Here is a 113,165-nt window from a genome sequence, read left to right as displayed (position 1 = left end):
GGCTGTTTCAAAATCCTGAGTACTTAATGTTGCACCGCTCACCGTATCTACATCAGCACTTTGTCTGATAACCACTTCATTAGGTAATGATGAAATGGAGCTTTGCCCGTATCTAGTGTTATCACTCGTAATCTCGACAGAAGTGATATTTCCTTGTTTGATGGTAACAGATACACTGATAGAGCCAATCTCATTTGATCCAGTACCAGAAAAAGTACCATCCTTGAGTTCAGTTTCTGAAGTGGTATCTTCTGTTTGCGTGGCGGTAGTATCTGATGTGAGAGATGTATCGTTTGAAGAAGCGTCTGCTTGTGTATTTGATTGTGCTGTTTGAAAGGCTTGCGCGTGATGGGTAGTTGCATAACCAGTGATGTATAAGCTGCTAATGGCTGCGGTGCAAAGACTAATCATTTTCTTATTTATTTTTGCCATGATGTATCCTACCTCCTATTACGATCTACTATATAGAAGAAATTTGAACAAACCATGAACAAGAAAAGAACGATTTTAGATAATGGGTATGAAGAATCAAAATATTGCACGTTATCATTTATCATTTATTTTTGACTGTGGTTCATTTATCAGGTAGGATGAAATAAATCTAAACCTTGCTCACGCAATCAAAAAGGAGTGTTTCGTCCATGAAAAAGAAAATATTGATGTTCTTACCTTGTGGCTACGGATACTCCACTGCTGTTTTCTTTTAGGATAGACAAAAATTGGTGAAGTCTGTCTACAGGAGGAAAAACACGCAGAAAAATCATAGTGAGTGAGGGATTTACATGGAAAAAATCACGAGAAAAAACCCAGAAAGTATGCCGAAACCCGTTGGCAACTATAGTCATATTACTAGGGTGCCAAAGGGTGCGGGGTTATTTGTGACATCAGGTCAAGTAGGGACAGGAGCGGATGGACAGATCCCATCAAGCTTAAACGACCAAGTCACCAATACGTTTGAAAATATAAAGAGAATCCTTGCATCAGAAGGATTGAATGAAGAACACGTCATCAAAGTCAATATTTGGGCAACAGAAGAAATTGATTGGGATCATCTATATCCACAGTGGGATGCAATCTTCAAAACGGCATATCCATCAATGACCGTTGCCTATGTGACTGCATTAGGGTGGCCAGAGCTGAAAATCGAAATAGAGCTATGGTGTGCGGATATTTAATCAAAAAAAGAACAGTGCAAACTGTTCTTTCAGCGAGTAGCCAAACCCTCGCATTCTTTGTCAGTCCTGCGTGCTGGTGCTCACGAATGTCAAATTCGCTCCGCTCCAGTACTCGTCCTTCCTAGACTGCAAAGGTTTTCTATCACGCTGAAAAGAAGACAAAGGGCTAAAATAAAGAATCATTTTAGCCCTTTGTCAACAATCTGAAAGAACAGTGCAAACTGTTCTTTTTTTGATGAGTATTTATGAAACAGCTTTGAATCGCTTTGTAATGAATGCACCGAGAAATGCACAGACTGTGTAGACGATGACCCAAATGAGAAAGGTTTTATTTCCACCAATAGAGGTGAACATCAGAATCACACTCGCTACCAGCACAATCAAGGTGGGAAACCAAATGTTCTTTAAAAACAATGTGCCGAAAATACCAATCAGCACAGAGATCATAGGTAAACCAAATACAACGAATAAGACAAAAACAGCCATGTTAATTACTCCTTTGAATCAAATCAACTATTTACATAAAAACATATAACAGTGCTGCACCCATATGCGGAAGGGCAAAGATGATGAAAAGAAAAGCCGTATCAAGACGAAACATCCGGTGTTCTTTTGTTTCAGAGTGATAGGCCGCTCGTGCCTCTTCCCCGTTGGTCCATGCACCCATAAGAAATCCAGATGCAACGAACGCAATAATAGAGATTCCACCACTGACGAATCCAATCCATTCATGGTGCTGTAATATGAGCGCCGCACTGCAAATCACCAGCATGGAGCAAACACCAACAAAAAAAGCATGTTTCTTTCTCATTACGCTTCACTCCTTCGGACAGCTATTAGGAGACCGCATCACATATTTCAATGAAATGTCCATCAGGATCAGACACATAACTGACCGTTTGTCCCCACGGCTTCTTAGCAGGTTCCTTGATGACAGGTACCCCTTTTTCCTTCAAGGACGCAATGGTTTCATTCACATCATCCACAACAAAGCCAATCTCAAACGTTTGTGATGAGCTGACTGCCTCTGGAACAGGTAGACCAAGTGCCTCTTTCACATCTTGGCGTGAATTAATTGATAGGGTGACTTCTCCTGTATCAAACTCAACATAGGATTCAACCCTCAATTTAATCGGGAAACCGAGGATATGATGGTAGAACTGAATACTTGCCTCAACATCGTTTACATATAGAATGGTATATTTCATTTTCATATGGAAAGCTCCTCTCTTCATATACGTGTCAAAACCGGAAAGGTTTCCCACTCATTTTAACATATAGGTCATAAGAATTATTAAATTCCAAAAAAACCAATATTTTCACCTCGATCGTCTTGAAAAACAAAATGTGGTGACATATGATAAAAATGTAAAATGAGAAAAAATAGGGGGAACTTACATGTTAAAAAAAATCATGGTCGCTGTCTTGTCTTTCGGTCTTTTACTTAGCTTTACACAAGTTGACACTCACACAGCGGATGCAAAGACAGTCAAGTACAAAAACTGCAAAGCACTCAACAAAGTATATAAAGGCGGCGTAGCAAAAAGCAAAAATACGAAAAACAAAGGTGGAAAAACGAAGTACAAGCCTTATGTATCAAAAGCACTTTACTTAAAAAATAAACACCTTGACCGTGATAAAGACGGCATCGCATGTGAACGTTAAGAAGAAGTAAAAAGACCTGTCACAAGGTCTTTTTTCTATGGGATCAAACTCGTCCCTTTGTGCCATCTTCATCTTTATATTAAAATAAAGATAGATTCAAAAAATGATACAAAGTGGGGTACTCAATTTGTCAACACAAGCTGATAAGAAAGACATCCGATTGATTGCCATTGATATGGATGGCACGCTGTTAAACAGTGAGCACGTCATTCCTGAGGAAAATAAACAAGCCATTAAAGAAGCAGAAGCCAAAGGGGTCCATGTGGTGATTAGCACAGGACGTACGCTGATGACATGTCGAGAGCTGGTCGAGCCGTTGAAACTCTCTTCTTATCTTGTCACAGCGAACGGAAGTGAAATTTGGGATTCAAACTTCCAGTTGATCGAACGGGAACTGCTGCATCCCGATCACGTTCAGATGATGTGGGATCTAAAAAACAGATACGAAACCGATTACTGGGCATCTACTGTGGATAAGGTGTGGAGGGGAGAATTCCCAGAACGCATTCATGACCACGAATGGTTGAAATTTGGTTTTGATATTCATGACGATGCTGTTCGTGAGGAAGTCCTCCATACATTGAAAACAAATGGACAGCTAGAAATCACGAATTCCAGTCCAACCAATATTGAAGTCAATGCAGCAGGCATTAACAAAGCGGCAGCTCTTGCAAAAGTAGCAGAACGCATTGGCTGCACAATGGACAACGTCATGTCACTTGGCGACAGTCTGAATGATATGGCGATGATTCAAGAAGCCGGATTAGGCATTGCAATGGGCAATGCACAAGAAGTTGTGAAAGAAGCCGCTGATTGGATTACGGCTCCTAATACAGAGCACGGGGTAGCAAAAGCCATCCAGCATTGGGTGCTGTCTAAATAAACGAGTAGAAAAAGTGAGAGGATATGACCTCTCACTTTTTTTGTTTTCTCCTAGTTCTATTGTTATATTTTCTGACAATTTCATGTGCAGTCTATCCAAAGTTGGTATAATCAATATAAATTCGAATATTCGGACTTTATATTCCGTAATTCGGAACGACAAGGAGGGGTCCTATGTATCAAGTGGATATTAACTGTGATTTGGGAGAAAGTTTTGGTCAATACACCATCGGTTCAGATGAACAAATTCTTGAATATGTTACCTCAGCCAATATTGCATGCGGTTTTCATGCGGGAGATCCAACTGTGATGAGAAAGACGGTTAAAATGGCACTGGATAAAGGGGTTCAAATTGGTGCACATCCAGGTCTGCAAGATTTAGTCGGTTTTGGCAGACGTCCAATCGCGATCTCAGCAGAGGAAGCCTATGATCTTGTGATCTATCAAATTGGTGCACTATCAGCCTTTCTGAAAGCAGAAGGCGGTACGATGCAGCACGTCAAACCACATGGCGCCCTTTACAACATGGCGGCTAAAAATACTGAATTATCTGAATCGATTGCGAAGGCTGTGTATGATATTGATCCTAACCTTGTGTTATTTGCGCTGTCAGGCAGTGAACTTGCGTTAGCAGGGGAAAGAATCGGTCTTCAAGTGGCACATGAAGTTTTTTCTGATCGGACGTATCAACCAGACGGGACACTGACATCACGCCGTGAACCTCATGCACTTATTGAAGAGGATGAAAGGGCAGTTCAGCAGGTCATCCGTATGGTAAGAGAGGGGAAAGTGCGGACAGTGCAAGGGGAAGATGTTCAGCTCAAAGCAGATACGGTGTGCATCCACGGGGATGGCAGTCACGCGCTTCAATTTGCAAAAACCATTACAGCGAAGCTAAAAGAAGCCACTATTCAACTCAAGGCCTTTCGATAAATCGTCATCAAAGGGGGAAACAGCATGAAAAGAGAGAAAGCCAAACAGATGAAAGCTCCAAAAGGGAACCGTTCTATGCTGATGGGCGCAGCCTTTTTAATGGCAACGTCCGCCATTGGACCGGGATTTTTAACACAAACAACGGTGTTCACACAGCAGCTCGCAGCTAGCTTTGGGTTTGTCATTTTGATTTCCATTTTGCTAGACATTTTTGCGCAAACAAATGTATGGCGTATCATTGCCGTCTCGGAAAAAAGAGGACAGGACATTGCCAATATGGTTCTGCCGGGTCTTGGATATGTGTTAGCCTGTTTGATTGTCATTGGGGGTCTTGCCTTTAATATTGGAAATATCGCCGGTGCGGGTCTCGGTTTTCAGGTCATATTCGGCGTCGATCCCCGCATAGGGGCTGGGGTCAGTGCAGTCATTGCCATTCTCATTTTTGTCATCAAAGAGGCAGGAAAAGCGATGGACCGATTCACACAAATCGCTGGTTTTGTCATGATTGGTCTGATGCTGTATGTGGCTATTTCCACAGCACCGCCAGTTGGAGAAGCTGTCATGAGAACTTTCGTGCCAGAGAAAATTGACATGTTATCAATTGTCACACTTGTCGGCGGAACGGTTGGCGGCTATATCGTTTTTGCTGGTGGTCATCGTCTGCTGGATGCTGGCATTAAGGGGAAGGAAGCATTGCCGCAAGTGACGAAAAGTTCCATTTTCGGTATTTTAATCACATCCGTGATGCGTGTGGCTTTATTTTTAGCCGTTCTAGGAGTTGTCTCAAAAGGCTTGCAGATTGATCCGTCGAACCCGCCTGCGTCTGTTTTTCAATTAGCATCTGGAAATGTTGGATATAAAATGTTCGGGATTATTATGTGGGCTGCTGCCATTACCTCAGTCATTGGAGCGGCATACACCTCCGTTTCCTTCTTTAAAACCTTCTCACCAAAAATCGAGAAAAATCAACGAGGCATTATCGTTGGTTTCATTGCGCTCTCGACCATTTGTTTTATCACGATTGGAAGACCTGTGAACATATTGATTTTGGTTGGGGCCATCAATGCATTGATCTTGCCGCTTGCACTCGGAACATTGCTGATTGCTGCCTATAAAAAAGAAATTGTCGGTGATTATCGCCATCCATTCTTTTTGACAGCAACAGGTGCGTTTGTTGTTGTCATCATGGCAATCATGGGCGGATATACCATCATGAATGAAATTCCAAAACTATGGAGCTGATCACATGAAAGCATATCAAACCTATAAGCCGTCACAAATCAGGGAATTGATTCGTAAGCAGAAGATCACAGGCCCAACGGCTGGCTTTGCTGAGGGATTTGCGCAAGCCAACTTAATGATCGTCAAAAAAGAGCTAGCCTTCGATTTTCTTTTATTTTGTCAACGGAATCCGGCTTCGTGCCCTTTGCTTGATGTGCTCGACCCAGGTGATCCAGTGCCAAGGCGTTCAGCACCTGATGCGGATATTCGAACGGATTTCCCTAAATATCGTGTTTACAAAAAAGGGGTTCTTCAAGAAGAGGTAACAGATATTTCTTCCTATTGGGAGGATGATATGGTGGGCTTTCTCATCGGATGCAGCTTTACGTTTGAGCATGCACTGATGCTGAATGACATTCCTGTCCGCCATATTGAAGACGGTCATAATGTCCCAATGTATCAAACGAACATTTCATGTGAAAGGGCAGGTGTATTCCATGGTCCGATGGTTGTCAGCATGAGGCCGATCCCAGCGCATCAAGTCACAAGAAGTGTTCAGGTGACGTCTAGATTCCCATCGGTACATGGCGGTCCTATCCATATAGGTGATCCAGCTGTAATTGGCATTGAACATGTAGATCAGCCAGACTTTGGAGAACCATCTGTGATCAAAGAAGGGGAAGTCCCGGTGTTTTGGGCATGTGGTGTGACGCCGCAAGCCATCGTCATGCACACTAAGCCAGACATTGCGATCACCCATGCACCCGGTCATATGTTTATCACAGATGTAAGAGATCAAAAGCTCGGTGTCCTGTAGAAAGAGAGGTGTCATAAAAGTGGCATTTTCAACGATAAAAGATACGATCACGTTCCACCCGCTAGGAGACGCAGCCATTGTCATACAAGCCGGGACTGACATAAGTGAAGACATTCATGAGCGTGTGAAGCAGCTGTTTTCATGTATTGAACAGCATCCATTTGAAGGATATGTGGAAGCTGTTCAAGCTTTTACAAACGTGACCGTCTTTTATGAGCCCTATAAGGTGTATCAATCTGCTCAGCTTAAGCAACGTGCGATCTCTCCGTATGAATGGGTCAAAGACTATATTGAAAACCTCCTTGAAGACAACTGGCAGGAGGGGAATCAGGCAAAGCGCCGGATCGTCGACATTCCTGTATGTTATGGAGGAGAGCTCGGTCCTGACTTAGAAGAAGTCGCCCGTATCAATGATTTGACGCCTGAAGAAGTTGTACGCATTCACACATCCGGGACGTATCTTGTCTATATGATTGGGTTTGCTCCTGGGTTCCCGTTTTTAGGCGGACTTTCTGAAAAAATTGCAGCTCCGCGCAGACAAACACCAAGAATGTCGATTCCAAAAGGATCTGTGGGTATTGCGGGGAAGCAGACAGGGGTTTATCCGATATCTACACCCGGAGGCTGGCAGCTCATTGGACAAACCCCTTTGTCCTTATTTCGGCCGAATGCTGAGAGACCTAGTCTTCTAAAGGCAGGGGACGAGGTTCGATTTGTTCAACTGTCTGAAAAGGAATTTTTCAGCATGAAGGAGGAAGATCGTTGAGTATGCATGTCATCAAGCCAGGAATGTTCACCACCATTCAAGATAAAGGGAGGATAGGCTATCAGAAGTACGGTGTGTTAACGAGCGGCAGCATGGACCCGCTCTCGCTCCGAATCGCCAACATCCTCACCGGGAATCAAGAAAACGAAGCGGTGCTGGAAATCACATTAATGGGGCCCGGTCCAGTGTTGACATGTCAGAAGGATCAGCTGATCGCCGTGACCGGTGCTGATGTGGAGATTGAGATTGACGGGGAACAAGCGCCTCTATGGAAACCGCTCTTCATTCGAGCAGGAAGCACGATCACCTTTGGCCCTTGTAAGAGGGGATGCCGCTCCTACCTCGCTGTAGCCGGTGGATTTGATGTTGAGCCGGTGATGAAAAGTAAAAGTACGTATGTCAGAGCGAAGATAGGCGGGATAGAAGGGCGTCCGCTAGAAAAAGGAGACGTCCTGCCAATTGGAGAACCGTCATCACTGGCGGTGAGCCTAGTTCACATGTTAAAAAGCAAAGGGGAACGTGCGCCAGAATGGACAGTCAATCATGCGCATTTTTTGCCTCTCGGGAAATCACCAGTCATTCGAGTGCTGGCAGGCAGACATCTATCTCATTTTCAGGAAGAATCGCAGCAGGCTTTTTTCGAACGGTCTTATCAGGTCACTCCCCAATCTGATCGTATGGGATGCAGATTGAAAGGGGAATCGATACGTTTAAAGCAAAAGCTTGAATTGATTTCAGAAGCGGTTGCTTTTGGCTCTATTCAAATTCCTCCTGACGGCCAGCCGATTATTTTGCTCGCTGATCGCCAGACGACAGGTGGATATCCCCGAATTGGTGAGGTGGCAACAGTCGATTTGCCGCTCATTGCGCAGGCGATGCCTGGTGCGAATCTCACGTTTCAACAAATTGACCGCAAAGAAGCAGAGCAAGCCTTATTCACACAAGAAGCAGAGATGAAGGACCTGACGGCAAGATTAAAACTCGAAGCATTTTCGTTTTAGAAAAGGTGAGAAACATGCAGAACACAAATAAAACCGTTGTGAAATCAATGGAGATATTACGGCTTTTTATCACACACGAACAATTAACGTTAAATGACATGATTGAGCTCTCGAGCATGCCCAAAACATCTGTACACCGAATGGCCAACTCGTTAGCCGATATGGGGTTATTAGAAAAGCATCCTTCAGGTGTTTACCGATTAGGATTGATGTTCCTTGAATATGGTCAGCTTGTCGCCGATCGCCTCGATATCCGTAGAATTGCAAGGCCCTTTATGGAAAACTTGCGTGATGAGGTAGGTGAAGCTGTTCAGCTCATTATTCGTGAAGGAGATGAAGCGATTTATGTGGAGAAAATGGAAGGAACGCAGCCTGTCCGGCTCTATACCGCTGTCGGAAGAAGATCCCCATTATATGCGGGAGCTTGTGCGAGAAGTATTCTTTCCTTTTTGCCAGAGGAAGAGAGACTTGCCTATATTGATTCGGTAGAGCTCGGGAAAATCGGGATCGGAACCATTACCGATAAAGATGTCCTGCGAAACATGATCGAAGAATCAAACAGACGCGGATATACGTTAAGCTATTCAGAGCTTGAAAACTATACTGCGGCTATTGGAGCGCCCATTTTCAATCATCACGGAGAAGTGGCAGCAGGCATTAGTATTGCAGGGTTTGAGGCAGGCTATCAAAAGGAACGGCTTCCTTATTTAATTGAGCAGGTCAAAAAAGCGGCCAGCGGCATTTCAAAAGAATTAGGTTTTGCATCTGAACAAATAAAAAGCCAATGACCGTTAAGATCATTGGCTTTTTGCGTGTTCATGATTAGAAAGTTTTACCTAAAGCTTTTGCACGTTCGATCGCATCTGCTTTAATTTGTTCTGCTTTTGCAGGCTCAGCATTGTGACCTTCAACAATAAGACCTTCGAAAGAAGGAATACCGAAGAAGTTTGCAATTGTTCCAAGGTAACGGTGACCTGCTTCTAGTTCAGCAGCAGGACCTTCAGTGTAGTATCCGCCACGTGCTTGGATGTGTAGCGCTTTTTTGTCTGTTAGTAATCCAACAGGACCTTGCTCAGTGTATTTGAATGTTTTACCAGCTACAGCAACAGAGTCGATGTATGCTTTAAGAACTGGTGGGAATGAGAAGTTCCAAAGTGGTGAAACAAATACGTATTTGTCAGCAGAAACGAATTGATCGCTTAATTCGTTTAGGCGAGCAACTTTCGCTTGCTCTTCAGCTGAAAGTGTATCGAAGCCAGCACCAGATTGAAGCTTGCCCCATCCAGCGAATACATCTGCATCAATGTGAGGAATGTTTTCTTTGTACAAATCGATATGTACAACCTCGTCACTTGGATTTGCTTCCTTATAAGATTCGATAAATGCTTTAGCAGTAGCCATACTGTAAGAAACTGTTTCATCATGCGGATGTGCAGTGATGTATAAAACTTTTGCCATGTTCATTCAATCCTTCCTGTTTCAATGATTTTTTTAGCGTATCCCAAAGATACACTGAATATGTGGCATCTTTAATCATATTGGAATGCTATGAAAAAGATGTAACAAGCACAGTTACATAAAAACTGATATTTTCATTGTAATCACTATATAGTTTGAAGTCAAGGTATAAAGTCTTGAAATCAAGATAAAAAGTTTGTAAATTTTTCTGAAACGCTTCAAAGCTGCGATTTAAGCAAAAAAACCCTACTCCCATTGAACAAAAAATGGATCGATATCGCAAGTAAAGTGTTTGTAAATGCGCTCATCCTGCGTCTTTGAAAAAAAGGTGGATGCCTTTAAGCCATCTGCTACAAGCATTTGTTCTTCTTTTTCGTATATATAAGAGAAGGCAGGAGAGAGTGAGGGATAAGAGTGGGACGATCCTATGTTGCGATTGGAGATTCCTTAACGGTTGGGGTGGGGGCACGTTTATTTGGCGGCGGTTTTACAGAGCGATATGCGGCGAAGCTTGAAAAGAAGCTGCATATACCGGTGAAACTGTCCGTATTTGCGAAATCAGGGTTAACAACGGAAGAGATCTTGCAGCTTTTTCAGCGGTCTGATGTAATACGGGCGATTGCTCATGCTGACATCATCACCATCACAGGCTGCGGGAATGATCTTGTTCAAGCTGTTCTGCAGTATGAAAAAGGTGAAGATGAAAAGACACTGCTGCAAGCGTCTATGCATTGTCAGGCGAATTTTAGCAAAATGGTTCAAGAAATCGCTCTGATAAAAAGAGGACAGCATCAACCATACTGCGTATATTTATTGAATTTATATAATCCTTTTCCTGAGATTCCGATCGCCGAGAGATGGCTGAAGCAATACAACCATCACCTTGGCCAGCTTGCTGCGAATCCACATGTAGAAGTGGTGGATATTTACGGTGTATTTGAAGGACATCAAAGCGCATACTTATCGATTGATCAATTTCATCCGAACCACAAAGGATATGAAGCAATGGCAGAAGCGCTGTTTCAACAATCCGCTAAGCAACTGTGATCCCGCGGGATTGCAGTTTTTTGCATTCTTTTAAATGAAGGGCTGTTTCGATATGATAAAAGAAACAAGACAAAAGAGGTGTATGCATGCAGGAGATGAGCGCGTATTTTCATGAATTGAAAGGAACAGCTTATGAGGTAGGAAAGCAGCAGGCTGTCTGGCTGAAGGAGCACCCTTTGCTTAAAAAACAATATATTCAATCAGAACCGTTATCAAAAGAGGCTGTGAAGGAAACGAAGCAGCTGATTCGACCGTTTCTTCCTCAGTTAGAGGAAGAGCTCTCGGGATTTTGTGATGAAATGCAAATAGATGAAAGCGATTTGACCTTTTTCTATTCTTCGCATCTTCAGCCAGGCTGTTCCCATTGTGTGATGCAGGGGAATGAGGCTGCCAATCAACAAACGGTGATGCTGCGCAACTATGATTTTTCTCCGCTGTTTGATGATATGCGTCTTGTATCTACACATGTGAAGGGCTCAGCAGTCCATACAGGCTCATCATTAATCTTATTTGGTCGATCGGATGGGATGAATGAACATGGTCTATCGGTGACATTTTCTGCATGCGGTCCGCCTATTGGCAACGAACCAGGCTTAAAGCCGCCGGCTGTTGCTGGCTTGCAAGTATATCATGTTATTCGTGCTGTGCTAGAGTCCTGTAAAACGGTGGAGGATGCCGTCCGTTTGGTACAGGAAATGCCCGTCGCGTCTAATGTTCATCTAATGCTTGCTGACCGGCAGGGAGAGGCGGCTGTGATTGAAATGATTGATGGGCAAAAAAAGGTGAGAAGGCCGGAGCGTGGATTTATTGCGGCTACGAACCATCCGCTCGCTGATCACACGGCAAAAGGGTTGACGAAACATCATTCTGTTGTCAGGTACGACATGTTAATTCAAGCTTTAGAAGAACAGCCGTCAAGCGAGTCTCTTACGGAACTATTTCAGGCAGAATACCCTGCTGGTCTGACTGTGCACAATTATGAAGAGCTGTTTGGGACGATGCGAACCGTCATGTTTCGGCCGGAGGAAGGGACGATGGAGTATTGCTTTGGCTCTCCCGTCTATCATCCTACCTATTCATTAAAGGTCGGGGGCACACTGCCATTTCATGAACTAACGATTCAATTTCATCAAAAGGATTATGGACCTTCCTTTTGGAGAAACGTGTGAGTCTTTCATTTTGTCACAACCTGTGTGCCAAATTTAGATCAACTTCAGGTTGCATCGATCAGTGAAAGCGTTTTATATTAAAGTGTGACAATAGACCTATTTAAGCAGAAGGAGGCATTTCATGTACATAACGGCACGAGAACAGAAAGTGATCAAATATATGATTCAGCAAAATCGTTATGTCACCATTCGTGAGATCGCCGATTCTGTTCAAGTAAGTACAAGAACCATTCATAGAGAACTTAAATCCATTAAACCTATTTTAAAGAATTACAACCTATCACTTGATAAACAGCCGGGGAAGGGCTTGAAGGCGGTCGGTGAACAGGAAGACAAACAGCGGCTTCTGTCTCATATTTCAAATGAAGATCAAATTGAATATAGTTCTGATGAACGGAAGCTCTTAATCCTGTGTGCCCTGCTTGAAGCAAAAGAACCGGTGAAATTATATACACTTGCAGCCGACTTGCAGGTTACAAATGCGACCATCAGCTACGACTTAGATGAACTGACGGACTGGATCGCTCCCTACGGTTTACTGCTTATCCGCAAGCGTGGGTACGGCATTGAATTAAAAGGGCCTGAGGAAGCCAAACGAAAAATTGTCGGGAACCTGATCGTTGACCGTCTCGACATTCAATTATTTCTCGAAACGATTGAGATGAATATTAAACATCGAACGAAAGCGACTGAAAAGGTGTTTGGGGTAGTCAGTCGAGGACAGCTGCTCAAGGTAGAAAGGCTGCTCTTTCATTTGAAAAACAGACTCTCTCTCTCGTTGTCAGATAGTGCCTATATTGCACTTGTCGTTCACTTAACCTATGCCATTGAACGCATTCAAATCGGTGAAACCATTCGGATGGAAGAGGAAGAATTGCTTGAATTAAAGCGGACGAAGGAATTTGAATCTTCACTCAGAATCGCACGAGCATTAGAACGCATGTTTAATGTAGAGATTCCTGAAGCGGAGGTCGGCTACATGACCATCCATTTGCGTAGTGCAAATCGAAGCTTTACGGCAGAATACCGCATTGATGAGATTGAGTTAGATATTGCGCTGAGAACGAAGAAACTCATTGACTTTATTTCTCATAAAACAGGCTACCATTTAAATGAAAACGATTCATTGTATGAGGGACTCGTGTCTCATCTTGAACCAGCTATGAACCGTTTAAAAGAAAAGATGCGGATTTACAATCCGCTCACACAACAAATAAAAAAAGACTACTTCTTGCTGTTCATGGCGATTGAAGAAGGTGTGGAGCGCTTCTTTCCTGAGATCGAATTTCCAGAGGATGAAATTGCCTTTATCGTGCTTCATTTTGGTTCGGTGCTTGAAATTAAAAAAGAAGAAACAAAGATTCATGCATTGGTCGTTTGCTCAAGCGGCATCGGTTCGTCCAAAATGCTCGCATCACGATTAAAAAAAGAATTGCCTGAGATCGCCAAATTCGATCTATCTTCCTTAATGGAGCTAAAGGAAATCGACGCTGCGAGCTATGACATGATCGTATCAACCGTGCCGATCCCCTATGAGCATATTGATTACATTATGGTCAGCCCGCTCTTAAACGAGGATGACGCAGTGCGGGTCAAGTCTCATATTAAACGAAAAATTCCTTATCTGATTGAGAAAAAAAGAGCGCAGGAATCTGCAAAAGAATCGGTGGAGGAAACGGTTGATATGATAGGAATGGCAGAGCAAATCACGAATTATATGTCAGTGATTCGCAGCATCTTGTCCCATTTTACAATCGAAAAAAAGAGGACGACGGAGCAGCATGAGTCAACAATGAGAGCGCTGATGCGTCAGGTTGAAAGTCAAGGCTATTTAGAACGTGCAGACGAAGTGACAGCCGGTTTACTTGAGCGTGAGCAGCAAGGTGGTTTAGGCATTCCAGGAACCGAGTTTGCTCTTTTTCACTTAAAGCATGATCTCATTAAGAAACCGGTCTTTCATATCTATGATCTTGATGAGGCATATGAGATCAAAAGCATGGATGGCGGGCAGCAGCTTATGTCCAGAATGCTCCTCATGCTGGCGCCGCTAGAGCTTGGCAAAGAAGGGTCTGAAATGTTTAGCCTGATCAGTTCATCCATCATTGAAAGCGAAGAAAGCATGGCGCTTTATGGACAAGGAACAAAGGAAGAGATTGAACAGAAATTACATCAACTTTTTTATCAATTTGTCAAAGAGGCAAAATGGTAAGAAAAAAGCCGAGAGCTTATTCGCTTCTCGGCTTTTTTGCTGTGACACAGACAGCGAGGGTGGGACGAATCTCTTCATATTCAACGGAAAACTGATCAAATCCAGCAAATTCTAAATCATTGAGGATGCTTTCGCCCATTTCTTTTGTCCGATTGGCGTCCGCTCCTTTTTCTCTTGGCTGCATCACAATGACGAGTGTTCCGCCCGGCTTCAAGGTGTGATAAAGGTTGAGTGCGCCAGCCTTTGGGTCATCCCAAATCGTATAATTGTTAACAGAAAGTACTTTGTCATACTGATCTGTCGGCAGGCGCGTTTTTTCAATTTTCCCGACATACAGCCGGACCTGCTTCTCTTTGGATCGTTTCTTTATACGCGAATGCGCCTGTTCCTTCATAGTTGAAGAAGCATCTAGTCCATCAATGTGAAGATCGTCATAATGCTTGAGCATATGTTTGATGCTATAGCCGGGGCCATAGCCTATTTCCAATATGTTTTCACCATCTGATAAATCTAAATGCTGGATCGCCCATTGATTCAGTGCCTTATTTTCATTTGCCATAATAAAACCTGCGATGCTTCCGAGCCAGCCTTTTGGTCTGCTAAAGGTTTTAGAAATGGTTGACAGCATGTGAGAACGCTCCTTTTTTATGTTTATGTAACCCATTTTCCCCACCCTGAAACCTGTCAATTTTCAAAACGCATTGATGACGCATAGGGATGTTTGAGTAAAAAAATGAAGTGGTAATGAAAGGATACATCAACAAATCAAGGAGGAGCTTACACATGGATTTACGTGAATACTTAACAAATGGCATTCCGCGCCAAACGCAGGATCAGCAGCCAGGCAGTGAAAGAGAAATGAATCCTGCGCCGATCTATGAGGATGAATCGTATAAAGGGTCTGGTAAGCTAAAAGGAAAAGTAGCGCTGATTACAGGTGGAGACAGCGGAATTGGACGTGCCGTTTCTGTCGCGTATGCCAAAGAAGGAGCTCATGTCGCGATCGTATACTTAAATGAACATGAGGATGCAGAGGATACGCAAAAACGTGTAGAACAGGAAGGCGTCAAATGTTTAACAATTGCAGGGGATGTCGGGGACGAAGCCTTTTGCGAGAAAGCGGTAGAAAAGACAGTTGAAGCCTTTGGACAGCTGGACATCTTAGTCAATAATGCGGCCGAACAGCATCCGAAAGAACGTATTCAAGATATTTCTAGTGAACAGCTTCACCAAACCTTTAGAACCAATTTCTATTCTTATTTTTATTTTACGAAGAAGGCACTCGATTACTTAAAACCGGGAAGTTCCATTATTAATACAACATCTATTAACCCGTATCGAGGCAACAAAGTGCTCATTGATTATACGGCGACAAAAGGGGCCATCAACGGCTTTACTCGTTCTATGGCACAGTCGCTTGTGAAAGATGGTATTCGGGTAAACGGTGTGGCGCCCGGCCCAATTTGGACGCCGCTCATTCCATCTACATTTGATGAAGACAGTGTCGAAAACTTCGGGGCCGAGACGCCAATGGGAAGACCAGGACAGCCTGTGGAGCATGTAGGCTGCTATGTACTGCTTGCTTCGGACGAATCGTCTTATATGACGGGACAGACACTTCACGTCAACGGCGGTTCCTTTATGAATACATGATCAATAAACACGCCGCCCAGCTTTGATTGGGCGGTGTATTTAGTATTTCTTCCGATTCTTCTGTACAGATGAGACAGACCATATGATAATGCCCACAACAACCGCTGCAATAACAAGTGAACTCAAATGGAACATCGTTTCATGATGCATATTCAATTTCCCCTTTCAATGTGTCCGTTTTTTATAGCATCAGCTAGAAGATGTCTTTTTATGAAAAACACATTTCTTTGTTTAATGAATGGATTGTCGTGGAAACCTAAGAGTACGGATGACATTTTGAAGGAGTGAAGATACATGTCACAAGAAGAGTTAAAGCAAAAGGTAATGAACTTATTAGACGAACAAAAAGTGGGAACATTGGCGACTGTTGAACAAGATAAGCCGCATACCCGCTATATGACTTTTTTTCATGAAGGGCTGACATTATATACACCAACAAGCAAAGAAACACATAAAGCGGATGAGATTGAAAAAAATCCGAATGTTCATATTCTCATTGGTTATTCAGGTGAAGGATTTGGGGACACATATGCAGAAATCGCAGGTAAAGCCACATTAACTGATGATCCAGAACTGATCGACCGCCTTTGGTCTGATGAGATGGAGAAATGGTTTAAAGGAAAAGATGATCCAAACCTAGTAATCCTTAAGATTGACCCAACCTCCATTCGTTATATGAACGAAGGAAACCGGACACCAGCAGAATTATCACTTTAACACTTGCGTAAGTTGGGGGAACGTGTTATAGTTTTATATTAAGTGTTGAAATAGCAAATAAATAAAGAAAGTAAACTTTCTTTTTTCTATGACATAATGAGAAGCAATAGAGCTTCTACTTGATAAGAACGAGACGCTGTCAAAGCGAACAAACTTATTCTTTTCCTTCTGCAACCGCCCCCTATAAAAGCGGAAGAATGGAAAAAAGACGTTTTGATTTACAATTCACACTGGCACGGCTTCGGAGCCGTAAGGACGAATGAGAGGTAGGGCTTTCGTTGTCTTGTTATCCAGAACTTCCATGGCGTTTACTTTCAAACGTAGGTTCACTCGGAACACATATGACACACTGATATGATCGAATCTTAATTCATACACTCCGTGACGGAGATTAAACATTGATTATTTATTTGCATGAAAAGAGTAAGAAACGGGCTGCCATCTATTTGGCAGCCTTTTTTAGGTTAAAAGCGGACACCATCCGCATGACATCCCCTTCAAAAAGATTCGCCGCTAACAATAGAACAACGAACACTCATCGACAGAAAGAGGAAATGCTTCATCATCACTCACTTCGCCCTTTCTTCTGATATCTCCAAATCCGGCCAATAAAAAAGAACATCACCGTAAACAAAATAGAGAAGATCAACATGTCCAGCAGTGTCACGCCTCTATCTGGATGCACAACCCCAAACCAAACCCATTGAAGAACAAAAGAGATAGCAAAATAAAAGATGGATTCTTTCATGAAATTCTCCTTTTCACTTGTTTTTTTGATTGTTTAGCCACACCATCCAGATGAAGAAGGAACAAATGGCGCATGCGAGCAAAGTGACAGGCGGCAAGGTGTACCAGCTAGTCAGCCCCTTTACAAAGCACATATAAAAAAAGAAAATGGTCATAGATACGAGCAGCCATTGCTTGAACCAACGGGGAACACGCAGCCAAGCCGCTAGAATGATCGATGATAGCTTATCCATTGAGATAACATCCTTTTTTTGAATCTGATTGGATTTTATCGTAAACAATCAAATATGTAAAATATGGATTTAGAAAGTTGGAATGGTATTTTTCTAGCATGAAACATTCTCGCTGCACTGACGTATAAGAAAAAGGAACTCCATGAAAGGAAGCGATCAAGTGAAAAGAATACCAGTGATTTTCCTCAGGTATATTGTCTTCTTTATTCCAGCAATCATTCTTAGTGTCTTGGTGTGGAACCATTACCAAGATGATTTGTCAGCAGGGAAAGCGACGCAATATGACGTCAAACAAATATTTACATTCGATGAAGGAAAACGAGTAGTGAGTGCTGTATCAAAAAACCAGCAGCTCCATTTTGCAATGTATGATCCTCAATCAGGAAAAAGAATCAGTGAATGGATAACGGAAAGCGATACGTTTAATGAAATGCTGCCATCTATTCAAGGGAACCATCTCTTACTTGCTTTAAAAAATAAAGACGATCAGCTGTTGATCGAAAAACTGTCTCCAAGCGGAGCAAAGAAAGAACTCGTCAAGCAAAACTTACAGATTCCCTCATTTTTAAAAACGAATACATATCAATGGAATGGACGTCTCGTGTTTACAGGAGAAATGGAAGGCGCTGCTGCGGTCCTCGGTGAGCTAAAGAATGGTCAGTTTCATGTCCACAATCTCAGCGAGCTGAAGCTACCAGCAAGACCTGTTTCCATCGATGTCGTCATGAATTCTTTTAGAGGGCAGACCCCATTCCCTATGTTTGAATTGACTTTGAAAAATGACCAGAAGGCGTATGTCAGCGGAATCTCAAACGAGAAGCATCAGCTTGGGGTCTATGTCTCCAAAAGTGCAGAACCGTTTAGCCTCATTGAAGATAAAGTCGTGCAGCAACTGAAAAAAACGATCGGATCTTCACAAAACGTTGCTGTCGCTGTCGAATCCAACTATCCAAAAAGACCAAGGAAAGTGGATGCAGAGGGAAGGCTTGGGGAAGTCGTCCCAACACCAAAACCGATGTACCAAACCTTTATCTACCAGCTGAATGAAGAAGAAGTTCTTCTTTTAGGCTCTACAGCAAAGGACGAAGCAAAAGGCAAGCTGACTGGTTATATTTATAATCATCGCACGAATAAGGCGACGTCTGCCAGCAAGCTGTCTCAGTCGTTGTCATATGAATCTTTACAAAAAGAAGATCTCTCTTTTCATAAAAATGTGAAGAGCAATTGGCTCTATTATTCACTTGGCAACCAATTAACGGGGGCCTTTGAGACGAAAAGCAAACAGCTAAAGGAATTTCCTTTGCAAAAGGTCATCTCAATCGAAAATGCCAGTCCAGCCCACCAAACGTCTGTTGACACCTTTATACAATATGTCATGAAGGGCGGACCACTCATTCTCAACTGGGTGATATGGATCTTTATCCCACTGCTGTTATTTGTGCTAGCGATCTTCCTGCCACCGATTTTGAGACTGGTGAGAAAGAACAAGATAAAAGACAGTGTCACATTAGAAGCCAATATTGTATCAGTCAAAGAAACGGGTACCTACATCAACGAACAGCCGCTGGTCAACATGCAACTTCAATTTCAATATGATGGGAGAAATATCGAGAAGGCGGTTAAAACGGTTGTATCCTATACTCAGATACCGCAACCGGGTCAGCGTATCGCCATTCTCTACAATCCGAAAAAGAAAAAAGCGATGCTCTTAAAAGAAGGTGACTTCTCGCAGCCAAGCGAGCCAAAGTTCATCAAAGGCGCTATTTTAAGAAACATAGAATCATATGGAACCGTAGGACGAGGCACCGTCTTATCACTTACATTTGAAGCAGATCAGAAAAGGTATACCATTCCGATGATTCAAGCCGCTGGTTTTGAATTTAGAACAGGAGAAAAAGCCGATCTCGTCGACATCAGTGGTCAGCTGAAAATGGCAGCCTATGGGCATGAAGTGCGGAATCGTTCGGGGAAAGACGTGACATTGACAGGAACGATCCAACGGGTGAAGCAATATCCAGTCACAATTCATGATCAGAAGCCTATTATGCTGGATGTGACGGTTTCTAGCGGAGATCAATCCATCACAAAAACGGTCAGCCAATTCATCCCTGATCATATGGAGGTCGCGCCAGGAACTCAAATCACGATGCAGACAAAACAAGAAGAGCTGGATAAAGAAATCAGTCTTATGCAAGAGAAACAAGGAAGTGCAAAAGTGACCCATGTCACATTTTCCGGTGTCATCGGCAACCAGCCGTTAGCGATCATTCAGATTGAGAGAGAAGGCGTGATGTATGAAGTGAAACAGCCAATCGATCCGATCACTAGCGTCTTGCCAGGTGATGAATTATGGGTGGCATATCACGAAATGACACGTCAAGCAGCCATTGTGAAATATGCATCGATTTAAAAAATACGTCAGCGTGTAGAAAAAGGGCTAAAACGAATATCGTTTTAGCCCTTTTTGATTAAGCTTTTGTATCATACTGGCGAAGCACCTTGTCATAGGCGAAGTTGCCGAAAGGAATGAATGCCGCAAAGAATCCGGCGATGGACCATTTCAAATGCCAGCGAACTTTAAAGGTCACATATGCCAAAACGAGCATATAGATCACAAACAATGCGCCATGAAGAGAGCCCACAATGGTGACCGCCATCGGAATATCCGCAAAATATTTTAGAGGCATGGCAATTAAAAGAAGGGTTAAAAGAGACATACCCTCAATAAACCCCGCCTGTCTCAGACGGCTAATACTTGTATGCATATACAAATCCTCCTGTATAAAAGCTAGTTTCTCATCTTCTAATATAAACGAAAGATCGCCTGAACATGCTGAAATCTACGAAAAATTCAAAATATGTTCATGTTATTTTTAAAAAATGTCTTTTTTATACTTAATTTATTCAGAATTTTTCTTCTTTAAAGTGTTTAAGTCATTATGCATTTTCCATAGATTTTTATCGCCATTGTAGTAAAAATATTTTTTTGATATGAAGTGTTCGTTTTTATAAGAAAGATTTAATAACATGGATTTTTCTAAGATATCTGCAGAAACTTTTTTTGTTTGTTTTAACCTAAGGTCGAGTAAAAAAGATGTAATTAAAATTCCCACTACATAAGGTGCAAAAAAAATAGTACCAACACTTATAATATTTGCTTTGGAGAAATTACTTAAATATGTTTTAAAGTTAGAGAAATTATTCTGAATCTCTGCGATATCAATATCCTTGTAGTATTCCCAATTTTTAAGTTCGTTTAAAGAAATTGATGTAAAACTTGTACTCACAAAGAAAAATATGGCTAATGAGCTTAATGTTAAAGTGATATTGCTTATTTTAAAAGCAGTACTTAATTGCTCAAGTTGATATGCTGGATGGATAATTACAGTTATGCATAAAAATACAGTTGAGTAGATAGATAGTGTTATAAACTCGTATGAGTGGCTTTCAATTACATAGGAAAGACTAATTAAAGTTTTTAGCGAAAATACGTTATAAAGTTGTACAAAAAATTCTTGTCTAATATTACCAGATTCTATTGGTAAAAAACTCAAAAGTAAAGATATCATAGATATAAAAGAGACAATAATTAAAAACAATGTGAATAATCCTAAAAATGTTACACTAATAATACAACAGAATCTGAAAATATAACTATTTTTACTTATTGCAAGTCCACTAAAAAATAAACATATAATAAAGCATAAGAAAGAAATTGTATGAAAATTGCTGAAATAATGATATCCGAGATATTTAAATGTTATAAATCCTAAAATCAAAGTCAATATAGAAATGTATATATAGGTTTTCCCTCTAGCTACACGATCTGATTTAAACCCTGGTTCACTAATGTCTATATTTTTGAAATTCTTGAATGAATTAATTATACTCACTATTTTTAATATCCATGTAAAAGGGATTAGTAGTATAGAGATAAGTAATAAATATTCATTTTCAGAAAATAATATCATAGTAATAATAAAATAGAGGAGAGATGTCGAGCAGAGATCAAAAAAAGATACGTTGTGTATGTAATTATTAATTATTTTCATAAATTGCTCCTAATTTGTAAAATAATTTAATTAAATATAACATTGCCAGAATTTATTTTCTAGAAGATCATTGAATTTTTTAGCCATTAGAACCGCATCTCCACGTCTGCTATAATAAAAGGATGGATAGAAGAAAGAGATGTGAAATCTAGTGTCAAAAACAGTTGTATTAGCAGAGAAACCTTCGGTAGGACGTGACCTTGCACGTGTGCTGAAGTGTCATAAAAAAGGAAATGGTTTCTTAGAAGGAGATCAATACATTGTCACGTGGGCGCTTGGCCACTTGGTGACACTGGCTGATCCAGAAGGCTACGGGAAAGAATTTCAATCCTGGCGTCTAGAGGATTTACCAATTATTCCAGAACCACTCAAGCTTGTCGTGATGAAAAAGACAGGGAAACAGTTTCAAGCGGTCAAAGCGCAGCTGGCGAGAAAAGATGTAAAAGACATTGTCATCGCAACAGATGCTGGACGTGAAGGGGAGCTTGTGGCAAGGTGGATTCTTGAAAAAGCCCATGTGAAAAAGCCTCTAAAACGTTTATGGATTTCGTCTGTTACAGACAAAGCCATTCAAGAAGGGTTCAAACGATTAAAAGACGGCAGAGAGTATGATAACCTGTATCGCTCGGCGGTTGCGCGTGCAGAGGCAGACTGGATTGTAGGAATCAACGCAACAAGAGCGCTGACAACGAAGTTCAATGCGCAGTTATCCTGTGGACGTGTGCAAACGCCAACGATTGCTATGATCGCCAAGCGAGAGGAAGACATTCAGCAATTCCAGCCGAAGTCGTTCTTTGGGCTGACGGCACAAGTAGACGGACTGACGCTGACTTGGCAGGATGCAAAGACCAAACAAAACCGTACATTCCAAGAGGATGTAGTGACGGAGCGCTTGGCAGCCTGTAAAGGAAAACCTGCAGTGATTGATGCACTGAAAAAAACAGCGAAAAAAGCCTTTGCTCCAGGATTGTATGACCTGACAGAATTGCAGCGTGATGCCCATAAACGCTACGGTTTTTCAGCAAAAGAAACACTGTCTACACTTCAGCGTCTGTATGAACAGCATAAGCTTGTGACGTACCCGCGTACAGATTCACGTTTTATTTCGGCAGATATCGTTCCCACATTAAAAGATCGACTCAAAGGAATGAACGTTAGACCTTACGCGCAGCATGTGAATCGCATTCTACAATCAGGCATTAAAGCACATAAAGGTTTTGTCAACGATGCCAAAGTGTCAGATCACCATGCGATCATTCCAACCGAGGAAGAGCTGTATCCGGGTGCATTAAGTGATAAAGAGCGTAAATTATATGACCTGATTGCCAAGCGATTCCTCGCTGTACTGATGACCCCTTTTGAATATGAGGAAACCACAGTGATCGCCAAGATCGGCAGTGAGACATTCACAGCGAAAGGAAAAATTGTGCAATCAGCCGGCTGGAAAGCCGTGTACGATGATTCCTATGAAGACGAGGAATCAGCTGAAGCAGATCAGCACTTGCCGGCATTAACAGAGGGGCAGTCACTTGACGTACGCCAATTAAAAGAGACAAAAGGCGAAACGAAACCTCCTGCTCGTTTTAACGAAGCGACCCTTTTATCTGCCATGGAGAACCCGTCTGCATTTATGGAGAACAAGGAAAAAGACTTAGTGAAAACCCTTGGCGAAACGGGTGGATTGGGGACAGTGGCAACTCGAGCTGATATCATTGAGAAACTGTTTAACAGCTTCTTAATTGAGAAAAAAGGCAAAGACATCTTCATCACATCGAAAGGGAAGCAGCTGCTTTCTTTAGTACCTGAAGATTTAAAGTCACCTGCGTTAACAGCGGAATGGGAACAAAAGCTTTCTAAAATTGCGAAAGGCCAATTGAAAGCTTCTCAATTCATGAGTGAAATGAAGTCATATGCAAAACAAGCCGTATCTGAAATCAAACAAACGAACCAAACCTTTAAGCATGACAACATGACAGGCACACATTGCCCTGACTGCGGAAAACTCATGTTAAAAGTGAACGGGAAAAACGGTACCATGCTTGTTTGTCAGGATAGAGAATGTGGACATCGAAAAAATGTGGCAAAGAAAACAAATGCACGCTGCCCGAACTGTCATAAAAAGCTTGAGCTACGAGGAGAAGGTGATGGCAAAATATTTGCCTGTGTTTGTGGTCATAGAGAGAAACTGTCTGTTTTCGAAAAACGCAAATCACAATCCAATCAAAAACGAGCCAGTAAGCACGATGTGTCTAAATATATGAAAAAACAAAAGAAAGTGGAAGAACCAATCAATAACGCACTTGCAGAACAATTGAAGAAACTAAAATTAGATCAATAGTTGTGTAAAAACCCATGTGAATTCGCATGGGTTTTTTGTTTGTTCGAGTATTTTGACATGTTGTTTTTCTGTAAATGGGAATATGTAAGCGAAAAGACTCGTAATTTGGTATAAAATATTTATTTTCATTTAAACAGAAACGCTCTATAATAAATCGTTAGATGCTTAGAGAGAATAAGGATTGAAAGGGGACACGAATGGATACACCCATATATCGTACAGCTATCGCTATACTCATTGTCATTCTACTAGGCGGATGTACCTGGAAACAGCAGCAACATTCAGCTCAACCAGAACCTGCAAAGCCAGTATTGTCAGGAGAGTACTTTATGACTCACCACTTAATGACAGACCAAGGCATGATTCGAACCTCGCTTGCGGAACAGCCTACTTACTTATCAGAATCGCTCGGACTTTGGATGGATTATCTTGTTAGAAAAAAAGATCAAACATCTTTTGATCAACAGGTAGACGTCCTGCGCACTCAATTCTTACTGGAACATGATCTTCTTAGCTGGCAAATCGAATCTCATCAAAAAAGCCAAGTCAATGCTTTAGTTGATGACTTACGTGTAGTAACAGCGCTTCAAAAAGCAGATCAATTGTGGCAGAAGTCAGTGTATCAAACCACAGCTAAAAAAATCGCAAAAGCGTTAAAAGACAAAAACATGTTCAAGGGTATGTTGACCGACTATTATGATGCATCGACAAAGCAAACTTCACACACAATCACACTTTCATATCTTGACCCAAAAGCAATCAAAGAACTAGTATCCCTCCACCTATTCACAGAACAAATGATGAACAACCAATTGGCCATTCTACAAAATGCACCGAGACAAAAAGGATTTTTTCCAAAATCCTATGACATAGCGAAGAAAGTCTACTCATTTGATCAGGAAATCAACTTGATCGACCAGCTTTATACGGCTCTTTATGCCGAACGTGCACAGGTTGATACAACAGTCATCATGAAATGGCTGAAAACCAACTTCCAAAAGGAAGGAAAACTGTATGGACGATATAAACTGAGCACATTACAGCCAGCAGTGACGTATGAATCGCCTTCAGTCTATGCACTGGTGATCTTATATGCACTCAAACAAGGAGAAGATGATTTTGCAAAAGACGTCTATCACCGAATGAAAGAGCTGCAAATCCAAGATCCTCTCAAGCCTTATTACGGAGGCTATATGAACGAAAAAGATACACACTCATTTGATAATTTATTGCCTCTAATTGCAGAAAGGGAGCTTCTAAATGAAAAGGTTATTCAGTAACACCTATCGCACGTATTATACGCTGCTCCTCACGTTTGCGGGACTCATTTTATTTATGGGCTACTTGAATGGACGTGATGCGGAGAGTGTCATGATCATCACACTCACATTTGTCGTGATAGGATGCGGTATTTTATTTGGTATTTTGCCAGCATTGGTTTTTACTTTGTTGATTTTGTTCTTTATAGGAAGCGGGATGTTCTTTACAGAGCTCGGTCACACAAATTCACTCTTTTCTAATCAAACGTTGCAAGATGTCGTGATATGGGGCGTGGCACTTCTCTTTTTTGCTATTTCTGCTGGAAACGTGCATGAGCGAATCAAAACGATGCGTTACACCATTGACCAACAAAAGAGGGCCATCAAACAATTTGTAGCGATTGACTCAACCACAGGCTTTGACAATGCAGAGCGGATGAGGCTCGAATTGTCTGAGGAAATGAAACGAGCAGAACGATATAAACAGCCATTCGTCTTTATCCTTCTTCATATGCACTACTCAGCGGAATTCAAAACATTATATGGAGAAAAAGAAATGCAGCATCTTTTCCAGCAACTCAGTATGAAGATTCGCGAAAGTGTGAGAGAAACCGATAAGAAATTTCGATTATCCGAAGAACGAATCGGGCTGCTGCTCACTCACACACCTGCAGAAAACGTCTCGATCGTTCTTGAAAAGCTAAAGGACAAACTGCAAACGCATGTCCTGCTAAATGGTCGTGAAGTAACCTTAACTTTTCATGTCTGTCATTTAACAAGCAGCTCGGACTATGGGACACCAGAGCAATTTTTAGAAGAACTAGAAAACGAGATGATGATGAATGAACTTTAATGTTTTGACGAAATGTTGTTTGTTAATCGTTCTTTTCTCTATGCTTTCGATCAAAGACAGTACATCAGCCGGTGCACTTGAGAAAGAGTCAAGGACCCTCATCGTCTATTCCACACAATCAGGTGAGACAACGCCAACTGTTCATATGCTTGATGTACTTGTGGGGCATTTTTCCACACGAACGACCATTTTATCTGATGAACAAATCACTGAAAAGAACCTCAATGACTCTCAGCTAGTTATCTATATAGGTGAAGAAAAGAGAACGTTGAAAGCACAAACCATTCGTCTCATAAACGAATCAAAACGTTTAATCGCAATAGGATACAATGCGGAACAGCTTCGTCCATTCTCGAAGCTTACTTTTCACAAACAAGATCACATCAGTCAAATCAAAGATACTGATGATCAAGAATACCGTCAGCTAGAGAGAGGAATCACAGCTCAGACGGTTCAAGGGACAGATCTGCAACGTAAATTCTTATTGAAGAAAAATCAAGCTGAACAGCCATTTGTGATTCAAACAAAAGAAGGTGCGGCATATGTCGGAATGCTAAATATGTTTCAGCACGACAAGCTACTTGCAGAGGTGCTTGAAAGTCTCCTGCCGGCTTCTAGTCAGACGAAGACAAAGTACTTACAGCTTGGGAAGATTAACCCCGTCACGGATGAGAAGAAGTTACTTGAACTTGGACGATACGTAACAGCTCGCCATATCCCTTTTCTGCTGGCGGTGACCCCTATATGGATTGATCCAGCAACAGGAGATGAAGTGACGCTCAGTGACCGGCCTAAACTTGTCCACGTGTTAAAACAATTGCAAAGCAATGGAGCTAGTGTCGTTCTTCACGGGTTTAGCCGTACGTATCGAACGGAGGAGTCGGGTAAAGGCTTTGAATTCTGGGATGTAAAGTACGATCAGCCCGTTACGTCAAATGAACCAGAGAAAGCTGATCAGCAGCTGAACAAAAGCTTTTTTCCGAATGAAAAAGATTTTAATGCGTATATCACATCCAATCAACATCAAGAAGCCATCTATACAGAAGAAAAGCTGACAAAAGGCATTGAACTGCTCGCGCAGCAGGGGTTATATCCGCTTGCATTTGAAGTGCCAAATGACGCCATTTCCCTGCAAGGATATGAAGTGATTTCCCGCCATATGTCCAGTCTATTTGGGCAGGTGCAGCTCTCAGACCGTACATGGAAAACAAGAAGTGCATCACCATTTTTGTCGACACCCGCCATGCTTCATGGCATGACTTTATATCCTGAACAGTCTATAGATACAGCGTCTGACCAAGAAGGTGCAAACATACTGACTGAGCAAACAATTCAATCCTTGCAGCATATCCAATCCGCCGCCATTGGGCTGTCCTATGATGTGGAAGCGGGGATAGATGGGCTGCAAGATGTAATCACACAAATGGATGCGATCCCTTCTAGTGAATGGCTAGATTTAAAGAAAACAAAACAGACTGTTCAAACTCAGAATGTCCAGATCAAAACAGCAGGAAATGGACAGATTCAAATAGAGCAATCCAATATAGCTGAACCAAAAACAAACAAACGAAGCGGGATGGAAAATATGCTTCGAATACTCACAATGGTGGTGCTGCTCTTTATTGTGGCATTTGCTTTTTACACATTGTATTTAAGGCTGACGATGAAAAAACGGATCTTTAAGGAGAGAAAATCAGGTGGCTGATATCTTATTTTACCTATCATTAATACTGATTTGGATCATGCTCCTATATCATATGTTTCTGATGCAGGGAGGCTTTCAGCACTATTTAACTTACGAAAAAGTGCTGCCTAAATGGACGAAACAAGGGAAAGATCTGCCGACCGTCAGCATTCTCATTCCAGCACATAATGAAGAAGTGGTCATTCGGCAGACGCTAAAAGCCATGGTCCAGTTATCCTATCCCAAACACCTTCTTGAAATCATTGTGATTAATGACAATTCCTCTGATCGTACAGGGGAGATTGTGCAATCATTTAGTGAGCAATACGATCATGTCCATATGATTGAAACAAAGCCGCCATTTGCAGGGAAGGGGAAATCTACTGCACTGAATGAAGGCTTGAAGGCTTCGACAGGAGACGTTATTTGTGTATACGATGCAGATAATATGCCTGAAAAGAAAGCCGTCTACCATTTGGTTCTTGGATTATTGAATGATCCTAAAGCAGGTGCTGTTGTCGGGAAATTCAGGGTCATCAATGCAGCCAAAAACCTCCTGACAAAATTCATTAACATAGAAACGATCTGCTTCCAGTGGATGGCGCAAGGCGGGAGATGGAAATGGTTTGGCATTGCGACAATACCAGGCACCAACTTTGCGATCCGTCGGCACATTTTAGAAGAGCTTGGCGGCTGGGATGTCCATGCACTAGCTGAAGACACTGAATTAACGATTCGTGTGTATAACCTGGGCTATGTGATTCGGTTCTTTCCTGCTGCGATTACATGGGAACAAGAGCCTGAAACATGGAAAGTCTGGTGGCGGCAGAGAACACGCTGGGCTAGAGGCAACCAATATGTTGTGCTCAAATTTTTAAGACAGTTTATGAAATTAAAACGAAAACGAATGATTTTCGATTTATTTTATTTTTTCTTTACGTATTTCTTATTTTTCTTTGGTGTACTGCTCTCCAACGGCATTTTTATCGTAAACTTATTCGTTGATCTTCACTTATCTGTGGGAGCTGTGGCACTCATCCTATGGGGATTAGCCTTCTTCCTCTTTTTAACAGAAGTGATGATTACGTTAAGCATAGAGAAAACAGAGCTGACCAAACAAAATATTCTCATTGTCGTTCTCATGTACTTTACCTATTCCCAAGTATGGATTGCGCTTGTTGTGTACTCCTTATGTGTAGAGGCGAAAAGTCGATTATTGAAACAAGAAGTGAAATGGTACAAAACCGAGCGTTACAATCAACAACAAAAGAAAAGCGGGTGACATATTGAAATCGTTAAAATGGTTGATTTATATATTAGGATTATCCTTAGCGATCCAGCCTTTTTTCATGGCAGGTCAAGCAATGGCGCAATCCAACCGAGTTCAAGTCAAAGATGATTGGGTTCAACCTTCAAAAGAAAGTAAAACAAAAACGCAGCATCTATCAGAAGACGTAGTGACCTTATATGGACAAGAAGACCGCACTGAATTTACCTATCAAGTGGATCAGGAAAAAACAGAGTCAAGCACATTGACGTTCAATATAGAGGCTTCACCATTATTGATTTCACCTTCCTCATTCACTGTTATGATTGATGGAGAGATCGAAAAGACCATCCCTGTATCAGGGAAAAACCAGAAAAAGTCGATTCAAATCAAGTTGAACAAAGCACAATTGAAAAAAGGTACTCACCGCATTCAGGTCACATTTTATGGTGTTTTAAAAGAAGGCGTGTGTATCAACCAAGAGACACCTGCTAATTGGCTAAAAGTGTATCCTGAAAGTGAACTTACATTCAAAGGAATCCAGACAAAAGATTTCACATTAGATAGCTTTCCATCACCTTTTATTCAAACAGGTGATCAGAAAGAACAGACAGACATTGTAATTCCTAATTCACCGGATGCAGCTGAATTAGAAGCAGCCATCAAAGTATACCGTACGTTGAAAAACAAAGATCGCCAAAAAGAGATCAAACTTATCCAAGAAAAGGACATCAAGCAAGTGGCTCACCCAACGATTGCTGTGGGAGCTATAGGAAGCTGGGATGGACGGATGAAAACGATTGAACAAGCTGCAGGAATTAAAACGAAAAGCAGTCATCTTACGTTAGCGATGAGAACTTTGACAGCAAAGAAAACAAAACAGCCCATTCTATTTGTGACAGCGGAAAAGCCTGTGACAATCGCTGAAAAAATCAATGTTCTAACTCAGTCAGAATTAACGGATCAACTGACTGGAACAGACCTAGTGCTTCAAAAAGCTGCAGCTCAAACGTCTAAACCATCTCACAAGATTCGTTTGAAAGATTTTGGCGGAGATGATGTCACGGTTGGGACCAACAAGACGGCATCCGACCACTACTATTATCCGAAAGCGCTACTGGCTAACCAAAAATCAGGTGCAAAGCTCAATCTTTCATTCAAAAAATCTGATACAGCGGCAAGCAAAACAGAACGGTTAACTGTTATGATCAATGACGAACCGCACGACGTACCATTAGCAAAACTAGGCAGCAAAGATGCGAATGGATTCTATCATGTCTCGATTCCAGTAGATTCAAAGATACTTCAAAAAAATGAATATATTGATTTGCAATTTGTCACAAGTGGTTTTAAAAACATGGAATCCTGCAGACATACGGATGAAGAAGGCTGGATATTCATTGACAAAAATAGCTCTCTTCAAATACCAGAAGGAACAACGAGTGAAAAGCCAGATTTAGCCGCATGGCCGCTCCCGTTCACTTCGAAAAATACATTGATCATCATACCAGATCAAATCAAACGTGAAACAATCAATCAAATGGCCATGTTGACGGAATCTTTTAGTCAGCCAGAAGTAGCTCAATATCATTTAATGAAAGCATCTCAAGTGACAAATGAACAATTGAAAAATCATCCTCTCATTTTCATCGGAGGCATTCAGACGTTCTCTCTTCTGAAAGAAAAAGCAGCCGACCTCATTGTTCCGGTGAAAAAGGATCAGTATGATGTATCTTCTTTCGGCATGATCAACGAAACAACGGCTCGAATTGTATGGACGCAGCCATCTGTTTGGAATAAAGAACAGACAATGACAGTCTTTTCAGGAATGACTGCAACTGAAGCTAACGTGTCAAATGAAGTCATGCAATTTCTTCAAACAAATACAGAAAAAGCAACAGTTGCAATAGAGAGTAAAAACAAAGGTGTGTTTACTAATCATCAATCCGTCAGTAGCACATCGAGCAGTATGAAAACAAGTGAAAAACAAAGTAGCGGCGAGTCTTGGATTTACTTTGCGTGTATCGCTGCACTCATCCTTTTTGTGCTTGTGATGATTGTCTATTTCGTACGAAAAAACCGTAAAAAGACTGAGTTCTAAACGATCAAAAGACCTTGAAAAAATCTCTTTACTTTGGTGTCAAACGGGAGTATGATCTCTTTTATAAAAGACCAATCGCTGAATCATTTCGATGAGCGGGGGAACCAATTGTGGTGGTATAAAACACCACGTGGGGTGAATCCTTTTAAGGTAGGGCAAAATCTCATGCGCCCGAATCCGTCAGCTAACCTCGTAAGCGTTAAAGAGAGCAAAGACCAACCTGTGATCTAAACAATAGGCACAGGGGCATTCTATTGCCTCTGTGTCTTTTTGGCGATCCAAATTTTGTAACTTAAATCGTTTGACACTAAAGGAGCGGGCAACACATGTACAGTTTGATGAAGCGTATTTTAATTGGTAAACCATTAAAATCACAGGCAGCAGGAGAACAAAAACTATCAAAAATCAAAGCTTTGGCATTATTGTCATCAGACGCATTGTCGTCAGTCGCATACGGTACAGAACAAATCTTGATTGTTCTATCAGTTGTTAGTGCGGCAGCGTTTTGGTACTCACTCCCGATTGCAGGTTGTGTATTAATTCTTTTAATGGCGTTAATTCTATCTTATCGCCAGATTATTTATGCTTATCCAGAAGGCGGCGGGGCGTATGTCGTCTCCAGCAGAAACTTAGGTGAAAAACCAGGGCTGGTTGCTGGTGGATCATTACTCGTCGATTACATTTTAACCGTAGCAGTGAGCATTTCTGCTGGGACCGATGCGATCACATCGGCTTTTCCAGCTCTATATCCATATCATGTCATGATCTCAATCGTATTAGTCCTATTGATTATGGTGTTAAACCTTCGTGGACTGACAGAGTCGGCATCTATTTTGGCTTATCCTGTGTACCTATTTGTCTTTTCATTGCTCATTTTAATTGGGGTGGGCGGATTTAAACTATTAACTGGGCAAGTGCCGCCAGCACCTGAACATACAGCATTTGGCACACATGTATCAGGCATCACGTTATTTCTTTTATTAAAGGCATTTTCGTCTGGCTGTTCTGCTTTAACTGGTGTTGAAGCGATTTCTAATACAATTCCATCCTTTAAAAAACCAGCTGCACAAAATGCAGCGAGAACTTTATTGATGATGGGGGGATTACTGGCCGTTCTATTTGTAGGAGTGACATTGCTTGCGTTTGGTTTTGGCATCTCCCCAAAGCCAGAAGAAACGGTTGTGTCACAGATTGCATCAGACACATTTGGACGGACATTTTTCTACTATGTCATTCAGGCTGTCACAGCTTTAATTTTAATATTAGCGGCAAACACAGGCTTTTCAGCTTTTCCATTATTGGCTGTCAACTTAGCAAAGGATAAATATATGCCGCGCATGTTTACAGTGAGAGGAGATCGGCTCGGTTATTCCAATGGTATTATCTTTTTAGGTGTAGCTTCTATGCTGCTTATTTGGTTATTTGATGGGAAAACGGAACACCTCATTCCACTTTATGCTGTCGGTGTGTTTATTCCATTTACCTTGTCTCAGACAGGTATGTGTGTAAAGTGGATTCGTGAAAAACCACAGGGATGGAAAGTGAAAATGCCTATCAATATCGTAGGAGCACTTATTTCATTTACGGTTTTCATGATTCTCATTTTGACCAAGTTCCATCTTGTATGGCCAGTATTTGTTTTCATGCCAATTGTTCTATTTATTTTTCATTCTATTAAGAAACATTATCTGTCTGTTGGAGAACAATTACGTTTATTGAATGAAACCGAGCCTGTCGAAATCAAAGGAAATGTGGTCATCGTCCCAATAGCAGGTGTCACACGTGTCGTCGAACAATCTGTGCAATATGCAAAATCCTTATCAGACCAGGTCATAGCGGTTCATGTATCGTTTGATAAAGAGAAAGACAAGAAAATTGAAGCTGATTGGGAAAAGCTGAATAGTGATGTGCGTCTGGTGATTTTACATTCGTCTTATCGAAGTCTCATTCACCCGCTTGATAAATTTCTTGAAACGATTGAAGCGAAAGCAAATGCACATCAATATAGAGTGATGGTGCTCGTTCCTCAATTTATTCCGAAAAAAAGATGGCACACCATTTTGCATAATCAATCTGCTTTCTTATTAAGATTCCGTTTATTATGGAAACGGGATATTGTTGTCGCCACTCTTCCATATCACTTTAAAAAGTAACAAGAGCAAGTTGAAACGTTTGATCAAAAGGGTGCGGTGGTATGGAGTAAGAAAAAAGGAGTTTTCTCACATGCCGCAAAGAACCGCAGGAAAAGAAGTAACGGCGCTACTGGAAGAGTGGGGCGTGAAACATATTTATGGAATGCCCGGCGACAGTATTAACGAATTAATCGAAGAACTAAGGCATGAATCAAGCAAAATTCAATTTATACAAACAAGACATGAAGAAGTGGCAGCACTTTCAGCAGCAGCTGATGCGAAACTAACAGGCAAACTTGGAGTTTGTTTATCAATTGCTGGGCCAGGTGCTGTCCACTTATTAAATGGACTATACGATGCAAAAGCGGATGGTGCACCTGTATTAGCGATTGCAGGGCAGGTTGCCTCAACTGAAGTAGGCAGAGATGCATTTCAAGAAATCAAATTAGAGCGGATGTTTGACGATGTTGCTGTCTTTAATCAGCAAGTACAAACAGCAGAAGCTCTGCCTGACTTATTGAATCAAGCCATCAAAGCTGCATATACCCATAAAGGGGTGGCGGTTCTCACTGTCTCAGATGATTTATTTTCTCAGAAAATTAAGCGGAGTCCCGTTTATACATCACCTCTTTATGTAGAGGGAGATGTGCGGCCGAAGAAAGATCAACTGCTAAAGGCTGCTCAACTTATTAACAATGCGAAGAAGCCAGTCATCTTAGCAGGAAAAGGATTAAGAAATGCAAAAGAAGAACTTCTTTCGTTTGCAGAAAAGGCAGCTGCACCGATCGTCATTACACTTCCTGCAAAAGGTGTTGTTCCAGACAGGCATGCATACTTTTTAGGGAACCTAGGTCAGATCGGGACGAAGCCTGCATATGAAGCGATGGAAGAGTGCGATTTATTAATCATGCTTGGAACCTCCTTCCCATATAGGGATTACTTACCGGAAGACACACCTGCCATTCAATTGGATATCAAACCGGATCAGATCGGTAAAAGATATCCGGTAGAAGTGGGGATTGTAAGTGACAGTAAGACTGGTCTTCATGAACTAACCTCTTATATTGAATATAAAGAGCAGCGCGGTTTCCTTGAAGCTTGCACAGAGCATATGATGAAGTGGCGAGAAGAAATGGATAAGGAAAAATCTATTGCCACATCACCGCTTAAACCGCAGCAAGTCATCGCTAGATTAGAAGAAGCGGTCGATGATGATGCCATACTTTCAGTTGATGTTGGTAATGTGACGGTATGGATGGCACGTCATTTCGAAATGAAACAGCAGGATTTCATTATTTCCAGCTGGCTTGCCACAATGGGCTGTGGTTTACCTGGCGCAATATCAGCTAAATTAAACGAACCAAACCGCCAAGCTATTGCTGTCTGTGGTGACGGAGGCTTCACAATGGTGATGCAAGATTTTGTAACGGCGGTAAAATATAAACTGCCAATTGTCGTTGTGATCTTAAACAACAACAACCTTGGTATGATTGAATATGAACAACAGGTAAAAGGCAACATCAACTATGGTATAGAGCTGGAAAATATTGATTTTGCAAAATTTGCAGAAGCATGCGGTGGTAAAGGAATCTCGGTGTCATCACATGAAGAACTAGCACCAGCCTTTGATCAAGCACTTCAATCTGATAAACCTGTGATCATTGATGTTGCGGTGACCAATGAACCACCGTTACCTGGTAAAATCACGTACACACAAGCAGCAGGCTTTAGTAAATATTTATTGAAAAAATTCTTTGAAAAAGGTGAGCTGGATATCCCTCCACTCAAGAAAAGCCTTAAACGCTTTTTCTAAACAGCAGGTAGTCGGTCTTCCAATTAGGGAGACTGACTTTTTTTGTTGAATGGGTAAAATCATTTCAATTGTCACTTGTTTTCTGCTGTATAAAAATATAAAGACTGCATTTTTTGAAACTTAAAGCCTATTTTTCCAATTCGGTGAGAAAGGTAAAATAGACTTTATGATCAATAATGGAGGGAGTGGCTTAATCTGGGCAAGATACTTGATGCAAAAGCACTAACCAGTGCCATGGATACAAGGGCAAAACACTATCAGGAACTCCGTGAACAAATGATAGATTTAAAAAAGGCACTTCAAGGTGTTGCCAATCTCGGTGACGACTTCACTGGAAAAGGTGCCGATAACATTAAAAGCTTCTACAAAGAGCTCGCAGGAAATGTGGACATGTTCATCAGCTTCATTGATAAGCAAAAAGCCTTTCATGAAGGTGTTTCTGGAACGCTTGATGATACAAACTTTGGCGGCGATACCTTTGTAGAAGAACACTTTTTAGACAACGCTGTACATATGGGAATCAAAAATGCCAAAAGTATTGTAAAGGATCAAAAAAACGCTCTCAAAACCATTTTTCAAGACATAGATGACCTCATTTCACTAGAAGTATTTGATAGCCAAACTTTTGATGAAAAAATAGAAGATGCGGAAGACGAGCGAAAAAAGACAGTGAAAGACCTAAGAGAGCTTGATCAAAATCTAAAAGATGAATATGCTTTGTCAGAGACGGAGCAGCAAGCTACAATGGCATTGTACGCAGAAATGATCAATGCCACAAATGACGGAAAATCCATTTCGCCTATGAATTTTGACAAGAAAGCATTTCAAGATAGTGAAATCTACAAGGCAAAAAGCGATATTGAGAAGCAAACTTCTGAATATCTAAAAATCAAAAAAGATCAAGAAGAAGCCCGCAAGATCGCAAAGGAACAGGAAGCGCTCGCCAACCGTCCGTGGTATGAAAAAGCTCTTGATTACGGTGGGAATATCGTTAATGAGCTGACAGGCGTGAACGATGCAAAACGTGCCGCAACAGGTGTCGATCCGATCACAGGTGAAGAACTTACAGCAGGCCAACGAGTCGCCGCAGGCGGCATGGCAGCAGCAGGATATATCCCAATCGTCGGTTGGGCAGGACGCATTTTCAAAGGCGGTAAAGCCGTTTATAAAACGACTCAAGCCGCGTCAGCCGCAGTCAGAGCAGTCGACATCTATAAGACGTCACAAAAGTCCTTTGATGCTTTAAAAACATCGCAAAAAGGCTTATACGGTCTTACTGCGACCAACGGCTTCAGCGAAGCGATTACGGGTCGTGACATGTTTGGAAATAAAGTCTCGAAAGAACAGCAGGAAGCGAGTATGAATGCGGCTCTGGGGATGCTTTTGCCGTTTGGGGCGAAAGGGTTTCATGGGAAGATGGGGATTAAAAAAACAAGTGGTTTAAGTAAAATACCTGAAAATAGCATTAAACATTCTAATAAAGGAGATTTCACAACAAACCCTAAAACAGGGAATATTTCAAAAATGAAGGGTGGAGGACACGGACAACACAATATAAAATTCTTACAAGAAAATAATATAGAATATAATATAAATAAAGTATATGAGAACGGTGTTAGGATAGGGAATGTGCCTGGTCATAAGGTGAAAGCAAAACGAACAGGTTCTAACCAATCTTGGTTCCCAGAAAACTGGACAGAATCTGATATTGCGGCAGCGGGTGCCAAAATTGTTGAGTCACCTGATTTTTCTAAAGTGGAAAATGGAGTGGCTATCTTTGGTGAATATAAAGGAGTAAGAGTTGGAGTTATTAAAACCAATGGAGAAGTAGGAACTATTTTTCCGGATGCTACAAAACAACCTTAATGTGGAGGATCAACATGGACATTGAAAATACATTAAATAGAGTATTAGATAAAAGAAAAAAATTAGATTTAAATGATGATTACGGTATACAGAAGAGTTGGGATGAAATAATAGAAATTCTCGGAGAAAACGAAGAGAGAACGTTGGAATATTTAGAACGTTGCAGTAAAGAAGATTTATATTGGATAAGTGAAGTGTTTGAAGACATATCAGAAGTTTTACAAAGTAAGGAATTAATTAAATGTTTGCGTAGGTTGGATAAAAAATATCCTGAATTAGAGATGAAACAAGATATTGATCTAGCAGAAAGCTATATTGAAGATTAAATTTTATGATCTATTTAACTAATAATAATATGTTAATCTAATCCAATCACCACATAAAAGGAGAATCAGCCATGTTATGGATTTTCACACAAAACCAGCAAAGTCTGGTCCACGTCAATGAAGTCACAGTACAGGGTAAAAAAATTGAAGGGATCATGGGAAATGATTCTTGGACAAAAACTCTCGGCAAGTATGACTCAAGCGATCGAGCAGCAGAGATTCTGCAAGACATTGTGAAGACGGTTGAAGAAAATCAAGGTGCATCTATTACATACCGAATGCCTCAGCAGTAAAAAAGAAACCACCTTTCCATAGCGAAAAGGTGGTTTTGTTTATGAGGGTGTTTTGGTAAAGGCTAAAAATAACGGGATGCCTGTGCCGACAAGTGTAGTGGCGAATAGGAACATACCGCAAATGAATAGAAAATGACTGGCTGAAAAGACGAGTGCCAGAATAAGAAATACGATGCTGAGTCCTGCCATGCTATATGATGGGACAAAGCGGCGTTTGTATGTGGCTTTCTTTGTTAGGAATGAGAAGAAAATGCCAAATAATAAAGGGACAATCCATAAGTAAAATAAAATAATAAGAGACATACATCATACCTCGATTTTTTCCTTCTATTTTATCAGATGCCAATCACAACGGATACTACAAAGCTTCACTTTGTAAAATAGTTCATGCAATCGACACAATTAAGTGGGCTGATTGATCGAATTTGTTTTTTGTTTCATATATTCAGGCTGTAAAAGTGCGTACACACAGTGATCGGCAAAGTGGTCGCCCAGCCATTCACATTGTCTTAATATGCCTTCAAGTGAAAAAGATAAACGCTCTGCGATGCGTCTGCTTTTTTGATTATCAACAGCGGCCCTTATTTCAATGCGGTGCAGACCGCACTCTTCAAATAAATAGTGAATGACCGCTTTGCATGCTTTTGTCATGATGCCTTTTCCTTGATAGCCTTCCCCGAGCCAATAGCCAATGGAAACCGTCCGATTAATCCAATGAATTTGGTGGGTGCCAATGATACCAACGAGTTCTCCATGTGACCAGATTCCAGCCTGAAAACCATTGTTTTGCAAAGCTTGCTGCATGGCACCTTGAATAAACGCCATGCTGTCTTCTTCTGTCTGCGTCGAATCGACCCATAGCATCCATTCACGTAAGTGCTCTCTTGAGCGTTGGATGAGCAGATACAGACTTCTCGCGTCTCTTGGTTCAAGTAGCCGCATGGATAGATCTTGATCCTGATAAAAAAACATGTGATCACATCCTTTCAAGGGAAATTCTACCACAACCCGATATAAAAGACAGCATGATCACTGTCTTTTACATAAACGTATCCACAATTAAAAACAGATTAAGTGCGACAACAAGAGCTGCTATCACCCAAGATATTCCTGTCACCCAGCGAGCATTCGTCAAATCGCCCATAATTCGTTTTTTACTTGTAAACAAAATGAGCGGAATTAAAGCAAACGCAATGCCAAAGGATAAGACCACTTGACTCATCACAAGCGCAGATGTCGGATTGACCCCAGATGCAATGATCGCAATAGGGGGAATGATGGTAATAAGCCGGCGGACATACAGCGGAATTCGGTACTGAATAAAACCTTGCATGATAATATCGCCTGACAGTGTACCGACAGAAGAACTGGAAAGTCCGGCTACAAGCAGACCTACACCAAATAAGATCGCTGATACAGGACCTGCGAGAGTGCCAAAATGCTGAAATGCTACATCTAAATCCTCAACAAAAAGACCATTTTTAAAAAATAAAGCAGCTGCTACAATCAACATGCTGGCATTGATGGCGCCAGCAACGATCATCGCAATGAGGATGTCTAAAAACTCAAAACGAAAAATCAGCTTTTTCTCTTTTTCCGTTCTGCCGACGACTCTTCTTTGCGTTAAGGCTGAATGGAGATAGATCGCATGCGGCATCACCGTAGCGCCTAAAATACCAGCGGCAAGCAGTACGCTGTCTGTCCCTTCAAACCTTGGAATGAACAGTCCACCGGCGACACTTGCAAGATCAGGTTTAGCCACAAAGGTTTGTACAGCGAAAGCAATCACGACAACAAACAGCATGCCGGTAATTCCTGCTTCTAACGCTCGATAACCTCGTCTTTGGAGCTCTAAAATGGCAAAAGAACCGATCGCTGCAATAATCGATGCTTCAAGCAGCGGGATACGAAAGAGTAAGTATAAACCAAGGGCAGCCCCGATAAATTCGGCTAAATCTGTGGCGATAATGACGAGCTCGCCCTGAATCCATAAACCAATCGAGACTGGTTTTGGAAACTCTTCTCGAGCAATTTCAGGTAAATTTTTCCCTGTTGCGATTCCAAGCTTTGCAGACAAAGACTGGATGAGTAAGGCCATGAGATTGGATATGAGAATGACCCATAACAGAAGATAGCCATATTTCGAGCCAGCCGCAATGTTGGTCGCAAAGTTTCCTGGATCAATATAGGCAATGGCTGCGATAAAAGCAGGCCCGAGAAAAGGAAGGAGCCTTCTAAAACCCTTCACCTTTCCTTCAAGTGCACGCTCCGCTGCCACTGACATGTGGGCTTGTGCCTCGATGTATTTGTTTGTCATATGTCATCACCTAGATTCTACAAAGTTTTGCTTTGGCACAAAAAGTTTCCTCGATGCAATTTTTAATCATCATATGCCCATCTTCATGAAAAGTCAACTATCTGAACTAATAGGTTTGTTTATCATATGTAAGTGAAAAAAATAGATACCTTGTCAATCAAAACATAAAAAACACCGCCTCTTATCTTAGGCGGTGCATCCTCTGCTTCCTCTTCTTTTCTATCGTTTTTTAAGAAACCCTTGATCCAACGCTGCGGAAGATCAGGCTTAAAATAATGACAAAAATGGCTGCTCCTAAGATCGCTGGAATGATCGCAAATCCTGCCAGACTAGGACCCCACGTTCCAAGTAATCCATGACCAATCCAAGCACCTGCAAGCCCGGCAATCATTGAACCGATCCAGCCTCCTGGTACACTGCCTCCAGCGAGTGCACTCCCAATGAGACCAATGACAATCGCCACAACTAATGAAATCAGAAATCCTAACATGTTGATCACTCCTCTTTTGTTTGTTTATTGTTTACTAAGCAATAACCGTTTTAAAAGAGATTAAAACCTTTCGGAACCACTTCAATGTTCGATACGTATGATGGACAAGGATTGTGTATAATAACAGACATATACTTGAACGGCATCTAAGGAGGCAAATCGCATGGAGGAAAGAGAGTGGTTAAAAGCACAATTAAAAGAGATTGAAAAGTGGGAGAAAGACCAGCAAAAGGTATGGTTTTGGGAGAAACTTAGCCGGCTTCCATTTCAAATGCTGGACAAGCTGACCCCTGCCTTTATTCAAAAAAAAATCGGTGTGTTATTAGATGAGATGGGGCACTATATTCAATCAGGCGGTGTCTATTTGACGTCAGAGAAAGGCATTATTCATCAATTTCAAAAGAAATGTGCCGATGAATCGATTTCGCGTATTGAAGATATTGAGGCGGCTCCGATCGAGGTCATGGATGCCATTAGTGATCAGATGGGGAAAAACCGAACAAACCTCGCCACTGTGCAAGGTGCGACGACAGGTGTCGGAGGTATGTTTACATTAGCGGCAGATATTCCGGCTGTCCTCGGTCTCTCTTTAAAAACATTACAGGATATCGCCGTCACCTATGGCTATGATCCGAAAAATAAAGAAGAACGAGTCTTTATCATTAAATGTTTACAGTTGAATTCTGCTGACGTTGTTGGGAAAAAATCAATATTAAAAGAGCTGAAGAGCTATCATGCATCAGAAGGGAAGCACGAAAACATGATCTCTCAAATTCAAGGATGGCGTGAGGTCGTATATAACTATCGTGATTCGTTTGGCTGGAAGAAGCTGTTTCAACTTGTCCCAATTGCGGGGATTTTGTTTGGTGCAGCGTCCAACCGCTCACAGTTAAAAGGAATTGCCGAAACAGGCATCATGCAATATCGAAAGCGCAGAATATTATCAAGATTAGAGGAGCTCGCTCAGCAAGAACAGCGTGACTCCGGCGCATAAAAAAATCCCTCTCTCAAAGGGATTTTTTATTTGGCCTCAGCATCTTCTTCAAACGCTTGAATCGGAGAATATTCATAGCGTGCCCGGAGCTCGCGGATTTGTTTGATCAAGGTGGAACCGATGATCCTTTCTGCTTCATCATACAAAGGATCGAGCGCTTTCATCCATTTTTGCCGCTCTGCTGGTGTTAATTCGTGTATGGCAATTGGAGATTCGCGTTTAATTTCCTCCAGTTGATCCTTGTTCATTTGTTCGGCATGTTTTTCGTTCCATGCCGTTGTTTCTTCCATCGCTTCGAGTAAAATTCGCTTCGTCTCAGGTGTTTGACGATCAAAAAAGGATTGATCTGTTAAGACGACATACCCTAAATACCCGTGATTACTGATCGTCATATAGTCTTGTATATGATAGAATTTTTTTGAATAAATATTTGAAATTGTATTTTCTTCACCGTCCACTTTTTTTGTTTCTAGCAGCTGAAACGTTGAATTAAACGATTCCTGATAGGGTTTTGCGCCAAGTAACTCGAATTGTTTTTCAATCATGTCACTTTGCATAATACGGAGAGATTGCTTTTTTAAATCACTAGGCTGCTTGATTGGGCCTTTATTCGAAGTGATTTGCTTAAAGCCATTTGTCCAGTAGGCCATTCCCTTTAGTCCATCTTTTTGCAGTGTGCCGAACAGTCTCTGTCCAATCGCACCATGTAACCCTTCTTGGACAGCATCGTAGTTAGAAAAGGCAAAGGGCAGATCAAGTGCCAGCCATTCAGGGGACAGCATGCCGAGCTTTGACGTAGACGGAGCAATAAATTGAACTTGATTCTCTTTTAGTGCATTAATTTCTTCGATATCAGAATAAAGACTCCCGTTTGAAAAGATTTGAATGCTGATCCTGCCATCGGATTTTTCGTGAACAAGCTCAGCAAATTTCTTTGCAGCCAGCCCTTTTGGGGTATTATCTGCGACAACATGGCTGAATTTGAACACAAGCTGATCCTTCAGCCCTGTCTGTTCATCGTCGAAGGTCGTCGCTGATTTAGGCATCATATGATAAAAGCCAAAGTATAAAGCGGTTACAAAACCGATGATGAGTAATAGCGTATAGGCGAGTAAATTCTTCATGCGTCAGATCCCCCTTATGTCAAGGATACTTGACAGAGGAAGAATTCGTAAAGATACAGGTGAAAAAATGATGAGAAATCGACTGAAATTACAACAATTATCTATTAGATGGAAGCTCACCATCCTCACATATTTCGTTGTCATTTTTGCCCTTTTAATCGGAGGAATTGTTCTGGTCGGGGGAATTCAGCAAACAGAGGAACGAGAACTTCGAAAAAGGCTCATGAACACGGCAAGAACAGTAGCTGAGATGAATGAGGTAAAGCAGGCGTTGGATGATCAGACAAAGGAGCGTGCGCGGTTGCAGCATGCCATCGAAGAGATTCGGATTATCCAAGATGCTGACTACATTGTTGTCATGGATATGGATCACGTGCGACTGACACATCCAGTGAAAACAAGGATTGGCCAGCGCTCAGAGGGGACAGATGAAGAACCTGCCTTTGCAGAGCATATCTATTTCTCAGAAGCACAGGGCGAGCTTGGCACAGCCATTAGAGCTTTTTATCCAGTAAAGGATGAAAAATTTAACCAAACAGGGGTTGTACTAGTCGGAAGAACATTGCCGAGTATGGCAGATATATTAGGAGAAATGAAGCAGGATATCCTCATGATCCTTCTGCTCACACTCAGCTTCGGGCTTGTCGGTTCATTTTTGCTCGCCCGTCATATTAAACAGCAAATGTTTAAGCTAGAGCCGCATGAGATTGTCAGAATGCTAGAGGAACGCACCGCTACCTTTCATTCCATTAATGAAGGGGTCATTGCCATTGATAACCAGCACATGATCACCATTTTTAATGAAAAAGCAAAGCAAATTTTCAGCGTGACAGGTGATGTAGTGGGCCGAAATATTTGGGATGTGCTGTCAGATACAAGGCTTCCAGAAATCATTGACCGCGCAGAACCCGTCTACAATGAAGAAATTCATATGAGCGGAAAGCGGATCATGAGCAGCCGAATTCCAATTGTGATGAAAAAGAAAATCATCGGAGCGGTTGCGATTTTTCAGGACCGGACAGAGGCGGCCAAATTGGCGGAGGAATTAACCGGGGTGAAGAACTTCGTTGATGGCCTGCGGGTGCAAAATCATGAACATATGAATAAGCTTCATACAATTGCGGGATTAATTCAGCTGGGGAAAGCCGATCAAGCGCTCGATTTAGCGTTTCAAACGACCGAAGAACAGGAGCATGTGACGGACTTTCTCCACCGTGTAATACAGCATGATGCAGTTGCAGGTTTATTGATGAGCAAGATAAGAAGGGGCAAGGAGCTAGGCATAAAGGTTGAAGTAGATGAAAATAGCAGTCTGCGCGATTTCCCAGAGCGGCTGGATCAGCATGATATGACGAAGCTACTTGGCAACCTGATCGAGAATGCCTTTGCCGCGTATGATACTGTAGAAAGAGACACAAAACTCATTTCTATTAGTATTGATCAAACAGAGGATGTCCTCGCGATCTTAATTGAAGATTATGGTTCTGGAATAGAAGAGGACATGATTCCTCATATTTTCGACAAAGGCTTTACTCACGGTAAAGAAGGCGGAACAGGCTACGGACTGTATATTGTAAAAACGATTATCGACAAAGGAATGGGAAATGTAGAAGTCACATCAAGCATCGGCATTGGTACCACCTTCTCAATCGAATTCCCAATGACAATAGAGGAGAGAGACAGATGACTCAGATTAAGGTGCTATTAATTGAAGATGACCCGATGGTGCAAGAAGTCAATAGAGAGTTCATTAAGAGTGTCCCTGGCTTTCAAGTTGCGGCTGTAGCAGGAAATGGCGAGCAGGGCATCCAGCTCATCAAAGACATTCGCCCAGATCTTGTGGTGCTCGATGTGTATATGCCTAAAAAAGATGGCGTCAAAACACTGCAAGACATCAGAAAGCAAAAGATGCAGGTGGATGTGATTGTGATTTCGGCAGCAAAGGACAAAGAGACGATCGGCACCATGCTTCAAAATGGTGCCCGAGATTATATCATTAAGCCATTTAAGTTCGAACGGATGAAAGAATCTCTTGAAAGCTATAAAGCGTTCAAATCAAAAATTCGTACCGCAGCAGAATTTTCTCAAGAGATGCTCGATGATATCATACGAAAGCCTGCAGTTAAGCAGGAAGAGACATGGCTTCCTAAGGGGCTGAATGTGCATACGATGAATGAAATTAAAGCCTATATGCGTCTGCAAGAAGGAGCGCAGTCTGCAGAGGAAGTTGCCAATGCACTTGGGATTGCACGTGTCACAGCACGCCGTTATTTAGACTTCCTTGTAAAAGAAGGCGAGCTGAAATTAGATATGCAATATGGCGGGGTCGGACGCCCTGTGAACAAATATATCGTACATTCTGACTAAGAGACCAAAAAGACCAAAATGTACGATATGTCCATAAGCTTCACAGCCTATGATGAAATCGCTATCATTTACCTACAGATAACAGTTAAGCGTTTACATCAAAGGGTGAGGGAGTTGATTTTTTATGAAGAGGCTATTGAAGAACCTGACATTTCAGGTCATTGCAGCTGTCATTATCGGGATTATTGTTGGGATGGTTTGGCCAAACGTCGGGAAAGAAATGAAGCCGCTTGGTGACACATTTATTAATGCAGTGAAAATGGTCATTGCACCCATTATTTTCTTAACCATTGTTCTTGGAATTGCCAAGATGGGGGACATGAAAAAGGTTGGAAAAGTTGGGGGAAAAGCTTTTATCTATTTTGAAGTTGTGACGACGCTTGCGCTTGTCATCGGACTGTTTGTGGTCAATATCATGAAGCCGGGAGCAGGTCTTGACTATAGTAAGCTTGAAAAAGGGGATGTCTCGCAATATACCCAAAATGGAGGACAGGGTATCGACTGGATGGAGTTTGTCACACACATTGTGCCATCTAACATGGTAGATGCCTTTGCAAAGGGAGATATTTTACAGGTCTTATTCTTCTCTATTTTATTCGGTGTTGCGCTCGCTGCACTTGGCGAGAAGGGGAAAGGCATCATCGAATGGCTTGATAAGCTGTCGCTTGTCTTCTTTAAAATCATTGGTTACATTATGCGTGCCGCGCCATTAGGGGCATTTGGAGCAATGGCTTATACAATCGGACACTTCGGTTTAGCTTCAATTAAACCACTGGCTAGTCTAATGCTTTCCGTTTATATGACGATGTTCCTGTTTATTTTCGTCGTGCTGAACATCATTTGTAAAATGTATGGCTTCAGCCTGTTCGGTTACCTCCGTTTTATCAAAGATGAAATTTTAATTGTTCTTGGCACAAGTTCTTCAGAATCTGTCCTGCCAAGAATGATGGATAAAATGGAACGCTACGGGTGCTCTAAGTCGGTTGTTGGACTTGTCATCCCGACAGGCTATTCCTTTAATTTAGATGGAACCTCAATCTACTTGTCCATGGCCGTGGTCTTCTTAGCGCAAGTGTTTGGGGTGGACCTATCCATCGGACAGCAAATCACGATTATCCTTGTTCTGATGCTCACATCAAAAGGAGCAGCTGGAGTCACAGGAAGCGGATTTATCGTGCTAGCTTCTACACTTGCTGCACTTCAGGTTATCCCGCTAGAAGGTCTTGCACTGCTATTAGGGGTCGACCGTTTCATGAGTGAAGGAAGAGCGATTACGAACCTGATTGGAAATGGAATTGCTACAATTGTTGTAGCGAAAAGTGAAGGGGAATTTGACGAAGCGAAGAGTAAAACAGCGCTTCAGGAAATGCGAAATATCAAGCAGGCTGTTTAGTATAAAAACAACCAAAAACCGAAACCTTATGTCTACATGGGGTTCGGTTTTTTCTTGTGTAAAAAAAGAAAAAACATAAAAGCTTGATTAATTTAGGACGAATCGTAAGACCTCATTGACCTTTTGTTATATAATTTACAGAAAGATCCGATATAATGAATATGAGATCCAACGAAAAATAGACTTTAGTCCTGGCAGGTGTGTAACGTATGGCGGCATTTTTTAAATTGTTCGAAAAACCTGGTGTCAAGAGGTTTTCAGTATTTGTAGTATTAGCCACAGCATTATATCTATTAAGAGGAATGATGAATTTAATCCTCCTGACCTTCATTTTCACTTTTTTAATGAACCGGTTAGAAGAGGTCATAAGAGGCTTTTTAAATCGCTTCCTGAAAATAGGACAGAAATCAGTCATCACCATTTTGTACATCCTTCTAGCTGGTGGATTGACGTTTGGCGGCTTTGTGTTTGTGCCCATCATTGCTAAACAGGTGGAACAGTTATTTCATTTAGGGAAAAAGATTGCAGATCATCCACAAGATTTACCCTTCTTTGACGTCGTCACCAATGTGTTCGGAGATTTCAAAATATCTTCTTTCTTCGAGAAAGGGTTTAATTTCCTCTATACATACTTAACAGATTTCAGCACGTTCAGTATCCAGGTCATTATGTCCTTAATATTAAGCATGTTCTTCCTGTTCGAAAAGGAACGCCTCATTCAATTCATGAATAAGTTCAAAACGAGTAAAATCTCCGTGTTCTATCATGAAATTGCCTTCTTTGGACGTAAGTTTTCCAGAACATTTGGTAAGGTACTTGAAGCACAGTTCATCATTGCAACAGTTAACTGTGTCTTAACGACAATTGCGCTTGGCATTATGGGCTTTCCGCAATTATTTGGATTAGCGGTCATGGTCTTCTTGTTAGGTTTAATTCCGGTAGCGGGTGTGGTCATCTCCCTCGTTCCACTCAGCATCATTGCGTATACACTTGGAGGCGGAATGTACGTCCTATATATTGTGCTGGTGATCGTGATCATCCATGCCATTGAAGCCTACTTCTTAAATCCGAAGCTCATGTCAGCTAAAACAGAGCTCCCTATTTTCTTCACGTTTATTGTCCTGATCTTTTCTGAACACTATATTGGCATTTGGGGACTGATTATCGGCATCCCAATCTTTGTGTTTATCTTAGATATCTTGGAGGTCACGAATAAGGAAGAAAGTAATTAAAAAGTTCATATGAACCTGTTTACAATTTTCTAAAAATAAGGTATAAATAGTATGAAAATATCATATTACCACACGCTTAATCCTTCTAAAGGAATGGGGGACCCAAGTTTTTGGGGTGAATTTTTCTTATTTAAGAAAAAAGGACATCTCTTCGTCCTAACCCGTCAGCTAACCTCATCAGCGTGAAGAGAGTAGACAGTGGTACACGTATGGACACGCAGGCCCACGAGAAGACTCTCTCGTGGGCCTTTTTGACGAGGAAGGGGAGATTTTATTGAAGCTTGCGACGAAAATTATTATTGCTTTAATTGTAGGTGCAATCACAGGACTACTGCTCAACATTTTTGCTCCAAATGTATTCAAAGTGTTAGACCCTTATCTATTTACACCTCTAGGTCAAATCTTCTTAAACCTGATTAAAATGTTAGTTGTACCGATTGTCTTCTTTTCGATCACACTTGGTGTAGCAGGCCTTGGCGATCCGAAAAAACTTGGCAGAATCGGCGTAAAAACCATTACTTACTTTCTACTCACTACGACTTTTGCCATCATTATTGGCATTTCATTGGCCTTACTTATTAAGCCAGGCGCATTTGGCAATTTTGATACGAAAGCGGCAGAATACTCCGCTGAGGAAGCCCCATCAATGGCAGACACACTACTCAATATTATTCCAACCAATCCAGTCCAATCTCTAGTTGAAGGAAATATGCTTCAAATTATCGTCTTCTGTGTATTTTTAGGTCTTGGCATTGCCTTGCTCGGTAAAAAAACAGAAGGTTTGCTGAAGCTGTTTGAACAAGGAAATGAATTAATGATGTATCTTGTCGGTGTTGTGATGAAATTCGCACCGTACGGGACATTCGGTTTGATCGCAACGGCGATTGGCAGTCAGGGGCTCGATGCCATGAAAGCGATGGGACTTTACTTCTCAGTCGTCTTAATTGCGCTGATCTTGCATTTCTTCCTGACCTATGGGTCAACCGTTGCCCTATTAGCTAAACGAAATCCAATGGCATTCTTCAAAGCATTTTCTCCAGCGATGGTTGTGGCATTTAGTACATCAAGCAGTAACGCAGTACTGCCAGTATCAATGGAAACAGCTCAAAAGCGTTTGAAGGTGCCAGAACCTATTTCAAGCTTTGTGCAGCCGCTAGGTGCGACCATTAATATGGATGGTACAGCGATCATGCAAGGGGTTGCGACTATTTTTATCGCACAAGTGTATGGAGTTGAATTAACCCTTGTTCAAATGCTGACAGTTGTCTTAACAGCAGTACTAGCAAGTATTGGCACAGCAGGTGTCCCAGGGGTAGGGCTCATCATGCTAGCCATGGTTTTAAATTCCGTGAATCTTCCTGTTGAGGGCATTGCGCTGATCCTTGGCATAGACCGCTTATTAGACATGGCAAGAACCGTGGTCAATATTACAGGTGACGCAGCATGTGCGGTGATTGTTTCTGAAACCGAAAAGAAACATGAGAAGGAAGCACCAACACCTAATTTATCACTTTAACAACAAGAAGGGCTGACTGGATCAGCCCTTTTTTTCGTGGAACGGCTTGTCTAGCGTGATATACTTTTTACAGGATGAGCGGCCGTAACTGCCGCCATAGGTTTTACATTAGAAGGAGGAACCACTTTGCAGTCTGCTGTTTTACACATAGAGAACGTCGATAAACAAATTGGCCGGCATCAAATTTTGCAACATATTTCGATGGACATTAGGCAAGGGGAAATTGTCGGTTTACTTGGACCAAATGGGTCTGGAAAAACGACCTTGATTCGATTGATCGTTGGCTTGATGAAAAAAAACAACGGCCGGATCATCATAAATGGATATTCTCAAGATGATGATCATCAAAAGGCGATGTCATCTGTTGGGGCGATCATAGAAAATCCGGAATTTTATTCATATTTAACAGGTTTTGAAAACCTTGAGCTGTATGCGTCTATGCATGATGGAGTTTCAGAAGAGCGCATTCTTGAAGTGGTAAAAAGAGTTCGTCTGGAGCACGCCATTCACCAGAAGGTCAAAACGTATTCACTAGGGATGAAACAAAGGCTCGGGATTGCACAAGCCATTTTGCATAAGCCCAATCTGCTCATTTTAGATGAACCAACAAATGGGCTTGATCCCGCAGGAATGAAGGAGTTTCGAGAGCACTTGCAAATGCTTGTACAAGAAGAGGGTGTCTCTGTGTTATTTGCTACACATCTTTTGCATGAAGTAGAAGAGCTTTGTGACCGCATGATCATCATCCAAAAAGGACAAATCAAAGCCAATACAAACCTTCGAGACATGGAAGGAAAAGAGCAGGTGTTGATGAATATTCAGCCAGTAGAAAAGGCAGTTTCATGGCTAGATACGCAAGGATATACATATGAACAAAGGGATCAGCATGTGCTGGTTCAACTGAATAAAGACCGTGTGCCGGAGCTGAATAAACAGCTTGTCTTAGCAGAATTTGATGTACTTGAAATGACGCCTCAAAAACAATCAATTGAAGAGGCCTTTATGAAATGGACGGAAGGTGGGACGGCAGATGCTTCAACTCATCAAGAATGAACATAAAAAAATCACGAGACAAAAGATCACATTCATTGCACTTGGACTGATTGTTGTCTTTCAATTGACGATGGCTCTAGCATTGAAACGAGTCATTTCCGGGCTTGGCGGGCAAGATACAGTCGCGAACTATTTTGCTTATTCCACGAATGTTGTGTTTATTTTACAAGTGTTCGCTGTCGTGATTGGCGCCACATTGATCTCAACAGAGTTTCAAAAAAGAACCATCAAGTTCTTGTTGATCCGGCCAAAGACAAGGCTTCATATTTTCTTGGCAAAATACATCACTCTTGTGCTGATGGTCCTTTACCTGTTTGTTTTTTATTATGTGTTCGCTTTTCTTTTTGGCCTTATTTTCTTTGGTACTGATTTTGATGAAAGCACTGGGCGATTATTTCTGCACACATTTGCTGTGATTGGATCACAGTGGGTGGAAGTGGTCATGATGGCAAGCTTTGCTTTTCTGTGCTCAAGTTTGTTTAGAAACAGTCTGATTGCACTTGTGACTTCATTTTTCGTCTTATACGCGGCGAAATCATTAGTGTCGATCATGTCTCTGTTAGAAAATCAGTGGGGGAAGATTCTACTTTTCGCTAATACGGACTTTACACAATACAGTTTTCAAGGTCCGCCGCTCTTTCAGGGCATGAGCCCTCTGTTTTCACTATTCATTGTAGGGGCGCATTTCGTTTTCTTTGTTGGTGCTGCTTGGCTCCTTTTTTGGAAGCGTGATGTAAATGTGTAAAAATTGTGTCAAATAACAAGAAAAATTCGTGACATCTTTGTGAAAACGAGTCTGTATTTCACGATAACCGGCTGATTTTGTCTTATAATAAGACAGAGTCATGGAGGTGGCACTATCGTGAAAAATTTTATTACGGCTTTACCTATTTTGTTGCTGTTGTCGTTTTCGTTTGTGTCTTTTGCCTTCCAGTTTGATCATCTTGTTTATTTCAGACTAGCGCTAGGGATCTTTTCATTAGCGGGTCTTTTCTTTCTGTATACACTTAAAAGAAACATGAAATGGTTCATGGTCTATTTATATGCGAGCTGGATCGTTCTTGCTGCCGTTACGACATTTGAAGAACCCGTGTTTTCACAATTCTTCTTCGGTGGTTTAACGATGACAATGGGTTATCTAACATATATGCTCATCTATTTAGGAATGAAACAAGACCGTGTAGCGAAATCACATTAAAACAAAAGCCGATAAAATCGAAGAATAGATTTTATCGGCTTTTTCTTTTCTTCAGGCAAATAAAAAAGCAGCCATCTATTTGACTGCTCTTCTTGTGTTTATGATTCACGTCCAGCAGCGGCAAGCTGCTTCTGGTGCTTTTTGTCGATGGTTGCGTATATACTTTCCATCATCTTAGGGTCTCGCATGATCGCTTCCTTGTTTTCTTCAATCAATTGCTGATACGTTTTGATTTTCTTCTTAGACATGTAACTCAACGCTCCTTTGGTAGAATGGATTCTATAAGATTTCACACAGATGAAATTGATAATCATTTTCAATTAGCAACTCCATTATACAAAGCAGAATGTCATAAGTAAAGATTCAATTCAGAAAATTCACGTAACCGACATATTCCCATCCATATCGACGATGAATTCTTTCCCAGGAAATAATCCGCTGTCAAACCTTGTCATGAAATCAGATCAAACATTCCCTGCCGATGTTGAAACGTTTTAGCCGCACATCTCGTCTTATGAAGAGATTTGATTTAAAAGGATATAAAAAAGACACCAGCATGAGTTGGCTGATGTCTCCATTCAAATGAGTTATGAAACGTGTTCTTGAAGAAACTCTGTTACTTCTTCAGGTGATTTAGCGTTGGCACTGTGTAAATGACCTGTTTTTTCGCCATTTTTGAAAATTAACAGGCTAGGAATTCCCATGACCTGATACGTTTCCGCTAACTCAGGAAAGTCGTCTTTGTTTATTTCAAACCATTCATTCTGAGCATAAGCCTCTAAGATGTCTGGAATGAACATGTCCATTCTAGTGCAATCAGGGCACCATGTCGCAAAGAATTTAACGATGACCTCTTTGTCTGATTGAATGATTTCGTTGAATTGTTCAGTGCTTGTAATTTTTTTCAATTTGTCACAACTCCTTTTCAATGTCATTTTAATATAAAATAAAGGCGAATGACATACAAATGCTCGGGGGGGGCGCTTACAATCTTTACAAATCATTTCAATTCCGTAACAACAAAAATTAATTAGAGCATTTTTGCTTGAAAGTGATAAGATAGTAAAGATGAATTTTAGTGGGGGGAGTATCCATTGAAAATAAGTTTAGGATTGGTTTACGGCGGAAAGTCAGCCGAACATAATGTATCACTGCAAACAGCCCTTGCAGTTACAAAAGCACTTAACACTGAGAAGTTCGATATACATCCAATTTATATTACAGAAGAGGGCGAATGGCTAAGAGGAGAAAAACTCACTGAACCAGTATCAAACGTCAAAATGCTTCAATTTGAACAAAATGCAAAGACGTTTTTACCAACTTCTTTAAATGAAAGCATGTTTCCACAGCCTGCAGCAGCTGATGAAAAGATTGATGTTGTCTTTCCATTGCTACATGGGCCAAATGGTGAAGATGGGACCATGCAAGGGTTACTTGAACTATTGAATATCCCGTATGTTGGTAACGGCGTTCTCGCGTCTGCTGCGGGTATGGATAAAGTCATGATGAAAGATGTGTTTGCTCAAGCTGGGCTTGCGCAGGCAAAGCATCTTTCCTTCAATAAAAAGGATTATGAGAAAGCCATATCAGACAGTCTAGAACAGGTAGAAGCAGTTCTCGGGTATCCTTGTTTTGTGAAACCTGCCAACATGGGATCAAGTGTCGGAATTAGTAAATGCCGCAGCAAAGAAGAGCTGCAAACAGCATTTGATTTGGCTTTCCAATATGATCGTCGTGTTGTTGTGGAAGAAGGCGTTGTAGGACGAGAAATTGAAATTGGTGTATTAGGAAATGACGAGCCGAAATGCTCAGTTGTTGGTGAAATTGCACCTAAAACAGATTTTTATGACTACAAAGCAAAATATGAAGATGGCGATACAGATTTGATCATTCCTGCGAGTGTGTCAGAGGAAGAGTACAAGACGATTCATGATATGGCGATTAAGGCATTTAAAGCCATTGATGGATCTGGCCTCGTACGTGCAGATTTCTTCCTAACAGAAGAAGGCGAAGTGCTGATCAATGAAGTGAATACAATGCCAGGGTTCACACCTTTTAGTATGTTCCCGCTGCTTTGGAAACATACTGGTGTAGAGTATCCTGAGCTGATTGAGAAGCTGGTGTCACTTGCAATTGAGCGCCATCAAGAAAAACAAACCATTAAAACCACTTTTTAATGTAAGAAGCAAGCAGACACTATCCTACAGGTAGTGTCTCTTTTCCTTCAAACGTGAAATGAGAAAGAGAGGCGAAAAAACATGATCAAACGTACAGTGAAACAAGTCGCCCAAATGGCTGGTGGCACATTATCGAATGAAGCTTTTGGCGAAGAACAGATACACGGAGTGACAACAGATACACGAAAAGTATCAAAAGGCGCACTATTTATCCCGCTTATCGGGGAACATTTTAACGGCCACACTTTTGCTTCAAAAGCAGTGGAGCTTGGAGCGGCAGCGGTTCTTTGGAATGAAACAGAAGCGAACCCACCATCCGGTGTACCTGTCATTCTTGTAGAGGATACTCTGACAGCACTCCAACAGCTTGCGAAATCATACTTAAAAGAGGAAAACCCTCGAGTTGTCGGTATTACTGGAAGTAATGGCAAAACAACGACGAAAGACATGATCCATTCTGTCCTACAAACGACATACAGAGTCCATAAAACAGATGGCAACTTTAATAATCATATTGGACTTCCACTGACCATCCTTGCAATGCCAGAAAAAACAGAGATTGCTGTATTAGAGATGGGCATGAGTGCAAAAGGAGAAATCGAATTTTTATCTAATCTCGCTGAACCTGATGCAGCTGTCATCACCAATATTGGAGAATCTCATATGCAGGATCTAGGATCAAGAGAAGCCATTGCAGATGCAAAATGTGAGATCACAAAAGGGTTAAAAGAGGATGGGACTTTTTATTATTTAGGAGACGAGCCTTTACTCCGCCAAAGAGCAAATGCCCTTGCACGTAGCGTAAAAACATTTGGGGAATCAGAGGACTGTGATATCAAGGTGATTCACATCCACCAACTCGCTGAAGGCACTGAATTTCAAGTGGAGGGATATGCTCAAGGGTTTCTCATTCCTGTATTAGGGAAACACAATGTAAAGAATGCTCTTGCAGCTATTGCAATCGGCCAGCATTTCGGTCTGAATGAAAGGCAAATTGCCCAAGGGCTAATGCAAACGAAATTGACAGGCATGCGTTTAGAACTGTTTAAAACAGATAAGGGCATCACGGTTATCAACGATGCGTATAATGCGAGTCCTACGTCGATGAAGGCAGCGATTGATCTTGTAGGAGATATGGATGGCTTTGCTAACCGCATACTCGTTCTCGGAGATATGCTGGAGATGGGCAGTGAAGAAGAAACCTATCATTTTGAAGTAGGGGAGTACATCAAGCCTGAGTTTATTGATCATGTTTTAACGTTTGGCCGTCTTGGCGCATTCATTGCTGAAGGAGCAAAGAAAGCATTTGGAGACGACCGTGTATCTTCTTATATGGACAAAGAAGAACTGAAGAAAAAACTAGCGGATGTGGCAGGACCTGACGATGTCGTTCTGGTCAAAGCTTCCCGTGGCATGAGATTGGAAGACGTGATTACTGCACTATAAATCAGATCGGCAAAGAAGGTGACAGGGTGATTGGCTGTCTATGTATACACGGTTTTACTGGTGCCCCGTATGAAGTAGAGCCGCTTGCGGAATATTTAAAGCAGACGACAGATTGGACGGTACAATCTGTCACGCTTCCGGGGCATGGGGAGGAACTTCAGCTCAAAGGCATTCTCTATCAGGAGTGGATTGCCACCGCTGAATTAGAACTCTTATCCCTTTACCGAACATGTGACACCATTTATTTGGTCGGCTTTTCTATGGGCGGGATGATTGCCTCATATTTAGCAGCGAAGTATCCAGTGGCCCGTCTTGTTCTGTTAAGTGCTGCTGCTAAATATGTTAACCCAAAACAAATGATTCAAGACACAAGGCAGATGGTGAAGGAATCCTTGTCTGGTTTGATTGATACGAACCCATTGTATGATCGATATCGTCATAAGCTGAAGAGTACACCGCTATCAGCTGCTGTAGAATTTATGAAATTGGTGAAGCAAACGAAAGGTTCTCTTGAAAAGCTTCATCTACCTGTCTTGATCGTTCAAGGTGAAAGCGATGGGATCGTCCCCGCTTCTAGTGCAGAATTCATTTATCATAAAATCCCGTCCCGTCAGAAAGAAATGTTCTATTTACCGGATTGTAAACATCACGTTTGTCATGAGCCTTGTGCACAGCAATTGTTTGAGAAAGTCGAACAATTTCTAAAAAAACAATTTAATCTATAGAAAAGCTAAAATGTGGCTAAACTAATATAAATTGAATCCCACTTGTTAAAATTTGCATCATTTTTGTCGAATGAGTGACAGGCCTATGTTACAATAGGTAAGAAAAGGTGGTCGATTCGGTTGTTTCAATATGACGGAAAAACCTTTGTCCCGCAGTCTAATTCGAGCAATGGGGAAGTATCGGAAGGAACCATATTTCAATATCGTCAGGACGGGAATATTTTAACGGGCACATATCAAGGCGGCAGTATTCAATCTGGCGTACTTGTAGGAACTGTGAATAAAGACGGAGCACTTCATTTTAGATATCATCATGTAAGTAAGGATGGCAGCATGAGAAGCGGTTCATGTCATTCCACCCCTAAGCAGCTGGATAACGGGAAAATCCAACTGTTTGAAAAGTGGAAATGGATGGACGGAGATCAAAGTGAAGGTGAATCAGTCATTGTCGAGCAGTAGATATATCCATTTCTGTCTTGTTGAAAAACAAATAGTGTAATGGTAAGATATAATGTAGGGTAATTCGGGCTTTGTATATAATGGACCTGTCCTTTCATACAAAGGGCAGTTTTTAATGATCATTCACGAGATTACTGAAACAGCAATTAGAAGGAGTTTGAATAAATTGACTATAACGTTTCAAGATTTTCAATTAAGCGAAAGTCTCATGAAAGCTATTAACCGCATGGGATTTGAAGAAGCAACACCGATTCAAGCAGAAACGATTCCTCTCGGTCTTCAGAATAAAGATGTCATCGGACAAGCACAAACAGGAACAGGAAAAACTGCAGCATTTGGTATTCCTCTTGTAGAAAAAATCGATCCAGCGTCTCCTAACATCCAAGCGATCATCATTGCGCCAACAAGAGAATTAGCGATTCAAGTATCTGAAGAGCTATACAAAATCGGCCAAGACAAGCGTGCACGTGTACTTCCAATTTACGGTGGACAAGATATCGGCCGTCAAATCCGTTCGCTCAAGAAAAATCCTCATATCATTGTAGGAACTCCAGGACGTTTACTTGATCACATTAATCGTCGCACAATGCGTCTTCAAAATGTTGAAACAGTCGTGCTTGATGAAGCAGACGAAATGCTCAACATGGGTTTCATCGAAGACATTGAAGCGATCCTTTCAAATGTACCAAGTGAACACCAAACACTTTTATTCTCTGCGACAATGCCTGCACCAATTAAGCGTATTGCAGAGCGTTTCATGACAAACCCAGAACATGTAAAAGTAAAAGCGAAAGAAATGACTGTATCTAACATCCAGCAGTTCTACTTGGATATTCACGAGCGTAAGAAGTTCGATACATTGACTCGTCTTCTTGACATTCAATCACCAGAGCTTTCAATTGTTTTCGGCCGTACAAAGCGCCGCGTTGACGAATTGACTGAAGCATTAAACCTTAGAGGTTATACAGCTGAAGGAATTCATGGTGACTTGACTCAGGCGAAACGTATGGTTGCGCTTCGTAAATTTAAAGAAGGTTCAATCGATGTGCTTGTCGCAACAGACGTTGCAGCACGTGGACTTGATATCTCAGGTGTTACACATGTGTATAACTTCGACGTACCACAAGATCCAGAAAGCTATGTACACCGTATTGGACGTACAGGCCGTGCTGGACGTACAGGTATGGCGATGACATTCATCACACCACGTGAAAAAGATATGCTTCGTGCGATTGAGCAAACGACTAAGCGTAAAATGGATCGTATGAAAGAACCAACTCTAGACGAGGCAATTGAAGGACAACAACAAGTCACAGTTGACCGTCTACGCACAATCATTAGTGAAAACAACTTGAACTTCTACATGACAGCAGCTGCTGAATTGTTAGAAGATCATGATTCTGTTACAGTGGTTGCGGCTGCCATCAAAATGATGACAAAAGAGCCGGATGCAACGCCTGTTCGTTTGACAGATGAAGCACCAATGATTTCAAAACGCAATCGTAACAACCGCAGCTCTTCTAAACGCAGAGACGGCGGCGGTGGTGGCGGCTATCGCGGAAAAAGCCGTTCATCTTACGGTGATAAAAAGCGTTCTTCAAATGACCGCAATCGTTCTTCTAACGATCGTCGTCAAAAGAAATCTTATAACAACTAATTCAAAAGCGAATCCTTTGCAGGGTTCGCTTTTTTTAACAGTCCTAATGAAACTTTTTAGGCTTTCTTTCGTAATATATTGATAGAAAAGTAAGAGAATGGGGGAAGAATGTGAGAAAACAGCCGCAACGTCAAATCAGCTTAAATGGATTAAAAGTATGGCGTCTTCAAAATGGAATTATCTCATTGATTTTCTTATTCATCATCATTGGGGTATTTGTAGCTAGTTATTATTTTCAATGGCCATATTGGATTGGAGCCATCCTCATCGGTTTGTGGATTTTACAGGTCATCTTCGGAATCTGGCTCATACCGAAAATCCGCCATCACATCTGGCGCTATGAAGTATTTGAGAACGAAATTGAAATACAGCACGGATTGATTCGTGTCACACGTGTCATTGTGCCAATGGTACGTGTTCAGCATGTGGATACATCTCAAGGGCCGCTTTTAAGGCGCTACCGGTTGGCATCTGTTCAAATTTCTACGGCTGCGACAGTGCATGATATTCCGGCACTGGAATTAGAAGAGGCAGATGAGCTTCGCGATTACATATCTCGATTAGCAAGGGTGACGGAAGATGATGTCTGAACCAAAACGTGTACATCCAATCTCGATGTTCATTGATTTTATATCAGATGCCGTATCCATGATCAAAAACTTCATTATCCCTTTTTTCGTGCTTATTTTTGTTAACTCGAATTCAAGTATTCGTTTTTATGCGTTCATTATTCTTGGGGTGCTTCTTTTATGGAAAGCTGTTTCAACCGTTTTAGCATGGAGACGATTCACCTACCGAATGGAAGACGATGAATTTCGAGTAGAATCAGGTGTCATCACCAAAAAGAAAAAGTATATCTCGTTAGAACGAATTCAAACGGTGAATACAAGTGAAGGCATCTTCCAGCGGATTTTCGGTTTGGTTCGGGTGCAAATCGAAACGGCAGGCGGGACGGATGGACCTGAAGTGAGCCTGACGGCCATTACAAAAGCAGAAGCTGAGCAACTAAAGCAATCGATTTTCAACCGGAAGAAAAGCTTGCAACAAGAAGAAATGATTGATGAAAATTTAGATCTCCCTGATCCTCTGACAGCGCAACAGCCTGTAGAAAAAGAAATCAGTGTTTCCTACCGAATGGGTATACCAGAGCTGCTTTTGGCTGCGACCACTTCAAGCGGAATCGGCGTCATTATTTCTGGATGTCTCGCCATTTACACACAAATAGATGAAATTCTGCCTTTGGACGGATTCCTCAAACGGTTTTCTTTTTTAAGTCATGCGAGTGTTGAGATTTATGCGATTCTCATATTTATTGCCGTATTGATTGCGTGGATTCTTAGTGTTGGGGTAACAGCCCTTCAATATGCGAATTTTACCGCAAAACGAAAAGGGAAAGACATCATCATCACAAGAGGACTCATCGAAAGGCATCAAATGACCATTCCGCTTGCGAGAATTCAAGCAGTGAAAATCAAAGAAAATATTCTGCGTGAACCATTTGGTTTTGCGACGGTCATGCTTGTCAGCGCAGGAGGTTCCATTACAGAAAAAGAGACCTCTTCTGTCTTATTTCCACTCATACGGAAGAAAAAAATCAATGAATTGTTAACGCAATTTACAGATCAATATCAGCTGGCACCAGAAAGTGATTTGAAAAAAGTGCCGAAGCGTTCACTGAAACGTTATCTGATATCTTACGGATTTGTTCCATTACTTGTAGGTATAATCCTTTCTGTACGTTTTCCACCATGGGGGTATTTGGCGCTGATTCCATTACCATTTGCCTTGTTCTTTGGGTATTTAGCCTATAAACAATCAGGATATGTGATCAAAGATCAACTAATTCAATTAACGACAAGAGGTATCGGCAAGACCACCGGAATTGTTTTAAGAAAACGAATGCAAAACTATACGATGACCCAATCCTATTTTCAAAAGAAAGGGCGGGTGGCAAGTATTCACACCTTTGTGAAGTCCTCTGCCTTGCTTGATTCCTTTGGTGTGCATCACCTTGAAGAGGAAGATGCTGAACGTGTATGCGATTGGTATTCCTATGAAACGAATCAATCAACTTAAACAAAAAATGTCGATCAGCTCCCGTTAAACGGAGTGATCGACATTTTTTATGAGCTTAATAGCGTCGTTTTTTTGAATGGAAGAATAGAGTGATCGGTGCTAGGATCATGCCGCCTATCAATCCAAATAAGTGGGCCATGATGTTGATGTTCGAGTTGACGAACGTCATAATAACAGAGACGCCGAGAATCGTTAAGATCACCTGAGAATTACCACGGTCCATCATATGCGGTTTAAATAGGACAAGATAAAGATAGACGCCAAATAAACCAAATATCGCACCAGAAGCCCCGACATGTACGTACTCTAAAGGCTCCACCCAATAGGTTCCGAGATTGCCAATGAATCCAGCACCCAGATAAATCACAAGAAATCGAACCTTTCCAAGCAAATACTCAAGTGCTGGAGCGAATAGGAAGAGCGACATGGAATTGAACAGAATATGTGTTAGACTTCCGTGAAGAAAAATAGGCGTTAAAAGCCGCCACCATTCTCCTGCTGCAACACCATAATTAAAACCAACGAGATGGTCCTGCCCAAGCTGGATCATTGGAATAGGGATCGCAAATAAAAGCCATAGGCCGATTTGCAAAGCAAGGATCGCTGTTACGATTGGATACGATCTAATAAATTGTTGAAAGCTCTCCGTTCGAATAAACATAACAAACCCCTTTTGACTAGATAATGGTAAGTTTATAGTAACACGTTTATGAAGCGAACATCCAAATTAGTACGAGTATCATAGGAGGTACCTCATGATTAAAGGAATCGGTATGGATATTGTAGAGATCGGCCGGCTGTCACGAGTTCTTAGCAGGCAGCCCCGTTTACCAGAACGAATTTTGACTTTACGTGAACAGGAAGTCTTTCACACACTAAGTGAAAAGAGACAGCTGGAGTTTCTGGCAGGGCGTTTTGCGGCGAAAGAAGCATTCGCAAAAGCATACGGTACGGGAATTGGTCAGTATATAAGCTTTCACGACATCGAGATACAAAAAGATGCGAACGGAAAACCCCTCATCAAAAGTGAGAAAACAAAAGAAGACTACGTTCATGTATCCATTACACACACAAAAGAATATGCTGCAGCACAAGTTTTAATTGAAAGGTTGTCAAGCTAGTCTGCATATTGTTTGTCCCCCCTTCATATATTGGGTAGTGCGATAAGGAAGGGCGAGTTGCTAACAGGCTTTGATGGTTCGCGGTACGCAGTTAACTCTTGAGGCGTACTGTTAAAGTCAAACAAGCGGTTTCTTCCTTTTAACACAATTAACGAAGGGGTTGAAAAGGGTGAGAAAAAGCTTTGTTTTGCTTGTAACGGGGATCCTTTTTGTATTGATTCTCTCCGCATGCGGTCAAAAATCTCAACAAGATATCGTTGGAGATTTAAACAAAAAGGCAGAGGAAATGACATCATACAAAGCCAAAGCAAAAATGACCATTGAGACAGGAAATGATCCGCAGGAATACCATGTGGAAATTTGGTACAAGAAGCCGGAGCTTTACCGTGTCTATTTAGAAAATCCGAAGAAGGATCAGAGTCAAGTCATTTTAAGAAATGGCAATGGTGTATTTGTGCTGACACCTTCATTAAACAAAAGCTTCCGCTTCCATAGTGATTGGCCGAACAACAGCAGTCAGGTGTATTTATTTGAATCACTTGTGAAAGACATTAAAAATGACAGTGCAGCTCAGTTCAAAGCAAAAGAGTCGAAGTACGTTTTTGAAACAAAAACCAACTATCAGCACAACCAAATGCTGCCGACCCAAGAGATTACCTTTCATAAAAAAACAATGGCGCCTGCTAGTGTGAAAGTACTGGATAGCGATAAAAAGCCAATGGTGAAAGTAGAATTCTCTCACTTTGAATTCAACAAATCCTTTGACAAAGACGCCTTTGATGAGAAGAAAAATATGACACTTTCTCAAATGGATGTTGCCACAAGCGCAGATCCATCTGACAGCTTTGCTGTGAAAACGCCTGTGGATATGCCAGAGGGCGTGAAGAAAATGGAAGAGAAAGAAATGACAACAGATGCTGGAAAGCGGTATGTGATGACGTATGGCGGAAAGAAATCCTTCACGCTCATTCAGGAAAAAGCGCGGGTAGCAGAAGCGTCTACGCCTGTGACGATGAATGGCGAGCCAGTCGATCTTGGCATGACAGTGGGTGTTCTGACAGACAAATCTCTTTCTTGGACATCTGATGGAGTTGACTACTTAATTTCTTCAAGTGATTTATCGAAAGAAGAACTCTTAATGGTCGCCAAAAGTGTAGAAGGACAGTCAGCGAAATAGGCGAGATTCTTAACATAACAACAAATCAGCCCTGTGCAGGGGCTGATTTTCTTTGAGTTGTTTCACATTATTCTGGATTTTTAGTATCATAATGAAGTATTGAATCATTCAATAGGGAAGTGTGATGAATGGACACAAATGCCTTTTATAGAGACACATGGGCAGAAATTGATTTAACAGCAATCAAGCATAATGTTTCACATATGAAAGACCATATTGGTCAAAGCGTCCAACTAATGGCTGTTGTGAAAGCCAATGCATATGGACATGGAGATATAGAAGTGGCAAGAGCTGCCCTCGAAGCAGGAGCAGACCTGTTAGCCGTCGCTTTTTTAGATGAAGCCATTTCTTTAAGAAATAAAGGCATCAAAGCCCCGATTCTTGTGCTCGGCGCAGTACCGTCAGAGTATGTCAAAGTCGCCGTTAGATACAACGTTATCATGACCGCTTACTCGATCGATTGGCTGAGAGAAGTCGTCAAAGTGATGAAAGGGCAGATGGGACAACCCATTCGTTTCCACTTGAAAATCGACAGCGGCATGAATCGGTTAGGTGTGAAAACAATCGAGCAGGTGAGCGAAGTAAAAGAGCTTGTCCACGATCATTCTTTTTTACAGCTGGAAGGCGTATTTACTCACTTTGCCACAGCGGATGAAAAAGATGAAAACTACTTCGGTATGCAGGTTGATACGTTTAAAACATTGCTTCAACCGCTTCATACGGACAAACTGCTCATTCATTGCGCCAACAGTGCAGCAGGTCTAAGGTTTAAAGACACTTTATTTAATATGGTTCGTTTTGGCATCAGTATGTACGGGCTGTCGCCGTCGGAAGAAATCAAGGATGAATTGCCGTTTCAACTGGAAGAAGCATTATCTCTTCATACAAAACTTGCACATGTAAAGCCCATTCAAAAGGGTGAGAGCGTGAGCTATGGTGCAACTTATACAGCGAATCAAGATACATGGATTGGTACGATTCCAATCGGGTATGCAGACGGCTGGATCAGGAAGCTTGCCGGAACAGAAGTGCTCGTTGGCGGAAAACGCCGAAAAATTGCTGGAAGGGTGTGCATGGATCAATTCATGGTTGATTTGAAAAAGGACATTCCGGCAGGGGAGCCAGTCGTGCTCATCGGCACACAAGGCGAAGACAGGATATCTGTCGATGAAATAGCCAAGCGGCTTGAAACCATTAACTACGAAGTCACATGTTCTGTTGGTTACCGCGTCCCAAGAGTCTATATAGAGGACGGCGAAAGGGTTCGTGTACGAAATCCGCTGCTTCAAGGCGGTCCAAGCTTTTTATAAACAGCATCCACGGGAACGATGTTCAAACTGACATCGTTCTCTTTTATTCTACAAAGGCATCATAAACATTCTCCCTTTTTTAGAGATTTTGGAAATACCGTATGATTTTCGGAAAAAAGCGTATAATGGGAAAGAGGAACTCCATTATCATCTTGATTTACGGGTGGCGAGCCGCTTCATGTTCTAATAAGAAATCATGAAAAAACAGCTTTGCTTGTGCATTGAATAATGGTATGATTAGTCTTGGAATGGATCGAAACGGTATCCGTAAGTTTTGTGGAGGTGTATGTTTTTTGTCTGAATCCAGCGCAACAAACGAAATGAAGATTCGACTGCCGGAGGCTTTAATGTCTGAGATCGAACGAGTAGCAGAGCAGGATAAGGTAACAAGAAATGAATTGATCTACCGAGCGACAAAAACGTATATTCGTGAACGTAATATTCGACAAAATCGTGAATCGATGAGACGCGGCTACATGGAGATGGCGAAAATTAATCTGAATATCTCTTCAGAGGCACAATACGCAGAATTTGAGGCTGAGAATACAGTTGAGCGATTAGTCAGCGGGGGTTAAACATTTGATTGTTAAACGCGGTGATGTTTACTTTGCTGATTTATCTCCTGTTGTTGGCTCCGAGCAGGGCGGGGTTCGCCCGGTATTGGTGATTCAAAATGACATTGGAAATCGCTTCAGCCCGACTGCTATCGTTGCAGCCATAACAGCCCAAATACAAAAAGCGAAATTACCGACTCACGTCGAAATTAATGCAAAGCGCTACGGCTTTGAACGAGATTCTGTCATTCTTTTGGAACAAATTCGTACAATCGATAAACAAAGATTGACAGATAAAATCACACATCTTGATGATGAGATGATGGAGAAGGTTGATGAAGCCTTACAAGTTAGTTTGGCTCTTATTGATTTTTAATATGGTGATACTTGGTTGCTCTACTGGGAGCAACTTTTTTTGTGTTCAATTTTTTTTAACGTTATAATGAAGAAAGACTAAAGAAGAGCTTTAAATGTAAGTAGGGGGTAAAACATGTCGAATCATATCGTGTTAGCTTTTGCAAGAAAGCACCAAAAGGAATTAGAAAAAGAGTGGACGGACATTTTAAAACGACTCGGAGAAAAAGAAACGGACATGATGCTGAACGACAAAATGTATGAAACCATCTGTTCGGAATATGTTCAACTCATCATTACATCTCTTTCAGAGGGGGATCATGAGGATTTTGAAGAAAAAGTGCAAAATTTTGCTTTAAAAATTGTTCAAATGGGTATATCACTTAAGTTACTGGCAAACGGTCTAACAGAAATCCGTACACATTTATATGAAAAAATGAACGATGACAAAGATACAACACAAGAAAGTCATGACCTCATCTGGCAAATCGATCGATTCATTACACCCATCCATAATGAGATCTTAAACCAGTATTCCATCTCATGGGAAAAAACCGTCAGCCTTCAAAAAATTGCGCTGCAGGAACTGTCTGCCCCGCTAATCCCTGTATTTGAGCACATCACCGTCATGCCACTTGTTGGAACAATTGATACAGATCGTGCGAAAAAAATTATGGAGAACCTGCTTAATGGTGTCGTCAAACATCGCTCACAGGTCGTCTTGATTGATATCACGGGTGTACCTGTCGTGGACACAATGGTGGCCCACCATATCATTCAAGCGTCAGAGGCTGTGAGATTAGTAGGAGCGAAGTGTTTACTTGTCGGTATTCGCCCAGAAATAGCCCAAACGATCGTTAACCTTGGAATTGATTTATCTCAGGTTACAACAAAGAATACCCTTCAAAAAGGAATTCAAACTGCTTTGGAAATGACAAATCGAAAAATTGTTTCATTGGAGGGATAACCAATTGAGAAATCACCCGAAGATTCCAATCTTAAAATTATATAATTGTCTTCTGATTTCAATACAGTGGGAGCTTGATGATCAAACAGCTCTTCACTTTCAAGAAGACTTACTGAATAAAATTCATGAAACAGGAGCAAACGGTGTGGTCATTGACTTAACATCCGTCGATATGATTGATTCATTTATCGCCAAGGTATTAGGTGATGTGATCACCATGTCCAAGCTCATGGGGGCAAAAGTTGTATTAACAGGAATACAACCGGCAGTCGCTGTGACGCTTATTGAACTTGGCATTTCACTGGAAGAAATTCAGACAGCACTAGATCTTGAACAAGGGCTTGAGACACTGAAGCGGGAATTGGGGGAATAGATATGAAAGACCAATCCTGTGTAAAAATATTGACGGAATGGGACATAGTCGCAGCAAGACAATTGGGGCGCAATGTTGCAAAAGAACTTGGTTTTGGAACAGTTGACCAAGCAAGAATTACGACGGCCATTTCAGAATTAGCTCGTAACATCTATTTATACGCTGGTAAAGGTCAGATTTGTATAGAAGAAGTGATGGAGCGCGGAAAGCGTGGACTCAAAGTCATCGCAGCCGATGAGGGGCCTGGCATCATGGATATACGCAAAGTAATGGAAGACGGATTTTCTACATCAGGCGGACTCGGAGCAGGCTTGCCGGGCGTCAGAAGACTGATGGATGAATTTAAATTAGATTCCGCACCAGAACAAGGAACGGAGATACAAGCTGTCAAGTGGCTTCGCTAGGAGGGAAACCATGGATTTTAAGGAGGTAATGGAGCAGCGGTATCATCAGCTGCTCAGTCGTTATATCAGTGATTTAACTGAAACATCGCTTTATCAAGCTCAAAAATTTAGCCGTAAAACCATTGAGCATCAAATACCTCCTGAAGAAATAGTGAGTGTTCACCGAAAAGTGATTCAGGAGCTTTACCCTGATTTGCCGGAAGATGTCTTTCATTCACTGGACTTCTTAATTGAAGTCATGATTGGATACGGACTTGCCTACCAGGAGCATTTAACACTAAGAGGCATCCAGCAAGAAATTAAGTCGGAAATTGAAATTGCTGCAAATGTTCAGCAAACCCTTCTGGAAACGAAAATTCCAGAAGGAGACACATTTGATATCGGAGCCATCAGTGTGCCGGCAAAACAGATGAGTGGGGATTATTACCATTTCGTAACAGATCACGATACAATCAATATCGCGATTGCAGATGTGATTGGGAAAGGCATTCCAGCTGCGCTCTGTATGTCGATGATTAAGTATGCGATGGATTCCTTGCCAGAGTCAGGCAGCGGCCCAACGAAAGTGCTCAAAACCCTTAATCGTGTGGTCGAGCAAAACGTAGACCCAAGCATGTTTATCACCATGTTTTATGGCAGCTATAATAAAGAAACACATGAATTTAAGTACGCATCGGCTGGACATGAGCCGGGCTTTTTCTATTGCAAAAAAGAGAATCATTTTTACGATTTAGATGCAAAAGGTCTTGTCCTTGGAATCGCACCAGACTTTGATTACAGGGAGTATGAGCAGCATTTGGACGTAGGAGATATGGTGATCTTATTTTCAGATGGGGTCACCGAATCCAAGTCAGAGGACGGCTTCTTAGAGCGCGAAGATATCAAAGCGCTCATAGCAGAGCATCTTTCCTATTCAGCGCAGGAAATGGTCGACGCTATCTATGCAAGCTTACTCAAATTACAAGATTTTCAGCTTCACGATGACTTTACTTTACTTGTCCTTAAAAGAAAGGTTTAGAAAGTGAATATGCGGGTATATAAAACTTTAGGAAACAAGAATTTCGAGGTGAATGCATAATGAATATGTCTGTAAAAGAGCATCAAATTGATCATAAGACGAAAATTAGTGTCAGCGGAGAAATCGATGTGTACTCTGCTCCTCAGCTAAGAGAAACACTCATGCCTAAAGCCGAGGCGGGAGAGCATCTAGAGATCTGTTTGAAGGATGTTACGTATATGGATAGTACAGGATTAGGTGTATTTGTTGGGTTGTTTAAAGCAGCTCAAAAAGCAGGTGGAACACTAAAGCTTGAGAACTTGTCGGATCGGCTTATCAGATTGTTTGAAATCACTGGACTAAAGGACATCATTGACATTTCTGCAAAGTCAGAGGGTGGGGTACAATGAACGAATCAGTAGATCTAATCGAGATGAAAATACCGGCGAAACCAGAATACGTAGGCATCATTCGTCTGACTCTTTCAGGCGTTGCAAGCCGGATGGGCTATGCCTACGAAGAGATTGAGGACTTGAAAATTGCCGTCAGTGAGGCATGTACAAATGCAGTTCAGCATGCCTATAAAGGTGCAGATGGCGAAGATGGAGAGGTAGCGGTTCGCTTTCTTGTCTATGAAGATCGTCTAGAAATCATTGTCGCTGATAAAGGCGGTAGCTTTGACTTTAAGCAAAAGCAGGAAGACCTAGGGCCGTACACATCTGCTCATACGGTGGATCAATTGGCAGAAGGAGGTCTTGGTTTATACTTAATGCAAACATTGATGGATGAAGTCGAGGTGCAAGCAAACTCCGGAGTTACCGTGGCGATGACAAAGTTTTTAAACAGGGAGCGAGTTGACCATGACACAACCATCCAAAACTATGAAACTAACTAAAGATGAAGTGGATCGCCTCATTCAAAGCTATCAATCCAACCAAGACGAGCAGGCGCAGCTGACACTAGTTGAGTGTTATACAAATCTTGTGGATATGCTCGCGAAGAAATACTCCAAAGGAAAAAGCTTTCATGAGGATTTAAGACAAGTTGGAATGATTGGTCTACTCGGCGCAATTAAGCGTTATGATCCACTTGTCGGTAAGTCATTTGAGGCATTTGCCATTCCAACCATTATCGGGGAAATCAAACGCTTTTTACGTGATAAAACATGGAGTGTCCATGTACCAAGACGAATTAAAGAGCTTGGACCAAGAATCAAGATGGCAGTTGATCACCTGACAACGGAAACGCAAAAGTCACCTAAAGTACAAGAAATTGCAGAATATCTAGATGTAACAGAAGAAGAAGTTCTTGAAACAATGGAGATGGGCAAAAGCTATCAAGCGCTGTCTGTTGACCAAGGCGTAGAGGCTGATTCTGAAGGAAGCACTGTGACGATTTTAGACGTTGTCGGCTCACAAGAAGAAGGGTACGAACGTGTAAACCAAAAAATGATGCTTGAAAGTGTGCTTCACGTTCTGACAGATAGAGAAAAAGAAATTATCAATCTCACGTATTTGCAAAATAAAAGCCAGAAAGAAACAGGCGATTTACTCGGCATATCTCAAATGCATGTATCAAGGCTGCAGCGGAAGGCAGTTAAAAAGCTACGAGATGCATTGTCAGAAGATGCGTCTATGGAGCTAGGGTAATGAAGCAGATCGAACAGCATGAGCATGTAAACGCCATTATCTATCAATCGAACAAAGAAGGAAAATCATGCTGCGGGGACAGTTTTTTTATTAAAGCAGATGATGAAGAACTAATTTGTGCTGTCGCAGACGGATTAGGCAGCGGCCAGTTCGCCAATGAATCATCTTCTTTAGTCAGCGAAATTGTCGAAGAATATGGACATGAGGATGTAACAACCCTCATCGATAGATGCAATCAGGCCATGAAAAATAAACGCGGGGCCACTGTAGCCATATTAAAGGTGAATTTTTCCCAGCAGCAGTTTACCTATTGTTCGGTTGGCAATATCCGATTTATCTTGAATGCACCTTCTGGCGACTATATTTATCCACTTCCGACATCAGGATATCTATCAGGTAAACCTAGAAAATACAAAACATACACCTATTCCTACGAAAAAGGATCGACATTCATTATGTATTCCGACGGACTGAATGTGCCAAACATGCGAATGTGTTTAAAGCATAGCCATTCAGTTGCAGACATCGCCAAACAACTTGAAACATACACACAAGACAAGAAGGACGATCTCACCTATGTACTTGGTCAGCTTACATGAAATAGCTGACCTTTTTTCTGTTTTGCCAGTTTTTTTGATACACTAAAAGAGAAGACACAGTGAGAGGATGCAAAGTATGAAGACATCTGACTTTTTATTGAAACAAATTGCGACAGAGTTAAAGCTTTCAACAAAACAAATTGGAAGTGTGATCCAGCTATTAGAGGATGGTAACACCGTCCCGTTTATTGCACGTTACCGAAAAGAACAGACAGGCTCGCTAGACGAGGTGCAAATTCAAACCATTTCTGAACGCTATACATATATCCAAAATGTGACGAATCGAAAAGAAGAAGTGATTCGCTTAATCGCTGAACAAGACAAATTAACTGATGAATTAAAACAGAAGATCGAGCAAGCGCATAAGTTGCAAGAGGTCGAAGATTTATATCGTCCATTTAAACAAAAGCGTAAAACAAAGGCAAATGTAGCCAAAGCAAAAGGACTTGAGCCGCTTGCGGAGTATTTACTGAAGCTGCCAAACGATGAGATCGAAAAGAAAGCATCGGCTTTTATTAATGAAGAAAAAGAAGTCACAACAGCAGAAGAAGCACTGGAGGGCGCCCAGCACATCATTGCTGAACAGCTTGCGGATGATCCTGATATGCGGAAATGGATTCGCAGTGAGACGTACCAAAAGGGAAGTCTTGTCACATCAGGAAAAGACGTTGAAAACGACGAGAAAAACGTCTATGAAATGTATTACGACTATCAAGAGCCGATTAAAAAAATTGTGCCTCATCGTGTACTTGCGGTCAACCGAGGCGAGAAAGAAGGGATTTTGAAAGCAGCCATCGAGCCACCTGCTGAAAATATTCGTTTCTACCTCGATAAACAAGTCTTAAAAGGCAAGCAAACGACGGCGAGGCCTTACATTGAAGCGGCCATTGATGATGCATACAAGCGCTTGATTCAGCCTTCAATTGAACGGGAAATACGAAAAGAGCTGACAGAAAAAGCAGAGGAACAAGCCATTCATATTTTCGCTGAAAACTTAAGAAAGCTCCTTCTTCAACCGCCGATGAAAGGAAAACGTGTACTTGGGGTGGACCCTGCATTTCGTACAGGCTGTAAATTAGCCGTCGTGGATGATACAGGAAAAGTCCATCATATTGGCGTCATTTATCCGCACCCGCCTGTGCAGAAAAAAGCGGAAGCCAAACAAAAAGTGAAAGAAATCATTCAATCATCCAACATTGAAGTCATTGCGATCGGAAACGGAACAGCCTCAAGAGAGACCGAACAATTCATCGCAGACTTGATCCAAGAGTTGGACCAGCCAGTTTCATATTTGATCGTGAATGAAGCAGGGGCAAGTGTATACTCTGCATCTGCGCTGGCAAGAGAAGAGTTTCCAGACTTGCAAGTGGAAGAACGAAGCGCTATATCCATTGCTCGAAGATTACAAGATCCATTAGCAGAGCTCGTGAAAATTGATCCGAAGTCTGTCGGAGTAGGCCAATACCAACATGACGTGAGCCAAAAGCAATTAAACAGCTCCTTAACCTTCGTGGTGGAGACGGTCGTCAACCAAGTCGGTGTGAACGTTAATACAGCTTCACAGGCACTGCTGCAATATGTGTCAGGTCTTTCAAAAGCCGTCGCAGGGAACATCGTCAAGCGCCGCGAAGAGATTGGCAGATTCACAAGCAGAAAAGAGCTGAAGGATATCCCAAGGCTTGGTGCAAAGACTTATGAGCAGTGTATCGGCTTCCTGCGCATCACAGATGGACAAGATCCACTTGATCGCACGGGTATTCACCCTGAAAGCTATAAAGAAACAAAACAGTTCTTACGCATGATTAAGATGACGCCAGACGATCTTGGTACAGAACAGTTAAAAGAGAAAATTGCAGGGGTGAAGCTGGACGAAGCAGCAGAACAGCTTGAAATTGGTTCAATCACTCTTCAAGATATCATTGATCAGCTCACAAGACCTGAGCGTGATCCGCGCGATGAAGTACCAAAGCCGCTACTCAAAACAGATGTATTGAAATTAGAGGACTTGAAGCAAGGGATGGAGCTGCAAGGAACGGTGAGAAACGTCGTAGACTTCGGCGCATTCGTTGATATTGGTGTCAAGCAGGACGGGCTTGTCCATATTTCAAAGCTAAGCAACCGCTTTGTGAAGCATCCGCTTGACGTTGTATCAGTTGGTGATATTGTGACTGTATGGGTAGACTCCGTTGACAAGGCAAAAGGCCGGGTAGCTCTATCGATGCTAAAACCAGAGTAAACAAAAAACGAGGCGCACCTTAGGATGGGGTGTGCCTTGATGTGACTGAATGTTTTTTTCTATAGAAGTACCAGCATTGATTGAGCAATTTGATTTTATAATGATTTTTCTCATAAAATGCTTTCTGCATCTGATTTTTCAGCCAGTTGGGCATCGCCCATTCCTCCTTTGATCAAAACAGTGGGTGTACCTTCAATGTATGCAAAGGGGAAATTGTCCCGTTCGAGGTTTTTATAGAAAGGAACGATCTTGATTGAACGAAAGAGAGTTACAGCAGTTAACAGAAGACATTTCAGAGCAGTTCTTTGGTAAGGCGTTTCGCCATCAGGCTGTTTTTAATGACCGTCTTAAAACGACAGGCGGGCGATATTTACTTGGAACACACAATATTGAGCTAAATCGCCGATATCTTGAGGAGCATGGCAGAGACGAATTGATCGGTATCATTAAGCATGAACTATGTCATTATCACCTGCACCTTGAAGGAAAGGGCTATCAGCATCGGGACAGGGATTTTCGTGAACTCTTGCAGCAAGTAGGAGCCCCGCGCTTTTGTACCCCGCTGAAGACCGTTCAAAAGAAAAAAAGAGCGGTGACGCTTCATTATTACGTGTGCACAGGTTGCGGAAGACATTATACGAGGAAGCGCCGATTTGACACCACGCGATATGTCTGCGGGATTTGTCATGGGAAGTTAAAAAAGGAAGGGGAAAAGGCTTGACTGTTATATTAGTATATGTTAAATTATAAAAGCCGTCGCAAATGGAGCAGGAATGAAACGTTTAAAAATTCTTGACACATTTTTCTGGCATAGATATAATGAAACATGTCTTATTATTCCGCAGTAGCTCAGTGGTAGAGCTATCGGCTGTTAACCGATCGGTCGTAGGTTCGAGTCCTACCTGCGGAGCCATAATGGAGAAGTACTCAAGTGGCTGAAGAGGCGCCCCTGCTAAGGGTGTAGGTCGCGCGAGCGGCGCGAGGGTTCAAATCCCTCCTTCTCCGCCATTATGATATGGCCCGTTGGTCAAGCGGTTAAGACACCGCCCTTTCACGGCGGTAACACGGGTTCGAATCCCGTACGGGTCATGTTTTCTTTTTATGTTGATTCGTTGGGCTATAGCCAAGCGGTAAGGCAACGGACTTTGACTCCGTCATGCGTTGGTTCGAATCCAGCTAGCCCAGCCATTTTTTATATATGTTTTTCTGCATAGCAGATGAGCCATTAGCTCAGTTGGTAGAGCATCTGACTTTTAATCAGAGGGTCGAAGGTTCGAGTCCTTCATGGCTCACCATTGTCACGCGGGTGTGGCGGAATTGGCAGACGCGCTAGACTTAGGATCTAGTGTCTTTATGACGTGGGGGTTCAAGTCCCTTCACCCGCATTGTTTTTTCAAACAGTGCACTTATGAATATATGAGCACATCATACACGCGGTCGTGGCGGAATGGCAGACGCGCTAGGTTGAGGGCCTAGTGGGTGAATAACCCGTGGAGGTTCAAGTCCTCTCGGCCGCATCTAAGAAACCAAAGGTGGTAGACCTTTGGTTTTTTTGTTTTATTTTCAATGTTCTTATTTTGGAGAGAAAAATTTGTATAATATTATATTCCTCGAGTAAGAGCATGATATGATCTGTGTTAAAATATTATACTTCCCCTAAGTTTGATTTTGTTACAAATTCATCATAAAATGTAAAATATTTTAATTTTATGGATGTCGAGTATATTTCGAAATTTCATATTCTTCAAGGTCTGTATTTAAAAGAAGATAAGCATTTGTTATACCGATGTTTTAGGTTCTTAAAAAGTAGGAAAATGTATAGTGATATTGAAGACTTTGCATTAGAAGCAGCTGAATACTTTAGAAGAGCTGGAAGATTTGAAATGGCTACCAAGCATGCACCTTTTGCAACAGAAAAATTAAATAATGTCATGTCATTTGATGGTTTATTTGTTATCAAGTAAATTTATGATACGTTTTCCTCGTCCACCTCCAGTTTCTAAGGAATGATGAGCTTTGGCAACATCAGATAAAAGATAAATGCTATCAACAACTGGTCTGACCTTGTTGGAATCTACATAAGATGCTAATTCTTTTAAAATTTCATTTTTGGGGTTTGCGCTGAATGTGCGAACTCTACGAGAACCGAAAATAGTTGAAGTTAATATATATATATGAAGGACGAAAAACTAGGAAATCCAATAGTAACCATTCTACCGTTCTTTGCAAGCAAGCGCCTATAATGTTTAAGGTCAGTTCCTACTGTGTCCATAACTACATCAAACTTTTTAAGATATGAGATCAATCTTTATAGGAGTTTTAGATATTTTCACAGGTGATATAGCTACATATTCAGCAGCACTACCAATTTGGTTCCTTAAATTAATAGGGAGAACCCCCCACACATTATCACCTAATTGATAACTTTTTACGTTCGACCCTACTTCAACAACCTCTCCAGAAAAATCTGCTCCTGTCCCTTTAGGGAATTGATTACCCGTTAATCGTTTTAACTTACCTGATCGAAACAGTGTATCCATAGAGTTTACACTCGACCCATGTACACGAATGAGTACTTCTCCAGATTCTATAACTGGTCTTGATATAAAATCTTCAAAAAGAACATTCGGTGATCCATAATTAGTGTATTGTGCAGCGCGCATCTTTTCATTTTTCATTTACTCACTCCATCTCCTTAAAAAGTAATGACTTGAAGGGTTTTTATAATCAATTTGGCTCTCTAATACATGGATGACACGGTTTACATATTTGATTATAATAAATGGAATTGATTTAACAAGTACGCAATATAAACTGCTTAAGGAAGGAAAAACTGACTAAGGGGTGGATAAAATATGACTGAAAGTGAGCTGAATAAAGCGATAGCTCCAGCGAGTTATGCATTAAATATATTAGCGGGAAAATGGAATTTAAAAATCTTAGCTGTACTATGTAGTTACAATGAGATTCGATATAATGAGTTAAAGCGTAAAGTGTATGGAATTACAGGAACAATGCTCAATCAATCATTAAAGGACCTGATTGAAAACGGAATTGTTCAACGAGTTCAGTATAATGAAGTTCCATCAAGAGTAGAATATTCATTGACTGGGGCAGGGCTAGAGCTGATCCCTATATTTGAACAACTTCTTTTATGGGGTGAAACCCAATTAGAAAAATCAAAGTCATAGTAAAATCCATATACGTGAGAAGTTCGTTGGGGAATCATAGCATAGTTCCTAACAAAGATTTTATTCACTTTAAGCTATGATGAAGAAAAACAACAAAAAATCTTGAGATTACTAGGGAAGCGCTAGAAAAGGGGATGCAAATACATGTCAATTTACCATAAAGTCATTGGAGAAGGATTTCCGATCGTGATATTGCATGGTTGGACACTTGACCATAAAGTGATGTTCCATGCATTGGAACCGGTATTTGAAAAACAAAGCGGTTGGAAGAGAATATACATAGACTTACCGGGGATGGGACGTTCCGAGGCGCATCCATCTATTCAGAACTCTGATGATATGTTAGAAGCGGTATTGCGTCTTTTGGATGAGCTGATCCCTGATGAACAGTTTATTGTTTGCGGTTATTCATATGGAGGATATATAGCTAGAGGTATCGTTCATTCACGCCGGGAAAACATTCGTGGGTTGCTGCTGATAGCGCCAATGACTATACCCGAATTTGATAAAAGAGTTGTTCCAGAGAAGACCGTTCTGAAAAGTGACAGTCACTTGATTTCACAACTGTCTTCAGAAGAGGCGGATGAATTTTGCTCCATGGCCGTTGTGCAAGGAAAGATGGAATGGGAAAGATTCCGCGATGAAATTTACCTTCCTTCTAAACAAACAAATCATGAATTCATCAATAACATTCTTCAAAATGGATATGGCTTTACCTTCGATATTTCTTCTGAATTTCAGTATCCTACGCTCATTATCACAGGACGTCAAGACCATGTCGTCGGATATCACGATGCGTGGCGGCTGATCGAAGACTATCCAAGGGCCACTTTTGCAGTGCTTGATATGGCTGGTCACAACCTGCAGATTGAACAACCCGATGTGTTTCATTCATTAGTACATAACTGGTTAAATAGACTTGAGCCGGAAAATGTGTAGTATTTATCAATAAGAGTTTACTGGAGTGAGACGGAACTAGATTATTCTTTTTACCATCAAGCCACCTCTCTTATTTGAGTCACTATATCATGTGTGATATGCTTTTAAATCAACAAATTGCAATTATTTCCGATTCATGCTATAATAAAAAGTAATTATTTTTGTTCGGCGTAAAGGATAGTATGAAGATTGACTTTTCGTCTTGAGGGTACTTTGGGCAAGGATAGTATAATACATTGTGTGGTAAACGCACGAGGAGGCAACAATCATGGAACAAGGTACAGTAAAATGGTTTAACGCAGAAAAAGGTTTTGGATTTATCGAACGTGAAGAAGGCGACGATGTATTCGTACATTTCTCAGCTATCCAAGGTGACGGATTCAAATCTTTAGACGAAGGTCAAAAAGTAACATTTGACGTAGAGCAAGGTTCTCGTGGAGCTCAAGCTGCTAACGTTCAAAAAACTGCTTAATCTTCCTTTTTCAAAACAGGTTCTCTACAGAGGGCCTGTTTTTTTGCATGAAAAAACCCTACTTAGCGTACAAGTAGGGAGATGGTGCAAGGTATTCGTAAAAAATTTCATGCTTCAAAGGTTAGTAACAGTATATCATATTAGATTTACAAAATGCGGAATTTCCCTAAATAATTTCTTTTTCTTTACTGGTCGAAGATAGGGGGATTTGTTCGTAGAGAAAATGTATTCAAAAAATGGGGAAGCAGGTAGACAATATTAGCAGAAACTCTTGATTTGTTTTTCAGTGATTCCTTTGATGACTTCTAGCTCACTAAGCAAATAACCATGAGCATCGTCAAGCATTTTCTTTTCGCTTGCATTCAGTTTTTTTTCTTTCTTCATTCGCATGAGATCACGTACCACTTCAGCGCCTTCTAGTATGTGGCCCGTTTTTATTTTGTCTGTGTTGATTTTATATCTCTCTTTCCATGGCAATAACTTATCTGATGTTCCATTTTGGAAAGTGTGTATGATGTTCTTTAAGGCAAGTATATCTGTAACTGGTCTTATTCTTGACCTTGACATCTTCCTTGTAGGAATCATCACTTTCATATGGCTAACGGCCATTTTAATGACATAATACTGTTGTTTTTCATCAGAGAATTCTTTTTCTTCTATGGCTTCAATTATACCTGCTCCGTGCATTGGATAAACAATGTTATCACCAATTTGAAACATATCATCCGCCTCCATATCATGTATCTACTTTAAGGGTATCACACTTAGAGGTAAAATAATCAAATTTTTAATAATAACATGTTTATTTATTTTCTGTCAATAAATTTGGTTCTGAAAAAGTGAGGTTTTTTCATGAAAATTTCGGGTGGTTTTTGATCATATCCTCAAGAATCCTTGCTACAAGAAAAACAGAATATCCATCATTAAAAAAAGACCAGACATTGAGCTGGTCTTTCCAAATAGAATCCGATCATAATGTTGAAATATCAATCACAAACCGATAACGCACATCACTATTGAGCACACGTTCATATGCTTCATCGACTTGGTTTGCGTTGATCACTTCAATTTGTGGTGCGATCTTGTGAGCAGCTGCGAAATCGAGCATTTCTTGTGTTTCTTGGATGCCGCCAACGAGTGAGCCGGCGATGCTGCGACGTCCCGTAATTAATGAAAACACATGGAAGTTGTCTGGCTTTGGTGGTGCACCGACGTTTACTAATGTTCCATCAACACGAAGTAAGGACAAATAGGCATCCACGTTGATATTGGCAGAGACGGTATTGAGAATGAGATCATATTGACCGGCTAGTGTCTTAAACGTATCAGAGTCACTTGTAGCAAAATAGTCTTTTGCACCAAATGACAGCGCCTCTTCTTTTTTATTTATAGAGCGGCTTAATACAGTCACTTCTGCGCCAAGTGCGCGTGCAAATTGAATGGCGACATGACCTAGACCGCCCATTCCGACAATCGCCACTTTCTTTCCAGGCCCAGCCTTCCAGTGTTTTAACGGAGAATACGTTGTGATGCCGGCACAAAGAAGGGGGCTGGCGACATCGAGGGAAAGCTGGTCAGGAATATTGACAACAAATCGTTCTGTCACAACAATTTTCTGACTGTAGCCGCCGTAAGTTGGTTCTCCATCATAATCCAGGTTATTATAAGTTTGAACGACTCCTTTTTTGCAATATTGTTCATCTCCATTTTGGCAATATTCACATGTACCGCAAGAATCGACAAAACAACCGACGCCTACACGATCACCAATGTTGAATTTCGTGACAGCATCCCCAACAGCTGAAACAACTCCAGTAATCTCATGACCCGGAACCATTGGGAAAATACCGCCGCCCCATTCATCAAAGGCACTGTGGATATCTGAATGACAGATCCCGCTAAACTGAATATCAATTAAAATATCATGTGGACGAAGTGCTCTTCGTTCAATGGTTGTCCGTTCAAAGTTTGCTTTTGCATGGGAAACACTTAAAACATTTGATTGGTGCGTCTGACACATTCTGGATCATCCTTTCAAAAGTAAGATTCGGTCCTTCCTCTATACTGTACGTCTTAAAGTGAACTTTAAGTCAACATAGAACCTTCTGATCGCTTGAATTCAGGCTTTAGCATCAACCTTGAATCAAGATTTGAGCCAAAAGTATCTTGTCTTCTCGATAAAAATAGAGATGATGGGAAAAGGGAGATCGTCAAGTAAGAGAAAGAAGAGAAGGGTGAAAACAATGAAAATAGCACAAGCCGCCAAGCAGCTCGATTTATCTACTGCTACGCTCAGGTATTATGAGAATATAGGTTTAATTAGACCGATCAGGCGTGATGAAAATGGTGTTCGTGATTATACAGAAGAAGATATTCAGTGGATAGAATTTATTAAATGTATGAGAAATGCGGGTCTGTCAATTGATGCTCTTAGAGAATATACGGCTTTATTTATCGAGGGAGAGGATCGTACATTGTCCTCAAGGAAGCGTATTTTGGTCAATGAGAGAGAAAGACTCGTAGACAAACAAAAGGAAATCGAAGAAACGATTAAACGGTTAGATTACAAGATTGAAAGTTATGAAGATATTATCCACAGTTATGAACAAAAACTAGTTCATCAATTAAAAACGAGCTCTATTTAAATGAAGAAAAACCTGTGACTTGTCACAGGTTTTGTGATGTGGTTATCTTTTTGTGTAACGCACCCAATTGTAATGAGCGTAAAGTGGAGTAACACCGTTGTAGGAGCCGAGCCATTCATCGACACCTGCACCATTCCATAAGTTCATCATAATCTTTCCTGGTGTTTGAGGGATTTGAGTAGTAGCCGTATGTTTTAATTGACCGTCCACATACCATTTAATCGAGTTAGGCTGCCAGTCGAACGCATATGTGTGATAAGAGTTTGCTGCATCAAAACCAAGGTTGACGATTTTTTCATGATTTCCGACACCATTGGTATAATAGTTGAATTGTACCTTCGTGGTATCTTTTCCGAGAAACTCAATGTCAATCTCATCCCAAGGTGTACCATCCGTCGGTCCAGTATAAGTAAAGAACGAAGATACGATCCCAACATTTTTGGCTGGTTTCATGCTGACTTCATAAAGTCCATAGCCATATGTTTGAACGGAGCGGTTTTCCCCACAGTCAAACTTATTATACGAAGGACTAGTGAGCGATAATCGCATTTCCCCTAACGACGTCATGGAGACATTGTTTGCGCGCCACGTACAGTTAAACATATTTCCGTTCGAGTACCCATCAGCTTTTTGCCATAACCCGGTATTGTAATTGTTAAAGGGTTCATAGAATGATCCACCAGTTTGTGCCGAGGCACCAGCTGTAAATGTGGACAAGCTCAAGCATAACCCAGCGACAAGCAGCATCAGCATCCGTTTTACACGATAAGACATATAAGCATTCTCCTCTCCTTTTTGGAAGCGCTTTCTTAATTGATCATACATGATTCTTGTAAAATGGAAAATCGGTCTAATTTCTGATATTAAGCAGTTGAGTTTGATAGAATCTTCTCTTATTTCATGGGAATTGAGGTATCAATAGAAAAGGATCAAAAACGCCAGTAGTGATGATTGGGTTTTTCATCCTTTACATATGTTTTCTCTTTTTCATCCCAAAATATTTATCTTATGCTGTTTACTATCTTTCTGTAACTGCGATATCTAATAAACAGTCCACAAGCTCTTTTTTTCTAGAATAGAAAGGGAAATGATCGGCATCAAGGGTATAGATGCGCTCAAAAGGTTTAGTGGCATACATTTGTCTTTGCAAGTCAATCGGAATGGAGCGATCATTTGTTGTTTCAATATAGACACTGGGCACTCTTCCAAATCTTTCATTGGTTAATGAAACTTGATCTTCAAAAGGCTGAACAGGCTGTGGACGTATTTTCTTTTTAAACAATTGCAGATCTTCCTCCGAACTTTCGTTGAGCATATCCTCCGCAATGAATTCTTCCATTAATGTGATGGTCTGATTCTTTTCGTCAAACGTTGCTTTAGGACCGCCTGATGCGATATCACTAATAGCTTGTCCGTTTTCAGGAACAAATGCACAGACATATACTAGTTTTTTGATCTTGTCTGGAATGTTCTCAGCTACTTGTGAGATCACCATCCCGCTCATACTGTGTCCAACTAAAATGACGGGTTCATCTATTTTTTCAATCGTTGTGACGACTTTGTTTACATAGCTCTCTAATGATACGTCCTGTGGAAGCGTGGCGTCTTCTTCACTGCCAGGTAAATCAATTGCTATCACTGTATGACCTTTCTGTTGAAGAGAAGGTTTTATTTGGTCCCAGCACCAGCTTCCTTGGAATGCACCATGAACGAATAGGAATGTATTCAATCCAATCACCTCAATCACTTTTTGTAACCATTATAGTTACAACAGGTGGATCAGTCAAATGATAGTAAAAATCGCCAGAAAAGAATGATTGACAAAGCGGACAGTTGTCCGTAAGATAATACCGGGACAATTGTCCTAAATGAAACCTAAAGAGCCTTGATTCAAAACATACAAATAGATGTGATGTGGATGAAGCTAGAGAAGGTGAGGTAGCATGGAAAAGGATATTGGAAAGGAAATTGAAGAGGTCGCTTTTTCTTTGTTTCAAGAGTTTGGTGTAGAGAATGTCAGTATGCATAAAATTGCTAAAACAGCTGGTGTTGGACAGGGTACTCTTTACCGCCGATATGCCAATAAAAGTGATTTATGCCTTTCGATCCTTGGAGAAAAATTTGAACAACTGATCCCTGCTTTGCATCTTTACTTAAATAAAATAAGTGATCAGCCGGTTCAAGATCGTTTGCAATATGTTCTCGAGGAGATCCATCTCATCGTTGGTCATCACTTAGACTGGATTCGGATGCTGACGATCTCTGGAAATTTAGAGCAGACAAGTAAAGTATATGATTGTCATTACAGTCAATCACTCAAACAAATCATTCGTGATTTGCTCGAGGAAGCGAAAGTAAAAGGAGAAGCGAACATACAAGACATTGAGTTGACGACATTATGTATGTCCTCTCCAATGACGCCTGAACTCATGTTTTATATTCATGAATCCGGCTACTCAATTGAAAAAATTGCACAATTCGCTGCGGAAAGACAGGTTTTGTCTGTCTTTTCCTAGACATGAAGTGGCTCATTTCTGTCCAGCCTAACTACTTATGGTTTATCAAAATTGAAAAAGAAAAGGAGCCAACTTAATATGAACAAACAGCAAACAGCAGCTTCCGACATTCGAACGCTGCCCATTATTATTTCATTTATCACAGCTGGATTTATTGGACTGTTTAGTGAAACGGCACTCAACATGGCGCTGAGAAGTTTAACATTAGACTTTGGTATTGAAGCAACGACTGCTCAGTGGCTTACAACCGGCTATTTATTAACACTAGGGATTCTTGTTCCAATTTCAGGCCTCATTCTTCAATGGTTTACAACAAGACAGCTTTTCATTACCTCACTGGTCTTTTCGATCATCGGTACATTTATTGCGGCCGTTGCACCTGTCTTCAGTATTTTAATGGTGGCACGTGTGGTGCAGGCAGTAGGAACAGCCTTGCTTCTTCCATTGATGTTTAATACGATTTTGGTTATCATTCCGCCTCATAAAAGAGGTAGATCAATGGGGATTATCGGTCTTGTCATTATGTTTGCCCCAGCAGTGGGTCCAACGGTCTCTGGTCTCATTCTTAAATCGTTAACATGGCATTGGATTTTTTGGATTTCGCTTCCGTTATTGGTTGCTGCACTTGTATTTGGGTATATTTTTATGCAAAATATTACGGAACCCACAAGACCGAAAATCGACATTTTATCGATTGTGTTATCAACCATCGGTTTCGGTGGAATTGTGTATGGCTTTAGCAGTGCCGGTGAAGGCGGCGGCTGGAGCAGTATGCATGTGATTGTGGCGATTGTTGTAGGTGTCATTGGCATTCTTGTGTTCTCCCTAAGACAGTTAAACATGAAAGAACCGATGTTGAATTTAAGCCCATTTAAATATCCAATGTTTGTGATCGGGTTACTTCTGATCTTAGTGTGTATGATGGTGATGCTGTCTGCTATGATGATTTTGCCATTATATCTGCAAACGTCCTTGGCACTTTCTACATTTACAGCAGGTTTAATGCTATTACCAGGTGGAATTATCAATGGACTGCTATCGCCAATCATGGGTGGGCTTTTTGATAAATTTGGGCCGAAGTGGCTTGTCATCCCAGGCCTTGTCATCGTTGCAGCGACCATGTTTGGCTTCACGAACTTAAGTGTGAATACGTCCATCGGTTATATCGTGACGCTTCATATTACGTTAATGATCGGAATTGCGATGATCATGATGCCTGCTCAAACAAATGGATTAAATCAGCTGCCGCCAGAGCTATATCCGCACGGTACAGCGATTATGAATACATTGCAGCAAGTATCAGGAGCGATTGGGACTGCGGTTGGTATCTCGATCCTTTCATCAGGAGCTCGCAGCTTTATGGAAAATGTGGCTGATCCCGCAAATCCAGTCAATCAGCTGCTCGCCTTTACAAATGGCGTCCAGCATGCCTTTATCTTTGCTGTCATTATGACAGTGATTGGCTTGGTGATTGCTTTCTTTATTAAACGAGTGAAAGTCGAACAACAAGTATCATAATATATGAAAAGCACTGAGGACTTAGCGCCGCAGTGCTTTTTTTATTTATTCATAGGGGGAATGTTTGTTTCAAAGGAGCTGAAAATGGGGAGATAGATAAAAAGCAACGACTCTCTGACGACATTGAAGGAAAAGGCGAAATTCGTAACGAATGGATAGAGATAAAAGAATAAGATAGGAGCTGAGATCATGAACTTAGACGAACAAATCAAAATGGCTGAGTCATTACGTCAACCAGCTGAAGATTCATTAGCTGGTCAATCAGAACTAAAGCCAGTCCACCCTCCTGAAGTGAACAAAATGGAATATGATATCCCAACGGGTGCTGGTGAAACAAAGGTGTGGGTATTTAAACCTGTGAAAACATTGAAACAACCCCTACCTGTTTTCGTGAATTTGCATGGGGGCGGTTTTATCCTTGGAAGTGCTGAAATGGATAATCATTGGTGTCCGGTCATAGCAGATCGTGCGGAGTGTATCGTCGTCAATGTGGAGTATCAGCTGGCACCGGAGCACCCTTTCCCGGCCGCTCTTCATGAATGCTACGATGTGATGAAATGGTTATATGAACATCCTGAAGAACTACAAATAGACCCAAATCGATTAGCCATTGGTGGACATAGTGCAGGTGGGAATTTGGCAACAGCGGTTTGTTTGCTTGATATCCAAAAAGGGAACAAACTTCCGATTGTCTATCAAGTGCTTGACTATCCCCCACTTGATTTAGCTACTGATCCAGCACAAAAGCCAGCGTTTGAAGAAGCAATTCCAGTTGAAATGGCGAGACTGTTTAATGCCTTCTACCTGCAAGGTCAAGATCCGCACAATCCGCTCGTTTCTCCAGTCTTTGCAGAGAGAGAAGTCTTAGCACAAATGCCTCCAGCTCTTGTTATCACAGCTGAGAAAGATTCACTAGCTGAAGAAGCTGAGCATTATGCAGGCAAGTTAAAAGAAGCAGGGGTAGATGTCACATACAAACAATTTAAAGGAGTCCCACATGCGTTCACTCATGCCGGAGATTTAGAGATAGCTGAAGAGGCTTGGCATCTGATGAGCGATCAGCTTAAGAAGGCGTTTGAATAAGAAATATTCGGATATCAGTAAAAAGCACAGACTTTTTTTCTGTGCTTTTTTTGTGTTCTTGCTGACGTCTTGAAAAGAAGTGTAGATACAACAATCGCAGTAGTCGATATAATAGTAAGATAGAAGACATCTAAAAAGGAGCTAATAGAATGAAAAAAGAGACACTACAGGCATTTTGTCTTTCTTTACAAGGAGCAACCCACGACTATCAACCTGAGTGGCAGGCAGATCGTTATCATATAGGTGGAAAGATGTTTGCCATGATGGGGGGAGACGTCGATCGCAAACCAGTCATCACTTTAAAATGTGATCCGCAACGTGCTGAAGAATTAAGAGAAATGCATGAAGGAATTATTCCCGGCTATTACATGAATAAGACGCATTGGAATTCTATTTATCTTGATGCAGATATTCCATCTTCATTTGTCGAAGAGCTAATTGAACATTCCTATCAACTGGTTTTTCACAAATTAACAAAAAAAGCTCAGCAGGCTATCCTCCAACATAATTCAAAAGAAACCGATTAAATGCTGAACGTTCAGTTGTTCATGTCTCTTTGAATCTCTTCAAAATTGACTAGAGTCACATGCTCTCGCTATACTTTAAACAGCTAGAAGATACGAATAGGGGGATATACAATGGGCTATACAGTCATTACAGGAGCAAGTTCAGGTATTGGATATGAAACGGCTTTGGCCTTTGCAGCAAGAGGAAAAAATCTGATCTTAGCTGCACGCCGGCTTGATAAACTCCAAGAACTGAAAGAAAAGATTCTAGAAACATATCCCGATATTCAAGTGAAAATCCAGTCTGTTGATTTAACAGACAGAGAGCAAGTGTATTCTTTCTATGAGTCATTAGCTGGTGATGAGCTGGATACGTTCATTAATAATGCTGGGTTTGGCCATTTTGGTTCAATAGGAGAGCAGGATGTGAAAAAAATCGGGGACATGCTTCATCTCAATATTGAAGCGTTAACAATTTTATCCACTCTGTTTGTCCGTGATTATGAGCAAAAAGAGGGGACGCAGCTAATCAATATCTCTTCAAGAGCGGGTTATACCGTCGTCGGAAATGCTGTCACTTATTCAGCAACGAAATTTTATGTGAGCGCCTTTACAGAAGGGCTGGCCCTAGAATTGAAAGAAAAAGGAGGCAAATTACAGGCAAAAGTATTAGCGCCTGCTGCGACAGAGTCGGAATTTGCAAAGCGTTCATTAGATGTCGATCAATTCGAATATGAAGGCACTATCAAGAAATATCACACATCAAAAGAAATGGCAGCGTGCTTGCTTGAACTTTACGACAGTTCAAAAACAGTTGGTATCGTTGATGGGAAGACATTTGATTTTGAATTGAAGGACCCCATTTTTTCACACGCTGGCACAAGCATGAAATAAAAAGTTCCAATCACTGAGGATAGATTCTCTTAGTGATCAGCAGGTCACCGAGCCGAAAGATGTCTTGGATAATGTGGAGCGCTGTCAACACATACTAGAATAGATAAAAACACCTACACATTAGGTGTTTTTTTTATGCATTCTTTGATGAATGAAAGAATCGCAGGTCCAGTAGATGAGACTGCTGACAATTATGATCGGAAGGGATGTGGAGCTCTCAATTCCATCCATAACAAAAAGCATGACAATCATTGCTATCAGTAAGTAAGCCGCTAAATAAAGAGGATGAAAAGCCTTGGGCTGTAAAGAAAACAACAACTGTAAAGGTACCGCAAAGATGAAATAATAAACAAAAAAGATGGGAGTGTAAAGCAGCATAAACGCAGGCTCGCCCTGAATCGGTGGATATACACATACGAACAAGCTGAGTAAAATGGAACTGAAGAATAGTGTGAGTAGGATTTTGTAAAATGGTTGAACGGAACGCACTGTATGTACTCCTTTTTTGTGAGATTTCCTATATTTTATCATAAATGGGTTGAGAACAATTTCTGAAGTCAATTTAGGTATTATGGTATAAATAAATTTTGATAATAGTGCCCTTTTTCCTTTATTTGGTTCTGTGACTTTCACCTCATGCTGATGAATGAAGGAATGGTATAAAGTAAACCCTATAGACAGATAATTATTCATCACATTTAAGAAAAGAGATGATCTTATGAACGTAACAAAATGGTTTGGTGCTGCCCTTCTTTCTGTTTCACTATTGGTGACCGCAGCTTGTGCGAACGATAGCACTCAAGAGAATAATCAAAGTAATCAAGAAAGCACTACCAGTGAAACAAAAGAAAAAAACACGGCTGTTGAGACAGGGAATAAATCTTTATCCAATATTAAGGTGCTGGCAACAGGCGGAACGATTGCCGGTAGTTCAGACAGTAATACAGATACGACTGGCTATAAATCTGGTGCACTTGGAATCGATAAAGTCATTGCTTCTGTACCACAGCTGAAGGATATTGCAAATGTCACGGGTGAGCAAGTAGCCAACGTCGGCAGTGAAAATGTGGATAACGCTCTGCTTTTAAAATTAGCGAAACGAGTCAATCAGCTTTTAAATGATGATCAAGTGGATGGCATTGTGGTGACACATGGTACAGATACATTAGAAGAAACGGCCTATTTTTTACATTTGGTTGTAAAAAGTGATAAGCCTGTGGTGGTCGTGGGTTCCATGAGGCCAGCATCTGCCATTAGTGCGGATGGCCCGCTTAACCTGTATCATGCAGTGAAAATTGCTTCGACAAAAGAAGCCAAAGGCAAAGGTGTAATGGTGACATTAAATGACCGAATTGCCTCTGCTCGTTTTATTACGAAGACAAATACCACCACAACCGATTCGTTCAAGTCTCTTGAGCAAGGGTACATTGGAGAAGTGGCGGGTGAAGTTGTCTCTTTCTATAACGAACCGACAAGAAAACATACAGCTGACAGTGAATTCGATATTTCCAAGCTAAAAGAGCTGCCGCAAGTGGATATCTTATACGGCTATCAAAATGATCAAAAGTATGTGTATGATGCTGCCGTTAAAGCAGGAGCGAAAGGCATTGTCGTTGCCGCCGCAGGAAATGGAACGATGTCAACAGAAGCGATCAATGGGGCAACAGATGCAGTGAAGAAAGACGTGGTGATTGTGAGGTCAAGCCGTGCAGGAAATGGCATTGTCACACATGAAAAAATGGATGATGAACATCATTTTGTCTCATCGGATTCATTAGATCCACAAAAAGCACGCATTTTACTCATGCTGGCTCTGACGAAAACAAAAGATCCAGATAAAATTCAATCCTATTACGAGCAGTATTAAAAAGAAGAAGACCCGACGAATCATTGGGTCTTTTTTATATGTGTACCTGATGTTCAGCCCGTTTTTTTAAAGAGAGTAAAATGTCTCTCCAAACATCATCTATATCAGTCAGAAAATGTCCTGCTTGCTCGATATAGTGCGTTTTGGCGTTTGGAATGTTGGGAGCAATGCTTTCTATCTCTGCAAAAGGGGCCATCTGATCCTCTTTTCCATGCCAGACATCCACAGGGATTTGTATATCTTTCATATCGAATGCCCATGACCGTGAGAGTAAATCTGGTTCATGAATACATTCATCAACCGATTGACGAGTAGCTTCGTATAAATGCCGCATCATCAGCTCCAGTTGCTCATCGGTTTGAAGAAATTGCCGATCCGAAGGATGTAAATGTTTGTTCCCTTTTTTCGTTAGTTTCTTGAATTTCTCTGGTTTCTTTTCAATGAGTTTTTTCTGAGCGCGATAGCTTGCCTTTAAGAGCCAAGGCATTCTTTTACTGAGGAAAAAGGCAATCTTGTTCTCCTTTAGCATACTTTTAGGCGGTTTACCATCCTGAAATGGGGTGGTACTTGAGACGAGAGCAGCTGAAAGAATGCGGTCTGGCAATTGATAGGCACAACCAGCAGCGAATGCCCCGCCTCCAGAGACACCAATCACTGAAAAATGGGAGATATCAAGATGATCGGCCACTTCCTGTACGTCTTTTGCCCAGTCTAAAATGGTGCGGTCAGGTTGCGGATCAGATAAACCAAAACCAGGTCTGTCTAAAGAAATAAGACGAATGCCAAGCTCTTTTGAGATTGGATCATCATCTAAAAACATCACTCTCGATCCAGGTGTCCCATGAAAAAAGAATACTGGGAATCCTTCAAGATCACCGTATTGAGACAAACCAATATGACGTCCATCTTGCAAATGAATCCTGTCCATTTGATCATCCCTTTCATCGTTTATCTAACTTACATATTCATGCATGAAACGCCGGGTTAAGGCGTTTCTTTCGCAATTTGATAGATTTTTTCGTAAAGCGATAATAATGTTTTTAGATCTTCTTTTGAAAGCTGGGCATAGTATTTTTGAATAAGATGCAGCTGAATTTTTTCAATATCTTTATGATAGTCATGGCCCTTTTGAGCAAAATCAACAATGATTTCTCTACGGTTATGTGGATTAATCTCTCTTTTCACATATCCAAGCTGTTCAAGCTTTGATATGAGCTGGCTAGCGGCACTAGATGAAATGGAGAAATAATCAGCCAGTTCATTGATTGTTCTCGTCTTCGACCGCAGCAATTCAAGGGTCAGTTCTTGTTTGCTTGTTAAATCTGCATACTCATTTTTTAAGAATCGTTGATACTCTTCTACATAGATAGAACCTAGTGCGTTTGAGTACTCAATGATTTTTTTGCTGTAATGAATGATATCCTCATCCAATGACATCACCTCTTTTCTCCTATATTATATGCGATCTTAATATTTAAGTGAAGTTAAATGTTAAGGAAAATTAAATAAAAAGAGAATAGACTTGATGAGAAAATGACCTCTATCTCCACTTTTCATCAACAATGGACAAAGAATACTTCCTGTTTGGTGATGGCATAAATGATCGTTTTGTTTGTTTTCACTTAGATTCACTCCTTTGGAAGTCGGGACTTTTTCATTGAATTATGGGCGATCTCCATTTATAATAAAAAAATAAACCAACTGGTCGGTTTTATTTGTCCGTGTGAAGAAAAGCAAGGTAGAAGGGATTGTTCATAGATGACAAGTGCACAGAGCGGGGCTGGAAAAAGTGAAAAGACGAAGCAGAAAATTGTCACCGCTTCACGTGATTTATTTGCGAAAAAAGGATATTCGGAAACATCCGTGCGAGATATTCTAGAGGCGGCTGAGATTAGTAAAGGCAACCTCTATCATCATTTTAAAGGAAAAGAGTTTTTGTTCCTTCATATTATGGAAGAGGATCATCGATTCATGATGGAGACGTGGCATGAAGAGAAACAAACGCTGCACCGGGCCATTGATAAGCTCGCAGGGTTTGCAGAGCTACTTAGTCAAATGGGGATTAACTATCCTTTAATGAGAGCAAGTGAAGAATTCTGTGCCAGTGCATTTACATCAGATGAAGTCATGGAGCGGCTGAACAAGATTGATGTAGACTTTGATGATGTGATGAGAGACATCCTGCTTGAAGGAAACGAAGATGGCAGCTGGTCGATTCAGCATGTTGAATCAAAAGTGAAAATATTACTTTCTGTATTCTATGGATTAGACGTGTTATATAAAAATGACACGATGCAGCAGAAAAAGGAATTACAAAAAGAGGCGATCTCATTGTTTATTCACGGAATCAACCATCATGAGTAACAAGTGAGTCAGTAAAGGGGAAACAAACATCATGCAAAAACCGATTCGTGAGCAAAAAGCCGTACTTGTTATTTTATTAAGTAATATATTTATTGCGTTTTTAGGTATCGGTCTGATTATACCTGTCATGCCGCTCTTTATGAATGTCATGCATTTAACGGGCAGTACGATGGGATATCTTGTGGCGGCGTTTGCCGTTGCACAGCTTATCGCATCACCTATTGCGGGAAGATGGGTAGACCGATACGGAAGAAAGATCATGATTGTGTCAGGCCTTTTTCTATTTGCGTTATCAGAACTCGTTTTTGGCTTAGGAACACACGTATATGTTCTGTATTTTGCAAGGGTTCTTGGCGGTATTAGTGCAGCATTTATCATGCCGGCTGTCACCGCTTATGTCGCCGATATCACGACTGTTCAAGAAAGATCAAAGGCAATGGGGTATGTATCCGCTGCTATTAGTACCGGATTTATCATCGGCCCAGGAATTGGCGGATTTATTGCAGAATATGGCGTTCGCCTGCCGTTTTTCTTTGCAGCAGGGATTGCATTTATTGCTGTGATTTCATCTATGTTTATGCTGAAGGAACCATTAACAAAAGAAGAGCGAGAGAAACAAATGGATCAAGTGAAAGAATCGACCTTCTTTAAAGACTTGAAAAAATCGATTCATCCAAGCTATCTCATTGCTTTCATCATTGTCTTTGTGCTGGCGTTTGGACTATCTGCATATGAAACGGTCTTTAGCTTGTTTACAAATCACAAGTTTGGATTTGGTCCGAAGGATATTGCGATTATCATTACCGTCAGTTCAATTGTAGCCGTCATCATCCAAGTCCTCGTGTTTGGTAAAATGGTGAATGCGCTTGGGGAGAAACGAGTTATTCAACTATGCTTGATTGTTGGAGCAGTTCTCGCTTTTGTTTCTACAGTCGTGTCAGGCTTTATGGTTGTGCTGATCGTGACGTGTGTGATTTTCCTTGCGTTCGATTTATTGCGCCCTGCACTCACGACCTTCTTATCAAAAATCGCTGGCAATCAGCAAGGATTTGTCGCAGGGATGAACTCTACCTACACAAGTCTTGGTACGATTTTTGGCCCGGCACTTGGCGGTATTTTATTCGATCAAAATATTCATTTCCCATTCCTGTTTGCAGGTGTTGTCTTATTTCTTGGATTAGGCTTAACCCTTATTTGGAAGGGGAAGGCGACGGTTGAATCTGATTAGATGAGGGGCTCTAACTAGGGCTCTTTTTTTTGTTCCTTTTGGATAGATGATTGAAAAATAATCACAAGGTCCCTGTTGATAAGGTGTTATACATGTTAATCTAATACATGTTTTACCAAAATGCAGGAGGAGGATGTTCAATGCAAATTAAAGAGATTTTTTATATTCGGTGTATCTCGTGTTTGAGTGTTGTGTTCATTCATGCAATAGCCATTTTATCTAGCCCCCATTCATCATCTATTCTTGTAGCACTACTCATGTTCAGTACCCCGAGTTTTATTTTCATTTCTGAGTTTTTATTGGCTCATGCTTATCCGAATGGTACCCCTAAAGGATTTATGTGGAAGAGGGTGAAAGCCATCTTTTTCCCATTTGCTTTTATTGGGATTGTCGATGGTTTCTTGCATTCGGCATCGTTAAATGGAGGGGCAGTTGACTTTTTTAAAAGAGCTTCAGCAAATGTCTTATTAGGGAATTATATTGGTTATTTTGTTCTGATTATTTTTCAATTTTACTTTTTGCACATGTTTTTCCACAAAATGGCTAAGCGTACCTCAGCCAAATGGGTATTGCCGATCTCCTTTATCATCACAGTTGGTTATTTAAGTGTCATGAACCTCGTCAAAATCCCACAACCTCAATTACCTAATCCAATGTTCGGCTTAGAATGGATTCCATTTCCAGGGTGGTTGTTCTATTTTTGTTTAGCCTATTATTGTGGAGCGAATTATCAGCAGTTTATCACAAGACTTCATCGTTTTAAGTATGCCGTGTATGGACTTGTTTTGATTTCAGCAGCGACCCTTCTAAGTAATTCATATGTAGGTTTTTTCGAGTCTTCTTCTAAGAGACCAGACGTTGTTCTTTATACAGTCAGTATTGTCTTCTTATGTTTTCTCTTGTTTTCTAAAGTGAAAAGCGTTCCACCTTTCGTAGCTGTCATTAGTCAATATTCATTCACCATCTATTTGCTTCACGGGTATTTTCTAGGTATCTCTGTGTTACTATGGGGACAATTAAAAGATTATCCATTCTTTGTAGGGACAATCATCATATCAGCACTTGCAATTGCAGGACCTATCCTATTGTCACGGATAGCAAATCATTATAGATATGGCTATATGTTTGTCGGTAAAATCAACAGAACGAGGCGAAAAACAGTCGCTTCATAAACGTTTTAAAGGGGATCTTAAGAAGATGCCCTTTTTTTGTTGCCTAAAAGTACAATGCTTCTTGCCCGAAAGTACAATTTCAATCGACCATCTCATTGCTTAGAATAAAAAGATGAAGTTCACGAAGTTGAAGAAAAAGGAGTAAGTGAATGGCAAAATTTTTATATCATTTAGGAAAAAGTGCTTTTTCTAAGCCGAAACGGATGATTATCGGTTGGTTACTTGTTTTAGTAGCTGTTGTGGCGGCAACAATAGGGACAGGTGTTTCATTTAATGGCGATATGTCGATTCCAGGAACAAAGTCAGAAAAGGCAATGGATCTCTTGGAGAAAAAGTTCCCAGCAGGTGATGATGGCGGGACGATTCGTCTGATCTTTAAAGCACCTAAGGGTGAAACATTAGAAACAAAAAAAGTAAGAAACAAATTGAACGAAACGATCAAAGAAGTCAAAAAGGATAAAGCAGTCAAGCAAGTGACGGATTTATATCAGACATTTGCTATTAGTAAGGATAAGAAAATAGGGTATGCGGATATTACATACCGGGTAAAGGCGGATGAGGTAAAAACATCCTCAAAAGAGAAAGTATTAGATAGTATTAAGATTTCAAGAAAAGCTGGCATCCAAACAGAATTAGGCGGCTCCGTCACATTCTCAGAAATTGAGGTAGGCGGGATTTCGGAAGTCATAGGTATTGTCATGGCCTTCTTTATTTTAGCCTTTACCTTCGCTTCACTATTGATTGCAGGACTACCGATCTTGACGGCTGTCATTGGGTTAATAATCGGCGTGATGGTCATATTAATTACCTCAAATTTTGTTGATATGTCTGCATTTAGTCTTACATTAGCTGTGATGATTGGACTTGCAGTAGGAATTGATTATGCATTATTTATCATTTCTCGATATCGACAGTTATTAGCAGAGGGTTATGAATTGAAAGAAGCAGCTGCTAGAGCTGTTGCTACAGCAGGCAGTGCTGTATTGTTTGCAGGTGTCACCGTCGTGATTGCACTATGCGGACTTGTATTAGTCGGTATACCATTTTTAGGCGTTATGGGTCTTGTAGCTGCATTCATGGTACTATCAGTTATGCTTGTGTCTCTAACAATTGTTCCTGCGATACTAGGGATTCTTGGTGATAAAGTAAGCCCTTCAAGAAAGAATAAATGGTTTTCTAAATTACAATCACAACAAAAAGAAGAAGCCACAGCTTGGGGAAGGTTTATCAAGAAGTATCCAGGTAAGATCATCCTAGGTGTCATTGTATTGACTGGTCTACTCAGTTGGCCAGCACTTCATATGGAGCTAGGTCTTCCTGATAACGGCATGAAGGGGAAGGAAACAACTGAACGCAAGGGCTATGACCTGTTAGCAGAAGGGTTTGGTAAAGGGTTTAATGGGCCACTGGTTGTTATCATTGATGCCTCCCATGCAAATAACGCAATTAAATCTATTGATAAAACAACAAAAGTATTAGAGAAGATGGATGGCATCAAACAAATGGCACCGTCTGTTCCTAATCCATCGGGTAAGTACGCCATGCTGACCATCTTACCGAAAAGCGGTCCGGAAGATAAGGCAACAAAGCAATTAGTCAAAGATATACGAAATGAATCTAGTCAGACTGCTGCAAAGTATGATACGAGATTACTTGTTACTGGTTCTACGGCGGTTAATATAGATATTTCAGATAGACTCAGTGAAGCGTTACCGAAATTTGCAGGAGTCATTATTGGATTTGCTTTGATTTTGATGATTCTTGTGTTTAGGTCATTCCTTGTTCCATTAAAAGCGGTTTTAGGATTCCTTATGACATTGACCGCTACACTAGGTTTTTCTGTCTTTGTTTTACAGGATGGACACCTTGCGCCATTGTTTGGAATACCAGCAAATGGACCATTGTTGAACTTTATGCCTGTACTAGTGACAGGAATATTATTTGGTCTTGCAATGGATTATGAGGTCTTTTTAGTCAGTCGAATGAGAGAAGATTTCCTTCTATCGGGCGATGCGAAAAAATCCGTTGTATCAGGTTTGAAGCATAGTGGAAGAGTAGTGACGGCCGCAGGCTTCATCATGATCCTCGTCTTTGCTAGCTTTATCTTTGCAGATGACATGATCATTAAAACAATGGGATTAACGTTGGCATTCGGCGTTCTGTTTGATGCATTTGTCATAAGAATGACTTTTATCCCAGCTTGTATGATGCTGATCGGACGCGCTGCTTGGTACTTACCCAAATGGTTCGAAGGCTGGCTTCCACGTATAGACATTGAAGGTGAGTCTATTTCTCAGAAGGATGAGAAGGAAGAAAAGGTGATTTAGTCACTGGTAGTCTTACATGGTATGATTGATGAATACCGTCATTACCTCGATAAAGGGTGGGCGGTATTTTTTGAGTGAATATGAGGCTCGGATGGTGATTATTTATGGCGAAACGACGGGTAGACCCTTTTAATGAAATGATCTATTCGCGGATTCCAACATTATTATGGGTTATTCTTGTTTATATAGCCGCAATGATATTTCAGTTTTTAACCACCCCAGTAGCACTTTCTGGCCTGTTTTTTTCTGCACTTATTGCCATACATTTGATTCTGCATTGGTGGTCATTTTATTGGTTTCAGCAGAATCCATGGGTATATTTTCTGATTCAAGGAATTGTGATTCTACTTTGTGTTTCAGTCATGCAGGCGGCTTCCCCTGTGATCTTAATTGGTCTGTTACCAGTACTAATTGCGCAAAGTATTGGGGTATATTATCATACATTGAAAGTGATATTGACAGGGCTTAGTTTTTATGTTCTTTTTTTTCTTGCCCTTATTTTGGTCAATGATACAGATGATTTGACTGTATACATTCCTATTTTGTTTTTGATTCTAATTGTGGTCATCGCATACTCCATTTTATTTTTTAGACAAGTCAAAGCTAGAATTCGTACACAAACATTTTTAAAGGAACTTGAATTGGCACATCAACAAGTGGAAGAGCTGACACTTGCAAATGAGCGTCAAAGAATGGCGAGAGATTTACATGATACCCTTGCACAAGGGCTGGCAGGTATTATTATGCAATTAGAAGCGGTCCATGCCCATTTAGAGAATCAGAATGTTGAGCGTGCTCAAAGCATTATTAAAGGTTCAATGAGCCATGCGCGGACGACATTAGGTGAGGCGAGATTGGTCATTGACGACCTTCGAACATACAGCCAGGATCAATATGACTTAGCTGATTCTGTGAAAGATGAAGTGAATCGGTTTATGACGGCGACGAATATTCCAGTTCATACAAAAGTGGCTGTCTCTTATCAAGTGTCCCCTTTCCTCATCGAACATACTGTATACATTGTCAGTGAATGTTTGACGAATATTGCCAAGCATGCCAAAGCAAGTAAGGTCGAATTGATGATGAAGCAACAAGATGATCACATCTCCTTGCAAATCACAGACAATGGAGTGGGTTTTGATGAGAAAAAACAAGAATCCACTTCCGGGCATTACGGTCTAATTGGTATGTCAGAACGTGCCCGACTGCTTGATGCACAGCTACACTTGAAAAGTGAAAAAAATGAAGGTACACAAGTGACGGTAACCATACCTTTGAAAAAGGAGTAAAAACAATGTCTTATCAAATTGTGATTGTCGATGATCATTTTGTTGTTAGAGAAGGATTAAAATTAATTCTTGAGACAGATCAACGATTTGATGTTGTTGGTGAAGCAGAGGATGGAGCAAAGGGTTTAGATATCTTGAAAGAGAAGGCTCCAGACCTTGTATTACTTGACCTCAACATGCCTAACATGAGTGGGCTTGAGATGTTAAAAGAGATGCAGTCTCTTCAATTAAAAGTACCGGTCCTGATTCTCACTACCTATAACGAAGAGAAATTAATGATTGAAGGGCTGCAACTTGGAGCAAAGGGCTATCTTTTAAAGGATGCCAGCAGAGAAAATTTATTTTATACAATTGAAGCAGCTATCAGAGGGGATATTCTTCTTCAAGCAAACGTCGCTGCTAAAGTATTTGAATCAACAGAGCATCAAGTGACTCCGACCCATTTGAAAAAAGAAATAAACATGCTGACTGAAAAAGAGATGCTTGTCTTGCAAGCAGTGGCTAGAGGATATCGAAGTAAGGAAATTGCATTTGATATGGGGATTTCCGAGAGAACTGTCAAAGCTCATTTAACAAATATTTATCAAAAGCTGGAGGTCACTTCAAGAGCGGAGGCAATTAAAGCAGCAGTGGAATTAGGGGTGATTCATTTTTAGAGAGAATGAGTTAGCAGCAGAATAATAGAAAAGAGACCTTTCAAATAAGGTCTCTTTTTTTAAGGCTGCGGCTTCAGGTGATTCAGTGCCTGCGCCAGTTTTTGATTTTGTTGCTTTTTGTAAAATAGAAAGGCGATGATATGGCCTACTAATGTGAGAAAGGCTATACCGATAAAATAAGGCATGATCCATTCGAGCAGTGTAGTCGAATATAAAGCGACGGCTCCTACTTGAAACCCTAAATTGACGACAGTGGAGATGAGAATGTTGATGGGTGCTGGAAAGGTAAAGTAGTTCCATAGTAAAGGATACATGACCCCAAAGACGATGCCTGCCAAAGTACCGATGGCAATGATGTGCCACACGTAATGAAAAGGGATAGAGGATGACCATTGAGTGATGGACAGGATGAGTGTCAGCCATACGATAGAGACAAAAGCTGTTTGCATAAATTGATGTTTTAGTTCCTTGATCATTTGAATCGCTCCTTTATATATTTGGCGTAATGACGACTGACGGTGTAGCTGTTTTTCGAGATGGTTTCGACCTCTAAGCGAGCGTACGTACCAGCGACAAAGCTGTCGACTTGCGCTAAATTGAGAATGACTGCATTGTTGATACGATAGAAATGTTCACGCTCTAACGACTTCAGATCCTTCAGCCGTTTACTGAGAAAATACGTCGTTCCTTGAGTCGTGATCACCTTTGACAGATGTCCAAGCGCAGAGATCGCTTCAATTTGTTCTAATGGTAAAAGAGACTGCCGATCATTTTTTGGATCTTTGACCGTTAGAGATGTACTAGTCTCCAGCATTGATACAATTTTTTGTAAACGTTCTTGATTATGTGGATGGCTGATGACGTCTACTTCCGTCACATCCTTTTCTTGATTCCAGATCAAACGAAATTTCATCCATAAACCTCCTCTCACAATGAGCATAGCAATAGATGAAAGCGAATGCGATGGAATGTTGCTTTGATGCAGAAGAATTCTTTTTGTTGCAAAGATTCACTGCGAGTCTACGGCTTTCCTTTATAATGAAAAGATACTCGTTCGTGAATGGAGGGATGATGTTGTATCTTGTAGATCAACAAAGGACAGGAGCGGTGAAAGAGGAAATTCTGCGGATTGATCCTGCCTATCCAGTGTTCGTAGATGCGATACTCGATGGCGTGATACAAGGAGATTTATATGTGGATCACCGAGATCACCCGTGTGTCTATTTTGCAGGGACGACAACCGGCATTTATTATGTCGCAGGCAGGACAGAAGCAGCACTCTCATTATGTTCAACGTTCATTGTGGATGTTTATAAAAAGCAGAAAAGAGAGAACGGACGTTTCACTTTGTTTTCAGCAAATCCAGCATCAGATGAGATGATGAAAAAATGCTTCGGTTCCCAACTGAATGAAATGAAAAGACATGCGTATTCTTATGACTTGACCTCTCCTGATCTGATTGTGCCTGATCAAGATGAAATGATTAAACGCACGAATGAACAAGTCATTGCCGCTAGCAAAGTATTCCCATCCAGCTATTATGAAGCATATTGGGGAGGAGTAGATCACTTTTTATCTAATGGCGTCGGAGTTGCCATCTTAAATGGTGAAGACGTGGTCAGTGAATGTATCTCTATTTTTTCAAGTGAAAAACGTGTGGAAATCGATATTTGGACAGATGAAGCCTGCCGTGGAAAAGGGTTGGCTTTGTTAGCAGCTCAGCAAATGATCAGCATCTGTGTTGAAAAAGGGAAGACACCGCATTGGGATTGCGATGTCCATCACGCAACCTCGGCCAAATTGGCAGAGAAGCTAGGTTTTCAGTGGACAAAGACGTATCGCTTATTTTATGCCTCACGCTGAAAAGGTTTTGAGATACCAAGCATCCATGGCAGAATGCTCTGAGCCTTCAATCGGTGCAGGAAGAAGAGAAAAGTCATACCGTTGATAAAGGCCAGTAGCAGCTGTTAATTCACTGCGGGTTTCTAAATAACAAGCATCGTAGTATGTAGCAGCATATTGGAGGGCCGTATCCATCAGTTTCTTGCCCGCACCTTTGCCTTGTGCTTTTGGGCTTAAATAAAGCTTTTGCAGCTCACAAATGCCATCTGTGAAAGGGGCAATGCCAACGCCACCAACAATTTCACCATGTTCTTCGGCAATCCAATAGGCTGCATGAGTCAATGATTGATAGTATTCGAAAAGCTGATCAAGGTGTGGGTCTGTGTAGGCTGTACCTTCAATCGCAAGATTCGCTGATTCTAATGACTGGCGGATAATGGCCGCGATAAAAGGATTGTCCTGCTTTTGAATCGGTCTAATATTCATTGTAAAAACCTCCGTTGTCATAGGATAAAAAAGAAAAGGAGTGGATGCGATATGTTCTGGCTGCAAACCGCTATTTTTACTGTCATTGTACTCTGTCTCTCGTGGTGGGCAGGAAAAAGACGCAGGCATCGCCATGCTGGGCTGATTGTTCCGATATGTATCACTATGTTTGGATTGCTCTTATTGATCGGCAGTTTCTTCATTGGCAGATGGGAAGGGATGGCGCTCAGCATATCAAGCGTCTCTATCGTTCTCTCTTCTATCATTTGTTTGATCATCGTTACAGGGGTTCATCTGTTTAAAAAAGATGACCCTTCGTAGGCTGGGACATCTTTATGATTTGATTCTATCGTATTCCTCACGAAGGATGCCCATCATGATGACATCCGAATAAGCACCGTTGAAATAGAGCGCTTGACGTCTTTTTCCTTCATATTGAAATCCGGCTTTCTCATAGCTTCGAAAGGCTCGTGGGTTATGGGAAAAAACTTCAAGCTCAAGCCGATTGAGTTCTAACGTCTCAAAGGCAAATGTTTGAACCATCCGAACAGCCTCAGTGCCATATCCTTTGTGAAAATGCTCTGGTCCATGTAGCGCAATGCGGAAACTTGCCGTATGGTTTATCGGATCAATATCCACAATCGCCGCATCCCCGATCATTTCTTTCGTGTCTAGCAGACAAATAGCAAAGTCTCGTCTACTGTCATCCTGCAGAAAACGGGTATAGGCTGAACGAATTTCTTCTAGTGTGAACGTTTTGCGTGTGCCAGTCATATAAAGTGTTTCTGCATGCTGGCATCCTCTATGAATACCAGGATAATCTTTTTCTTCAATCGGTCTCAAAAATAATCGAGTCATGATGGATCAGCCTCCTCTATATATCGGGAGATTTCAATTAAGTTCATATCAGGATCACGGATATAAATGGATTCAATCGGACCTAATGCACCAGAACGTCTGACTGGACCTTCTTCAATTGGAACAACCTGCTTTCGAAGATGAAGCAATAAACTGTCTATATCTAAATCGGTGATAAAACACAAGTCAGCAGATCCAGGCTGGGGATGAGCAGCTTTTGGTTCAAATTCATGACCCGCTTCATGAAGGTTGATCTTTTGTAAGCCAAAACGAAGGGCTTTACGGCCTTCTCCAAAAGTTTCTTCCTTCATTCCTAATACGTTTGTATAAAAGCGAATGGTTTCCTCCATATGTTGTACAGTCAACACGATATGATCAAGTCGTCGTATCATCAGTCTCTCCTCCAAGTATGATCATTGTTTGAACTGCTTCTATTATATCATCCCTTGAAGAAGATACCTTATTTGATCACGGTTTTATAACTCCAGCTTTCTAGGGACATGTTTTCTCCGTGCAGTACTCTCTCATCAAACTCCGTCCACCCATTTTTTCGATAGAAATGACGATTGGCCTCGTTGTGTGTAATCAGTGTGAACAGTCCGCCGCCTTGCCGGGCGATAAAGGGGAAAAGACATTGCTTTAGCATACGGCTTCCAAGTTTTTTTCCTTGTTGGTCTTTTGCAACGACAAGAGCTTCTAAATACCAGTAAGGTTTCTTTAAGGAAGAACACGCTTTTTTTGCCTCCTTTAACATACGGAACACATGCTGAATCGCCGATATGCCACCAGTAAAGAGTAGCTTTAACCCACCAGATAACACATAATCCATGAGTCCTGGTTCAGGAAGACGGGGATGTTTTAACAGGGCGGCAGACACAATTTTCTCGTTCTCAACCCCGACCAAACAGATTTGATGCTGAAAATATACCTTTGTATTGATCAAATGCAGCTGACGGGCGAAAGCCGAACGCTTGGTCACCTTTTCGCATAATAAATCAAAAAATGAATAGTTCTGAAATGAATCATCTAACAACGCTGCCACTTGAGGCAGTTCATCCTCTCTAGCAAGTCTGAATTGAAGCATATGATGGTCCTCCTTTTTTGAACAGATATAGATTATTGAACATGTGTCCATTATAATAAGAGGAAAATAAACCGAACATCGGCAATGAATGATCTCTTGTTCATAAATAGACAGGTATAGCCAGATTGTTCAAAAATGGAGGGTGTTTGATGAAGGACAGACGAACAATCAAAACCAAAAAGGCGATACGGGAAAGCTTTCTTGAGCTTTTAAAGGAAAAAGATGTTCAACAAATTACAGTATCAGAGCTATCTAGAAGAGCGGATTTAGGAAGAGGGACCTTTTATTTGCACTACCAAGATGTATTTGATTTGCATGAACAGCTTGAGAAGGAACTATTTAATCAGCTTGGCGGACTATACGATGAATCGTTTCCAAGCCAGGACCCGCTTGATATGCTGTCCTTTTTAAACAAAACAACTGAGTATTTAAAAGAAAAACAATTCATGATGACGTTATTTGTCAAACCGAATAGCCCAACGACGAATCAATTTAAAGCGTTTTTTAAAGAAAAAATCATGAAAGAGTGGCAACTTGATCAGCGTCAGATTACGGAACGTGAACAGATTGAGGCTTCATTTGTTGTGTCTGGTGTTGTTGGTGTACTGGAGGAATGGATTCATGAAGGGATGACAGTCGAAGCGGGGCAGCTTGCGCACATCTTGTACAAGCTTCTTATGAAGGTAGAACAGGAATCGTAAGAAACGAATTGATCATATATCATTTTTCTATTCATTCTGTTAAAATGGGAATATACGTTCTTATTTTAGGCGGGGAGTGGTGAGATTGAAAAGGAAATTACTATTTTATGGGGCAATGAGCATTGATGGATATTTAGCAAGGGATGATCACCGTTTAGATTGGCTCATAGGCACAGAGGGCGAAGAGGATACGAGATATGAGGAATTTTATGCATCAGTCGATACGCTGATCATGGGACGGAACACATACGAACAGGTTCTCAAACTTTCACCTGATGAGTTTCCTTATGAAGACAAGACATGTTATATCGTTTCTCGCACTTTACAAGACAGCCATACAGGAACCCACATCGTTCGTGAAGATGTTCTCTCGTTTATCAAAAATTTAAAAAATGAAAAAGGCCAGCATATTTGGATTTTAGGGGGCGGGGAACTGCTTCAAGCATTATTAAAAGAAAAATTAGTCGATGAGCTGTATCTCCAAATCGCACCTGTCATGATTGGAAAAGGAATCCCTCTTTTCCCTCCAACTGAACAGGAATCTAGATTTTCATTACAACAAGTGAATCAATACAAACAAATTGCTGAAATGCATTTTGTGTTAAAAGAAGACCACTAATTCACAGGGGTCTTTTTTTTAATCAAACAAACACGTTGACAAGAAAATATCCTAGTGTTAGGATAAATTTATCCTAGTTTTAGGATTTATTGAAAAAGGAGTAGTTGCCATGGTGCAGCAAGATCAGGAATTAGACTTAAGGCTTTTCCGAGTGTGGATGAAAGCCTACCATGCCCTTTTTGCAAACATCCAAAAAGACATTGAACGTTATGATATCGGATTTGAAAACTTTCAAATTCTTGAATTACTGTATAGTAAGGGACCACATCCCGTTCAAAAAATTAGTGAGATTTTATCCATTCCAAGTGGGAGCATCACCTATGTGGTCAACAAATTAGAAAAACAAGAATTAGTCAAAAGACAATGTGCACCTTCTGATAAACGTGTATTCCATGTATTACTGACAGATAAAGGGAAGCAGCTATTTGACGATATTTTCCCAAAACATACAGATGTCATTTCACAAAATCTGTCCTTTATCGAAACAGAGGAAAAAGAGCAGCTCATCGAATGGTTGAAAAAAATCGGTTTAGGTGCAAAACAACTTCACGAAAAGGGGAAACAAGATGACACGCAGCTTTGATACATTGGTACGTGAAAGACGATCAGCATCAAATTTTTTGCCGAATATCTCGATTTCGAGAGAAGAGCTTAATAGTATCTTTGAAGAAGTGAAGCTGGCACCTTCAGCCTTTAATTTACAGCATACGCAATATGTCGTCGTCCAATCAGAAGCGCTTAAAGAGCAAGTAAGAGATGCTGCATTTGGACAATATAAGGTGCATTCCGCTTCAGCAGCGATCATTGTGCTCGGCGATCCGAAAGCTTATGAGCAAGCAGGAAACATTTATGAAGGCCTAAAAATGCTCGGCATCTTAAATGCGCAACAATATGAGGAAATGGTCAGAGAGACGATGAGTTTTTATGTGCAGAGAGGATCAGACTTTCAGAAAGAAGAGGCGATTCGAAATGCTTCATTATCTGCCATGCTATTTATGCTTGCCGCCAAAAACAAGGGATGGGATACTTGCCCAATGATCGGCTTTGACCCCGAAGCAATGAAAAAGGTGTTAAACATCGAATCAGATTTGGTTCCTGTATTAATGATTACACTTGGAAAAGAAAAAGTAGAGAGCAGACAAGCGAGAGGCTACCGCAAGCCGGTCTCTGAATTTGTGACATATTTATAAGATAGGGGGTTCCATTCATGGAACTAGGAATTAGTACATTTGTAGAAACAACACCTGATTTTCAAACAGGAAAAACAGTCAGCCACGCACAGCGCATTCGTGAAGTAGTAGAAGAAATTATTTTAGCAGATCAAGTGGGTCTCGACGTTTTTGGTGTAGGAGAGCATCATCGTGAAGATTTCGCCGCATCAAATCCAGCAGTCGTATTAGCAGCTGCGGCAACGCAAACAAAGAATATTCGTCTGACAAGTGCCGTAACTGTTCTTTCATCGGCAGATCCTGTTCGTGTGTTTCAAGATTTTGCGACATTAGATGGCCTTTCTAACGGGCGTGCAGAGATCATGGCTGGCCGTGGATCATTTATTGAATCGTTCCCGCTTTTTGGCTATGACTTAGATGATTATGAAGAATTATTTGAAGAAAAACTAGATTTACTATTGAAATTACAGCAGTCAGAGCGTGTGACATGGAGCGGTAAGCATCGTCCTTCCATTCAGGATGTCGGCGTATACCCAAGACCTGTTCAAGATCCGCTTCCGATCTGGATTGGCAGTGGAGGAAACAGAGAATCTGTCGTACGTGCTGGATTATTAGGATTACCACTTGTCCTTGCCATTATTGGCGGCAGCCCTAGACAGTTCGCACCGCTCGTGCAGCTCTACAAGCAAGCTGCGATTCACGCTGGACATGACCCTGAGAAATTAACGGTGGCATCCCATTCACATGGATTTGTTGCGGAGGAAACAGAATTGGCAGCAGATCAATTCTTCCCTTCTACACAGCATGTCATGAATACATTAGCAAGAGAACGAGGCTGGGGACCTTATACCCGTTCTACATTCGATGCAGCAAGAACATTAGAAGGTGCATTGTATGTAGGAGATCCAGATGCCGTGGCAGAGAAAGTGATACATCTGCGAAAAAATGTAGGCATTACGCGCTTCATGCTGCACGTACCGGTCGGTTCGATGCCGCATGATCAAGTGCTGAAAGCTATTGAGTTATTTGGAAAAGAAGTGGCTCCTAAAGTAAGAGAAGAGGTTGCCCGCTGGGAAGCTGAACAAGCATAACAAAAAAGTCGATCAAGTGAATAGGCTTGATCGACTTTTTCTTATGCTTAAGGATCAATAACACATGGTTTCACTGTAGGGCATGAAGCAGCAGAAGCAAATGGTGTGGCCGTCAAGGTGAAGAGGAAAACAAGTTGAAAACAGATAAGCCATTTTTTCATGAAATCACCTCCGTTATCAATTGCTTCACTAGAACGAGGTGAGGATAAAAGCATAGAAGTATGTAACACCCTCTATCCAGCATAAGACAATCATATCATAATTTTCAAAAAAATGAAAAAATAACTTACGAAAGTTCTAAATTATGGTATGGTTAATATGTTCAACAAAAAAAGGGAGGGATTTTTGTATGAAAAAGGTCATAACTTCTGTTTTGGTTGGAGCAATTGTTTTAACGGGTGCGGGTGTCACCGCTGTCCCGGTAGAAGCGAAGGGGAAAGTAAACAGTGAAGTTACGGTACAAGCAAGTCGAACCGTCTCGGAAACGAGAACATATACGACGTCAAACATCCCATCAAGTATTACATATGCAAAGGATGGATGGGTCGGTATTCTCTATCAATCGTCAATTGAAGAGTTAGGTTTAGGAAAATATAGAGTTACCTTTACTGGAACGGTTGTACGCGATCCAGGATTTAATTAAATAAAATAAAGCTGACAGGTGGACAAGCCTGTCAGCTTTTTTTAATGGGGATAATAAAGAATCATTTGCATCCGTACCATCTGTTCTCCTGATTGTTTATACTCATGGGCACGGTCAGCTTTAAACCGAATCGAGTCGCCAGCTTGTAATGTGTATTGCTCATCACCGATTGATAAATCAAGTGCTCCCTCAAATACGGTAATCAATTCCTCTGTACCGCCGATATGTTCTTCCGCACTTAACGACCCATGAGGATCAATTTCTACCTGATAGACTTCAAATTTTCTCAGGTCATCAAATGGGAACGTCGTATATACCCGATACCTTCCCTCGTCCTCGGTTAAAACTTGTCCGTCTTCTTTTCGCACAAACTTAATCTCAGGCTGCGGTGCGTATATGAGTTCACTAAAAGACACCTTCAACCCATTGGCGATTTTCCACAGAGTGGTGATGGTCGGTGTGGATTCTCCTCTTTCGATTTGCCCAATCATCGTTTTACTCACACTTGTTACCTCAGCCATCTTTTCTAGGCTTAATTTCTTTTGCTCTCTTAGCAGTTTGACATTTCTAGCAATAATTGATTGTACATCCTCCATCAAAAAAACTCCTTTCTTTTATTTACTTTATAACGACCGAATAGTACAATGAAACGTAATATACGCAATAAAGACTTTTGGGTCTAAATAACGTATGAAAAGGAGGGAACGATTTGATTGTTTCCATGTTGATTTATGCTTTTGTTACCAGCTTCACCCCTGGGCCGAATAATATCATGGCGATGGTCTTTACGAATAAATATGGGGTCAAGCAAACATTTCGATTTTGTTTAGGGGTTGGGATCGGATTTTTGGTCATTTTATGTTTGAGCGGTTTCTTCAATATGATTCTTTATCAAGTCATGCCGAAAATCGGCTGGGTCATGGCCTTCATCGGAGCCGGTTACATGATCTATTTGGCTGTCAAAATCATGAGAAGTAAAGGCGGAGATGACGAAACACTAGACCGCTATAATCATTTTATTCCGGGGATGCTGCTGCAATTTATTAATCCGAAAGCCATCTTGTATGGGTTAACCGTCATTTCCACTTTTGTTCTGCCGTATGGACAGTCCAATATGCAATACATGTTGTTGACGTTGATTCTCGCCATCATTGGTTTTTTAGGCACATTTAGCTGGAGTTTATTTGGCTCTGTATTCAAGCGTTTTTTGACTCTTTATCAGCGGCCGTTCCAGTTCGTCATGGGGCTGCTGCTTATGTATAGTGCGATTTCGATGATCTGGAGTTATGTCATGTAAGCGGTCAGGAGACTGGCCGCTGCCTGCCCATCACAACCGTATCATAATACATGCCGTCCGCCAGCCGTTTATCTTTTTTTAACAAACCTTCAATCTCGAAGCCATAGTGTTCATATAAACGAATGGCTTTTTGATTGGTTTCCATTACTTGAAGTGACATCTTTTGAATGCCTTGCTGATCTGCCCAGTCGATCGATGCAGCTAAAAGTTCTTTCCCGATGTGATAGCCCCAAGCGGCCTTCTGTACGGCGACGCCAAACATTACTTTGTGAGCAGAGCGCTTAAGAGAATGCCCTTCGCATCTTGAAAAACCGACAATGTCTCCTTCAATATCTGCAACTAAAAAGAGATGACGGCATTCCTTGGAATCCTCTTGAATCAACGCCTCGAACCCTTTCTCATCAATAAAAGCTTCACCCGGTTCACGATCTAAATATTCGGTTTCACCATCGATTTTCAGTCTGAGAGCTGATAACTGTTTGGCATCTGCTGATGCAGCAGAGCGAATACGATAGGTCACACCACGTACAGTGAACATACTTTCAGAAATGATCATTGAACAGACCACCAACCTTTCATTCCATTATGTCTATCATACCTGAAACGCGCACACAGCACACTCAGATGTTTTGTCATGTGCAAAAAGGCTAAATAAACAGTATCAAACGTGGAGGTGGAACAAATGAGTGAACAAAATGGACATATGGATAAAGCGAAAGGAAAAACAAATCAAGTCAAAGGTCAAGTGAAAGAAAAACTTGGCAAAGCGACAGATCATGAAAACCTGAAAGCAGAAGGAAAGAAAGATCAAGTAAAAGGAAAGCTTCAAGATAAAAAAGGTGACGTGAAAAATAAGCTGAATCAGTAGTTTGCGTATACTTGCACTCGCCCCATGTATCCATCATCACATTCCTTTCATCAATAAAATCAATAGGTGTGTGAAAAGAATTGATTATAAATTCTCGCTTCCGTCATGTAGACTTTAAATAGAAGACATGAACAAGGGAGATGGATGACTTGGAGCAAGTATGGGGGAAAGTTGACGAGTATATCAAAGACAAATTGATGGCCAAAGATGACGTGTTGGAGCAAACTCTTATCAAGAATAAGCAAGCCGGGTTACCAGAAATAGATGTGTCGCCGGCCCAAGGAAAACTACTTTATTTGTTAGCAAAAATCAAGGGTGCAAAGCGCATTTTAGAAATCGGTACACTTGGCGGTTATAGTACCATTTGGCTTGCCCGTGCACTTGAAGAAGATGGAGAACTTTTGACATTAGAGGCTGTCAGTCATCATGCAGAAACAGCACAGCAAAACATAGACAGAGCAGGCTTAGCAGAACGTGTCACCATTTTACAAGGAAAAGCGTTAGATACTTTATCTCAGTTAAAAGAGCAGGATACGCTCCCGTTCGATTTGATTTTCATTGATGCAGACAAACCAAACAACCCGCAATATTTGAAGTGGGCGTTACATTTCTCAAAAAAGGGAACAGTCATTATTGCAGACAATGTGGTCAGAAATGGAGCAGTTCTTCATGCCTCTGATCAAGATGAGCGAGTGAAGGGAACTCGTGAATTCTTCGATTTACTCAAACAAGAGTCGAGAATTGAGGCAACCGCTATTCAAACTGTTGGCGAAAAAGGCTATGACGGCTTTGTATACGGTATCGTAAAATGAAAAAAGCTTAACCGCATCCGGTTAAGCTTTTTCTATTAGAAAAACCATCTAGCTGTGCCCATCAGCATGACGCCTACTAGAACGGTGAGGGACAAGCTTTTTGTCCAAACAGCGATTAACACAGTTGGAACCAAGACAGCAAGGTACATCCAGTGAATGGTGACGCCTGCTGTAGTATGTATGAATAGATGCTCTGCAATCAAAGCGGTAAATATACAAATGGGGATAAATGATAACCATTTGAGCACCACTTCTGGCATCTGTATACTCCTTACAAATAAAAATGGAACGACTCTTGGGATGATGGTCACAATCATACAGCCAAGAATGAGCCATAACATAAAACTGCTAATCATTTATCTGTCACCACCCCAATAGTGGCAACAAGCACAGTTGCCAACAAAACAGCCACGTGTGAAGGAACAAAATGAAGCAGCACAAACATCGCAACAAACATATATAAAACAAGTGATAAGCGATGGGTGAGCTTATTTTTTGGCACCGTCTGTAAAGAAAGAATGAGCAGCGCAGCAAACATCGCGGATAGGGCAAAATCAAGACCAAGCGCCTCTGGATTTGAAATCCAGTGTCCGAATATTCCGCCAAGTGTACACGCAGCAATCCAGCATAAATAAGCTGTAATGTTCAGTCCATGCATCCATCTGTTATTCAATTTTCCTTGCTGTGCTAATTTATTCATCGCTACGCCAAAGGATTCATCAGTAAGCAGAAGACCAAATCCGATGTTCTGCTTTACAGAGTAGCGTGTAAAATGGGGGGCAAGCGTAAGGCTGAGTAACAAATGCCGTAAATTGACAATGAACGTGGTGAAAATAATAGCGGAAAGAGGGCTTCCTGTCACAAGTAATGCACAGATGATAAACTGTGAAGCGCCAGCATAAATAAAGATAGATAACAGCGCGATTTCCCATATACTTAACTGCGAACTAATGCCAACAATTCCAAAGGCAAACCCAATGCTCATATAACCAAGCAAGGTTGGCACACAATCTTTTATTCCCTCAAGAAACGGTTCGTTTCCGGCAGTGGGAATGTGTTTCCTAGCTTCAACATCCAAATACCTCTACTCCTTTTCTATGTAAACATCAATTGTTTTACTTACTATAAGAAAACGAATTCATCATGTCAATCCTATTGAACTTCTATTATATGAAGAAACATGGCGATAAAAAGGATTGAAGTGAACCAGATTTTGTTATAAAGTAATCAGAAAATAAACACAATTGGGGTGACTGATATGCAATGGAAGCCTTTATTTGAACATGATGTACCAAATCACCTCCGTCCATAACGGAGAGTGATCTCCGTTTGTGGATATCGCAGTGAATATATCCAGTAACGGAGGGGAAAAAATGAATGGAAAATATATAGGAGCCCTCTACTTAGCGTTAGCTGCTAGTATTTGGGGCGGTATGTATGTAGTGGTCAAAGTAACAGTTGCGGTGGTCCCGCCACTTGAGCTCGTCTGGATGAGATATGCAATAGCTGGAGTCGTTCTTGTGTTCACGATTTGGCGTTTGGGTTACTCTTTTCGGTTAGACAAAAAGGATATCCCGCTGATTGTGGCGATTGGATTGATTGGCAACTTTCTCTCGATCGTGACCCAAGAAATTGGCACAATGTATACGTCTGCACAAATGGGTGCCGTCATCACATCTGCCACACCTGCTTTTATGGTGCTTTTCGCTTTCTTTCTATTAAAAGAATCTTTCACAATGAGAAAGTGTGTCTCCATTCTGCTTGCTACAGTAGGTGTGCTGACGATGATTGGGCCTGTCGCTGTTCAAACGGATGAGTTTGTTGGCGGTCTTTCACTGGTTATTGCTGCATTAACATGGGCGCTCATGTCTGTTCTTTTGAAACGAGTTCCAGGAAAGTATCCTCAAGTAGTGACGACAACATATGCGATCATTGTGGCCTTTATCGTATTAACACCACCCGTCTTGTTTCGTTTGCCTCATCTTGATGTGCATCAAATGGCAAGACCGGAAATATGGGGCGGCATTCTGTATCTAGGTATCATCTCAACGGCCCTTGCTTTCTTTTTGTGGAATAGAGGGCTTCAACTGATGGACGCTTCAAGCGGTGGTCTTTTTTTCTTCTTTCAACCAATCGTTGGCACGGTCCTTGGATGGATGCTTCTAGGTGAAGAGATGGGCTTACGTTCGTTTGTTGGGATTTTGTGTATTTTCGCAGGTGTATATACTGTCCTGCGTCAGAGAGAGTAAGACGAGATTCCCCTTGGAGAAGGGGAATTTTATTTACAAAGAATAGATGAGAGATTCATAGAATGTGAAGGTGAGCAGGATGATCCAGTATCCATTTTTGCAAAAAGGACAAACGATTGGGGTGACAGCACCATCCTCAGGTGTACAACCCTCTTTGCATGAGATGTTTCAACTTTCTTGTGATCGGATGAAAAAAAGAGGCTATGAAGTCATATGTGGAGAGACAGTATGGCAACAGGAAAAAGCGAAATCAGCCCCTGCAATCAAGCGAGCAAATGAGTTACAGCGGATGATGACTTGTCATGAGATTGACCACATCATCCCGCCATGGGGCGGACAGCTGCTTATTGAAGTGTTAGAGCATCTTGATTTCTCAGTGATGCAAAAAAAGTGGATTCTTGGTTACTCAGATACAAGTCTCCTTCTATTAGCTTTGACCTTAAACACAGGTATTGCGACAGCGCATGGACCGAACCTTGTGGATCTTCAGGGGGAAGAGCTTGATCAGGTGACGGCTATGTGGGAACAAATACTTTCCACTCCAGAGAAAAAGGACGTTACTCAATTTTCTTCTGATATGTATCAAAAGGAATGGCAGTATGACCATCCAAGCATACATGTCTTTCATTTAACCGAGCCAACCGCATGGCGAACTGTTGATCACTTAGAGACGACGATGAAGGGAAGACTGATGGGTGGATGTATTGATGTGATCCGGCACTTAGCTGGCACGCCTTTTGGAGATGTCAAAGCTTTTCAAGAAACATACCTAAAAGGTGAACCCATTCTATGGTATTTTGAAAACTGTGAATTAAATGCTGCGAGCATGAAGAGGTCTCTTGTTCAATTAAAACTAGCAGGCTGGTTTGATCATTGCTCTGGCATCATGTTTGGCAGGAGTGCAGTGGACACTCCTGTGGATGGATATGAATATACGGATCTATATGAAGAATTGCATAAGGAATTACACATACCGATTGTTTACGATATTGATTGTGGACACGTACCGCCTCAAATGACCCTCATTAATGGAGCATATGCGGAGGTGCAGTTGCAACAAGAAGGTAAAGCCGTGCTGAAGCAGACATTTTTGCCATAAAAAAAGGAAAGGGCGACCCCTTTCCTTCATAAAAAACATTACATTCCTTTTGTTTCTTCACCTGCTTTTGGAACTTCCCATGCAGACTCTCGGAATACTTTTTCCCATTTAGAAACGACAATACAGGCAACCGCATGTCCAGGAACATTCACGCCTGTTCGAGCCATATCCATAATCCGGTCAACCCCGGCGATAATAGCGACACCTTCTGCTGGCAGACCTACTGCATGAGCTGTTGCCAAAAGAACGACAAGTGAGCCAGACGGGACAGCTGCAATGCCTTTACTTGTTAAAACAAGGACAAGCATCATGAGGAGCTGCTGTGATAAACTCATATCGACACCAAACGCTTGTGCAAGAAACACACAGGAAACCGATAAATATAAACTTGAACCATCGCAATTAAGAGAAAGACCTGACGGGATGACGAAGGAAACGATTCTTTTTGGACAGCCGTATTTCTCCATTCGTGACATGAGCTGTGGAAGAACAGTTTCTGTACTTGTAGTAGAGAAGGCAACCAAAAACAAATCCCAAATCATTTTCAACACTTCGAAGTAGTTAAAACGGAAGATCAGTGCGACAAGAGGGAACAAAACAAATAGAATAATAAACAATCCTAAGAAGACAGTGCCAACAAGTTTCATCATAGGAATGAGTAAAACAATGCCGTATTGTCCGACAGAAGCTGCCATTAATGCTAAAACTCCAATAGGAGCTGTCACCATGACCATTTGTGTGAGCTTAAACATAATTTGTGCTACTGATTCAAAGAAGGTAAGGACAGGAGCGGAAGCTTTCCCAATGCCGCTTGCGGCTACACCGAATAAAATAGCGAAGAAAATCACTGCTAGTAAATCATTCTGAGCCATGACATCGATGATATTGGTTGGAATGATGTCTAAAACCATCTGTTTAAAATCGACGACCTTTTGAGTATAACCATCGAGTTCCCCAATATCTTTCTTAGCTAATTGAGAGAAATCGAGTCCAACGCCTGGCTTTAACACGTTGGCCAATAAAAGCCCGATTCCAAGAACGATGGTCGTAATGACTTCAAACCAAATGATTGTCTTTAATCCGAGACTGCCCATTTTCTTCATTCCACCGCTGCCAGCTGCGCCGATGACAATCGTAGAGAAAACAATAGGGACTACAATCATTTTAATCAATCGGATAAAGCCATCCCCAATGGGCCGCAGTGCCATTCCGAAATCAGGGAAGAAGTGGCCGATAAGAGCTCCTATCACCAAAGCGATCATGATTTGAAAAGCGACAAACTTTTTCATCATCTCCTACCTCCTTTAAATGCATGGAAAATATTAAGAATTTTCCAATAAATAAAAATTCTAGGTGACCATGTTTTGTCCTCCTTTGGATTTAGAAAGATTTTATTTAAGAATCATTAGAATTATGAAGAAAGAAATGAAAATAGGGCGATTGAAACTCTATTTATCTAACAAAAGAGCACTTCTTAAAAAACATTAAACTTTTTTAGAAAAATGTATTGACCCTTTTGTATGATCCATGGTATATTTTTATTCGTCGCTGATGACGCATCTGAAACACTGATGCTCAGACAGATACGACAAACAAACTTTAAAAAGATGTTGACTTAATAAAAACGATATGTTAAGATAATTAAGTCGCCTGATTAAGCGCCCGTAGCTCAATTGGATAGAGCGTTTGACTACGGATCAAAAGGTTAGGGGTTCGACTCCTCTCGGGCGCGCCAATAACATTTAACCACGCGGGTGTAGTTTAGTGGTAAAACCTCAGCCTTCCAAGCTGATGTCGTGAGTTCGATTCTCATCACCCGCTCCATTTTTAAAAAATGATCTTTGAAAACTAAACAAGACAAAACGTACCTGTTAATTCGAGTTTTTATAAAAAATCCTATGATACATCATAGGTAGTCAGTCAAACGCTGACGAAAAACAAAACTTCGGTTTTGTACTTTTTCGGAGAGTTTGATCCTGGCTCAGGACGAACGCTGGCGGCGTGCCTAATACATGCAAGTCGAGCGGACAGAAGGGAG

125 protein-coding genes, 9 tRNA genes, 1 rRNA gene and 2 riboswitches (1 of these 137 running past the window's edge) are annotated in these 113,165 nt (G+C 41.2%); of the genes, 97 read left to right on the top strand and 38 right to left on the bottom strand.

Features of this window, described 5'->3' with window-relative positions; all coding sequences use genetic code 11:
- Nucleotides 1-432: the 5' portion of an FMN-binding protein gene (locus KVT11_RS18155; protein WP_035703841.1), read on the bottom strand. It extends 33 nt beyond the left edge of the window; only the first 432 of its 465 coding nucleotides appear in the window; its start codon is at nt 430-432; its stop codon lies off the left edge, out of view.
- 350 nt (nt 433-782) lie between these two features.
- Between KVT11_RS18155 and KVT11_RS18150 the strand changes: the two genes are divergently transcribed.
- Nucleotides 783-1,175 (top strand): RidA family protein, encoded by a 393-nt coding sequence (locus tag KVT11_RS18150; protein WP_007498112.1) that lies wholly within the window; start codon nt 783-785, stop codon nt 1,173-1,175.
- A gap of 243 nt (nt 1,176-1,418) precedes the next feature.
- Here KVT11_RS18150 and KVT11_RS18145 read toward each other — a convergent pair whose 3' ends face one another.
- Genes KVT11_RS18145 through KVT11_RS18135 form a run of 3 tightly spaced genes read right to left on the bottom strand, consistent with a single transcriptional unit; the run spans nt 1,419 to nt 2,389 of the window.
- The gene (locus KVT11_RS18145) at nt 1,419-1,661 is read right to left on the bottom strand and encodes a DUF2651 family protein (protein ID WP_046342672.1); all 243 of its coding nucleotides are present in this window, start codon (nt 1,659-1,661) and stop codon (nt 1,419-1,421) included.
- 31 nt (nt 1,662-1,692) lie between these two features.
- Entirely contained in the window at nt 1,693-1,986 is a 294-nt protein-coding gene (locus KVT11_RS18140; protein ID WP_017366628.1) for a DUF5316 family protein, read from the bottom strand.
- Between the two features lie 25 nt (nt 1,987-2,011).
- Nucleotides 2,012-2,389, bottom strand: a complete 378-nt coding sequence (locus KVT11_RS18135; RefSeq protein WP_008347199.1) for a VOC family protein — start codon at nt 2,387-2,389, stop codon at nt 2,012-2,014.
- A gap of 184 nt (nt 2,390-2,573) precedes the next feature.
- Between KVT11_RS18135 and KVT11_RS18130 the strand changes: the two genes are divergently transcribed.
- From KVT11_RS18130 to KVT11_RS18095, 8 genes are all read left to right on the top strand, one after another.
- Nucleotides 2,574-2,840, top strand: coding sequence for an excalibur calcium-binding domain-containing protein (locus tag KVT11_RS18130; protein ID WP_017366629.1), 267 nt, complete (start codon nt 2,574-2,576; stop codon nt 2,838-2,840).
- A gap of 103 nt (nt 2,841-2,943) precedes the next feature.
- Entirely contained in the window at nt 2,944-3,723 is a 780-nt protein-coding gene (locus KVT11_RS18125) for a Cof-type HAD-IIB family hydrolase (protein ID WP_370539173.1), read from the top strand.
- Between the two features lie 173 nt (nt 3,724-3,896).
- Nucleotides 3,897-4,655 (top strand): LamB/YcsF family protein, encoded by a 759-nt coding sequence (locus KVT11_RS18120; protein ID WP_017366630.1) that lies wholly within the window; start codon nt 3,897-3,899, stop codon nt 4,653-4,655.
- Between the two features lie 24 nt (nt 4,656-4,679).
- A complete protein-coding gene (locus tag KVT11_RS18115; RefSeq protein WP_007498097.1) occupies nt 4,680-5,897 on the top strand; it encodes an NRAMP family divalent metal transporter in 1,218 nt (405 codons plus the stop codon).
- 4 nt (nt 5,898-5,901) lie between these two features.
- Nucleotides 5,902-6,693: a putative hydro-lyase gene (locus KVT11_RS18110; protein ID WP_017366631.1), complete on the top strand. Its 792-nt coding sequence runs from the start codon at nt 5,902-5,904 to the stop codon at nt 6,691-6,693.
- A 19-nt stretch (nt 6,694-6,712) separates the two neighbouring features.
- Nucleotides 6,713-7,459, top strand: coding sequence for a 5-oxoprolinase subunit PxpB (gene pxpB / locus KVT11_RS18105; RefSeq protein WP_024720220.1), 747 nt, complete (start codon nt 6,713-6,715; stop codon nt 7,457-7,459).
- Nucleotides 7,456-8,460, top strand: a complete 1,005-nt coding sequence (locus KVT11_RS18100) for a 5-oxoprolinase subunit C family protein (RefSeq protein ID WP_108611482.1) — start codon at nt 7,456-7,458, stop codon at nt 8,458-8,460. The genes pxpB and KVT11_RS18100 overlap by 4 nt, the downstream gene beginning before the upstream one ends.
- Before the next feature lie 14 nt (nt 8,461-8,474).
- Nucleotides 8,475-9,248: an IclR family transcriptional regulator gene (locus KVT11_RS18095; RefSeq protein ID WP_007498093.1), complete on the top strand. Its 774-nt coding sequence runs from the start codon at nt 8,475-8,477 to the stop codon at nt 9,246-9,248.
- Nucleotides 9,249-9,282: 34 nt separating this feature from the next.
- Here the strand turns inward: KVT11_RS18095 and KVT11_RS18090 are convergent, their stop codons facing one another.
- Nucleotides 9,283-9,918: an FMN-dependent NADH-azoreductase gene (locus tag KVT11_RS18090; protein WP_024720223.1), complete on the bottom strand. Its 636-nt coding sequence runs from the start codon at nt 9,916-9,918 to the stop codon at nt 9,283-9,285.
- A gap of 414 nt (nt 9,919-10,332) precedes the next feature.
- Here KVT11_RS18090 and KVT11_RS18085 point away from each other — a divergent pair, with 414 nt between their 5' ends.
- From KVT11_RS18085 to KVT11_RS18075, 3 genes are all read left to right on the top strand, one after another.
- On the top strand, nt 10,333-10,965 hold the full coding sequence (locus KVT11_RS18085) for a GDSL-type esterase/lipase family protein (protein ID WP_217609105.1): 633 nt from the start codon (nt 10,333-10,335) through the stop codon (nt 10,963-10,965).
- Between the two features lie 86 nt (nt 10,966-11,051).
- Nucleotides 11,052-12,134 carry a C45 family autoproteolytic acyltransferase/hydrolase gene (locus tag KVT11_RS18080; RefSeq protein WP_136944939.1) on the top strand — a complete coding sequence of 361 codons (1,083 nt, stop codon included), beginning with the start codon at nt 11,052-11,054 and terminating at the stop codon, nt 12,132-12,134.
- A 121-nt stretch (nt 12,135-12,255) separates the two neighbouring features.
- On the top strand, nt 12,256-14,343 hold the full coding sequence (locus KVT11_RS18075) for a BglG family transcription antiterminator (protein WP_007498087.1): 2,088 nt from the start codon (nt 12,256-12,258) through the stop codon (nt 14,341-14,343).
- A 16-nt stretch (nt 14,344-14,359) separates the two neighbouring features.
- Here the strand turns inward: KVT11_RS18075 and KVT11_RS18070 are convergent, their stop codons facing one another.
- Nucleotides 14,360-14,971 carry a class I SAM-dependent methyltransferase gene (locus KVT11_RS18070; protein WP_136944940.1) on the bottom strand — a complete coding sequence of 204 codons (612 nt, stop codon included), beginning with the start codon at nt 14,969-14,971 and terminating at the stop codon, nt 14,360-14,362.
- Between the two features lie 155 nt (nt 14,972-15,126).
- On the opposite strand from KVT11_RS18070, the gene KVT11_RS18065 reads away from it, so the two are divergent.
- Together KVT11_RS18065 and KVT11_RS18060 are read left to right on the top strand one after the other, a co-directional pair.
- A complete protein-coding gene (locus tag KVT11_RS18065; RefSeq protein WP_025206772.1) occupies nt 15,127-15,996 on the top strand; it encodes an SDR family oxidoreductase in 870 nt (289 codons plus the stop codon).
- Nucleotides 15,997-16,290: 294 nt separating this feature from the next.
- On the top strand, nt 16,291-16,713 hold the full coding sequence (locus tag KVT11_RS18060) for a pyridoxamine 5'-phosphate oxidase family protein (RefSeq protein WP_008347166.1): 423 nt from the start codon (nt 16,291-16,293) through the stop codon (nt 16,711-16,713).
- Nucleotides 16,714-17,278: 565 nt separating this feature from the next.
- Here the strand turns inward: KVT11_RS18060 and KVT11_RS18055 are convergent.
- Nucleotides 17,279-17,461, bottom strand: coding sequence for a hypothetical protein (locus tag KVT11_RS18055; RefSeq protein ID WP_008347162.1), 183 nt, complete (start codon nt 17,459-17,461; stop codon nt 17,279-17,281).
- Between the two features lie 13 nt (nt 17,462-17,474).
- Nucleotides 17,475-17,693, bottom strand: a complete 219-nt coding sequence (locus KVT11_RS18050) for a hypothetical protein (RefSeq protein WP_116307436.1) — start codon at nt 17,691-17,693, stop codon at nt 17,475-17,477.
- Nucleotides 17,694-17,853: 160 nt separating this feature from the next.
- Between KVT11_RS18050 and KVT11_RS18045 the strand changes: the two genes are divergently transcribed.
- A complete protein-coding gene (locus KVT11_RS18045; RefSeq protein ID WP_240692387.1) occupies nt 17,854-20,103 on the top strand; it encodes a hypothetical protein in 2,250 nt (749 codons plus the stop codon).
- 58 nt (nt 20,104-20,161) lie between these two features.
- Here the strand turns inward: KVT11_RS18045 and KVT11_RS18040 are convergent, their stop codons facing one another.
- Nucleotides 20,162-20,458, bottom strand: coding sequence for a DUF3817 domain-containing protein (locus KVT11_RS18040; protein ID WP_034664017.1), 297 nt, complete (start codon nt 20,456-20,458; stop codon nt 20,162-20,164).
- 135 nt (nt 20,459-20,593) lie between these two features.
- Complete coding sequence (locus tag KVT11_RS18035; protein ID WP_142759406.1) at nt 20,594-21,292, bottom strand: hypothetical protein; 699 nt, start codon at nt 21,290-21,292, stop codon at nt 20,594-20,596.
- 604 nt (nt 21,293-21,896) lie between these two features.
- Between KVT11_RS18035 and topB the strand changes: the two genes are divergently transcribed.
- The 11 genes from topB to KVT11_RS17980 all read left to right on the top strand — a co-directional run bounded on the left by topB (nt 21,897) and on the right by KVT11_RS17980 (nt 37,677).
- On the top strand, nt 21,897-24,083 hold the full coding sequence (topB, locus tag KVT11_RS18030) for a DNA topoisomerase III (protein ID WP_116307442.1): 2,187 nt from the start codon (nt 21,897-21,899) through the stop codon (nt 24,081-24,083).
- A gap of 197 nt (nt 24,084-24,280) precedes the next feature.
- A complete protein-coding gene (locus tag KVT11_RS18025; RefSeq protein WP_116307444.1) occupies nt 24,281-25,363 on the top strand; it encodes a glycosyl hydrolase family 8 in 1,083 nt (360 codons plus the stop codon).
- Nucleotides 25,344-26,195: a GGDEF domain-containing protein gene (locus KVT11_RS18020; protein ID WP_116307446.1), complete on the top strand. Its 852-nt coding sequence runs from the start codon at nt 25,344-25,346 to the stop codon at nt 26,193-26,195. Before KVT11_RS18025 ends, KVT11_RS18020 begins: the two co-directional genes overlap by 20 nt.
- On the top strand, nt 26,185-27,900 hold the full coding sequence (locus tag KVT11_RS18015; protein ID WP_116307448.1) for a DUF2334 domain-containing protein: 1,716 nt from the start codon (nt 26,185-26,187) through the stop codon (nt 27,898-27,900). Before KVT11_RS18020 ends, KVT11_RS18015 begins: the two co-directional genes overlap by 11 nt.
- A 37-nt stretch (nt 27,901-27,937) precedes the next feature.
- A complete protein-coding gene (locus KVT11_RS18010; RefSeq protein WP_220482513.1) occupies nt 27,938-29,161 on the top strand; it encodes a glycosyltransferase family 2 protein in 1,224 nt (407 codons plus the stop codon).
- A 4-nt stretch (nt 29,162-29,165) separates the two neighbouring features.
- Nucleotides 29,166-31,247, top strand: a complete 2,082-nt coding sequence (locus KVT11_RS18005) for a cellulose biosynthesis cyclic di-GMP-binding regulatory protein BcsB (RefSeq protein ID WP_210552307.1) — start codon at nt 29,166-29,168, stop codon at nt 31,245-31,247.
- A gap of 66 nt (nt 31,248-31,313) precedes the next feature.
- Nucleotides 31,314-31,461: riboswitch (cyclic di-AMP (ydaO/yuaA leader) on the top strand.
- 112 nt (nt 31,462-31,573) lie between these two features.
- Nucleotides 31,574-33,400 (top strand): APC family permease, encoded by a 1,827-nt coding sequence (locus KVT11_RS18000; protein WP_008347135.1) that lies wholly within the window; start codon nt 31,574-31,576, stop codon nt 33,398-33,400.
- A gap of 70 nt (nt 33,401-33,470) precedes the next feature.
- On the top strand, nt 33,471-35,192 hold the full coding sequence (locus tag KVT11_RS17995) for a pyruvate oxidase (protein ID WP_076822725.1): 1,722 nt from the start codon (nt 33,471-33,473) through the stop codon (nt 35,190-35,192).
- Between the two features lie 234 nt (nt 35,193-35,426).
- Nucleotides 35,427-37,058 carry a T7SS effector LXG polymorphic toxin gene (locus KVT11_RS17990; RefSeq protein ID WP_116307452.1) on the top strand — a complete coding sequence of 544 codons (1,632 nt, stop codon included), beginning with the start codon at nt 35,427-35,429 and terminating at the stop codon, nt 37,056-37,058.
- Between the two features lie 14 nt (nt 37,059-37,072).
- Nucleotides 37,073-37,384, top strand: coding sequence for a hypothetical protein (locus tag KVT11_RS17985; RefSeq protein ID WP_072368456.1), 312 nt, complete (start codon nt 37,073-37,075; stop codon nt 37,382-37,384).
- 71 nt (nt 37,385-37,455) lie between these two features.
- Nucleotides 37,456-37,677, top strand: a complete 222-nt coding sequence (locus KVT11_RS17980) for a hypothetical protein (protein ID WP_072368455.1) — start codon at nt 37,456-37,458, stop codon at nt 37,675-37,677.
- A 39-nt stretch (nt 37,678-37,716) separates the two neighbouring features.
- Here KVT11_RS17980 and KVT11_RS17975 read toward each other — a convergent pair whose 3' ends face one another.
- The 4 genes from KVT11_RS17975 to KVT11_RS17960 all read right to left on the bottom strand — a co-directional run bounded on the left by KVT11_RS17975 (nt 37,717) and on the right by KVT11_RS17960 (nt 40,484).
- A complete protein-coding gene (locus KVT11_RS17975) occupies nt 37,717-37,980 on the bottom strand; it encodes a hypothetical protein (protein WP_008346966.1) in 264 nt (87 codons plus the stop codon).
- A 99-nt stretch (nt 37,981-38,079) separates the two neighbouring features.
- Entirely contained in the window at nt 38,080-38,649 is a 570-nt protein-coding gene (locus tag KVT11_RS17970; RefSeq protein WP_008346964.1) for a GNAT family N-acetyltransferase, read from the bottom strand.
- Nucleotides 38,650-38,716: 67 nt separating this feature from the next.
- On the bottom strand, nt 38,717-39,994 hold the full coding sequence (locus tag KVT11_RS17965) for an Nramp family divalent metal transporter (RefSeq protein ID WP_072368454.1): 1,278 nt from the start codon (nt 39,992-39,994) through the stop codon (nt 38,717-38,719).
- A 229-nt stretch (nt 39,995-40,223) separates the two neighbouring features.
- Nucleotides 40,224-40,484: a GlsB/YeaQ/YmgE family stress response membrane protein gene (locus KVT11_RS17960; protein WP_003214275.1), complete on the bottom strand. Its 261-nt coding sequence runs from the start codon at nt 40,482-40,484 to the stop codon at nt 40,224-40,226.
- Between the two features lie 163 nt (nt 40,485-40,647).
- On the opposite strand from KVT11_RS17960, the gene KVT11_RS17955 reads away from it, so the two are divergent.
- Complete coding sequence (locus KVT11_RS17955) at nt 40,648-41,478, top strand: EcsC family protein (RefSeq protein WP_052320361.1); 831 nt, start codon at nt 40,648-40,650, stop codon at nt 41,476-41,478.
- Nucleotides 41,479-41,504: 26 nt separating this feature from the next.
- Here the strand turns inward: KVT11_RS17955 and KVT11_RS17950 are convergent, their stop codons facing one another.
- Nucleotides 41,505-42,602 carry a TRAP transporter substrate-binding protein gene (locus tag KVT11_RS17950; protein ID WP_116307454.1) on the bottom strand — a complete coding sequence of 366 codons (1,098 nt, stop codon included), beginning with the start codon at nt 42,600-42,602 and terminating at the stop codon, nt 41,505-41,507.
- A 67-nt stretch (nt 42,603-42,669) separates the two neighbouring features.
- On the opposite strand from KVT11_RS17950, the gene KVT11_RS17945 reads away from it, so the two are divergent.
- The 8 genes from KVT11_RS17945 (at nt 42,670) to KVT11_RS17910 (ending at nt 51,361) form a co-directional block, all read left to right on the top strand.
- Nucleotides 42,670-44,289: an ATP-binding protein gene (locus tag KVT11_RS17945; RefSeq protein WP_026050048.1), complete on the top strand. Its 1,620-nt coding sequence runs from the start codon at nt 42,670-42,672 to the stop codon at nt 44,287-44,289.
- Nucleotides 44,286-44,969 carry a response regulator gene (locus KVT11_RS17940; RefSeq protein ID WP_017366653.1) on the top strand — a complete coding sequence of 228 codons (684 nt, stop codon included), beginning with the start codon at nt 44,286-44,288 and terminating at the stop codon, nt 44,967-44,969. The genes KVT11_RS17945 and KVT11_RS17940 overlap by 4 nt, the downstream gene beginning before the upstream one ends.
- Before the next feature lie 124 nt (nt 44,970-45,093).
- Entirely contained in the window at nt 45,094-46,362 is a 1,269-nt protein-coding gene (dctP, locus tag KVT11_RS17935; RefSeq protein WP_007496516.1) for a C4-dicarboxylate transporter DctP, read from the top strand.
- A gap of 209 nt (nt 46,363-46,571) precedes the next feature.
- A complete protein-coding gene (locus KVT11_RS17930; RefSeq protein WP_007496515.1) occupies nt 46,572-47,594 on the top strand; it encodes an AI-2E family transporter in 1,023 nt (340 codons plus the stop codon).
- A 63-nt stretch (nt 47,595-47,657) separates the two neighbouring features.
- Nucleotides 47,658-47,791: riboswitch (cyclic di-AMP (ydaO/yuaA leader) on the top strand.
- A gap of 77 nt (nt 47,792-47,868) precedes the next feature.
- Nucleotides 47,869-49,110 carry a dicarboxylate/amino acid:cation symporter gene (locus KVT11_RS17925; protein ID WP_164999017.1) on the top strand — a complete coding sequence of 414 codons (1,242 nt, stop codon included), beginning with the start codon at nt 47,869-47,871 and terminating at the stop codon, nt 49,108-49,110.
- Nucleotides 49,111-49,236: 126 nt separating this feature from the next.
- Nucleotides 49,237-50,163: an ABC transporter ATP-binding protein gene (locus KVT11_RS17920; RefSeq protein ID WP_035390386.1), complete on the top strand. Its 927-nt coding sequence runs from the start codon at nt 49,237-49,239 to the stop codon at nt 50,161-50,163.
- Nucleotides 50,141-50,908: an ABC transporter permease gene (locus KVT11_RS17915; protein WP_046342723.1), complete on the top strand. Its 768-nt coding sequence runs from the start codon at nt 50,141-50,143 to the stop codon at nt 50,906-50,908. The genes KVT11_RS17920 and KVT11_RS17915 overlap by 23 nt, the downstream gene beginning before the upstream one ends.
- A gap of 117 nt (nt 50,909-51,025) precedes the next feature.
- The gene (locus KVT11_RS17910; RefSeq protein ID WP_017366657.1) at nt 51,026-51,361 is read left to right on the top strand and encodes a hypothetical protein; all 336 of its coding nucleotides are present in this window, start codon (nt 51,026-51,028) and stop codon (nt 51,359-51,361) included.
- Between the two features lie 98 nt (nt 51,362-51,459).
- Here KVT11_RS17910 and fbpB read toward each other — a convergent pair whose 3' ends face one another.
- Both fbpB and KVT11_RS17900 read right to left on the bottom strand, forming a co-directional pair.
- Nucleotides 51,460-51,609, bottom strand: coding sequence for a Fur-regulated basic protein FbpB (fbpB, locus tag KVT11_RS17905; protein WP_017366658.1), 150 nt, complete (start codon nt 51,607-51,609; stop codon nt 51,460-51,462).
- A 339-nt stretch (nt 51,610-51,948) separates the two neighbouring features.
- On the bottom strand, nt 51,949-52,269 hold the full coding sequence (locus KVT11_RS17900) for a thioredoxin family protein (RefSeq protein WP_008346934.1): 321 nt from the start codon (nt 52,267-52,269) through the stop codon (nt 51,949-51,951).
- Between the two features lie 186 nt (nt 52,270-52,455).
- Between KVT11_RS17900 and KVT11_RS17895 the strand changes: the two genes are divergently transcribed.
- From KVT11_RS17895 to KVT11_RS17865, 7 genes are all read left to right on the top strand, one after another.
- Entirely contained in the window at nt 52,456-53,538 is a 1,083-nt protein-coding gene (locus KVT11_RS17895) for a D-alanine--D-alanine ligase (protein ID WP_007496503.1), read from the top strand.
- An 81-nt stretch (nt 53,539-53,619) separates the two neighbouring features.
- Nucleotides 53,620-54,984: a UDP-N-acetylmuramoyl-tripeptide--D-alanyl-D-alanine ligase gene (locus KVT11_RS17890; protein WP_025206792.1), complete on the top strand. Its 1,365-nt coding sequence runs from the start codon at nt 53,620-53,622 to the stop codon at nt 54,982-54,984.
- 26 nt (nt 54,985-55,010) lie between these two features.
- Nucleotides 55,011-55,709, top strand: coding sequence for an alpha/beta hydrolase (locus KVT11_RS17885; RefSeq protein ID WP_017366660.1), 699 nt, complete (start codon nt 55,011-55,013; stop codon nt 55,707-55,709).
- A gap of 120 nt (nt 55,710-55,829) precedes the next feature.
- Nucleotides 55,830-56,168, top strand: a complete 339-nt coding sequence (locus tag KVT11_RS17880) for an avidin-fold protein (RefSeq protein WP_017366661.1) — start codon at nt 55,830-55,832, stop codon at nt 56,166-56,168.
- A gap of 166 nt (nt 56,169-56,334) precedes the next feature.
- Nucleotides 56,335-57,825, top strand: a complete 1,491-nt coding sequence (gene cshA / locus KVT11_RS17875; RefSeq protein ID WP_017358400.1) for a degradosome RNA helicase CshA — start codon at nt 56,335-56,337, stop codon at nt 57,823-57,825.
- Between the two features lie 110 nt (nt 57,826-57,935).
- Nucleotides 57,936-58,415: a PH domain-containing protein gene (locus tag KVT11_RS17870; protein WP_008346922.1), complete on the top strand. Its 480-nt coding sequence runs from the start codon at nt 57,936-57,938 to the stop codon at nt 58,413-58,415.
- Nucleotides 58,405-59,901, top strand: coding sequence for a PH domain-containing protein (locus KVT11_RS17865; RefSeq protein ID WP_217609104.1), 1,497 nt, complete (start codon nt 58,405-58,407; stop codon nt 59,899-59,901). Before KVT11_RS17870 ends, KVT11_RS17865 begins: the two co-directional genes overlap by 11 nt.
- Before the next feature lie 55 nt (nt 59,902-59,956).
- Here KVT11_RS17865 and KVT11_RS17860 read toward each other — a convergent pair whose 3' ends face one another.
- Nucleotides 59,957-60,562: a rhomboid family intramembrane serine protease gene (locus KVT11_RS17860; RefSeq protein ID WP_007496491.1), complete on the bottom strand. Its 606-nt coding sequence runs from the start codon at nt 60,560-60,562 to the stop codon at nt 59,957-59,959.
- Between the two features lie 94 nt (nt 60,563-60,656).
- On the opposite strand from KVT11_RS17860, the gene acpS reads away from it, so the two are divergent.
- From acpS to KVT11_RS17790, 14 genes are all read left to right on the top strand, one after another.
- The gene (gene acpS, locus KVT11_RS17855; protein ID WP_017358398.1) at nt 60,657-61,022 is read left to right on the top strand and encodes a holo-ACP synthase; all 366 of its coding nucleotides are present in this window, start codon (nt 60,657-60,659) and stop codon (nt 61,020-61,022) included.
- A gap of 160 nt (nt 61,023-61,182) precedes the next feature.
- Nucleotides 61,183-62,199, top strand: a complete 1,017-nt coding sequence (locus KVT11_RS17850) for an outer membrane lipoprotein-sorting protein (RefSeq protein ID WP_007496489.1) — start codon at nt 61,183-61,185, stop codon at nt 62,197-62,199.
- A gap of 128 nt (nt 62,200-62,327) precedes the next feature.
- Nucleotides 62,328-63,509 (top strand): alanine racemase, encoded by a 1,182-nt coding sequence (gene alr, locus KVT11_RS17845; RefSeq protein ID WP_035704220.1) that lies wholly within the window; start codon nt 62,328-62,330, stop codon nt 63,507-63,509.
- 293 nt (nt 63,510-63,802) lie between these two features.
- Nucleotides 63,803-64,084 (top strand): hypothetical protein, encoded by a 282-nt coding sequence (locus KVT11_RS17840; RefSeq protein WP_003214273.1) that lies wholly within the window; start codon nt 63,803-63,805, stop codon nt 64,082-64,084.
- A 4-nt stretch (nt 64,085-64,088) separates the two neighbouring features.
- Nucleotides 64,089-64,439 carry a type II toxin-antitoxin system endoribonuclease NdoA gene (gene ndoA / locus KVT11_RS17835; RefSeq protein WP_003214169.1) on the top strand — a complete coding sequence of 117 codons (351 nt, stop codon included), beginning with the start codon at nt 64,089-64,091 and terminating at the stop codon, nt 64,437-64,439.
- A 114-nt stretch (nt 64,440-64,553) separates the two neighbouring features.
- Nucleotides 64,554-65,384 carry an RsbT co-antagonist protein RsbRA gene (locus KVT11_RS17830; RefSeq protein WP_007496484.1) on the top strand — a complete coding sequence of 277 codons (831 nt, stop codon included), beginning with the start codon at nt 64,554-64,556 and terminating at the stop codon, nt 65,382-65,384.
- 4 nt (nt 65,385-65,388) lie between these two features.
- Nucleotides 65,389-65,757: an RsbT antagonist protein RsbS gene (gene rsbS, locus KVT11_RS17825; RefSeq protein WP_003214235.1), complete on the top strand. Its 369-nt coding sequence runs from the start codon at nt 65,389-65,391 to the stop codon at nt 65,755-65,757.
- Nucleotides 65,758-65,759: 2 nt separating this feature from the next.
- Nucleotides 65,760-66,161: an anti-sigma regulatory factor gene (locus KVT11_RS17820; RefSeq protein ID WP_003214085.1), complete on the top strand. Its 402-nt coding sequence runs from the start codon at nt 65,760-65,762 to the stop codon at nt 66,159-66,161.
- Nucleotides 66,162-66,171: 10 nt separating this feature from the next.
- On the top strand, nt 66,172-67,179 hold the full coding sequence (locus KVT11_RS17815) for a PP2C family protein-serine/threonine phosphatase (RefSeq protein WP_048002360.1): 1,008 nt from the start codon (nt 66,172-66,174) through the stop codon (nt 67,177-67,179).
- 59 nt (nt 67,180-67,238) lie between these two features.
- The gene (locus tag KVT11_RS17810; protein ID WP_007496474.1) at nt 67,239-67,568 is read left to right on the top strand and encodes an anti-sigma factor antagonist; all 330 of its coding nucleotides are present in this window, start codon (nt 67,239-67,241) and stop codon (nt 67,566-67,568) included.
- On the top strand, nt 67,565-68,053 hold the full coding sequence (rsbW, locus tag KVT11_RS17805) for an anti-sigma B factor RsbW (RefSeq protein WP_007496471.1): 489 nt from the start codon (nt 67,565-67,567) through the stop codon (nt 68,051-68,053). The genes KVT11_RS17810 and rsbW overlap by 4 nt, the downstream gene beginning before the upstream one ends.
- Nucleotides 68,019-68,807, top strand: a complete 789-nt coding sequence (gene sigB / locus KVT11_RS17800) for an RNA polymerase sigma factor SigB (protein ID WP_012009000.1) — start codon at nt 68,019-68,021, stop codon at nt 68,805-68,807. The genes rsbW and sigB overlap by 35 nt, the downstream gene beginning before the upstream one ends.
- Complete coding sequence (locus KVT11_RS17795) at nt 68,807-69,406, top strand: PP2C family serine/threonine-protein phosphatase (RefSeq protein ID WP_008346897.1); 600 nt, start codon at nt 68,807-68,809, stop codon at nt 69,404-69,406. The genes sigB and KVT11_RS17795 overlap by 1 nt, the downstream gene beginning before the upstream one ends.
- A 76-nt stretch (nt 69,407-69,482) precedes the next feature.
- Nucleotides 69,483-71,642: a Tex family protein gene (locus KVT11_RS17790; protein WP_116307463.1), complete on the top strand. Its 2,160-nt coding sequence runs from the start codon at nt 69,483-69,485 to the stop codon at nt 71,640-71,642.
- 19 nt (nt 71,643-71,661) lie between these two features.
- On the opposite strand, the gene cmpA is transcribed toward KVT11_RS17790, so the two are convergent.
- Complete coding sequence (gene cmpA / locus KVT11_RS17785) at nt 71,662-71,796, bottom strand: cortex morphogenetic protein CmpA (protein WP_116307466.1); 135 nt, start codon at nt 71,794-71,796, stop codon at nt 71,662-71,664.
- Between the two features lie 99 nt (nt 71,797-71,895).
- Between cmpA and KVT11_RS17780 the strand changes: the two genes are divergently transcribed.
- The 9 genes from KVT11_RS17780 to KVT11_RS17740 all read left to right on the top strand — a co-directional run bounded on the left by KVT11_RS17780 (nt 71,896) and on the right by KVT11_RS17740 (nt 73,606).
- A complete protein-coding gene (locus tag KVT11_RS17780; RefSeq protein ID WP_046527094.1) occupies nt 71,896-72,363 on the top strand; it encodes a SprT family protein in 468 nt (155 codons plus the stop codon).
- A gap of 117 nt (nt 72,364-72,480) precedes the next feature.
- A tRNA-Asn gene (locus tag KVT11_RS17775) sits at nt 72,481-72,555 on the top strand.
- A gap of 4 nt (nt 72,556-72,559) precedes the next feature.
- Nucleotides 72,560-72,650: transfer RNA gene (locus KVT11_RS17770), tRNA-Ser, on the top strand.
- 9 nt (nt 72,651-72,659) lie between these two features.
- Nucleotides 72,660-72,731: transfer RNA gene (locus KVT11_RS17765), tRNA-Glu, on the top strand.
- Between the two features lie 24 nt (nt 72,732-72,755).
- A tRNA-Gln gene (locus tag KVT11_RS17760) sits at nt 72,756-72,830 on the top strand.
- Between the two features lie 31 nt (nt 72,831-72,861).
- Nucleotides 72,862-72,937, top strand: a tRNA-Lys gene (locus tag KVT11_RS17755).
- Nucleotides 72,938-72,944: 7 nt separating this feature from the next.
- A tRNA-Leu gene (locus tag KVT11_RS17750) sits at nt 72,945-73,027 on the top strand.
- 48 nt (nt 73,028-73,075) lie between these two features.
- A tRNA-Leu gene (locus KVT11_RS17745) sits at nt 73,076-73,159 on the top strand.
- 297 nt (nt 73,160-73,456) lie between these two features.
- Complete coding sequence (locus tag KVT11_RS17740) at nt 73,457-73,606, top strand: hypothetical protein (protein ID WP_189337200.1); 150 nt, start codon at nt 73,457-73,459, stop codon at nt 73,604-73,606.
- Here the strand turns inward: KVT11_RS17740 and KVT11_RS21130 are convergent.
- Nucleotides 73,589-73,795: a zinc-binding dehydrogenase gene (locus tag KVT11_RS21130; protein ID WP_223255669.1), complete on the bottom strand. Its 207-nt coding sequence runs from the start codon at nt 73,793-73,795 to the stop codon at nt 73,589-73,591. The two genes, KVT11_RS17740 and KVT11_RS21130, sit on opposite strands and share 18 nt — an antisense overlap.
- Nucleotides 73,796-73,930: 135 nt before the next feature.
- The gene (locus KVT11_RS21125) at nt 73,931-74,320 is read right to left on the bottom strand and encodes an alcohol dehydrogenase catalytic domain-containing protein (protein ID WP_223255661.1); all 390 of its coding nucleotides are present in this window, start codon (nt 74,318-74,320) and stop codon (nt 73,931-73,933) included.
- A gap of 177 nt (nt 74,321-74,497) precedes the next feature.
- On the opposite strand from KVT11_RS21125, the gene KVT11_RS17730 reads away from it, so the two are divergent.
- From KVT11_RS17730 to KVT11_RS17720, 3 genes are all read left to right on the top strand, one after another.
- On the top strand, nt 74,498-74,833 hold the full coding sequence (locus KVT11_RS17730; RefSeq protein WP_116307468.1) for a winged helix-turn-helix transcriptional regulator: 336 nt from the start codon (nt 74,498-74,500) through the stop codon (nt 74,831-74,833).
- Nucleotides 74,834-74,977: 144 nt separating this feature from the next.
- Nucleotides 74,978-75,772: an alpha/beta fold hydrolase gene (locus KVT11_RS17725; protein WP_116307471.1), complete on the top strand. Its 795-nt coding sequence runs from the start codon at nt 74,978-74,980 to the stop codon at nt 75,770-75,772.
- Nucleotides 75,773-76,040: 268 nt separating this feature from the next.
- Nucleotides 76,041-76,244, top strand: coding sequence for a cold-shock protein (locus KVT11_RS17720; protein ID WP_003214229.1), 204 nt, complete (start codon nt 76,041-76,043; stop codon nt 76,242-76,244).
- Between the two features lie 258 nt (nt 76,245-76,502).
- Here the strand turns inward: KVT11_RS17720 and KVT11_RS17715 are convergent, their stop codons facing one another.
- Both KVT11_RS17715 and KVT11_RS17710 read right to left on the bottom strand, forming a co-directional pair.
- Nucleotides 76,503-76,964 (bottom strand): CarD family transcriptional regulator, encoded by a 462-nt coding sequence (locus KVT11_RS17715; RefSeq protein ID WP_048001242.1) that lies wholly within the window; start codon nt 76,962-76,964, stop codon nt 76,503-76,505.
- A gap of 250 nt (nt 76,965-77,214) precedes the next feature.
- Entirely contained in the window at nt 77,215-78,264 is a 1,050-nt protein-coding gene (locus KVT11_RS17710) for an NAD(P)-dependent alcohol dehydrogenase (RefSeq protein WP_116307473.1), read from the bottom strand.
- 223 nt (nt 78,265-78,487) lie between these two features.
- Between KVT11_RS17710 and KVT11_RS17705 the strand changes: the two genes are divergently transcribed.
- Nucleotides 78,488-78,889 carry a MerR family transcriptional regulator gene (locus tag KVT11_RS17705; protein WP_017366673.1) on the top strand — a complete coding sequence of 134 codons (402 nt, stop codon included), beginning with the start codon at nt 78,488-78,490 and terminating at the stop codon, nt 78,887-78,889.
- A gap of 42 nt (nt 78,890-78,931) precedes the next feature.
- Here the strand turns inward: KVT11_RS17705 and bglS are convergent, their stop codons facing one another.
- Both bglS and KVT11_RS17695 read right to left on the bottom strand, forming a co-directional pair.
- Nucleotides 78,932-79,663 carry a beta-glucanase gene (gene bglS, locus KVT11_RS17700; RefSeq protein ID WP_007496444.1) on the bottom strand — a complete coding sequence of 244 codons (732 nt, stop codon included), beginning with the start codon at nt 79,661-79,663 and terminating at the stop codon, nt 78,932-78,934.
- A 244-nt stretch (nt 79,664-79,907) separates the two neighbouring features.
- The gene (locus KVT11_RS17695) at nt 79,908-80,627 is read right to left on the bottom strand and encodes an alpha/beta fold hydrolase (protein WP_225310485.1); all 720 of its coding nucleotides are present in this window, start codon (nt 80,625-80,627) and stop codon (nt 79,908-79,910) included.
- Between the two features lie 205 nt (nt 80,628-80,832).
- Here KVT11_RS17695 and KVT11_RS17690 point away from each other — a divergent pair, with 205 nt between their 5' ends.
- From KVT11_RS17690 to KVT11_RS17660, 6 genes are all read left to right on the top strand, one after another.
- The gene (locus KVT11_RS17690; RefSeq protein ID WP_035390350.1) at nt 80,833-81,405 is read left to right on the top strand and encodes a TetR/AcrR family transcriptional regulator; all 573 of its coding nucleotides are present in this window, start codon (nt 80,833-80,835) and stop codon (nt 81,403-81,405) included.
- A gap of 78 nt (nt 81,406-81,483) precedes the next feature.
- The gene (locus KVT11_RS17685; protein WP_008346741.1) at nt 81,484-82,923 is read left to right on the top strand and encodes a DHA2 family efflux MFS transporter permease subunit; all 1,440 of its coding nucleotides are present in this window, start codon (nt 81,484-81,486) and stop codon (nt 82,921-82,923) included.
- A 189-nt stretch (nt 82,924-83,112) separates the two neighbouring features.
- On the top strand, nt 83,113-84,006 hold the full coding sequence (locus KVT11_RS17680) for an alpha/beta hydrolase (RefSeq protein ID WP_144684598.1): 894 nt from the start codon (nt 83,113-83,115) through the stop codon (nt 84,004-84,006).
- A 149-nt stretch (nt 84,007-84,155) separates the two neighbouring features.
- Nucleotides 84,156-84,533 (top strand): MmcQ/YjbR family DNA-binding protein, encoded by a 378-nt coding sequence (locus KVT11_RS17675; RefSeq protein ID WP_048001239.1) that lies wholly within the window; start codon nt 84,156-84,158, stop codon nt 84,531-84,533.
- A 111-nt stretch (nt 84,534-84,644) separates the two neighbouring features.
- Nucleotides 84,645-85,406 carry an SDR family NAD(P)-dependent oxidoreductase gene (locus KVT11_RS17670; RefSeq protein ID WP_008346737.1) on the top strand — a complete coding sequence of 254 codons (762 nt, stop codon included), beginning with the start codon at nt 84,645-84,647 and terminating at the stop codon, nt 85,404-85,406.
- A gap of 718 nt (nt 85,407-86,124) precedes the next feature.
- Nucleotides 86,125-87,273 (top strand): type II asparaginase, encoded by a 1,149-nt coding sequence (locus tag KVT11_RS17660; protein WP_217609103.1) that lies wholly within the window; start codon nt 86,125-86,127, stop codon nt 87,271-87,273.
- Nucleotides 87,274-87,307: 34 nt separating this feature from the next.
- Here the strand turns inward: KVT11_RS17660 and KVT11_RS17655 are convergent, their stop codons facing one another.
- Nucleotides 87,308-88,201 carry an alpha/beta fold hydrolase gene (locus KVT11_RS17655; RefSeq protein ID WP_035390346.1) on the bottom strand — a complete coding sequence of 298 codons (894 nt, stop codon included), beginning with the start codon at nt 88,199-88,201 and terminating at the stop codon, nt 87,308-87,310.
- Between the two features lie 56 nt (nt 88,202-88,257).
- Complete coding sequence (locus KVT11_RS17650; RefSeq protein ID WP_007496431.1) at nt 88,258-88,710, bottom strand: MarR family winged helix-turn-helix transcriptional regulator; 453 nt, start codon at nt 88,708-88,710, stop codon at nt 88,258-88,260.
- Nucleotides 88,711-89,031: 321 nt separating this feature from the next.
- Between KVT11_RS17650 and KVT11_RS17645 the strand changes: the two genes are divergently transcribed.
- The 6 genes from KVT11_RS17645 (at nt 89,032) to KVT11_RS17620 (ending at nt 96,309) form a co-directional block, all read left to right on the top strand.
- The gene (locus KVT11_RS17645) at nt 89,032-89,637 is read left to right on the top strand and encodes a TetR/AcrR family transcriptional regulator (RefSeq protein WP_017358446.1); all 606 of its coding nucleotides are present in this window, start codon (nt 89,032-89,034) and stop codon (nt 89,635-89,637) included.
- Nucleotides 89,638-89,668: 31 nt separating this feature from the next.
- Nucleotides 89,669-90,865, top strand: a complete 1,197-nt coding sequence (locus KVT11_RS17640) for an MFS transporter (protein WP_017358445.1) — start codon at nt 89,669-89,671, stop codon at nt 90,863-90,865.
- Nucleotides 90,866-91,005: 140 nt separating this feature from the next.
- The gene (locus KVT11_RS17635; protein WP_017358444.1) at nt 91,006-92,037 is read left to right on the top strand and encodes an acyltransferase family protein; all 1,032 of its coding nucleotides are present in this window, start codon (nt 91,006-91,008) and stop codon (nt 92,035-92,037) included.
- Nucleotides 92,038-92,186: 149 nt separating this feature from the next.
- Entirely contained in the window at nt 92,187-94,364 is a 2,178-nt protein-coding gene (locus KVT11_RS17630) for an MMPL family transporter (protein WP_116307483.1), read from the top strand.
- Between the two features lie 104 nt (nt 94,365-94,468).
- Nucleotides 94,469-95,653: a sensor histidine kinase gene (locus tag KVT11_RS17625; RefSeq protein ID WP_116307485.1), complete on the top strand. Its 1,185-nt coding sequence runs from the start codon at nt 94,469-94,471 to the stop codon at nt 95,651-95,653.
- A gap of 5 nt (nt 95,654-95,658) precedes the next feature.
- Nucleotides 95,659-96,309 carry a response regulator gene (locus KVT11_RS17620; RefSeq protein ID WP_017358441.1) on the top strand — a complete coding sequence of 217 codons (651 nt, stop codon included), beginning with the start codon at nt 95,659-95,661 and terminating at the stop codon, nt 96,307-96,309.
- Nucleotides 96,310-96,368: 59 nt separating this feature from the next.
- On the opposite strand, the gene KVT11_RS17615 is transcribed toward KVT11_RS17620, so the two are convergent.
- Together KVT11_RS17615 and KVT11_RS17610 are read right to left on the bottom strand one after the other, a co-directional pair.
- On the bottom strand, nt 96,369-96,785 hold the full coding sequence (locus KVT11_RS17615) for a hypothetical protein (protein ID WP_035390341.1): 417 nt from the start codon (nt 96,783-96,785) through the stop codon (nt 96,369-96,371).
- Entirely contained in the window at nt 96,782-97,222 is a 441-nt protein-coding gene (locus KVT11_RS17610) for a LytTR family DNA-binding domain-containing protein (RefSeq protein ID WP_116307488.1), read from the bottom strand. Before KVT11_RS17610 ends, KVT11_RS17615 begins: the two co-directional genes overlap by 4 nt.
- 161 nt (nt 97,223-97,383) lie before the next feature.
- On the opposite strand from KVT11_RS17610, the gene KVT11_RS17605 reads away from it, so the two are divergent.
- On the top strand, nt 97,384-98,172 hold the full coding sequence (locus KVT11_RS17605; RefSeq protein ID WP_116307491.1) for a GNAT family N-acetyltransferase: 789 nt from the start codon (nt 97,384-97,386) through the stop codon (nt 98,170-98,172).
- Here the strand turns inward: KVT11_RS17605 and KVT11_RS17600 are convergent.
- Nucleotides 98,164-98,637, bottom strand: coding sequence for a GNAT family N-acetyltransferase (locus KVT11_RS17600; protein WP_008346715.1), 474 nt, complete (start codon nt 98,635-98,637; stop codon nt 98,164-98,166). The genes KVT11_RS17605 and KVT11_RS17600 overlap by 9 nt on opposite strands.
- Before the next feature lie 51 nt (nt 98,638-98,688).
- Here KVT11_RS17600 and KVT11_RS17595 point away from each other — a divergent pair, with 51 nt between their 5' ends.
- Nucleotides 98,689-98,958, top strand: a complete 270-nt coding sequence (locus KVT11_RS17595) for a YesK-like family protein (protein ID WP_217609102.1) — start codon at nt 98,689-98,691, stop codon at nt 98,956-98,958.
- Nucleotides 98,959-98,970: 12 nt separating this feature from the next.
- On the opposite strand, the gene KVT11_RS17590 is transcribed toward KVT11_RS17595, so the two are convergent.
- The 3 genes from KVT11_RS17590 to KVT11_RS17580 all read right to left on the bottom strand — a co-directional run bounded on the left by KVT11_RS17590 (nt 98,971) and on the right by KVT11_RS17580 (nt 100,579).
- Complete coding sequence (locus KVT11_RS17590) at nt 98,971-99,495, bottom strand: GNAT family N-acetyltransferase (protein ID WP_008346711.1); 525 nt, start codon at nt 99,493-99,495, stop codon at nt 98,971-98,973.
- Nucleotides 99,492-99,887, bottom strand: coding sequence for a VOC family protein (locus tag KVT11_RS17585; protein ID WP_008346708.1), 396 nt, complete (start codon nt 99,885-99,887; stop codon nt 99,492-99,494). The genes KVT11_RS17590 and KVT11_RS17585 overlap by 4 nt, the downstream gene beginning before the upstream one ends.
- A 68-nt stretch (nt 99,888-99,955) precedes the next feature.
- Nucleotides 99,956-100,579: a GNAT family N-acetyltransferase gene (locus KVT11_RS17580; RefSeq protein WP_008346706.1), complete on the bottom strand. Its 624-nt coding sequence runs from the start codon at nt 100,577-100,579 to the stop codon at nt 99,956-99,958.
- A 149-nt stretch (nt 100,580-100,728) separates the two neighbouring features.
- On the opposite strand from KVT11_RS17580, the gene KVT11_RS17575 reads away from it, so the two are divergent.
- From KVT11_RS17575 to KVT11_RS17550, 6 genes are all read left to right on the top strand, one after another.
- Complete coding sequence (locus KVT11_RS17575; RefSeq protein ID WP_035704289.1) at nt 100,729-101,280, top strand: TetR/AcrR family transcriptional regulator; 552 nt, start codon at nt 100,729-100,731, stop codon at nt 101,278-101,280.
- 115 nt (nt 101,281-101,395) lie between these two features.
- On the top strand, nt 101,396-101,899 hold the full coding sequence (locus KVT11_RS17570) for a dihydrofolate reductase family protein (RefSeq protein ID WP_008346701.1): 504 nt from the start codon (nt 101,396-101,398) through the stop codon (nt 101,897-101,899).
- A 109-nt stretch (nt 101,900-102,008) separates the two neighbouring features.
- Nucleotides 102,009-102,482: a MarR family winged helix-turn-helix transcriptional regulator gene (locus KVT11_RS17565; RefSeq protein WP_007496406.1), complete on the top strand. Its 474-nt coding sequence runs from the start codon at nt 102,009-102,011 to the stop codon at nt 102,480-102,482.
- Entirely contained in the window at nt 102,466-103,089 is a 624-nt protein-coding gene (locus KVT11_RS17560) for a nitroreductase family protein (protein ID WP_008346699.1), read from the top strand. The genes KVT11_RS17565 and KVT11_RS17560 overlap by 17 nt, the downstream gene beginning before the upstream one ends.
- 17 nt (nt 103,090-103,106) lie before the next feature.
- Nucleotides 103,107-104,159 (top strand): LLM class flavin-dependent oxidoreductase, encoded by a 1,053-nt coding sequence (locus KVT11_RS17555; RefSeq protein WP_024719164.1) that lies wholly within the window; start codon nt 103,107-103,109, stop codon nt 104,157-104,159.
- A 349-nt stretch (nt 104,160-104,508) separates the two neighbouring features.
- Complete coding sequence (locus KVT11_RS17550) at nt 104,509-104,802, top strand: hypothetical protein (protein ID WP_008346693.1); 294 nt, start codon at nt 104,509-104,511, stop codon at nt 104,800-104,802.
- 41 nt (nt 104,803-104,843) lie between these two features.
- Here the strand turns inward: KVT11_RS17550 and KVT11_RS17545 are convergent, their stop codons facing one another.
- Complete coding sequence (locus KVT11_RS17545; protein WP_008346691.1) at nt 104,844-105,398, bottom strand: helix-turn-helix domain-containing protein; 555 nt, start codon at nt 105,396-105,398, stop codon at nt 104,844-104,846.
- A gap of 113 nt (nt 105,399-105,511) precedes the next feature.
- Here KVT11_RS17545 and KVT11_RS17540 point away from each other — a divergent pair, with 113 nt between their 5' ends.
- Nucleotides 105,512-106,099 (top strand): LysE family transporter, encoded by a 588-nt coding sequence (locus tag KVT11_RS17540; RefSeq protein ID WP_007496397.1) that lies wholly within the window; start codon nt 105,512-105,514, stop codon nt 106,097-106,099.
- A gap of 4 nt (nt 106,100-106,103) precedes the next feature.
- On the opposite strand, the gene KVT11_RS17535 is transcribed toward KVT11_RS17540, so the two are convergent.
- Nucleotides 106,104-106,655, bottom strand: a complete 552-nt coding sequence (locus tag KVT11_RS17535; RefSeq protein ID WP_019743587.1) for a GNAT family N-acetyltransferase — start codon at nt 106,653-106,655, stop codon at nt 106,104-106,106.
- 126 nt (nt 106,656-106,781) lie between these two features.
- On the opposite strand from KVT11_RS17535, the gene KVT11_RS17530 reads away from it, so the two are divergent.
- Nucleotides 106,782-106,967 (top strand): CsbD family protein, encoded by a 186-nt coding sequence (locus KVT11_RS17530; RefSeq protein WP_056703430.1) that lies wholly within the window; start codon nt 106,782-106,784, stop codon nt 106,965-106,967.
- A 149-nt stretch (nt 106,968-107,116) separates the two neighbouring features.
- The gene (locus KVT11_RS17525) at nt 107,117-107,779 is read left to right on the top strand and encodes an O-methyltransferase (RefSeq protein WP_116307496.1); all 663 of its coding nucleotides are present in this window, start codon (nt 107,117-107,119) and stop codon (nt 107,777-107,779) included.
- 35 nt (nt 107,780-107,814) lie between these two features.
- Here the strand turns inward: KVT11_RS17525 and KVT11_RS17520 are convergent, their stop codons facing one another.
- Together KVT11_RS17520 and KVT11_RS17515 are read right to left on the bottom strand one after the other, a co-directional pair.
- Nucleotides 107,815-108,135 (bottom strand): AzlD domain-containing protein, encoded by a 321-nt coding sequence (locus KVT11_RS17520; protein ID WP_008346681.1) that lies wholly within the window; start codon nt 108,133-108,135, stop codon nt 107,815-107,817.
- The gene (locus KVT11_RS17515) at nt 108,132-108,857 is read right to left on the bottom strand and encodes an AzlC family ABC transporter permease (RefSeq protein WP_007496390.1); all 726 of its coding nucleotides are present in this window, start codon (nt 108,855-108,857) and stop codon (nt 108,132-108,134) included. Before KVT11_RS17515 ends, KVT11_RS17520 begins: the two co-directional genes overlap by 4 nt.
- 295 nt (nt 108,858-109,152) lie before the next feature.
- Here KVT11_RS17515 and KVT11_RS17510 point away from each other — a divergent pair, with 295 nt between their 5' ends.
- Both KVT11_RS17510 and KVT11_RS17505 read left to right on the top strand, forming a co-directional pair.
- Complete coding sequence (locus KVT11_RS17510; RefSeq protein ID WP_116307498.1) at nt 109,153-110,028, top strand: DMT family transporter; 876 nt, start codon at nt 109,153-109,155, stop codon at nt 110,026-110,028.
- A gap of 79 nt (nt 110,029-110,107) precedes the next feature.
- Nucleotides 110,108-111,127 carry a S66 family peptidase gene (locus KVT11_RS17505; RefSeq protein ID WP_116307500.1) on the top strand — a complete coding sequence of 340 codons (1,020 nt, stop codon included), beginning with the start codon at nt 110,108-110,110 and terminating at the stop codon, nt 111,125-111,127.
- 38 nt (nt 111,128-111,165) lie between these two features.
- Here KVT11_RS17505 and gltP read toward each other — a convergent pair whose 3' ends face one another.
- On the bottom strand, nt 111,166-112,416 hold the full coding sequence (gltP, locus tag KVT11_RS17500) for a glutamate-aspartate/proton symporter GltP (protein WP_024719154.1): 1,251 nt from the start codon (nt 112,414-112,416) through the stop codon (nt 111,166-111,168).
- Between the two features lie 369 nt (nt 112,417-112,785).
- Between gltP and KVT11_RS17495 the strand changes: the two genes are divergently transcribed.
- The 3 genes from KVT11_RS17495 to KVT11_RS17485 form a co-directional block, all read left to right on the top strand.
- A tRNA-Arg gene (locus KVT11_RS17495) sits at nt 112,786-112,862 on the top strand.
- A 15-nt stretch (nt 112,863-112,877) separates the two neighbouring features.
- Nucleotides 112,878-112,951 (top strand) — tRNA-Gly (locus KVT11_RS17490).
- 134 nt (nt 112,952-113,085) lie between these two features.
- Nucleotides 113,086-113,165 (top strand): 16S ribosomal RNA (locus tag KVT11_RS17485); the annotation flags it as partial.

The organism is Bacillus sp. GbtcB10, assembly GCF_019091365.1.
Lineage (GTDB): Bacteria > Bacillota > Bacilli > Bacillales > Bacillaceae > Bacillus > Bacillus altitudinis.
The sequence above is the reverse complement of the archived record's forward strand: the minus strand, read 5'-3'. Positions and strand labels throughout refer to the sequence as shown.

What these genes read in the sequence shown, in the direction of transcription:
- KVT11_RS18150 (WP_007498112.1), top strand. Translation starts at nt 783, where the DNA reads ATGGAAAAAATCACGAGAAAAAACCCAGAAAGTATGCCGAAACCCGTT.
- KVT11_RS18145 (WP_046342672.1), bottom strand. Translation starts at nt 1,661, where the DNA reads ATGGCTGTTTTTGTCTTATTCGTTGTATTTGGTTTACCTATGATCTCT.
- KVT11_RS18140 (WP_017366628.1), bottom strand. Translation starts at nt 1,986, where the DNA reads ATGAGAAAGAAACATGCTTTTTTTGTTGGTGTTTGCTCCATGCTGGTG.
- KVT11_RS18135 (WP_008347199.1), bottom strand. Translation starts at nt 2,389, where the DNA reads ATGAAAATGAAATATACCATTCTATATGTAAACGATGTTGAGGCAAGT.
- KVT11_RS18130 (WP_017366629.1), top strand. Translation starts at nt 2,574, where the DNA reads ATGTTAAAAAAAATCATGGTCGCTGTCTTGTCTTTCGGTCTTTTACTT.
- KVT11_RS18125 (WP_370539173.1), top strand. Translation starts at nt 2,944, where the DNA reads ATGATACAAAGTGGGGTACTCAATTTGTCAACACAAGCTGATAAGAAA.
- KVT11_RS18120 (WP_017366630.1), top strand. Translation starts at nt 3,897, where the DNA reads ATGTATCAAGTGGATATTAACTGTGATTTGGGAGAAAGTTTTGGTCAA.
- KVT11_RS18115 (WP_007498097.1), top strand. Translation starts at nt 4,680, where the DNA reads ATGAAAAGAGAGAAAGCCAAACAGATGAAAGCTCCAAAAGGGAACCGT.
- KVT11_RS18110 (WP_017366631.1), top strand. Translation starts at nt 5,902, where the DNA reads ATGAAAGCATATCAAACCTATAAGCCGTCACAAATCAGGGAATTGATT.
- KVT11_RS18095 (WP_007498093.1), top strand. Translation starts at nt 8,475, where the DNA reads ATGCAGAACACAAATAAAACCGTTGTGAAATCAATGGAGATATTACGG.
- KVT11_RS18090 (WP_024720223.1), bottom strand. Translation starts at nt 9,918, where the DNA reads ATGGCAAAAGTTTTATACATCACTGCACATCCGCATGATGAAACAGTT.
- KVT11_RS18080 (WP_136944939.1), top strand. Translation starts at nt 11,052, where the DNA reads ATGCAGGAGATGAGCGCGTATTTTCATGAATTGAAAGGAACAGCTTAT.
- KVT11_RS18075 (WP_007498087.1), top strand. Translation starts at nt 12,256, where the DNA reads ATGTACATAACGGCACGAGAACAGAAAGTGATCAAATATATGATTCAG.
- KVT11_RS18070 (WP_136944940.1), bottom strand. Translation starts at nt 14,971, where the DNA reads ATGCTGTCAACCATTTCTAAAACCTTTAGCAGACCAAAAGGCTGGCTC.
- KVT11_RS18065 (WP_025206772.1), top strand. Translation starts at nt 15,127, where the DNA reads ATGGATTTACGTGAATACTTAACAAATGGCATTCCGCGCCAAACGCAG.
- KVT11_RS18060 (WP_008347166.1), top strand. Translation starts at nt 16,291, where the DNA reads ATGTCACAAGAAGAGTTAAAGCAAAAGGTAATGAACTTATTAGACGAA.
- KVT11_RS18055 (WP_008347162.1), bottom strand. Translation starts at nt 17,461, where the DNA reads ATGAAAGAATCCATCTTTTATTTTGCTATCTCTTTTGTTCTTCAATGG.
- KVT11_RS18050 (WP_116307436.1), bottom strand. Translation starts at nt 17,693, where the DNA reads ATGGATAAGCTATCATCGATCATTCTAGCGGCTTGGCTGCGTGTTCCC.
- KVT11_RS18040 (WP_034664017.1), bottom strand. Translation starts at nt 20,458, where the DNA reads ATGCATACAAGTATTAGCCGTCTGAGACAGGCGGGGTTTATTGAGGGT.
- KVT11_RS18025 (WP_116307444.1), top strand. Translation starts at nt 24,281, where the DNA reads ATGGATACACCCATATATCGTACAGCTATCGCTATACTCATTGTCATT.
- KVT11_RS18020 (WP_116307446.1), top strand. Translation starts at nt 25,344, where the DNA reads ATGAAAAGGTTATTCAGTAACACCTATCGCACGTATTATACGCTGCTC.
- KVT11_RS18015 (WP_116307448.1), top strand. Translation starts at nt 26,185, where the DNA reads ATGAACTTTAATGTTTTGACGAAATGTTGTTTGTTAATCGTTCTTTTC.
- KVT11_RS18010 (WP_220482513.1), top strand. Translation starts at nt 27,938, where the DNA reads ATGCTCCTATATCATATGTTTCTGATGCAGGGAGGCTTTCAGCACTAT.
- KVT11_RS18000 (WP_008347135.1), top strand. Translation starts at nt 31,574, where the DNA reads ATGTACAGTTTGATGAAGCGTATTTTAATTGGTAAACCATTAAAATCA.
- KVT11_RS17995 (WP_076822725.1), top strand. Translation starts at nt 33,471, where the DNA reads ATGCCGCAAAGAACCGCAGGAAAAGAAGTAACGGCGCTACTGGAAGAG.
- KVT11_RS17990 (WP_116307452.1), top strand. Translation starts at nt 35,427, where the DNA reads ATGGATACAAGGGCAAAACACTATCAGGAACTCCGTGAACAAATGATA.
- KVT11_RS17985 (WP_072368456.1), top strand. Translation starts at nt 37,073, where the DNA reads ATGGACATTGAAAATACATTAAATAGAGTATTAGATAAAAGAAAAAAA.
- KVT11_RS17980 (WP_072368455.1), top strand. Translation starts at nt 37,456, where the DNA reads ATGTTATGGATTTTCACACAAAACCAGCAAAGTCTGGTCCACGTCAAT.
- KVT11_RS17975 (WP_008346966.1), bottom strand. Translation starts at nt 37,980, where the DNA reads ATGTCTCTTATTATTTTATTTTACTTATGGATTGTCCCTTTATTATTT.
- KVT11_RS17970 (WP_008346964.1), bottom strand. Translation starts at nt 38,649, where the DNA reads ATGTTTTTTTATCAGGATCAAGATCTATCCATGCGGCTACTTGAACCA.
- KVT11_RS17965 (WP_072368454.1), bottom strand. Translation starts at nt 39,994, where the DNA reads ATGACAAACAAATACATCGAGGCACAAGCCCACATGTCAGTGGCAGCG.
- KVT11_RS17960 (WP_003214275.1), bottom strand. Translation starts at nt 40,484, where the DNA reads ATGTTAGGATTTCTGATTTCATTAGTTGTGGCGATTGTCATTGGTCTC.
- KVT11_RS17955 (WP_052320361.1), top strand. Translation starts at nt 40,648, where the DNA reads ATGGAGGAAAGAGAGTGGTTAAAAGCACAATTAAAAGAGATTGAAAAG.
- KVT11_RS17950 (WP_116307454.1), bottom strand. Translation starts at nt 42,602, where the DNA reads ATGAAGAATTTACTCGCCTATACGCTATTACTCATCATCGGTTTTGTA.
- KVT11_RS17945 (WP_026050048.1), top strand. Translation starts at nt 42,670, where the DNA reads ATGATGAGAAATCGACTGAAATTACAACAATTATCTATTAGATGGAAG.
- KVT11_RS17940 (WP_017366653.1), top strand. Translation starts at nt 44,286, where the DNA reads ATGACTCAGATTAAGGTGCTATTAATTGAAGATGACCCGATGGTGCAA.
- dctP (WP_007496516.1), top strand. Translation starts at nt 45,094, where the DNA reads ATGAAGAGGCTATTGAAGAACCTGACATTTCAGGTCATTGCAGCTGTC.
- KVT11_RS17930 (WP_007496515.1), top strand. Translation starts at nt 46,572, where the DNA reads ATGGCGGCATTTTTTAAATTGTTCGAAAAACCTGGTGTCAAGAGGTTT.
- KVT11_RS17915 (WP_046342723.1), top strand. Translation starts at nt 50,141, where the DNA reads ATGCTTCAACTCATCAAGAATGAACATAAAAAAATCACGAGACAAAAG.
- fbpB (WP_017366658.1), bottom strand. Translation starts at nt 51,609, where the DNA reads ATGTCTAAGAAGAAAATCAAAACGTATCAGCAATTGATTGAAGAAAAC.
- KVT11_RS17890 (WP_025206792.1), top strand. Translation starts at nt 53,620, where the DNA reads ATGATCAAACGTACAGTGAAACAAGTCGCCCAAATGGCTGGTGGCACA.
- KVT11_RS17865 (WP_217609104.1), top strand. Translation starts at nt 58,405, where the DNA reads ATGATGTCTGAACCAAAACGTGTACATCCAATCTCGATGTTCATTGAT.
- KVT11_RS17860 (WP_007496491.1), bottom strand. Translation starts at nt 60,562, where the DNA reads ATGTTTATTCGAACGGAGAGCTTTCAACAATTTATTAGATCGTATCCA.
- acpS (WP_017358398.1), top strand. Translation starts at nt 60,657, where the DNA reads ATGATTAAAGGAATCGGTATGGATATTGTAGAGATCGGCCGGCTGTCA.
- alr (WP_035704220.1), top strand. Translation starts at nt 62,328, where the DNA reads ATGGACACAAATGCCTTTTATAGAGACACATGGGCAGAAATTGATTTA.
- KVT11_RS17830 (WP_007496484.1), top strand. Translation starts at nt 64,554, where the DNA reads ATGTCGAATCATATCGTGTTAGCTTTTGCAAGAAAGCACCAAAAGGAA.
- KVT11_RS17820 (WP_003214085.1), top strand. Translation starts at nt 65,760, where the DNA reads ATGAAAGACCAATCCTGTGTAAAAATATTGACGGAATGGGACATAGTC.
- KVT11_RS17815 (WP_048002360.1), top strand. Translation starts at nt 66,172, where the DNA reads ATGGATTTTAAGGAGGTAATGGAGCAGCGGTATCATCAGCTGCTCAGT.
- KVT11_RS17810 (WP_007496474.1), top strand. Translation starts at nt 67,239, where the DNA reads ATGAATATGTCTGTAAAAGAGCATCAAATTGATCATAAGACGAAAATT.
- rsbW (WP_007496471.1), top strand. Translation starts at nt 67,565, where the DNA reads ATGAACGAATCAGTAGATCTAATCGAGATGAAAATACCGGCGAAACCA.
- sigB (WP_012009000.1), top strand. Translation starts at nt 68,019, where the DNA reads ATGACACAACCATCCAAAACTATGAAACTAACTAAAGATGAAGTGGAT.
- KVT11_RS17795 (WP_008346897.1), top strand. Translation starts at nt 68,807, where the DNA reads ATGAAGCAGATCGAACAGCATGAGCATGTAAACGCCATTATCTATCAA.
- KVT11_RS17790 (WP_116307463.1), top strand. Translation starts at nt 69,483, where the DNA reads ATGAAGACATCTGACTTTTTATTGAAACAAATTGCGACAGAGTTAAAG.
- cmpA (WP_116307466.1), bottom strand. Translation starts at nt 71,796, where the DNA reads ATGCCCAACTGGCTGAAAAATCAGATGCAGAAAGCATTTTATGAGAAA.
- KVT11_RS17740 (WP_189337200.1), top strand. Translation starts at nt 73,457, where the DNA reads ATGTATAGTGATATTGAAGACTTTGCATTAGAAGCAGCTGAATACTTT.
- KVT11_RS21125 (WP_223255661.1), bottom strand. Translation starts at nt 74,320, where the DNA reads ATGAAAAATGAAAAGATGCGCGCTGCACAATACACTAATTATGGATCA.
- KVT11_RS17730 (WP_116307468.1), top strand. Translation starts at nt 74,498, where the DNA reads ATGACTGAAAGTGAGCTGAATAAAGCGATAGCTCCAGCGAGTTATGCA.
- KVT11_RS17725 (WP_116307471.1), top strand. Translation starts at nt 74,978, where the DNA reads ATGTCAATTTACCATAAAGTCATTGGAGAAGGATTTCCGATCGTGATA.
- KVT11_RS17720 (WP_003214229.1), top strand. Translation starts at nt 76,041, where the DNA reads ATGGAACAAGGTACAGTAAAATGGTTTAACGCAGAAAAAGGTTTTGGA.
- KVT11_RS17715 (WP_048001242.1), bottom strand. Translation starts at nt 76,964, where the DNA reads ATGTTTCAAATTGGTGATAACATTGTTTATCCAATGCACGGAGCAGGT.
- KVT11_RS17710 (WP_116307473.1), bottom strand. Translation starts at nt 78,264, where the DNA reads ATGTGTCAGACGCACCAATCAAATGTTTTAAGTGTTTCCCATGCAAAA.
- KVT11_RS17705 (WP_017366673.1), top strand. Translation starts at nt 78,488, where the DNA reads ATGAAAATAGCACAAGCCGCCAAGCAGCTCGATTTATCTACTGCTACG.
- bglS (WP_007496444.1), bottom strand. Translation starts at nt 79,663, where the DNA reads ATGTCTTATCGTGTAAAACGGATGCTGATGCTGCTTGTCGCTGGGTTA.
- KVT11_RS17690 (WP_035390350.1), top strand. Translation starts at nt 80,833, where the DNA reads ATGGAAAAGGATATTGGAAAGGAAATTGAAGAGGTCGCTTTTTCTTTG.
- KVT11_RS17685 (WP_008346741.1), top strand. Translation starts at nt 81,484, where the DNA reads ATGAACAAACAGCAAACAGCAGCTTCCGACATTCGAACGCTGCCCATT.
- KVT11_RS17680 (WP_144684598.1), top strand. Translation starts at nt 83,113, where the DNA reads ATGAACTTAGACGAACAAATCAAAATGGCTGAGTCATTACGTCAACCA.
- KVT11_RS17675 (WP_048001239.1), top strand. Translation starts at nt 84,156, where the DNA reads ATGAAAAAAGAGACACTACAGGCATTTTGTCTTTCTTTACAAGGAGCA.
- KVT11_RS17670 (WP_008346737.1), top strand. Translation starts at nt 84,645, where the DNA reads ATGGGCTATACAGTCATTACAGGAGCAAGTTCAGGTATTGGATATGAA.
- KVT11_RS17660 (WP_217609103.1), top strand. Translation starts at nt 86,125, where the DNA reads ATGAACGTAACAAAATGGTTTGGTGCTGCCCTTCTTTCTGTTTCACTA.
- KVT11_RS17655 (WP_035390346.1), bottom strand. Translation starts at nt 88,201, where the DNA reads ATGGACAGGATTCATTTGCAAGATGGACGTCATATTGGTTTGTCTCAA.
- KVT11_RS17650 (WP_007496431.1), bottom strand. Translation starts at nt 88,710, where the DNA reads ATGTCATTGGATGAGGATATCATTCATTACAGCAAAAAAATCATTGAG.
- KVT11_RS17645 (WP_017358446.1), top strand. Translation starts at nt 89,032, where the DNA reads ATGACAAGTGCACAGAGCGGGGCTGGAAAAAGTGAAAAGACGAAGCAG.
- KVT11_RS17640 (WP_017358445.1), top strand. Translation starts at nt 89,669, where the DNA reads ATGCAAAAACCGATTCGTGAGCAAAAAGCCGTACTTGTTATTTTATTA.
- KVT11_RS17635 (WP_017358444.1), top strand. Translation starts at nt 91,006, where the DNA reads ATGCAAATTAAAGAGATTTTTTATATTCGGTGTATCTCGTGTTTGAGT.
- KVT11_RS17630 (WP_116307483.1), top strand. Translation starts at nt 92,187, where the DNA reads ATGGCAAAATTTTTATATCATTTAGGAAAAAGTGCTTTTTCTAAGCCG.
- KVT11_RS17625 (WP_116307485.1), top strand. Translation starts at nt 94,469, where the DNA reads ATGGCGAAACGACGGGTAGACCCTTTTAATGAAATGATCTATTCGCGG.
- KVT11_RS17620 (WP_017358441.1), top strand. Translation starts at nt 95,659, where the DNA reads ATGTCTTATCAAATTGTGATTGTCGATGATCATTTTGTTGTTAGAGAA.
- KVT11_RS17615 (WP_035390341.1), bottom strand. Translation starts at nt 96,785, where the DNA reads ATGATCAAGGAACTAAAACATCAATTTATGCAAACAGCTTTTGTCTCT.
- KVT11_RS17610 (WP_116307488.1), bottom strand. Translation starts at nt 97,222, where the DNA reads ATGAAATTTCGTTTGATCTGGAATCAAGAAAAGGATGTGACGGAAGTA.
- KVT11_RS17600 (WP_008346715.1), bottom strand. Translation starts at nt 98,637, where the DNA reads ATGAATATTAGACCGATTCAAAAGCAGGACAATCCTTTTATCGCGGCC.
- KVT11_RS17595 (WP_217609102.1), top strand. Translation starts at nt 98,689, where the DNA reads ATGTTCTGGCTGCAAACCGCTATTTTTACTGTCATTGTACTCTGTCTC.
- KVT11_RS17590 (WP_008346711.1), bottom strand. Translation starts at nt 99,495, where the DNA reads ATGACTCGATTATTTTTGAGACCGATTGAAGAAAAAGATTATCCTGGT.
- KVT11_RS17585 (WP_008346708.1), bottom strand. Translation starts at nt 99,887, where the DNA reads ATGATACGACGACTTGATCATATCGTGTTGACTGTACAACATATGGAG.
- KVT11_RS17580 (WP_008346706.1), bottom strand. Translation starts at nt 100,579, where the DNA reads ATGCTTCAATTCAGACTTGCTAGAGAGGATGAACTGCCTCAAGTGGCA.
- KVT11_RS17575 (WP_035704289.1), top strand. Translation starts at nt 100,729, where the DNA reads ATGAAGGACAGACGAACAATCAAAACCAAAAAGGCGATACGGGAAAGC.
- KVT11_RS17570 (WP_008346701.1), top strand. Translation starts at nt 101,396, where the DNA reads ATGAGCATTGATGGATATTTAGCAAGGGATGATCACCGTTTAGATTGG.
- KVT11_RS17565 (WP_007496406.1), top strand. Translation starts at nt 102,009, where the DNA reads ATGGTGCAGCAAGATCAGGAATTAGACTTAAGGCTTTTCCGAGTGTGG.
- KVT11_RS17560 (WP_008346699.1), top strand. Translation starts at nt 102,466, where the DNA reads ATGACACGCAGCTTTGATACATTGGTACGTGAAAGACGATCAGCATCA.
- KVT11_RS17555 (WP_024719164.1), top strand. Translation starts at nt 103,107, where the DNA reads ATGGAACTAGGAATTAGTACATTTGTAGAAACAACACCTGATTTTCAA.
- KVT11_RS17550 (WP_008346693.1), top strand. Translation starts at nt 104,509, where the DNA reads ATGAAAAAGGTCATAACTTCTGTTTTGGTTGGAGCAATTGTTTTAACG.
- KVT11_RS17545 (WP_008346691.1), bottom strand. Translation starts at nt 105,398, where the DNA reads ATGGAGGATGTACAATCAATTATTGCTAGAAATGTCAAACTGCTAAGA.
- KVT11_RS17535 (WP_019743587.1), bottom strand. Translation starts at nt 106,655, where the DNA reads ATGATCATTTCTGAAAGTATGTTCACTGTACGTGGTGTGACCTATCGT.
- KVT11_RS17530 (WP_056703430.1), top strand. Translation starts at nt 106,782, where the DNA reads ATGAGTGAACAAAATGGACATATGGATAAAGCGAAAGGAAAAACAAAT.
- KVT11_RS17520 (WP_008346681.1), bottom strand. Translation starts at nt 108,135, where the DNA reads ATGATTAGCAGTTTTATGTTATGGCTCATTCTTGGCTGTATGATTGTG.
- KVT11_RS17510 (WP_116307498.1), top strand. Translation starts at nt 109,153, where the DNA reads ATGAATGGAAAATATATAGGAGCCCTCTACTTAGCGTTAGCTGCTAGT.
- KVT11_RS17505 (WP_116307500.1), top strand. Translation starts at nt 110,108, where the DNA reads ATGATCCAGTATCCATTTTTGCAAAAAGGACAAACGATTGGGGTGACA.
- gltP (WP_024719154.1), bottom strand. Translation starts at nt 112,416, where the DNA reads ATGAAAAAGTTTGTCGCTTTTCAAATCATGATCGCTTTGGTGATAGGA.